We start from the raw sequence: 101,678 nt of genomic DNA, 5'->3' as shown, positions 1-101,678 counted from the left end.
GTCGAATGGCAAGCTTCGAACGCAGTTGCTGGCATTCTACGCTTTTTACGTAGACTTCAGCGACGACACCTCGCCCTATCCGAACAATGTCGGCGATACCCCGTGCGTCGTTGGCGTCCGTCTTATTCTGGCGGATAGACAGGAATTTACTGGCCTGCCTCGTGTCGAAAACGTGCACCTTGTAGCCGGCCTGGCGTAGTTTACGGGTCAGGGGCAGACATGAGGACCCTGCTTCGAGGCCGATGCGCACCTTGTCGCCGGCATGGGCTTCCATGAAAGCCGAAACCCGCGATGGGCAGGTTGGCATAGCTTCCTCAACTCGTACACGACCTTCAGCATCGACCATGCACGCGACCAGTTCGTCGGCCCCAACATCGAGACCGACCCAAAAATTCTCAACTTGCAAAACTATCTCCGGCAAAAAAGCGGAAGCCCGGCACCACGAACTTGACGAGGTCGCGGATCGCCTCAGTGGATTACCCGGTGTCCGAGCTTCCGCACCCATGGGGCCGGGCCCAAATCCAGCAAGAGCGTTAATGTTTGGTAGACGAAACGAAGGCTGGCCGCAGGACATGAGCCAGGGTCGATGCCCTACATGTTCTCGCGCGGTCCAACCTCCGGGGCCCGGAAGCCGATGGAATCGATGCCTCATTCGCAGGCGAAAGGAAAGAGGTTTGCCCATTACGGTCTGATGCATCGGCACCGAGCGCTATGCGGCTATTTTCTCGCCGATTCGATGGCGCTGGATAGGTGATCGTTCCAGGCCGATAACGCTGCACGCTTTTCAGGTTTCCAATCGTGGCGTTGATAGATGCCGGCCACTCCAGATCGCGAACCACCGACATGGTTTAGAACCGCTTCGGTCACCTCAAACCGGACTCCAAGCCTTTGAAAGCCGGTTGCCAGTGTGCGCCTGAGGTCGTGAAGACGCCAAGGCGGCATGGAACTGTCGTCGTCCTTGGCAATCGAACTGCCTTTGTCCTTTGAAATCAGCTTATCGAGCTTCGTCTTGCCCTTGTGATAAGCCGTGAACGCGGCACCGGTCGCAGTTGGAAACACCCTTCCACGAATCGGCCACTTTTCGCTCCCCGCCACTTTGTCGAGTTCGGACACCGCGAGGTCATTGAGCGGAATGGTGGTCGGTTCGCCGTTCTTCGTCCGATCGCCCGACAGCCGCATCTCACGTTCAGCGCGATCCAACTCCTGCCAGTGAAGCCCGCCGATCTCTTCACGACGCTGGCCGGTAGCAATGAGGAGCCGCACGATCGACCCAAAGCACCGATGGCATTCCGGGGCATGAATCCAGACCTTCGCCAACTCGCTGTCGCTTAGCCAGCGCTCGCGAGGTTTAACGGCTTTCGGCGTTTCCATGCCTTCCATTGGGCTTCTGTCGATGTCGCCGCGGCTCACCGCCCATCGAAATAGGCGCCTCAGCACTGCGAACACGTTCCGCCGATTGGCGGCCTGAGCTGCCGGCATGCTATCGAACACGGCCACCACATCAATGCGCGTGATTGCGGGAAGCGCCTTGTCCCGCAAGACGGGTTTGACGTGTCGCCGAAGTGAGCGCGTTACGAGTGTCGACCAACCTTGCCCTTTGCAATCCGCCGCAAAGCGATCGGCATAGTTGGAAAAGGCAAGGTCGACAGCCTCGCGCCGTCGCAGCTTGTCCGATTCGACCGGGTCGATCCCTTGGGCAACGAGGCGGAGGAGTCTCGTCGCCTCCTCGCGAGCGGTGAAGGGCGTCCATGGCGACCCATGACCGCCGATGGTGTAGCGACGCGTCTTCGCCTCGCGGCCACCCATCCGATACTGGACGACATAGGAGGCAGAACCGCCCGCGGTAATCTTGAGTCCGAACCCCTTCAGTTCGTCATCCCAAAGGAAGCCGGCGACGGCGTTCGCCTGAAGAGCGTCAAGGGTTCGCTTGGTGACTTTTCCAGTGGCCATGACGAACCTCATGTACCAGAAAAGTAATCACCCAGCAATCACCGGAACGGAAATCGGCGGCGGCAGGCGGCGGCACATTTCGGACTAACCACCTGAAAAACAGTCATTCATTCAGCCAAGCCATTGGTCTAAATCCGCCGGTATCGGAAATACCAGACTTCATGGCCCAGGCGCCGCGCCTTCGCCTCATAGCGCGTTTTCGGCCAGCCGCCGGGACGCGTCTGAAAATCCTTCGGCTCACTCGCCAGCCATTCGAAATCGGGGTGGCCGTTCATCACCATCAGCGCCCAGCGCAGATAGACGGGGTGATCCGTGCCGAACCGAAATTCGCCGCCGGGCTTCAGCTTCCTTGCGATCATCGCCACCGGGCCGGGATTCATCATGCGGCGCTTGGCGTGGCGCGCCTTGGGCCAGGGGTCGGGATGGAGCAGATAGACGAAGCTGAGCGCGCCGTCCGGAATGCGGCTGAGGACCGAGAGGGCGTCGCCCATGTGAAGGCGCACATTGCCCAGCGCCTGATCCCGCACATGGCCCAGCGCCTGCACCACCCCGTTCAGGAAGGGTTCGCAGCCGATGAAACCATGATCGGGCAACAGATCCGCCCGATAGGCCAGATGCTCGCCGCCGCCAAAACCGATTTCAAAATGCAACGGATGGTCATAACCGAACAGACCGGCAGCAGTGACCTCGCCTTCCTCCGGGACCGACAGGGCCGGCAGCAAGGTATCGACCAGTTCCTGCTGTCCCTTGCGGAGTCTGGGTCCGGACTGGCGGCCATAAAGGCGGTTGAGTGTCGTGGGATCGCCGGATTTATGCGCTGTCATGGCCGCGCCGATAGCTGTCGTCCGTTGTCGCGGCAACCCGCTATCTGAAGGGGGCGCCTCCTGTCCCCGGTGTTGAGGAGAAAGTTGCCGGGGACAGGAGGCTGAGCCTGACGTCTGTGGGAGACGACCGGCTTGTTTCCGTAGGAGAGATGAAAAGGCGCCGCATGAGGGGAACCGGTCTCATGCGGAAGACTGGCTCATCAGGTCATTTGCACTTGGCGAAACGACCCTTTGCGTCCTTGCACGGTGCTTTTTTGGCAACCGGCTTGGGTGGGCATTTGATGAACTTTCCCTTTGCGTCCTTGCAAGGCGCGGCAAGCGCGGGGGCTGCGGTGCCGGCCATCAGAGCGAGGCCGAGGAAGGCGGAAGTCAGCATCCTTGTCATCGCTTGGTCCCTTGGAAAAGAGGGAGTTGCCGGGTCCGACAGGGGTGCGGACCCGACGCCCTGCTTATGAGGGTTTTACTGGCAGCAGGCTAATGAACTTTTCGTCATGATACCGCCATGCTCCGCGCCGGTGTGCGGTCAAACCTGCTGCTGCCGGGCGTTCATGCTGATCGCTTCCTGCTGCATCATCGCGGCCGCGCGTTCGGTGGCGACACGGGTGTCGTCGGCGAGTTTTTTAACCTCACCCGCGACGACGGCGAAGCCGCGTCCCGCATCGCCAGCCCGGGCCGCCTCTATCGTTGCATTAAGAGCCAGCATATTGGTCTGCGAGGCGATACTCCGGATCGTGGAAACGATCTCAGCCAACTGGTCCATCGTCTTTTCCAACGCATTTTTCTGGCGCTCCAGAGCCTGTTGCAGACGATGGCTGTCGGCCAGACGATGGTGCGCCTCACGTTCCTCACGGACCTGACGGGTGACGTCAGTGGCGATCTTCACCACTTTCCGGGCTGTACCGTCTGGTTCGAACACCGGATTATAGGTCGCTTGCAGCCAGACTTCGCGCCCGTCCCGAGTCAGCCGGTTATAGGTGCCCGCGTCGAATGCACCCGTGCCAAGCTTTTGCCATAAAGCGGCATATTCCGCGGATTGGATGTGATCCGGGGTGCAGAAGATGCGATGATGCTGGCCAGCAATTTCTTCCAGCCGATAGCCCATCAGATGAAGAAAATTGGCGTTGGCTGTGAGGATTGTCCCGTCAAGCGCGAACTCAATCACTGCCTGGCTGCGGTTGAGCGCCATCCATGCGGCTTCTGCACCGCCCGTGCCGTCAGAAAGCGAAGATGCCAAACCATGAACTCCTTATGGTTTGGCGCTAAGCGCATTTTGGTTAACGATGCACTAAAATCAGCAAAAAGGAGGCTGCGAGTTCCCTCGCAACCCCCTGAAATATCAGTTATCTTGATCTAGATTAAAGGACTGCCTTCAACTTGTCCACCAGATCGGTGCGCTCCCAAGGGAAAAAGTCACCCTCCGGCTTGCGACCGAAATGACCATAAGCCGCTGACGGCTGGTATATCGGCTTATTGAGGCCAAGATGCGTACGGATACCGCGCGGAGTGAGACCACCCAGTTCCTTGATCGACAGTATCGCCTTTTCGATCTGGTCGTCGCCCACCGTGCCTGTGCCGTGAGTATCGACATAGAGCGAGAGCGGTTCGGACACCCCGATGGCATAAGCAAGCTGGATCGTGCAACGACGGGCGAGGCCGGCGGCGACGATATTCTTTGCCAGATAACGAGTGATATAGGCGGCCGAACGGTCGACCTTGGTCGGGTCCTTGCCGCTGAACGCGCCACCGCCGTGAGGCGAGGCGCCGCCATAGGTGTCGACAATGATCTTGCGGCCGGTCAGGCCGGCGTCGCCGTCCGGGCCGCCGATTTCAAAGCTGCCGGTCGGATTGATATGATAGACGGTCTCGTCCGAAAGGAGAGCGCTGGGCAGCACTTCCGCGACGACGCCCTTCACATAGGCCTTGAGTTCCGCGTCCTTCGCGCCTTCATCATAGCCCGGTGCATGCTGGGTCGATACGACGATGGCAGTGGCGGCGGCAGGTTTGCCGTTTTCGAAGCGCAGCGTGACCTGGCTCTTCGCGTCAGGCTCCAGGAAGGGCGCGCGGCCGCTGTGGCGGTCGGCAGCCATCCTGGCGAGGATCTTGTGGCTATAGTCCAGCGTGGCGGGCATGAGGTCCGGCGTTTCGTCGCAGGCGAAACCGAACATGATGCCCTGGTCGCCAGCACCTTCATCCTTGTTGCCGGCGGCATCGACGCCTTGCGCAATATGTGCGGACTGGGCGTGAAGGTTATTTTCGAAACGGAACGTCTCCCAATGGAAGCCGTCCTGCTCATAGCCGATCCGCTTCACCGTCTCGCGGACGGTGCGCTCAATCTCCTCCTGTGCGCCGGGCGCCCACTCGCCATTTTCATAGACGCCCTTGCAGCGGATCTCGCCCGCCAGCACGACCAGTTGGGTCGTCGTCAACGTTTCGCAGGCAATACGGGCTTCGGGGTCTTTCGACAGGAACAGGTCGACGATGGCGTCGGAAATCTGGTCCGCGACTTTGTCGGGATGGCCTTCGGAAACGGATTCCGAGGTGAAGAGATAGTTGTTGCGCATGGGACTCCCGTTACCACGCTCGAGTGGCGAGCGATATAAAGAAAAGTTTATGTGCCTATTAGCGGGTCGTTTTGCGGGTGGCAATGGCCTGCGAAATCAGCGCAAGGGCGAGGAGCGCGATCATGAAGCCGAATGGCGCCCCATTGCCGAGGCGGGAAAAAAGCGTCGGTGGCAGCGGCGAGGGCAGGACCGTGTCGAGGAAACCGGCGCGCTGATGTCCGATGCTGTGGAGGATATGGCCGCGGGCATCGACCACCGCGGAGACTCCGGTGGGAGTGGAACGGATGATGGGCAGCCCTTCTTCCAGCGCGCGGAGACGGGCCTGGGCCAGGTGCTGGACCGGTCCCCAGCTTCCAAACCAGGCGTCGTTGGAGGGGTTGAAGAGGAAGTCTGGACGATTGGCTTCGTCGACGACGTGGCCTGAGAAGATGATCTCGTAGCAGATTTGGACGCCCATCTTGAGCGAGGGCCGGCCGAGCGTGGCGGGAAGGGTCAGGCTTTGCGGGCCGGGGCCGGGCCAATAATCGATGTCACCGGGAACAAGGCGGGAGAGGCCAATGGGCTGGAGAATCTGGCGCATCGGCAGATATTCGCCATAGGGAACGAGGTGCGATTTGTCGTAGCGGCCGAGCAAGCGGGCCCTGGGATCGACGATGAACAGGCTGTTGTTCGCGCCTGCCAGGGTGTTTTCAACCACGCCGTTCCTGGCGATCTGTTTGAAATAGACTTTGGTGGCGCCGGTCATGATCAGGTCGCCGGGGCCGAGCAGCGCTGCCAGGCGGGCGCGCCATTCCGGTTCCAGATCGAGATAGGCGGGAATCGCTGCTTCGGGCCAGAAGATCAGGCGTGGAGCCGGGCGTGGATTTCCGGAGAGGGTGGCGAGAGTCTGGAAATGCGCCTGTTCGAGTTCGGGCGAATATTTTTCGTCCTGGCCGATATTGGGCTGGACCACGCGGATTCGGGGCGCGCCTGCGGGGGGCGGGGGGGCGGGGGAGAGGAAGCCCCAAAGCGCGAGGGCGCTCAAGGGGGCAGCGATGGCGGCTGCTGGACGGAACTGGCGGCGGAGGGCGAGGAGGATCGCGCCGGCGCCGAGAATGGCGAGCGCGCCAAGGCCATAGGTGCCGATCAGGGTGGCCGCGATTGCGATGCCGGTCGGTAGCAGGGTCACGCCCAGCGGGTTCCATGCAAAGCCGGTAAAGGCGGTGGCGCGGAGATATTCGGTCGCGAGCCAGCTTGCGGCGAAGAACAGGATGAAGGTGGCCGCAGCGATGTGCCCGCCCAGCTTTCGAGGGAGCCACCATGCCACAAGCGTCGCAAGGCCCGGATATACTGCTAGATAGAGCGACAGCAGGACCACCGCGCCATAGCCGAACCAGTGCGGCATCGTATCCTGGAAGGTGAAGGCGTGGGCAATCCAGTTGAGACCCAGGGTGAAATGGCCGACGCCGAACAGCCAGCCGCGCAGGAAAGCGCCGCGGCGGTCGGGCGCGCGTTCGATCAGCAGGATCAGCAGCGCGAAGCAGGCCAGGGTGACGGGCCACATTTTGAGCGGTTCGAAGCCGGTTGCTGCGGCGAATCCGGCAAGCAGGGCGGTGAGCTTCGGGAAGCGGGCCGGAATATTCTTCATGGGCTGCGAATCAGCGCAGGCTGGCCATGGTGGCATGGCTGCACTTGTCGCTTTTCTGGCCACCCCCCGACAGGGCGGAGGCCGCGATGAAACCGCCCACAACCAGGACCAGGAATGCGGCCGACAGCAGGCCCAGATATTTCTCTATGAAGGCCTTGATAGGGCGGCCGAACTTCCAGAACAAAAAGCCGACCAGCATGAACTGGAAGGCGCGCGACAGGAGGCTCGCCCAGAGAAAGGTGAAGAGGGAGAGGCCGATGAAGCCCGCGGTGATGGTGATCAGCTTGAAGGGGATGGGTGTTGCGCCCTTGATCAGGATGATCTCTGCCCCGTAGTCGCGCAGATAGCAGGCGGCGATGGGGAATTTGGCGGTCAGGCCGAGTGCGTTCAGTATCTGCTGGCCGACGGCTTCATAGACGAAATGGCCGATGGCATAGCCCAGCAGGCCGCCCATGACCGAAGCGATGGTGCAGATCAGGCCGAAGCGGATGGCACGTTCCGGGCGGGCGAGGCACATCAGGCCCAGCAGCGGGTGGGGCGGGATCGGGAAGAAGCTGGATTCCAGAAAGGAAATCAGGAACAGCCAGCGTTCGGCGTGGGCGTGGGCGGCTTTCGCCAGAGTCCATTGGTAGAGCTTGGTGAGCATCGGGTTGAGGCCGTAGCCGAACTGATTTCAGGCCGCCAGCGCTTTTGCCAGGACGAGCATGGCATAGGGTGGGTCGAGTGGGACCGGATAGGGTTGGCGTTCGCCTGTGAGGTGATAGCCAAGTCGTTGATAATATTGAATAAGTTTGGAATGGCTGTCGATCACGGTCATTTCCATGAGCCGGGCGCCGAACAGGATTGCGGCATGATGTTCCGCCGCCGCGACCAACTGACTGCCCAGCCCCGCTGACTGGCGGTCGGGATCGATGCATAGCAGGCCGAGATAGGAGCGGCCCTCGCCGCGATCGCTGATCTGGACGCAGCCGATGGGGGTGCCGTCCTCCATCGTCGCCACCAGCAGCCGTTCGGTGGGCGTGGCGAGGATCGCTTCCAGGGCGGGGATGCTGGTGCGGGGGCTGGAGGGGGGTGGTGCCTCGATGGCCCAGCTTTTCCGCGCGGTTTCGCCGCGATAGGCGCGCTCGATGACCGGATGGAGGCGGGGGAGGTCTTGCGGGGTGGCGAAGCGGATGGGCATGGCGGGCGTCTTAACTTGCCCGTGATGGAAGTGACAGCCCGGTTGATTGCACGTTATGATCGGCGATAGAGTTTTGCGACAGGAGTTGAAGCCATGTTCGGAATGGGAGAGGGCGCCTGCCCGTTTGAGTTCAACACCGATCCGGCGACCTTCAAGGTCGGGGATTCGGTCAGCTATCGCGTGACCGGCAGTCTGGAGGGGATGCCCTTTGCCGGCGTGCTGGTGGAGGTGCATGAGGATTATGTCGTGGTCGCGGGCGATCCGCAGGACGAGACCAGCCGGATGCGGGCGACTCGCGAGAGCCGTCCGGTCGTGCGCGAAGAAGATATTTGCTGAAGCTACGGCGTTGACGGGGTGGCGACGTCTGGGCATGACCCATGCGACTTCTTCCCCCGACGCCCCTTGAGTGACATTGACCCTTCCATCCTCTTCCCGATGGCGTGAGCGCGGTGGCGGGCTGCTGTTCGCCCTGCTGTTCAACGGTCTGTTGCTGCTGGCCCTGTTGACGCTGGCGCCCAAGCCGATCGTCCGCCTGCCCGATTTCCGCAATCCCGTGACCTTCGAAATGGCCCCCGCCCCGAAGGCGGAAAAGGCGCAGAGCAAGGCGGAGAAGAGCGAGAAGAAGGAGCAGCAGCGCCCGGCGCGCAAGCAGGTCCAACCCGTTCCGAAGCCCGCCAAACCGGTCGTGAAGCCCGCCGAACAGCTGCCTTCGCCCTTGCCCTTCCTGGTGCTGGACAGCCAGCAGATGGCCTCCGCCGACATCAGCAAGATGGAGAAGAAGGGGGCCAGCGAAGGCGCCGCCGGGCAGGGCAACAGCGCGGCGGTATCCGGGCCGGGCGAAGGGCCGGGCGGGGTGCAACTGTTCGAGGCGGAATGGTACCGGCGGCCGACCCATGCGGAACTGGCGGGCTATCTGCCGTCCAACGCGCCGTCCAGCGGCTGGGGCCTGGTCGCGTGCCAGACGGTCGACCATTATCATGTCGAAAATTGCCAGGCGCTGGGGGAATCGCCGATGGGATCGGGCTTCGCCAAGGCCGTGCGCCTGGCGGCGTGGCAGTTCCTGGTGCTGCCGCCCCGCGTCAACGGCAAGACCATGGTGGGGAGCTGGGTGCGGATCAGGATCGATTATACCCGCGCCCCGGCGGGTTCGAATGAATCGGGGCATTGAGTCTGGTTGCATTTTGCTACCGGAACGCCATGATCGTCGCCTGATCTCTGGGCCGTCCTATTGGGAGAGTGAAACATGATCGTCTATGGAGCGCGTCCTTCGCCCTTCGTGCGCAAGGTTCTGGTGTTTGCCGCCGAAAAGGGGATCGAACCGGAAGTGAAGCCGGGCGGCTTCGGCCAGGGCGGCGAGGAATTCGCGCAGGCATCGCCCTTCGGCAAGATACCGGGTTTTCAGGACGGCGATTTCCTGATCAGCGATTCCACTGCCATCATAACCTATCTGGATACGCTTTATCCGGAACCCAATCTGATCCCGACCGAGGCGAAGGCGCGGGCGCGGACGATATGGTATGAGGAATTCGGCGATACGATCGTGCAGGCGACGGGCATGCCGATCTTCTTCAACCGCATGGTCGCGCGCCTGCTGGGGATACCGCAGGACCTGAAGGCGGCGGATGCGGCGGAGACGGAGAGGCTGCCGGGCATCTACGACTATCTGGAGAAGATCCTTCCGCAGAGCGGCTTTCTGGTGGAGGATCGCTTCACGCTGGCGGATATCGCGGTGGCCTGTCCCCTCATCAACATCTGCTATTGCAGCGATGTGCTGAAGGAGGGGCGGTGGCCCAGGGTGCGGACCTGGTTGCAGCAGATGCGCGAGCGGCCCAGCTTTGCCGCTGCCCTGGCCGCCGAGGCGAAGGCGATCGAACGGATGGCGGCGGCATGATTTAACCCATATGGAACATTTTTCTTGACATCGTCACGCTGTTCTGGCAGAGATGGCGATAGTGGAAAAATGTGAGTCGCCAAGACGGCGCGACAAGGGCTGGTCCTGATGGGCCGGCCCTTTTGCGTTGGGCGCGGGGGAGCAGGCATGGCGGATGGAATGAAGGATGGCGGCAAAAGCCGTTTCGGCGGCCGGGCGCAGGCGCCCGATCGCATATTGGTCCTGGAAAATGGCCAGCAGGGTTTCGCCGGAACGGCGCCGCAGATGCGGGCCGCGCGCAAGGATGGCTGGACGCCGCAGTTGCGGCGGAAATTCCTGGAGACGCTGGCCATCACCTGCAACGTCAGCGAGGCGGCGCGGACGATCGGGCGGAACCTGTCGACCGTCTATTATCTGAAGCAGCGCGACCCGGCCTTTGCGCGCGCCTGGAAGCAGGCGCTGAACATCGGGCATGAGGAGCTGAAGACGCTGATGCTGCGGCAGGCGCTGTTCGGCACGGAGGAGGAGGAGATCGTGCTGGACGGGGATGGCGTGGTGAAGAGCCGGAAGATCAGGCGCGGCCATCCGCACATGGTCCAGGCCACCTTGTTCCGGAGGCATGTGGAGGAGGCGGAGGCGCAGGAGCGCCACGAGATGGAGCGGCCGGACGGCGAGGATGCCGTCGAGCGGTTGCGGATCGCGCTGGAGCTGGTGCGCAAGCGGAGCGGGGCGTGATGGGGGCGAGGGGCGGGCGGATATTGCTCCGGTCCCGCCTGTGGGATGGGAACCCGATATCCAGGGCCCTTCAGCCTGCGTAGCGCAGGTGGATCAGCGGATAGGGGCGGCCCTGGCCGTCCTGTTCGGAGCGGCCGGTGCGGGCGAAGCGCATCGCTTCGTAGAAGCCGATGGCCTGGCCATTTTGTTCGTTGACGTCGGTCGTCAGGGTCGGGTGGAGCGAGAGCGCATGGTCGATCAGGCGCCGCCCGATGCCCTGTCCGCGCCAGTCGGGGTCGATGAACAGCGCCTGCATATGGCTGCCGTCCACGATCATGAAGCCGATGGCGATATCGTCGGGACTGGTGGCGAGCCAGGCGGACATATGGGGAAGGAAGGCCGCGACTTCGGCGTCGATGGCGGCGCGGTCTTCGGGAGCGAGGAAATCATGGGTCGCATCGACGGCGCGGCGCCAGATGTCGAGCAGACGGGCGCCGTCGGCGGCGCGGGCGGGACGGATCGAGGACATGCGAGGGCATATAGGGGTGGCGGTGCGATAACCCAGAGCGGGGCCGCGCAAAAACGGGATGAAGCGTGCGGGGGATTGGGGCTGGATGGGAACTTTGTCGGATTTCGAGCGGCTGGCGAATCTGCCCGGCCCGGTGCGGGAGCGGGTGCTGCGCCGGTTGAGCGGCGCGGCCGCCGAGGCGCTGGCGCATGACTGGGGGTGGCTGGCACGGCCGGAACAACGGCCGCCGGATGGGAAGTGGCGCGTCTAGCTGATGATGGCGGGGCGCGGGTTCGGCAAGACGCGGGCGGGTGCGGAATGGGTGCGCGCCGTTGCGGAGAGCGATCCTTCGGCCCGGATCGCGCTGGTCGGGGCGACGCTGGGGGAGGCGCGGTCGGTGATGGTGGAGGGAGCATCGGGGCTGCTGTCCATCGCGCCCTGGTGGAACCGGCCGGCCTTTTCGCCTGCCCTGCGCAAGCTGGTCTGGCGGAACGGGGCGGTGGCCACCCTGTTCGGCGCGGCGGAACCCGAATCCCTGCGGGGGCCGCAATTCAGCCATGGCTGGGCCGACGAGATCGCCAAATGGGCGGGCGGCGAGGCGGCGTGGGACAACCTCATGATGGGGATGCGGCTGGGCGCGGCGCCGCGCGTGCTGGCGACGACCACGCCCCGGCCGGTGCCGCTGGTGCGCGCCCTGGTGGAGCGCGGCGATGTGGTGGTGACGCGGGGGCGGACGGCGGACAATGCGGCGCATCTGGCCGACGGTTTCATCGCGGCGATGGAGCGCAGCTATGGCGGAACGCGGCTGGGGCGGCAGGAACTGGAGGGCGAGCTGATCGAGGAGATCGACGGCGCCCTGTGGAGCCGCGACCTGCTGGAGCGGTGCCGGGTGCCGCATGTGCGGGGGGCGCTGGCGCGGGTCGTGGTCGCGGTCGATCCGCCTGCCTCCGCGCAGGGCGATGCCTGCGGGATACTGGTCGCCGGGCTGGGCGGCGATGGCCGGGCCTATGTCATTGCCGATGCGTCGGTCGAGGGGATGACGCCCGAAGGCTGGGCGCGGGCGGTGGCGGCGGCGGCGCTGGTGCATGGCGCCGACCGGGTGGTGGCCGAGGCCAATAATGGCGGCGCCATGGTCGAGAGCGTGTTGCGCGCGGCGGAGGCCGGGCTGCCGGTGCGGCTGGTCCACGCCAGCCGGGGCAAGGTGGCGCGGGCGGAGCCGGTGGCGGCGCTTTATGAGGCGGGGCGCGTGGTGCATCGCGGGGCATTTCCCGCGCTGGAGGACCAGATGTGCGGGATGGTGCTGGGCGGCGGCTATGCCGGGCCGGGGCGCTCGCCCGATCGCGCCGATGCGCCGGTATGGGCCTTGACCGAATTGATGCTGGGCAGGCAGGGCGAGGCGCGGGTGCGCGGCCTTTGAACGGAAGCGTAACGAGGAACCGGATGGGGCCTGCGGCGTTGGTTTCGCAATGGTTATGACAGGAGATTTTCCGATGAAGATGGCGAAACTGGCGGCGGGTCTGGCGGTGCTGACCCTGATGGTCGAGCCTGCGGCCGCGGCCACGACATTGTCCGCCAAGGACCGGGCGCGGGTGGCGCGGGCGGCGCCGCGGGATCGCGATGACGTGCGCTATTGCCTGCTCAAGCGGAAGAAGGATGCGCGCAAGGGCACGGTGATCGGCGCGGCGGGTGGTGCCGGGGCGGGCGTGATCGCTGGCGGGAGCGTGGGCGAGACGCTGCTGGCCGGTGCGGCGGGGGCGGTCGCGGGCAATCTGATCGGCCGGGGCCAGGCGGGCGGCGAGGCCTGCGACCGGGTGCTGGAGCGCAATCCCTGAGGAGTTCCGAAGTCGGCCGATGCGGTTGACGGATCGCTAACTGCGGAAAACGGAAGATTTTGCGTTATGGGGAGAGGGCTGCCCCCTCTCCCGCTTTTGCTGGGCAGCAAGCTGCCGAGCTTCACTATCCTCTCCCCCCTCAGGGAGAGGATTTTTCGTTTGGGCGGGGTTTTCATGAAATTATTCGGGACGAAGGCGGCGCGCCAGACGGCGCGGCCGGTGTTGGCGCGTGCCTGGGGTTCGGGCGGGGTGGCGCTGGGGGAATGGCCCGCATCCTATGAGGCGCAACTGCGCGCCGGGGTCATGGGCAATCCGGTGGCGCAGCGGGCCTTGCGGCTGGTGTCGGAGGGCGCCGGCGGGACGGCGCTGGCCGTGTCGGGCGTGGGCGAGGATGTGCGGGCGCGGGCGTCGGCGCTGGTGGCGCATTGTTCGGCCGGGCAGGGGCTGGTCGAGATGCTGGCGAGCCATTTGCTGCTGCACGGCAATGGCTATGTGCAGGTGCTGGTGGGGGCCGATGGCCTGCCGGTGGAACTCTATGCGCTGCGGCCCGAGCGGGTGAGCGTGGAGGCGGACGCGCGCGGCTGGCCCGCCGCCTATCTCTATCGCGTGGGGGAGAGCGTGACGCGGCTGTCGCCCGAAGACGGAGCGGGGCGGGCGAGCATCATCCATCTCAAGGCGCTGCATCCGCTGGACGATCATTATGGCATGGGCTGTGTCGGCGCGGCGGCGGGCGCGGTGGCGATCCACAATGCGGCGACGGTGTGGAACAAGGCTCTGCTGGACAATGCGGCGCGGCCCTCCGGCGCGATGGTCTATGATCCGGGCGACGGATCGGTGATGTCGCCCGATCAGTTCGAGCGGGTGAAGCGCGAGATGGAGGTCGCCTTTTCCGGCGCGGCCAATGCCGGGCGGCCAATGCTGCTGGAGGGCGGGCTGGACTGGAAGGCGATGAGCCTGACGCCGGCCGAAATGGATTTCGTGGGGCTGAAGGCGGCGGCGGCGCGGGAGATCGCGCTGGCCTTTGGCGTGCCGCCGATGCTGATGGGGCTGCCCGGCGACAATGCCTATGCCAATTATCGCGAGGCCAACCGGGCGCTGTGGCGGCAGACGGTCCTGCCGTTGCTGGGGAAGATTTGCGGGGGGCTGGCGCAGGGGCTGCGGGGATGGTGGCCGGGGCTGTGCCTGAGCGTGGATATGGATGCGGTGCCCGCGCTGTCCGAGGAGCGCAGCGCGCTGTGGGAGCGGGTGGCGGCGGCGGATTTCCTGTCCGCCGGGGAAAAGCGGGCGATGCTGGGGATCGGCCCGAAAAACGGGAGGCCGGGCCATGAAATATGATGGGGAGATGCTGGCGCGGCTGGTGGCGCAGGCCGGGGCGCAGCCGGCGGAGATGGATATCGTCATGATCCGGGCGCTGATCGAGGAGGCGAGCGAGCTGGGGGCCGGGCGGGCGCTGGAGCGGCTGGGGCTGGCCGATCGTGGGGCCGAGGGCGACGTGCGGGAATTGCGCGAGCTGCTGGGCGCCTGGCGGGACGCGAAGAAGGCGGCGCGGGGGGCCGTGGCGGGCTGGGCCGCGCGGATCGTGATGGCGCTGTTGTTGCTGGGGATGGCGGTGAAGCTGGGGCTGCTTGGGCTGGTGCGGGCGTGAGCGGAGACTTGCGCTTCGCTGGCTATGCGGCGGTGTTCGACCGGGTGGATCGGGGCGGTGACGTGGTGCGGGCGGGGGCCTTTGCCGGGGTGGGGGCGGGCTTGCCATTGCTGTGGCAGCATCGGCCGGGGGAGGCGATCGGGACGGTCGAGAAGGTCGAGGAGGATGCACGCGGGCTGCGCGTGATCGGGCGGGTGTCCGGGCGGACGGCGGTGGGGCGGGAGGCCGTGCGGGCGCTGCGCGAGCGGGCGGTGGACGGGCTGTCCTTTGGCTATCGGGTGCGGGAGGCGCGGGGGGCGGGGCCGAGGGAGTTGCTTGATCTGGAGGTGGTGGAAGTGAGTGTCGTGACGCACCCGATGCAGGATCTGGCGCGGGTGATTGCGGTGGAAGAGTAGGGCTTTGCCTTTTTCGGAAGGGTTTTCGGGCGGTCCTTTGGGGCCGCCCTTTTTGTGGGAGTGGCTATGACGGACCAGTTGGAAGCAAGCTTTGACGCGGTGGTGCAGGGTGAGCGCATCGCCGGGCTGGAGGATGAGGTCGCGGCGCTGAAGGGGGCGTTGCTGATGCAGCAGAGGCCGGTGCTGGACGGGGTGAAGGGCGGGGCGGTCGATCCGCGGCGCAGCGCCTTCGTCGAGCGCTATGTGCGGCAGGGGCTGGAGGCCGGGGTGGAGCTGAAGAGCTTTTCCGGGGCCTCGGGAGCGGCGGGCGGCTATGCGGTGCCGCGCGAGATCGACCAGATCATCGATGCGACGCTGAAGGGCATTTCGCCCATCCGGTCCATCGCCAACGTCGTGCGCACTGGCTCCGCGGGTTATCGCAAGCTGGTGACGTCGGGCGGCATCGTTTCGGGCTGGGCCAGCGAGACGGGCGCCCGGACGGAGACGGCGACGCCCGTCTTCAACGAGATCGTGCCGCCTTCGGGCGAGCTTTACGCCAATCCGGCGGCGTCGCAGGCGATGCTGGACGATGCGCAGTTCGATGTCGAAAGCTGGCTGGCCGGGGAGATTGCCCGCGAGTTCGCGGCGGCGGAGGGCGCGGCCTTCGTCAACGGCAATGGGACCAACAAGCCCAAGGGTTTCCTGACCTATGCGGCGACCAGTGAGGCGGACGGCGTGCGGGCCTTCGGTTCGCTGCAATATGTCGCTTCGGGCGCTTCGGGTGCCTTTGCGGCGTCCGGCCAGGACAAGCTGGTCGATCTGGTGCAGAGCCTGAGGGCGCCCTATCGCCAGGGGGCCTGTTTCGTCATGAACTCGGCGACCCTGGCCGTGATCCGCAAGATGAAGACCGGGGACGGGCAATTTCTCTGGCAGCCTTCGCTGGTGGCGGGGCAGCCGGCGACGCTGCTGGGCTATCCGGTCGTCGAGGCCGAGGACATGCCGGATATCGCCGCCGGGTCGCTGTCGATCGCGTTCGGCAATTTCCAGGCGGGCTATGTCATCTCCGAACGCAGCGAGACCAGCATCCTGCGCGATCCGTTCAGCAACAAGCCGTTCGTGCATTTCTATGCAGTGAAGCGGATCGGGGGTGCGGTGGCCAATAGCGAGGCGATCAAGCTGATGAAGTTCGCGACGTCCTGACGGGTCGCCCTCATCCAACTTCGCCTGACCGGCATGGCCGGTCAGGCTGCATGTCCTTCTCCCGCAAGGGGGGAAGGATTTCCTGGGGGCGTCCCTTGGGCGTCCCCTTTTTTTGGGGAGGGGCCATGCTGGCGGATCTCAAGGCCTGGTTGCGGATCGGGTCGGATGATGAGGATGGCGTTCTGGAGCGGCTGATCGCCAGCGCGACCGGGCTTTGCGAGCAGTTTATCGGCCAGTGGCTGGTGGTCCGCGAGGCTGCCGAAACGATCGTGGCGGATGGGAACTGGCAAAGGCTGGCGGCGCGGCCGGTGCTGGCGATTTCCGCCGTCGAGGTGGAAGGGGTGGCCCTGGCGCCCGGCGCCTGCGCGATCGACATCGACGCTTCGGGCGACGGCTGGGTGCGGGCGCGGCTGGTGGATGGGCCGGGCCAGGTCACGGTTCGCTACCAGGCGGGCATGGCGGCGGACATGGATGGCGTGCCCGACGCGATCCGGCAGGGGATCGTCCGGCTGGCGGCCGAGCATTTCGTGGCGCGCGACGGCGAGGTGGCGACCCCGCCCGCCGTGGTGAGCGCGCTGTGGCGGCCCTTCAAGCGGATGCGGCTGGCATGAAGGCGGCGCTGGCGGCGCTGGTCGAAGCGCGGATGGAGCGGCGGCGGCGGGCGATCGCCGAGGCGGTGCTGGCCGCCGGAGCCGGGGACGCGCGGGTGGAAGGCGAGGCCGTGCGCTTGTCGGGCGTGGGGCTGTTCCGGCGCTGGATGGCGGATCTGCGGTTGCGGGAAGCGGGAAGGGGATGGCGATGAGCGCGGAAGTGGCGGTACGCGGCGCGGTGGTCGAGGCCCTGCGCGGCGATGCCCTGTTGATGGCGGGGCTGAACGGGCTGTTCGACGGGGCGGCGGGACGGGCTAGCGCGCCCTATGGCGTCGTGGGCGAATCCCTTGCGGCCGACTGGGGCGCGAAGGAGGTGGAGGGCCGGGAACTGACCCTGACGGTCAGCCTGTTCGATGTGGGTGAGAAGCCCGCCCGGCTGGCGGCGCTGCTGACGCGGGTCGATGCCGTGCTGTCGGCCCTGGAGGGGGGAGAGGGCTGGCGCGTCGTCAGCGCGCGGCTGTTGCGGTCGCGTCTGTCGCGGACGGGCGCGCGCGACAGATGGCAGGCTCTGGCCGACTATCGGCTGCGCGTGGTGCGCGAGCCGTCCGCCTAGGGATCAGGACCGGGGCAGGGTCGGTTTGGAAATGCGCTCTTCCGCGCATTCCCAAACAGCCTGTCAGCTCTTCGAATAATCCTCGAACTCGCCGATGACCTTGTCCCTATATTCGCTGATCTGGTCGTCGGCGTCCGATTGGGCGTCCTTTTCGGACATGCCGCTCGACTTGTCGTCCGCGACGATGGCGGTCCGGAAAGCGGCTTCCTTGTCGCCGCATTGCGTCTTCAGCGAGGCCTGAAAGTCGCTGAGCGGCATTTTCTTGTCCAGCGCGGGCTGGATCTGTTTTTCCAGGCAATCCGAATAGGCCTTGCGGCCGGCGCCGACGGCATCGCCGCCTTGCGGGGCCGCGGCCAGCATCAACATCATGAGGGGGGCTGCAACGAGCATCTTCTGCCTCTCCAAATCCCGATTCTTGCACGGTTCATCTTAGAGGAGAATGCTCCATGGGCGTGGAAAAAGGAAGCGCGTTTCTATTGAAAATAGGCGATGGCGGGTCGCCGGTGGCCTATGCGACCGTCGCGGGGATGCGCACGACGCAACTGTCGGTCAATGGCGAGGCGGTGAACGTCACTAGCAAGGATTCGGGCGGCTGGCGCGAATTGTTGTCGGGCGCGGGCGTGCGGTCGGTCAGCGTGTCGGCGGCGGGCATCTTTACCGGCTCGGCGGCGGAGGTGCGGCTGCGCAACCACGCGCTGGCCGGGACGATCGAGCATTATGAACTGAGCTTCGAAAGCGGCGAGCGGATGCGCGGCCGCTTTCTGGTGACGCGGCTGGACTATGCCGGGGACTATAATGGCGAGCGCAACTATGCGTTGAGCCTGGAAAGTTCCGGCCCGGTGGTGTCGCTATGAGCGGGGCCAGCAGCGCGCCCAACGGCGCGAGGGGCGAAGCCGCGCTGGAACTGGGGGGCGAGACATTCACCCTGCGGCCGAGCTTTGCCGCGCTGGTGGCGGCGGAAGCGGAACTTGGGCCGCTCTTTGCGCTGGTGGACCGGGCGGCGGAAGGGAAGCTGTCGCTTTCCGAGATGGCCGGGCTGTTCTGGCACTGCCTGGCCGATCCGCCCGGCGGGCTGACGCGGGACGCCCTGGGCGAGGCGATCGTGGCGGCGGGCCTCGCGAAACTGTCGCCTGTGCTGCGCGGAATACTCAAACAGATATTGGCGGGACGATGAGCTTTTTCAGGACGGCGGCGCGGCTGGCGGGGGTCGCGGGGTGGCTGCTCGGATGGCGGCCGGATGAATTCTGGCGCTCGACGCCCGCGGAACTGGAGGGCGTGTTGCGCGCCGCCAGGGGCGAGGAGGCGCCGGATGCAGGAGTGGATCGGGCGGAACTGGATCGGCTGAGGGCGGCGATGCCGGATTGAGCGCTGTGCGGCGCGCGCCTTCCCGAACCCCTCCCCGAGGGGGCGGGGCTGTTGCGGAATTGGGGGTGAGAGATGGACGAGGAAATCGATAATCTGGTCGTGCGGGTGCGGGCGGATACGCAAGGCTTTGCCCGCGATGTCGAGACCATGCGCGGCGAGCTGGAAGGGCCGCTGGCGAGCGGGGCCGAGCGGGCGGGCCGGCGGATCGAGCAGGGGCTGCTGCGCGCGGTGCGGACGGGGCGGTTCGGGTTCGCGGAACTCAGGACGATCGCGTTGAGGACGTTGGACGATATTGCCGCCGGTGCCCTGCGCGCGGGCATTTCCAGCATCGGTGGGGATGGGGCTGGCCTGATCGGCCTGGCGGCGTCCGCGCTGGGCCTGCCGGGACGGGCGACCGGCGGGCCGGTGACGCCGGGGCGGGCCTATGTCGTGGGCGAGCGGGGACCGGAGGTCTTCGTTCCGACCGCCAGCGGGCAGGTTGTGCCGAACGGCGGCGGCGCCCGCGACGTGCGGGTGAGCATCGCCGTCCAGGGCAATGGCGGTCAGGACAATGCGCGATTGCTGGCGCGCAGTGCGCGGCAGGTGGCGCGGGCGGTCAGGGGGGCGATCGGCGGATGAGCGGTTTGGGTTACTGGCTGGCGGATAGGCGGCGGGGGCAGGAGGAGCGCTTCATGAAGCGCTTTGCGCCCACGCATTGGACCGTCAATTTCCCCCGGCCGATGATGGCGAGCGTGGTGACGGCCGCGCCGGATGCCTTGCGGGTCGATGCCGTCTTTTATGGGTCGGGCGATCTGGCCGGGCTGATCTGGGAGGCGGAGGACAAATGGAGCCATCCTCTGCTCGCCTATGAGACGGCGCGGGATTTCCGGTCGTGCGTGTTGCGGTTTCGCTGGCGGAGCGGCGGGTTGAGGCGGCTGGATCAGACGCATGGGCCGACGCTGACGATCGAGGGGCGGGATGCGTCGGGTGCACCGCGCAGCTGGTATGTACGCTTGTGGAACTATGCGAGCGGTGATCCGGAAGATGCCGAAATCATGCTGGATTTTTCCGCTTTGGCGGGCGGTTTCCTGCTGCCTGCGGAGGCCGATCCGGTCTGGGCGGGGGATGTCGACCGGATGTTCATTTCGCTCGCCGCGCCGGATTATGATGCGGGGAGCGCGCCCTTTGCCGCCGGAGTTGAGGGATGGTGTGAGCTTTCCGGCATAAGCTGCGGTGGGGCCGGGTCGGTGCTGGCCGTGGGCGATGCGATGCTGCCCGAACATGGGCTGTCGATGGCGACGGGCTATGACGACTGTTTCAACCAGACGCCGGAGCGGATCGTGGCGTCGATCCATGCACTGGGCTATCGCGGCGACATCAATCATTATGTCGGCATGAGCCATTATTTCCGGCTCGAGGCGCTGGGCGGCGGCTTTTACGTCAGCCTGGCGGGCGGGGTGCTGAATGCGCCCTGTGCGGCCTGGCACGCGGATTTCGCGCGGCGGGCGAGGGCGCTGGGGCTGGGCGTGATCTGGTCGCTGTCCTATGAACTGTTCGACGCGCATTGCTGGAACGACTGGAAGCAGCGGGCGGAGAATGGCGACCCGGCGCTGACCGGCTGGTCGCCGCCCTCGACCCTGCTCTCGCCCGCGCATGAGGGGGCGATGAGCTATTTGCGGCTGGTGGCAGGTTCCTTTGTTTCCATCGCTTTGTCCGCAGGGCTGGAGATTCGGTTTCAGGTCGGGGAACCCTGGTGGTGGGTGATGCCGGGCGATGGGCGCATCTGCCTGTACGACGATGCGGCGCGGGCGGCGCTGGGCGGGAGTCCGGTCTCGATCCCCGACGTGCGCGGGGTTTTGAACGGTGCGCAGAAGGATCTGCTGGATCGGGCCGGGGCCGTGCTGGCGGCATCGACGGCGGCGCTCTGCGCCTGGGTGAAGGGTATTGCGCCGGGGGCGGTGACGCATCTGCTGGCCTATCTGCCGACGGTGCTCGATTCGCTGGCGCCGGAGGCGAAGCGGGCGAACCTGCCATTGGGGTGGGCTTCGCCTGCCTTCGATGTGTTGCAGCTGGAGGATTATGACTGGGTGACGGAGGGGCGCGAGCGGCTGACGGGGCGGGGCGTGGACCTTGCGACGGAGCGGCTGGGCTATCCGGTCGGGGAGCAGCATTATCTTTCCGGCTTCGTGCTGCGGCCCGAAGATGCCGCGCAGTGGCGGGAGATTGCGGGTGCGGCGGACGCGGCGGTGAAGCGGGGGACGGCGGCGACCTTCGTCTGGGCCTTGCCGCAGGTCGCGCGGGATGGCTTTACCTGCTTCAGGTGGCATGGGGAGGATGATGTGCAAGCCTTTGACGATGTGGCATTCCCTTTGGGCATCGGGCGGTAGGCAAGTGTGGCGCCCGCCTTTTCGACGCAGATCGTCGAGGCGCCGTCCGGGCATGAGCGGCGGAGCTGCGACTGGGCGGATGCACGGCTTTCCTTCGACGCGGGGCCGGGGGTGCGGTCCGAGGCGGACATCGCGACGCTGATCGGCTTCTTCCGGGCTCGGCGCGGGGCGGCGCGGGGGTTCCGCTTCACCGATCCCTATGACGATCGCAGCAGCGCCCTGGGCGAGGCGCCGGGAGCGCTGGACCAGCGTCTGGGCGTGGGGGATGGGGTGAAGGCCGAATTTCCGTTGCTGCGCCATTATGGACCGGGCGGGGAGGCGCAGGTGCGCCGGATCACGCGGCCGGTGGCGGGGAGCATCCGGGTGGCGATGGACGGTATCGAGATGACGAGCGGCTGGAGCCATGCGGGGCTGGGCGTCATTGCCTTTGATGTCGCGCCTGCCGCCGGGGTCATGCTGACGGCGGGCTATCGGTTCGATGTGCCGGTGCGTTTTGCCGAGGATCGGTTGGATATCCATCGGGCGACCTTTGCGGCCGGGGAGGCACCTTCCGTGCCGCTGGTGGAGATCCGGGAATGAGCGGGGTGGAGAGTCTGGCACAGCCGCTTTCGACGCTGGCCTTTTGCTGGCGGGTGGAGCGGCGGGATGGCGTGACCATCGGGCTGACCAGCCATGACCGCGATCTGGAGATCGGCCATCTGCGCTATCGCGCGGCGCCGGGAATGACGCCCTCCGCAGTGCGATGCGGCATCGGCCTGGAGGGGAACGATGCCGATGTCGAGGGGGCGCTGGTCGCGGATGCGATCAGTGAAGCCGATCTGATGGCCGGGCGCTGGGATGGGGCGGCGCTGGAATTGCGGCTGACCCAGTGGGAGGCTCCCGGCGAGTTGTGGCTGCTGCTGGCGCGGGGCGAGATCGGGTCGGTGACGTGCAGGGCGGGGGCTTTCACGGCCGAGCTTGTGGGGGCGATGGCGGCGCTGAAGGCTGCGGTGGCGCCCTCCACCTCCCCCGATTGCAGGGCGGTTTTGGGAGACCGGCAGTGCCGGGTCGATCTGGCCGGGCGGCGGCGGGTGGTGGCTGTTGGTGCCGTCGAGGATGTGGCTGTCGGCGTTTCGGGACTGAGCGCAGGGGCTTATGCGTTCGGGACGTTGCGCTGGCTGGGCGGGGCCAATTGCGGGATCGTGCAGGCGGTGATCGACAATGATGCGGAGGGGGTGACCCTGGCCGATCCGCCGCCGTTCGCGGTGGAGGCGGGGACGCAGGCCTTGCTGACCGAGGGGTGCGACCGCCAGCTTGCCACCTGCGCGGCGCGGTTCGGCAATGCCGTCAATTTTCGCGGGGAGCCTTATCTGCCGGGCACCGATCTGCTGACCCGCTATCCGGGGGCGGCGTGAACGCGGTGGTTGCCGCGGCACGGGCGCTGGTGGGCGTGCCGTTCCGGCTGCATGGGCGGGACAGGCGGGGGCTGGACTGTGTGGGGCTGGCGGCGCTGGCCCTGGGGCGGGCGGCGCCGGAGGGCTATGGGCTGCGGTCGGGAGATGAACGGCGCGCGGGGGACTGGTTGCGGGTGGCCGGTCTGCGCGCGGTGGAGGAGGCGCGTCCGGGCGATCTGGCGCTGGTGCGGCCGGGGCCTTTGCAACTGCATCTGATGATCGTGGTGCCGGGCGGGCATGTGCATGCCCATGCGGGACTGCGGCGGGTAGTGGAGATGCCGGGAGCGTCCCCATGGCCGGTGCTGGGCCACTGGCGAGGCGAATAGGAGGACAGGATGGCGACGATTGTGTTGACCGCCCTTGGCACGGCCATTGGCGGGCCGCTGGGTGGCGCCATTGGCGGGCTGATCGGCAATGCCTTCGATCATGCGGTGCTCTTCAGGCCCAAGGGCGTGGAAGGGCGGCGGCTGACCGACATGCAGGTGCAGACATCGACCTATGGTTCGCAGATACCCAAGCTGTTCGGGACGCTGCGCGTGGCGGGCACGGTGATCTGGGCGACGGACCTCAAGGAGACGAAGAGCAGGAGCGGTGGCGGCAAGGGGCGGCCGAGCGTCACCAGCTACAGCTATTCGGCAAGTTTCGCGGTGGCCCTGTCGGCGCGGGCGATCAAGGGCGTGCGGCGGATCTGGGCGGACGGCAATCTGCTGCGGGGGAGCGCGGGAGACTGGAAGACGGAACTGGGAGCGTTCCGGCTGCATGCGGGCGGGGAGGATCAGGCCGTCGATCCCCTGATCGCGGCGGCCGAGGGGATCGGCCTGACGCCGGGGCATCGCGGGATCGCCTATGCGCTGTTCGAGGATCTGGCGCTGGCGGACTATGGCAATCGCATTCCGTCGCTGACCTTCGAGGTGGAGGCGGACGAAGGGGCGGTTGCCATCGGGGAAATGGCGGCCGCCTTGAGCGGCGGCTTGCTGACGGGAGATGCGCTGGGGGCCGTCGATGGAATGGCGGCAAGCGGTGCGGATGTCGGCGAGGCGCTGGCGCCGCTGGCGGAGGCGCATGATCTGGCCTTTGTCGCAGGGGAGGATGGTTTGCGATGGCGTGCCGCTGCCTCGGCGGCGGGGGGAGCGGTCGGCTCCGACATGCTTTGCCGGTCGGTGAACGGCAGGGTTTTGGATGCCGTCGAGCAATCTGGGGGCGGGGCGGATGCGGTGCCGGTGGCATTGTCGCTGCGCTATTTCGACGCGGCGCGGGATTATCAGGCGGGCGTGCAGCGTGTGAACAGGCCGGGGAGCGGACGCACCGAGCAGGGAATGGACCTGCCCGTCCTGCTGTCGGGCGATGCAGCGCGAAGGATGGCTGCGCGGAAGATGGGAATGCTCTGGACGGGGCGGTCGGTCATGAGCCTGCGCTGCGGATGGGACGCGCTGCGCCATGAGCCGGGCGATGTCGCGACGGTCGAGCATGTTCCGGGGCTGTGGCGGATCGAGGAGCGTGAGTGGGAGGCGATGGCGGTGCGCCTCCGTTTGCGGCGTGTGCCGGGCGCTGGCGGAGCGATACCTGCGGGTGCCTCGTCCGGCGCGATCGTCCGGGAAGCCGATATTCCCCATGGAGCCACCACGCTGATGCTGGCGGATCTGCCTTCGATGGGCGATATGGCGGCGAGTGCGCCTGTCATCGTCGCGGCGGCGAGCGGGGTTGAGGGCTGGCGCGGCGCGGCGCTGTTCAGCATCGGTACGACGGGGGAAGCCACGCCCGCCGGGCGAACCGCTTTGCGCGCCGTGATGGGCCATGCCGATGCGGCTTTGCCGAGCGGTAGCGTAGCTCTGGTGGACCATATCCATGCCTTGCCCGTTACGCTGCTGGCTCCGGACATGACATTGGGCGGAGCCGATGGGGCGGCGTTGGCGGAAGGGCGCAATCTGTGTCTGGTCGGGCGCGAACTGATCCAGTTCGCGCGTGCCGTGCGAACGGATGAAGCGAGCTTCCGGCTGGAGGGGCTGCGGCGCGGTCTGTTCGGGACGGAGTGGGCCATCGCGTCCCATGTGGCGGGCGAGGACTTCCTGCTGCTGGAGGACGATCGGCTGGCCGAGCCGCTGTCGGGGCAGCGGGGCGGTGCGGATGTCGGCAGCAAAGTCCGGATCGCCGCGATCGGCGTCGGGGATGGAGAAGCGGTGGAAGCAGCGCTGAAGGTCAGCGGCGAGGCGATCATGGCCCCAGCCCCCGTGCATGTGACCGTGGCCGCCGATGGGGCGGGAGGCTGGACCATGGAATGGACGCGGCGCAGCAGGACCGGGTGGCGCTGGCTGAACGGTGCGGACGTGCCGCTTGGCGAAGATCGCGAAGCCTATGAGTTGCGGGTGCTGGAGGGGTCGGAGGTGCTGCGGCGCGTCGTAACCGGGCAGCCTGGCTGGACCTATGACGCCGCGATGCTGGCGGCCGACGGTGGCGGAACGGGTGGACTGGCCGTCGAGATCCGGCAGGTGGGTTCCCATGCGCTGGGCAGGCCCGCGCGCATCCTGTTGCCGCTGTGATGGCGCTTCTTCTGAAGGAAAGGACAAGGGGATCATGACATTGGATGCGACCTTTCGCTGGGCCTTGCCGCTGCTCTTCGCCGGCCAGGCGCAGAAGGAGCTTTTTCACAACGAGGCGCTGACGCGGATGGACATGCTGCTGCACGGAGCGGCGGAGAGCGCCGATATCGCGGAGCCGCCGGCATCGCCCGCTGTCGGTTCCTGCTGGATCGTGGCCGTGGGCGCCACGGGAGACTGGAGCGGGCAGGATGGAGCGCTGGCCTGCTGGACCGAAGGCGGCTGGCGATTTGTCGCGCCCCGCGCCGGCCTTTCCCTGTGGGTTGCCGACCGGGCGCACGCCATGCGACATGATGGCGCGGGCTGGCAGGATGCAGCGGTTCGAGAGGACGGCTTCTATGTCGGGGGCACGCGTGTCGTCGGTGGCCGGAGCGCGCCGATCGGGACGCCGGCGGGCGGCGCGACGGTGGACGCGGAGGCGCGTTCGGCGATTGCGGCGATATTGTCTTCGCTGCGGACACATGGGCTGATTGCGTCGTGACTTGCGCACCGGCCCATTTTTACACGGCGGCCGGTGTAAATAGCCTGCCAGTGGGCGGGTGACGGAGTTTACTGCGTTATTTTTGCAACAGTTTTGGCAATTGTGGACTTGCCATGAAACTTTCTACCCGATACAGGGTTTCAGCAGTCCTTCGTGACACTTTTGAAAGGGGAATTCAGATGCGGAAGCTTGCCCTCGCGGCTGTGCTTGCGACCAGCGCTCTGGCCACACCGGCGTTCGCGCGTGACAATAGCTGGTATGTCGGTGTCGACGCCGGCGTTCTTCTCGTTGAAGATCAGGACATCACCTTCACCCCCGGCAATAATGGTGCGGCCAGCAACACAGTTGCCGGCGTGGACTACCACAAGGGCTGGGATGTCGATGGCAACATCGGCTATGACTTCGGCGGTTTCCGTCTGGAAGCAGAAGCGGCTTACAAGCGCGCCAAGGTCGACCTCGACAAGAGCGGCTTCGGTGGTTCGGCTTCGGCCCTGTCGTTCATGCTGAACGGCTTGCTCGACTTCGGTCCGGATGATGGCCTGCAGGGCTTCGTCGGCGGCGGTGTCGGCGTTTCGCGCGGCAAGCTCGCCAACGACCTCGTCAACGATTCCGACACTGGCTTCGCCTGGCAGGCGATCGCGGGTGTACGCTATCCGCTGACCAGCCATGTCGACGTGTCGCTGAAGTATCGCTTCTTCAACCAGGACGATATCAAGCTGATTCCGGCGTACACCACCACAATTGGTGGTCCGGCCGGTTCGTCGGTTGATACCAAGCTGCGCACCCACAGCGTGCTGCTGGGTCTGACCTACAACTTCGGTGGTGAACCGGCTGCTCCGCCGCCGCCTCCCCCGCCGCCGCCGCCCCCGCCGCCGCCTCCCCCGCCGCCTCCGCCGCCGGTGGCTGAGTGCAGCCCTGGGCCGTACATCGTCTTCTTCGAATGGGACAAGTCGGACATCACGCCTGACGCCGCCACCATTCTGGACAATGCGGTTTCGGCCTACAGCAACTGCGGCAGCGCCCAGGTCATGCTGGCAGGCTATGCGGACCGTTCGGGTTCGGCCTCGTACAACGTTGGCCTGTCGCAGCGTCGCGCTGACTCTGTCAAGGCCTACATGGCTTCGAAGGGCATCCCCGACGGCGTGATGACGACCCAGGCGTTCGGTGAATCGAACCCCCGCGTCGAAACCGCCGATGGCGTCCGCGAACTGCAGAACCGTCGCGTGGAAATCACCTACGGTCCGGGTTCGGGTCATTAAGATTTCTCATCCTTAGGGATGGGACAGGATCGAGGGGCTGGTCGAAAGACTGGCCCCTTTTTCCATGATTTGACACTCCGCCTGGAAGGCTGGACGATCGATGCTGGCGGCTTTCCCGTCGGGCCAAGGAACCGGAATCGGGTGACAATCCGATTCGGATAGGCAACAAAAGGTGTGGGTGCGGCGTTGGTCGCACGGCCTGCACTTTGGGAGTTGCCCGTCATGACGAATCCTGCCCCTGTCGCCTTGTCGCTGCTCCTCTTGTCTTCGGCTTGTGCTGCGGCGCCATCGTCATCCGGAACGGCGGCGGCCGCGCCGACCACTGCTCCGGTCGCGCATGGCAAGCTGCTCGCCGGCGATGGCACCCCACGGGGCGAGGCGACGGTGACGGAGGCTGCCGATGGGTTGCATGTCATCGTGCACGCGCGGGGGCTGACGCCGGGGATGCATGCGGTTCACATCCATACCACCGGCGTCTGCACGCCGCCCGACTTTGCGAGCGCGGGCGGGCATTGGAACCCGACGGGTCACAAGCATGGCAAGGATAATCCCGACGGCATGCATATGGGTGACATGCCCAACATGATCGCGGGAGCCGACGGCTCGGGTGAACTGGAATATGTCATTCCGGGCGGTACCATCAGCGGTGGCGCCACGCCTCTGCTGGATGTTGATGGCGCGGCGGTCATGATCCATGCGCAGGCGGACGACAATAAGAGCGATCCGGCGGGGAATGCGGGTGGTCGCGTCGCTTGTGCCGTGCTGTCCGCGGGATAGGGCAAAGAACAGATTTTTTTCGTTTTTCCGACCGACTCCGAGTCAGTCCGCGCGATAGCGCTCCACGACATGATAGGTCGCGCCTTCATGACCGAGATGACTTTCGAATAAGGCGAAGCTGTCTACCGTGAACGGGGCGCTCGCCAAGCCGCCATGCCGTGTGAGAAGCTGTCCGTCGGACCTGCCGATCGGTTGAAGCGGGCGATCGTGACATGAGGAAGATAGGCCCGCTCCTCCGCGCGAAGCCCAAGGCGCGTACATGCGCGGTCCACCCGCTGATGCAATCGGGTCAATGGATCGCGGGGCTGGATACCCGCCCAAAGCGTATCGATCCGTCCCTTCCGGTCGAAACATCCCAGGCCCGCGAGGCTGATTGCGAACGGTTGGAAGCGAATTTTCGCCAGGGCGGTTGCAATGTCGTCGGCGCAATGCCCGTCGACCTCGCCGATGAAGCGAAGGGTGATGTGAAGTTGCTCATCGGCTTGCCAACGCGCACCGCTGATGCCCCCCATCAAGGCGCGCAGCGTGGTTCGGATAGGGGCGGGGGGCCTGATAGCGACAAAAAGCCGGTGCATCATTCTTCCATAATATCTTTCACGCGCCACGTCAGGTGAAGCTCTCGCTTGAATTGGCGGGCGGATAGACCGATAATAGGGGAGCCGGTGGGAGTGATACCGGCGAAGGAGATTATTCCATGGCCAATTGGTCCGATCCGCGTTCCGACATTGCGGGTTTTGGCGGTGCGACCGTCGCGCGCGGGGAGGCGTTCGACGCCGGTCTGCGCCGTTACATGCTGTCGGTTTACAATTATATGGCGAGTGGCGTGCTGCTGACGGGTGTGGTCGCCATGCTCTTCGCGTCGAGCGGCCTTGCCTATCAGGTTCTGGCAGGCCCCGGCATCCTCAAATATGTCATCATGTTCGCGCCGCTGCTGTTCGTCATGGTGCTGAGCTTCGGCATCGGCCGCCTGTCGACAGTCGCTGCCCAGGGGCTTTACTGGGCCTATGCAGGCGTCATGGGGCTGTCGCTTTCGTCCATCCTGCTGGTTTATACCGGCACTTCGGTCGCCCAGACTTTCTTCGCGACGGCGGCGGCTTTTGCGGGGCTGAGCCTGTGGGGTTACACGACGAAGCGCAGCCTGTCGGGTTTCGGCACCTTCCTGATCATGGGCGTTGTCGGCCTGCTGGTGGCGATGCTCATCAACCTGTTCCTGCGTTCGAGCGCGATGGACATGGTGATCAGCTTCATCGGCGTGCTGCTGTTCGCCGGGCTGACCGCCTATGACACGCAGAAGATCAAGAGCATCTATGCGCATGTCGCGGGCACGGACATGATGGGCAAGTCGGTGGTGATGGGCGCCCTGACGCTTTATCTCGACTTCATCAACATGTTCCTGTTCCTGCTGCGCCTCATAGGCAATCAGCGGAACTGAGCCATATGGCCCGGTAGAAGTTAAAGGGCCCGGCGGATCGTTCCGCCGGGCCCCTTCGCTTTATGCGGGCTTGGCCATTTGCGCCATCAAAGCGCCGTCCAGTTCCTTCTGCCGCTTGTAGGCCGGTCGTTCGCGCAGGCGTGCGGCATAGGTTTCGAATGCGGGCCGGCTGGGGATGGTTCCAAAGCTGAGGCCCCAACCGACCTGCGAGCCGACATAGACGTCAGCCGCCGTGAACCGGTCGCCGCAAATCCATTCCGATCTCGATACGGCATGCTCCAGGGTATCGATCGTCTGATCGAAGCTGCCATAGCCCGCGACCCGTTCCCGGCCTTCGGGTACGACGAAGCCCAGCGCCTTGTTGGTGACGGCCGCTTCCACCGGACCGGCCGCGAAGAACAGCCAGCGATAATAATCCGCGCGAGCGTCGAGGGGCGGGGCCAGGCCTGCCGCGGGAAACGCGTCGGCCAGATAGGCGCAGATCGCCGCGGCCTCCGTCACCACCTTGCCCGCGTGGACGATGGCAGGCACTTTCCCCATCGGATTGATCGCCAGATAGCCTGGCGCCTTCATGTCCTTTTCATAATCCAGCACGATCAGCTCGTAGGGCTGGCCTGTCTCCTCCAGCATCCACCGGGCAATCTGCCCGCGCGACATGGGGTTGGTGTAGAAGCTGATGTCTGCCGTCATCGGAAATCTCCCTATGCGAGATAGCCGCAACAATGATCGGAAGTTTTCGCTCAGTTTCGAACGGAATCCAATGAAAAAGGGCGGCCCGACGGACCGCCCCATTCCCTTTTCAGCAATCGTCCGGCTTCTACTTGGCGGACTCCGCAGGCTTCGCCTTGCCGCCCTTCTTGCCCTTCTTGGGAGCCGCCGGGGTGATTTCGAACGCGAGCGCGTCGTCCTTCAGCCGCACATGGACCTCGCCGCCATGGACCAGCTTGCCGAACAACAGTTCCTCGGCCAGCGGCTGCTTGATCTTCTCCTGCATCAGGCGGCCCATCGGACGGGCGCCATAGAGCTTATCATAGCCCTTCTTGGTCAGCCAATCCTTCGCATCATCCTCCAGCGTGATGTGGACATCACGGTCGGCCAGTTGCAGCTCCAACTGGAGCACGAACTTGTCGACCACGCGGGAGACGATTTCGGGCGGCAGATAGCCGAAGGGCACCACTGCATCCAGGCGGTTACGGAATTCCGGCGTGAAGAGCTTCTTCACGGCATCCTCCTGCACATCCTCGCGCGTGAACTCGCCGAAGCCGATGCTTTCCTTCGCCATGTCCGACGCACCGGCATTGGTGGTCATGATGAGGATGGTGTTGCGGAAATCCACCGTCTTGCCGTGGTGATCGGTCAAGCGGCCATTGTCCATGACCTGCAGCAATATGTTGAACAGGTCAGGATGCGCCTTCTCGATCTCGTCCAGCAGCAGGACGCTGTGCGGATTCTGGTCGACCGCATCGGTCAGCAGGCCGCCCTGGTCGTAGCCGACATAGCCCGGAGGCGCGCCGATCAGGCGGCTGACCGAATGCCGTTCCATATATTCCGACATGTCGAAACGCTGGAGCGGAATGCCGAGCAGATGGGCGAGTTGCCGCGCAACTTCCGTCTTGCCGACGCCGGTGGGGCCGGAGAAGAGATAGTTGCCGATCGGCTTGTCCGGATCGCGCAGGCCTGCCCGCGACAGCTTGATCGCGGAGGACAGCACCTCGATCGCCCGGTTCTGGCCGAAGACCACGCGCTTGAGATCGGTTTCCAGCGTCTCCAGCACCGACTTGTCGTCGGCGGACACGGTCTTGGGAGGGATGCGGGCCATCGTGGCGATGACCTGCTCGATCTCCTTGGGCGTGATCGTCTTCTTGCGCTTCGAAGGCACGACCAGCATCTGCATCGCGCCGACCTCGTCGATGACGTCGATCGCCTTGTCCGGCAGCTTGCGGTCGTTGATATAGCGCGCCGACAGTTCCACCGCCGCCTTGATCGCGTCGGGGGTATATTTGACGTTGTGATGTTCCTCGAAGGCGCTGCGCAGCCCGGCGAGAATCTTGATCGTGTCCTCGATCGTGGGTTCGTTGACATCGATCTTCTGGAACCGGCGCAGCAGGGCGCGGTCCTTCTCGAAATGGTTGCGGAACTCCTTGTAGGTGGTCGAGCCGATGCAGCGGATCGTGCCGCCCGACAGAGCGGGTTTCAGCAGGTTCGACGCATCCATCGCGCCGCCGCTGGTCGCGCCCGCGCCGATGACCGTGTGGATCTCATCGATGAAGAGAACCGCGTGCGGCATCTTCTCCAGTTCGGTGACGACAGCCTTCAGCCGCTCCTCGAAATCGCCGCGATAGCGGGTGCCCGCCAGCAACGCGCCCATGTCGAGCGAGTAGATCACCGCTTCCTTCAGGACATCGGGAACCTCACCCTCGACGATCTTGCGCGCCAGGCCTTCCGCGATGGCGGTCTTGCCCACGCCCGGATCGCCCACATAGAGCGGGTTGTTCTTAGACCGCCGGCACAGGATCTGGATGGTCCGGTCGACTTCGGAAGCGCGGCCGATCAGCGGGTCAACCTTGCCCCGCGCCGCCTTCTCGTTGAGGTTGACGGTGAACTGCTCCAAGGCACTGTCCTTCTTGCCCTTGCTGTCCTGCGCCTTCTTTTCCTCTTCCTGAGCGCCCTTGGTTTCGCGCTGCTCAGGGGCGGCCGTGCCCTTGCCGACGCCGTGGCTGATATAGCTGACGGCATCCAGGCGGCTCATATCCTGCTGCTGGAGGAAATAGACGGCATAGCTTTCCCGTTCGGAGAAAAGCGCGACAAGCACATTGGCGCCCGTCACCTCATCCTTGCCGGAAGACTGGACGTGCAGGATCGCGCGCTGCACGACGCGCTGGAAACCGCTGGTGGGGGAGGGGTCGCTGGCCCCCTCCACCTTCAGGCTGTCCAGTTCGGTGTCCAGATATTGCGTCACCGCGTCGGATAGTTCGCCGAGCTCCACACCGCAGGCCTGCATCACCTTCGACGCATGTTCATCGTCGATCAGCGCGAGCAGCAGATGCTCCAGCGTCGCATATTCGTGACGGCGCTCCGATGCGTGCGTCAGCGCATTATGCAGGGTGGTTTCAAGGGCGGATGCGAAAGATGGCATGTCTTTTATACTCCTGACCCCCAAGAGGGGCTGTACTTGAACCATATGTCGGCATTGCTCGACGACGGATCAAGATGGGCACCTTGATCGCCGGAATTGCCAGACTGCCCATGCCCGGTGGAACTCCCGATGGAGTTGCGAGGGGCAAGGCGCGGGTTCATCGCTTGAATAACGCCTCGGCACTTGCTTTGTGGTTAACGGCGCTTTCAATCTTTGATCGGGTTCGGGTGATTTCGCTTTGCAGCGCGACGATGCGCGCCTCCAGATCGGCCATGGAAAGTGGGCCCAGATCCTGTCGGAGCAGTTGGGCCAGCGGATCATCAGCCTTGCGCGGCAGATCTTCATCCATGTCCATGACGTGCAATGTTGACCCTGAGGACCAGTCTGTCAATAAGGCCAGCATTCCGCCCGTCGATTTAGGTGCGGTGCAGCATGATGGGGCGGGGGCGGCCAATGGCGGACAAGAACGCAATTCCGGGCGAAATACCAAGGGAAATGACGGCGATCGGCATCCCCGTGCCGGGCGGCCCCGAAGCGCTGGTGCCCGAGCGGCGGCCGGTTCCGGTGCCCGGTCCCGACGAGGTGCTGATCAAGGTCGCCGCCGCGGGCATCAATCGCCCCGACGTCATGCAGCGAGAGGGCAGATATCCGCCGCCGCCCGGGGCTTCGGACATTCCGGGGCTGGAGGTTTCCGGCGTGATCGTGGCGGCTGGCGGAAGCGCCGAACTGCTGGTCGGCCAGCGGGTCTGCGCGCTGCTGGCCGGCGGAGGCTATGCCGAATATGCGGTGGCGCCCGCCGGGCAATGTTTGCCGGTGCCGGACGATTATGACCTGGCCGAAGCGGCGGCTCTGCCGGAAACGCTGTTTACCGTCTGGAGCAACCTGTTCGAGCGCGCCTATGTGGTGGAGGGCGACACCGTGCTGGTCCATGGCGGCACCAGCGGCATCGGCACCATGGCGATCGCGCTCTGCAGGCTGTTCGACATCACCACCATCGTCACCTGCGGCAGCGACGGGAAGTGCGAGCAGGCCAGGACCTGGGGCGCGGACCATGCGATCAACTATCGCACCCAGGATTTCGTCGAGGAAGTGAAGCGCATCACCGGCGGCCAGGGGGTGCAGGCGGTGCTGGACATGGTGGGCGGCGACTATGTGGCGCGCAATCTCCAGTGCCTGGCCGAGGATGGCCGCCATGTATCGATCGCGGTGATGGGCGGGCCGAAGGCGACCGTCTTCCTGCCCGCCGTCATGACCAGGCGGCTGACCCTCACCGGATCGACGCTGCGGCCGCGTTCGGTGGCTTTCAAAAGCCTGGTTGCCGATGAACTGATGCGGGTCGTCTGGACCTTCGTCGAACAAGGCAGGCTGCGCCCCGCCATGGACATGCGCTTTCCGCTGGCGGATGCGGCGAAGGCCCATGCGCGCATGGATGCGGGCGACCATTTCGGAAAGATCGTGCTGACGGTTTGACGGTCGCTTCGGGCACGGAAACGAATTGCTCGTCCCCTTCGTGCCGGCGCCGGCCGATAGGAGGAATATGCCCTCTTCAAGAAAGGCTGGGGTAGCGGCCGCCGTCTCTCTTGGCTACCAAAGCCATAGAGATGAAGAAAGCGCTGATCGTCCGTCATGTGCCGCGCGAAGGAGCGGCGGGTTATCTCCAGCCGATCGAGGCCGCAGGCTATGAGATCGAACGGATCGACGTCGCCAGCCCCGATTTCGTAGAGGCCGACCTCTGCACCCCCGACCTGCTGATCATGATGGGCGGGCCGATGGGTGTCTATGAACAGGACATCCACCCCTGGATTCCCCACCAGATCGAAAAGCTCTCCGCCCGGCTGGAGCAGGATCTTCCAACGCTCGGCGTATGCCTCGGCAGCCAGATGATCGCGGCGGCACTGGGCGCGCGGGTCTATCCCGGCGGAGTCATGGAACTGGGCTTCGCGCCGGTGACTCTGAACGGGGCAGGGGCCGACTCACCGCTGCGCCACCTGGAGGGCGTTCCGGTCCTTCACTGGCACAGCGACACCTTCGAATTGCCCTCCGGCGTCGATCTTCTGGCATCGACCGGGACCTACGCCCATCAGGCCTTCCGTCGGGGCGGCAACCTGCTGGCGCTGCAATTCCATGCTGAAATGGGCGAGGATCCCCGCTTCGAGGATTGGCTGACCCATTTCTGGGCCGATCTCGACATTGCGAAGCAATGCGGCATCGCACTGCGGCAGGATCATGCCGATCATGGCCCCGGCGCCGTCGCGGCGGGCAGGGCGATGATCGCGGAGTGGCTGGCCGGGCTCGACGCCTGACGCGACCTCAGAACTCGATTTCCAGTTCCTCGACCTCGTCCTTTTCCTTCCGCGCGGCATCGATCCATTCGCGCATCAGGTCCCAGTCGTTGCTCCAGTTGCAATAGGCCGCCGATTTGGCCGACAGCCGTACCGCATAGGTCAGGAATCGCTGCGCCACTGGCGCGAACATGGCGTCGGCCACGGTCGGCGTCTCCCCGAACAGCCAGGGGCCGCCATAGGCGTCCAGACATTCGGTCCAGATTTCCTCGATACGCTCGATATCCGGCTTGGCGCCCGAAAAGACCGGGAATTTTTCATGCCGGATCTTCAGGTTCATCGGCAGCGCGGAACGCAGGTTGATGAAACCCGAATGGATTTCGCCCGAAACCGACCGGCAATGGGCGCGCTGGATCCGCTCCTCCGGATAGAGTCCCACATGCGGATAAAGTTCGTTGAGATATTCCGCGATGGCGAGCGTGTCCCACACGCTGGCCCCTTCATGCGTCAGCCGCGGCACCAGCACGGACGGCGACAGCAGCAATAATTCCGCCCTGTTTTCAGGATCGTCCAGAGCGATCGTCTTTTCGGTCACCTGCAACCCTGCCATGCGGCAGAGCAGCCACCCCCGCAGGGACCAGGATGAATAAGTCTTGCTGGAAATGGTCAGTTCCGCGACGGCCATGGTAAATCCTCCCGCTTTACCCTACTTTTCCATCAATCATGATGCGGTGCAATATGAAACCTGTATAACGATCATATAAACACCGAATCGGTACCAGATATTGCAGGACGCGTTTGACTAGGATGATGATGTTGTACAGCGGTTATCAGGCATGGAACGACATGTTGGCTCCGGCCCGTCTTGGTGCGCGGATCGCCTTGTCTTTCAAGGACAAAATGGGACCGGTCGCGGATTGGGCCATGCCGCGCCGCATGTTCGCCCTGATGGACGTGTTCCAGGGCGCCAGGCTGACGCATCACCGGCCCGCCTATGCGATTCGCCAGGTGGAGAGCGGCAATGCCGTTGTCCCCGTGCGGGAAGAAGTGGCGATGGACCTACCCTTCGGCAATCTGCTGCATTTCGCCAAGGACGATGTCGAAACGGCCCAGCCCAAGGTGCTGGTGGTGGCGCCGATGTCGGGCCATTTTTCCACGCTGCTGCGCAACACCGTGGACACGATGCTGCGTGACCACGACGTCTATATCACCGACTGGAAGAACGCCCGCGACGTGCCCCTCAGCGCTGGGCGGTTCGGCTTCGATGACTATGTAGACTATGTCATGACCTTCCTGCAGGAACTGGGACCGGGCGCGCATCTCGTCTCCGTCTGCCAGCCCTGCGTCCCGGCCATGGTCGCCGTCGCGATCATGTCGGAGGACAAGGATCCCGCGACGCCTCGCTCGATGACGCTGATGGGCGGGCCGATCGATCCGCGCGCCGCGCCGACGGTCGTCAACGAACTGGCGAATGAACAACCGCTGGAATGGTTCGAGAATAATCTCATCACCGTGGTGCCGATGCGCTATGCCGGGCGCGGCCGCCGGGTCTATCCCGGCTTCCTCCAGCTCTCGGCCTTCATGTCGATGAATCTGGAACGCCATGGCGCGGCCCATCGTGAACTCTACCAGATGCTGGCCGACGGCAAGCAGGTGGAGGCGGACAAGATCAAGACCTTCTACGAGGAATATTTCGCCGTTCTCGACATGACCGAGGAATTCTACATCGAGACTGTCGACAAGGTGTTTCAGCAGACGCTGCTGGCGAAGGGCGAACTCACCTATCGCGGGCGCAAAGTCAATCTGGGCGCGATCCACAACACCGCCCTGCTGACGGTGGAGGGGGAGAAGGACGATGTCTGCGCCGTCGGCCAGACTGCCGCCGCCCATGCGCTCTGCACCGGCCTGCGCCCGCATCTCAAGCGCCATCATCTCCAGCCGGGCGTGGGCCATTATGGCGTCTTTTCCGGCAGCAAATGGGAAAAGCAGGTCTATCCGCAGGTGCGGAACATGATCCTCGCGATGAACTGACCGGAGAATTTATCCGGGGAACTGATCCCGTCAGGCTTCGGGCCGCGTCCATATCCATGTCCCGCCGATCAGGGCGGCGGCCAGCGGGATCAGGCACCAGGGCAGGGGTGAGAAGGCCAGTCCCAGCACGGCGCTGAAGGCGAATGCCGCCAGTGCCGCTTTCTTGCCCCTCCGGCTGATCGCGCCCCGTTCCCGCCAGTTGCGGATATGCGGCCCGAAATGGCGATGCTCCAGCAATCGCGCCTCCAGCGCCGGGCTGGACCGGGCGAAGCAGAAGGCCGCCAGGATCATGAAGGGCACGGTTGGCAACAGCGGCAGGAAGGCTCCGATCGCACCGGCGCCCAGCGACAGAAAACCGCAGCAGAGATAGAAGGCGCGTCCCATCAGGCGAAGGCGGTCATGCGGAGGGCAGCCGCAGCCGCACCAGCAACCCGCCCAGATCCTCGCTTTCCTCCATGGTGACCGAGCCGTCATAGATTTCCGCGACGTCCCGCACGATGGCAAGGCCAAGGCCAGTCCCGGGCTTTCCCGAATCGAGCCGCACGCCCCGGTCGAAGATGCGCGTGCGTTCCGTTTCCGGAATGCCCACGCCGTCATCCTCGACCAGTATCTCGATCATTCCACCGATCCGCCCGACCGTCGCAAAGACGCTGCCGCCGCCATATTTCGCTGCATTTTCCAGCAGATTGCCGAGCATTTCGTCCAGATCCTGCCGCTCGACCCGCACCGCGGCATTCTTGTCGCCGTCCATGTCGATGCGCACGTCGGGATAGAGCCGCTGCACCGCGCGTTCGACCGCGTCCAGGCTGGGCCAGACCTCCGCCCGGCTCTGCGCCGCGCCGCGCCGTCCGACCGCGCGGGCGCGGGCGAGATGGTGGTCGACCTGCCGCCGCATCGTCGTCGCCTCCCGGATCACGGTATCGCCCAGATCGGCGGCCTGCGCGGTGGCCGCGTTCATGATGACGGTCAGCGGCGTCTTCAGCGCATGGGCGAGGTTGCCCGCATGGGTCCGCGCCTCCTCCGCCTGCCGCTCATTATGGGCGAGCAGCGCGTTCAATTCCTCGACCATGGGCAGCACTTCCGCGGGCATCGGCTCGGTCACGCGATTCTTCTCGCCCGCGCGCATCCGCACGATCTCGTGCCGGACCTTGCGCAGCGGCCTCAGCCCGTAAATGGTCTGCAGCGTCGCCAGCACGATCAACCCCAGCGCCAGCAGCGCGAAACTCTCGAACAGGGTCGATCGCAAGGTCTTGATCTGCGCGTCCAGCCCTTCGCGGGCCTGCGCGATCATGAACATCCAGCGGGTGTTGGAGCCGGGCAGGATGATGCTGCGCTCCATGATGCGCAGGTCTTCGCCCGGAAACTGCTTGCTGTCATAAATATGGGGCGCATCGTCATGATGGTCGGGATTGACCCTGAGCGCCCGGTCCCAGAGCGATCGGGACCGCCAATCCTCATGCCCCTTGGCGCTGATCTGGTAATAGATGCCGCTGTTGGGTTCCAGAAAGCGCTGGTCGGCCGGTTCGCGATTGAACAACACCTCGCCGTCCGGCCCGATTTCCGCCGATGCGATCATCGCGGTCAGGACATAGTTCATCCCGTCGTCGAAATTGCGCGTGATCGCGTCGGACAGCACCCGGTCCAGCGCCAGCCCGCCGCCCAGCAGCAGCAGGCTGATCCACAAGGCCGCGATGCCGATCATGCGGCGGCTCAGCGAACCGGTGGAGCGGACCTGCGAAGAGGTTTCGGGATCGGTCATCAGGGGCGGTCAGCAGCCTCCATTTCCGTCCGAGGGGGACGGAAAGCGGAGATCACCGCCCCGGTTCGTCGAGGCTGTAGCCAAGCCCGCGAATGGTCGTGATGACGTCCGCGCCCAGCTTCTTGCGGATGCGCGTCACGAACACCTCGATCGTGTTGGAATCGCGGTCGAAATCCTGATCGTAGATATGCTCGATCAATTCGGTGCGGCTGACCACCTTGCCCTTGTGGTGGAGCAGGTAGGAGAGCAGCTTATATTCCTGCGCGGTCAGCTTCACCGGCTCGCCCTTCAGCGTCACCTTGCCCGACCGCGTGTCCAGCCGCACGTCGCCAGCGGTCAGCTCGCTCGACGCATTGCCCGACGCGCGGCGGATGAGCGCGCGCAGGCGAGCGATCAGTTCCTCGCTCTGGAACGGCTTGGCGAGATAATCGTCCGCGCCCGCGTCCAGCCCGGCCACCTTGTCGGACCAGCTGTCGCGCGCCGTCAGCACCAGCACCGGAAAGCTGCGGCCTTCCTTGCGCCAGCGGTCGAGCACTGTCAGCCCGTCGATGGTCGGCAGGCCCAGGTCCAGCACCACCGCGTCATAGCTTTCGGTCGCGCCCAGAAAATGCCCGTCCTCGCCATCGTCGGCCAGGTCCACGGCATAGCCCGCGCCTTCCAGCGTGTTCCGCAGCTGTTGCCCAAGGCTCGGTTCATCTTCGACGATCAGCAGACGCATATGGCCCCGTTTCTCTTGTTATGCCTAAAGGTCAAGGCTGGCACGCCGTTCAGCGCGCCCAGCCGATTATATCGCCGGTGCGACCGTCCGCATCAACCCATACCACCTTGCCGTCCTTCACATATTTCAGGCGATAGCGGTTGGAGGAGGGGTTGAATTCGCTGCCCAGATAGGTGGCGCCGCCCATGGCGGCGTCGACCCGGCGCTTGATAAGGGAAAAGGGCATGACCTGCCCGTCCAGCATCGCCCGCCGCGCGGCATCCTGCTCGTCGCGCTGGCCCGCGGCATGGGCGGCCGGATAAGCGCCCGGATTCAGAACGGAAACCGTCGCAATGGCCGAAAGGCCCAGGATCAGCTTTCTACGCATCATCATGAGACATGGCATAGCCCGGCACCATTGAACAGGTGGTGAATGGTGCCGGGCATTGGGCGAAGCGGCGGTCTACCCTTATTTCTCCAGCGCATATTGTACGGTCAGCGTCACCGACGATCCGACCTGTCCTGGCTCCACCGGCGTCGCGGGCGCCGAATCCGCCTTGAACTGCGCCCTCACCATCATCGGCATGGGCGGCTGGCCGCCGCTGTTGCTTTCCGAAAGCGAAACCAGCCGTGCCGTGCGATAGCCCGCCGCCTGCGCATAGAAATCCGCCTGCGCCTTGGCGGTCTTGAGCGCGGTGGCCCGCGCCTGCATCAGCATCGGGCGCGGATCGTCGATCGAAAAGCTCGGCCCGCTCACATTGGTGGCACCCGCCTCGACCATCGTGTCGAGCAGCGTGCCGACCTTCTTGATGTCGCGCAGCTTGACCGAAAGCTGGTTCGACGCCTCATAGCCGATGAAGCGCGGCCCGCTCGGCTGGCCGTCCCGGTTGCTATAGTCATATTGCGCCGACAGGTTGATGCCGCTGGTCTGGATATCCTTCTTCGCGATTCCCGCCTTCGCCAGCGCGGCGATCAGCTTGTCCATCTGCACCGCATTGTCGCGCATCGCCTGTGCCGCGGTCTGGGCGCGTGTCTGAACGCCAGTGCCGACGGTGGCGATATCGGGCGCGACGTCGACCGTTTCCGTAACGTTCAGCGTGACGATCGGCGCAGTCTCGGCGATGTTGACGCTGGTCTGGGCCAGGGCGCTGACGGGCAGGGCGGCTCCCAGGGCCATCAGGGCGATCATTGATTTCACAGGGCTTTCTCCTCAAAAAGCTATGCGTCCTTTTGTGACGCTTGCGATGAACGGATGCTGACATGCGTTGAAAGCATGGCGACAGCTTCCGGTTCCCCCTCTTGCCCCCGGGGCGCCAAAGCCCTAGCTGCACGGCCATGGCGGCTCCCATTCTCTCCTTCGAAAATCTCGGCCTTTCCCAGGGCACCCACTGGCTTTTCCGCAATCTCGACATTTTCGTCGGCGAACGGGACCGGCTGGCGCTGATCGGCCGCAACGGCGCGGGCAAGACGACGCTGCTGAAGCTGATCGCCGGCCGGATCGAGCCTGACGAAGGCACCCGCTCGGTCCGCCCCGGCGCGCGTGTCATCATGCTGGAGCAGGACCCCGACGTCAGCGGCTTCGCCACGCTGCGCGACTTCGCGCTGGCGGGCCAGTTCGCCCCGCCCGCCCACGAGGTGGAGGCGATCGCCAGCCAGCTCGGCACCGACCTCAACCGCGAGGCCGCCACCGCATCGGGGGGCGAACGCCGCCGCGCCGCGATCGCCCGCGCGCTGGCGAGCGAGCCCGACCTGCTGCTGCTGGACGAGCCGACCAACCATCTCGACATCGACGCGATCGACTGGCTGGAAGTCTGGCTTGGCCGTTATAATGGCGCCTTCATCGTCATCAGCCACGACCGCGCCTTCCTGACCCGCCTCACGCGCCAGACGCTCTGGCTGGACCGGGGCGGCATCCGCCGCAACGAAATCGGCTTCGGCGGTTTCGACGAATGGATGGAAGCCGTCTATGCCGAGGAGGCCCGCGCGGCCGAGAAACTCGACGCCAAGCTCAAGATCGAGGCCCATTGGCTGGAGCGCGGCGTCACCGCCCGGCGCAAGCGCAACCAGGGCCGCCTCGCGAAACTCCACGAAATGCGCGCCCAGCGCGCCGCCATGGTCGGGCCGCAGGGCGTCGCGAAGATCGCCGTCGCCGCCGACGACAGCAAGACGAAGAGCGTCATCACCGCCGAACATGTCACCAAGGGGTTCGGGGACCGCACCGTCATCAAGGACTTCTCGCTCCGCATCCAGCGCGGCGACCGCATCGGCATCGTCGGCGGCAACGGCGCGGGCAAGACCACGCTCCTGAAACTGCTGACCGGCGAACTCGCGCCCGACAGCGGCCAGGTCAGGCAGGCGAAATCGCTCGACATGATCTTCATCGATCAGCAGCGCAGCCTGATGCAGCCCGACAAGCGGGTAAGGGACGTGCTGGCCGAGGGCGGCGACTGGATCGACGTGCGCGGCACCCGCAAGCATGTCCACGGCTATCTCAAGGAATTTCTCTTCGATCCCTCGCTGGCGGAGGCCCGCGTCGGCACGCTGTCGGGCGGCGAACGGTCCCGCCTGCTCTTCGCACGGGAATTCGCCCGCGAATCGAACCTGCTGGTGCTCGACGAACCGACCAACGACCTCGATCTCGAAACGCTCGACCTCTTGCAGGAGGTGATCGCCGACTATGACGGCACCGTCCTGATCGTCAGCCACGACCGCGATTTCCTCGACCGCACGGTGACGGTGACCCTGGGGCTCGACGGTTCCGGCACGATCGACGTGATCGTCGGCGGCTATGCCGACTGGGTGGCCAAGCGCCAGCCCCGCAACGCGCCCAGGGCCGAAAAGAAAACCGCCGCCCCGCCACCGCCCCGCACCGCTTCGACCAAGCTCAGTTACAAGGACCAGCGCGACTTCGACCTGCTGCCCAAACGCATAGAGGAGATCGAGGCCGCCATTGCCCGCGATGAGGAAGCGCTGGCCGACCCGAGCCTTTACAGCCGCGACCCCAAAAAATTCGATGCGCTCACCAGGGCGATAGAACAGGCCCGGGCGGACAAGGACGCCGCCGAGGAACGCTGGCTGGAACTGGCGGAAAAGGCGGAAGGGCTGGGTGCCTGAACAGGGATTGGCCGGAAGCTCTTGCGCCGATCCCGTCATCTGGTAGCCATGGGCACGATCAAGGGAATAGCGGATGGAACAGTCGGCCACGATGCAGGACGATGATGTGATCGACGGCCATCACGCGGTCCATTATGTCAACCGCGTGGGCTGGCTCCGCGCGGCGGTGCTGGGTGCGAATGACGGCATCGTGTCGACCGCCAGCCTGCTGACAGGCATCGCCGCCTCGGGTGCGTCCAGCCAGACCGTCCTCCTGTCCGGCATCGCCGCGCTGGTGGCGGGCGCCATGTCGATGGCGGCGGGCGAATATGTCTCGGTCAGCGCCCAGTCCGATACGGAGCGCGCCGATCTGGCCAAGGAAAAGAAGGCCTTGGCGCAGCAACCTCATGTCGAGTGGCAGGAATTGCGCGACATCTATGTCGATCGCGGCCTGACGGCGGAACTGGCCGGGCAAGTAGCGACGCAGCTCATGAATGCCGACGCGCTGGCCGCCCATGCGCGCGATGAGCTCGGCATTTCGGAAATCAGCACCGCGCGCCCGATCCAGGCCGCGCTGACCTCCGCCGCGACCTTTTCCGTCGGCGCCATCGCCCCGGTGCTGGCCGCCGTCGCCAATCCATCCCATGCCATCGCCGTCGTTGCCGTGACCTCGCTGCTCTGCCTCGCCCTGCTGGGCTATGTGGGCGCGCGGCTGGGCGGTGGCGGCATGGCGCGGTCCGTCGCCCGCGTGGTTTTCTGGGGCGTTTTCGCGATGCTCGCCACCTCCGCCGTGGGCAAGATTTTCGGCGCCGCCATCTGACCGCGCCCTGTCAGGAGAAAAGACATGACCGATATCCAGCAAATTCCGCTCAAGACCATCAAGGGCGCCGACGCCAGCCTGGCCGACTATGCGGGCAAGGTCGTGCTGGCGGTCAATGTCGCGTCCAAATGCGGCCTGACCCCGCAATATGAGGGCCTCGAAAAGCTCTACAGCGATTACAAGGACAAGGGGCTGGTCGTCGCCGGCTTCCCCGCCAATGATTTCGGCGCGCAGGAACCGGGCAGCAATGACGAGATCGCGACCTTCTGCACCACCAATTTCGGCGTCGATTTCCCCATGTTCGAAAAGATCGTCGTCACCGGCCCGGAAAAGCACCCGCTCTACGCCGCCCTCACCAGCGCCCAGCCCAAGGCGCAGGGCGACGGCGACACCTTCCGCGAACGGCTGAAGGGATATGGCCTCACCCCGAATCCGGAACCTGAAGTCCTCTGGAATTTCGAGAAGTTCGTGATCGCGAAGGATGGCAGCGTCGCGGCGCGCTTCGCCCCCACGACCGCGCCGGACGACGCGGCTCTGCTCGCCACGATCGAGGCTGAACTCGCCCGGTGACAGGCGTTCAATCGCAATGGGTAGAGCTGGCCTGACCTTGGTTTACCTCACCTTAACCACGCCCTGCTAGGCACGGGACGGGGTGGGAGGGTCATCAAGGAGAAACCGAGATGACATCGATTGTTTCAAGTCAGTTCAATTCACCGCGGGCCATGATGGATTCCCGCATTTCAGCCGCGGCTTCGGCCGGTTCGATCAGCACTGCCGATCAGACCGCGCTCGAATCCGCGCTGGACAATATCGATAAAAGCCTGGCGTCCAGCGATGGGAAGCCGACATCGGGCATCAAGGACCGTATCGACGACCTGATCCAGCAACAAGTGGATGCAGGTACTCTGACGACCGACCAAGCCAAGGAATTGCAGGGCTTCTTCGCGCAGGGCCGTGGCGCTGCGGATGGTCCCGATGGTCCCGGTGGTCCCGATGGCCCCGATGGCGTGGATGGCGCGGATGGTCAGGAAACGGGCGTGCAGGGCGTGGGACATCACCACCATCATGCGCCGCCGCCCTCGTCCGCCAGCGACGATGGATCGACCGGGACTACGGACACGGCCGACGCGACCCAGCAGCTCGATACGCTGATCGCCTTTCTGCAACAGCTTCGCAGCAGCCTTTCCAGTTCGACCTATGGCAGCACCAGCACGAGCAGCACGACTTCCAGCTCGTCGGACAGCAGCAATTCCGGGCTAGTGGTGAACGCCGCTGCCTGAACCGGAAAAGCCAAATTTCTCGACAGGGGCGGCGGGGGAGCATTAGGACGGATCGACATTCAGAAGATGAGGAGCCGGAAATGGTGATTTTTCGTGACCCGGAGCGCGGCGGACAAATCCTCCGTGAGCACCCGAAGCGCGGAAAAGCTGCCATTTGCAGGCCCTCAGGGCCGAATGTCGATCCGTCCTAGCGGGCGCCATGCAATCTCCCGCCACTTTCCCGCCGCAGATCGGCCCGGTCCTCGAAGCGTTGAGCATCACCGGCACCTTCGTCTTTGCCGCCTCCGGCGCATTGGCCGCCGCCCGCCTGCGCCAGACCCTCGTCACCTTCGCCTTCTTCGCGCTGGTCACGGGGGTGGGGGGCGGCACGGTCCGCGACCTGCTGATCGGCGCGCCGGTCTTCTGGGTCCATGACGCCGTGCCCGCCATAGCCTGCATGATCGCGGCGCTGCTCGTCTGGTTCACGCCCCGCCGCCTCTGGAGCGACCGCGCGCTCGACTGGCTCGATGCGATAGGTCTCGCCGCCTTCGCCGTCTACGGCGCGGCCAAGGCGCTGGGCTACGGCGTTCCGCCCTTCGTGGCGGCGATGATGGGCGTCGTCACCGGCTGCGTCGGCGGCATCATGCGCGACCTGCTGGCGCATGAACCCTCGATCCTGCTGCGCCCGGAACTCTATGTCACGGCCGCGGCATTGGCGTCGGGCCTGTTCGTGGCGTTGCGCTGGGGCGGCATGGAGGTGCCCGTCGCGGGCGTGATCGCTGCGCTGCTCGGTTTCCTGCTGCGCGCCATCGCCATCCGCCGCGGCCTTGGCCTGCCGCTCTACAAGCAGGCGCAGGAGTGAATGTCGATTTGGGCCTTATTCTTCCTTGGTCATTACCGTGCAGGCGGGGATGACGATAAGGGTCGGTTTTCAAACGTTCGGCTTTGCATAGAAGCGATCAAGAAAATGGTCGTTCATCCAATCCTCATATCCGAGGAGTTCGCCCTCCCGCCGTTCGTGATCGCGCGACCAACTGAGGCTTGATTTGAGTTCAATCATTTCATCGATCCGCCATTGCTCCCCAGGCAAAGCAAAGAAGATATGGTGCAGCGTGTAGCTGCGCCCTTCAATGGGCGGCGAGAAATGGTCTCGTCGAATGAACCGACCATCAGCGACATGTCGATCAAATAGCCTCAGATAGCGTTCAACCGCTTCTGGAAACTGGCCCTCGCCATCAGCAAAAACTGCTAAGGGCTTCGCTCGATCGAGCATCATGCCCAACTCTCTATTTGTATGCAGCGTGTAGGGTAGCGTTTTCGCGAGCGGGATTGGCATTCCCCTGATTATCATGCTTCGTACGCCCACCGCCATGGCCGCTTTAGGCGCGTTCCAAAAATGCGCTGAGCGACAAAAGCGGGTCGCCGGCTGCTGAGTTGCTTGAGATTACCTGCTGCCATCGCGAGGGTGAAAGAAAGCAGACGATCAATAGGGATGATACCAATAGACGCCTTGGCTTACGGTCGCGAACCTGCCCTTCGGTTCCGGAATTTCCCGCTCTTTTAGTGGAATAAAATACCCCGAGCCCCCGTCGAAACTCGGTATGATGAGTATATCCACGCCATCTGCGAGAACGGTGATGCTTTTAGGATTTAGGCTTGCGATTGTCTGCGGCCATTTGCTCTTCGGGACGGTTATCTGAGCCTTCGTTGCGGCGTTCTTGATCAGCGTTTGAGCCTCGATCCGAACCTCGTGAAGGGTGGATTGATCATGAATAGGGCGAGCGCATGCCATGAGCAGAGCCGGTGCTGCCAACGCGAACCAACTAATTTTCCGCATTCCGTCTGTTCCCTCAGCTGGACGAGATTAGCGGATAAAACGGAAGGTCTGCAATTAGGATGAGGGGCTTATGGCTTAACGGCGAAAAATGGTCGTTTTAAGCCAGAACCCCTTCGTCATGCCGGGCTTGGCCCGGCATCCTGCTTTCTTTCTTATGGGCTACGAACGAAGAAGCGGGACCCCGGATCAGGTCCGGGGTGACGGTTGATGGCCGAAACCCCTCAGCCCTTCAACAGTCCCACCAGCATCGCCCACATCCCATGCCCATCCGCCGCCTTGGCCACCCGCGGTGCGCCATAGCCCCGGCACTCCAGGCAGTCCGCCCGCACGCCCGCGCCGTTCACCAGCGCCCGCACGTCGGCCACGGCCTGTAACGCCCAGTTGCGCTGCACGATCGCCTGCCGTCCCAGCAGATCGCGCCCCATCCGGCTACCCGACGCCCCGGCATCGTCATCCTCCTCGCGTTCCATCACCGACTGGATGAACTCGGCGAACTTGTCCGGCTCCTTCTCGATGCGATAGGGTCTGGCCTTGCCCGGATCGACTTTCGCCAGCTTCGCGGCCTCGGCAATCGCATCCTCCAGCCCGCCGAAGCGATCCACCAGCCCGATCTGCCGCGCCGTGCCGCCGTCCCACACGCGGCCCTGCGCGATCGCGTCGATCTGCTGCGGCGTCTTGCGCCGGGACTGTGCGACCAGCCCGACGAAGCGGCCGTAAATATCCTCGACTCCCATCTGCATGATCCGGTCGAATTCCGGCGTCGTGCCGCCGACCACATCGGGCTGCCCCGACAGCGGCGTCGTCTTCACGCCATCGGTGGTGACGCCGATTTTCGCCAGCGTCCCCTCGAAGCTCGGGATGATGCCGAACACGCCGATGGAGCCGGTGATCGTGTCCGGCTCGGCAAAGATGACGTCAGCGGGCGTCGACACCCAATAGCCGCCGCTCGCCGCGACATTGCCCATGGAAACGACGACGGGCAGCCCGTCGGACTTGGCGGCCATGATGGCGCTGCGGATCTTTTCCGACGCCATCACCGACCCGCCCGGCGAATCGACCCGCACCACCAGTGCCTTCAGGTCCTTCTCGGCCAGCGCCTTGCGCAGCAGCGCCGAAATCGTGTCGCCCGCCGCCGTGCCGGGGCCAGCCTCGCCATCGACGATATCGCCCGCGATGGTCAGCACGCCGATGTCGCCGCCATTGGCGGGCTTGTGCGCCTTCATATATTTTCGAAGATCGATGCTCGCGAAATCCCCGGTCTTCTCGTCCGGCGCATCGCCCGCAACCTCCGCCACCCGCGCGCCGAACGCCGCCTCGTCGCCCAGCTTGTCCACCAACCCCGCATTCAGCGCCGCCTTGGCCAGATTGCCGCCCGCGGACTGCGCCAGCGCCGCCGGATTGCTGACATAGGCCGCCAGCTTCGCTTTCGGCCGGGCCTTGGCGACGTCCTGCTGCCAATCCTCCCACAGCGCATGGGCGAGCGCCTGATTGGCTTCCTTCGCTTCGGGCGACTGGCCCGTCCGCGTGAACGGCTCGACAAAGCTCTTGTAGGTGCCGACGCGATAGACATGGGTGTTGACGCCCAGCTTGTCGATCAGACCCTTATAATAGAGCCCCGATCCGCCCCGGCCAATGATCGCCACCCCGCCCAGCGGATCGACCCAGCTTTCGGTCGCATGGGCGGCCAGTTGATAGCTGTCGTCGCTATAGATGGTGGCAAAGGCGAAGACCGGCTTCTTCGCCGCGCGCACCGCGTCCAGCGCCTTGCCGACCCGTGCCAGCGCGACCTGCCCCCCGCCCGCAAAGCCGTCGAGGTTCAGCACCACCGCCTTGACCTTGCCATCGTCCTTCGCGGCGTCCAGCGCGGCGACGATGTCGGCAAGGCCATATTCCCTTGCCTTGTCTTTGGAGCCGGTCAGCAGCGCCATCGGATCGACATCCGAAGGCTGCTCGACGATGCTGCCGTCCAGTTTCAGCAGTAATGCGCCGCTGCTCACATTCTGGGCAGGCCTGGGCGACCAGGACAGCGCCGCATAAAGCGCCCCGAAGAACAGCAGCAGGAACAGCAGCACCAGCCCGTCCTTGATCGCCACCAGGATGCGCCACACGCCCTTCACAAAAGCCAAGATGCCGGTTCCTTCCTTAAACGCCCGAGAGGGCTAACCCATCGGCGGATCGACTGCAATGTGGTGGCGGGCGGGAGCCGCACAAGCTTGCGCCGGACGAATCCCACGTTATGGGAGGGCGCAACTCATGGCTTTTCGTGCAGGAGACACGCTTCATGCCCACGCTCGTCCTCATCCGTCACGGCCAGTCGGCCTGGAACCTCGAAAACCGTTTCACCGGCTGGTGGGATGTGGACGTGACCGAGAAGGGCGCGGAGGAGGCTCGCGCCGCGGGCCGCCTGATGGCGCAGAAGGGGCTGGACTTCGACCAGTGCTACACCTCGGTCCAGACCCGCGCGATCAAGACGCTGAACCTGGCGCTGGAGGAAATGGGCCGCCTCTGGCTCCCGGTCGAAAAGGACTGGCACCTCAATGAGCGCCATTATGGCGGCCTCACCGGTCTCGACAAGGCGGAGACGGCGGCCAGGCATGGCGACGCGCAGGTCAAGATCTGGCGCCGCAGCTTCGACGTGCCCCCGCCGCCGCTGGAGGCGGGCAGCGAATTCGACCTGTCGAAGGACCGCCGTTACGCGGGCATCCCCATTCCCTCGACGGAATCCCTGAAGGACACCATCGCCCGCGTGCTGCCCTATTGGGAGGCACGCATCGCCCCCGACCTCAAGGCCGGCAAGCGCGTTCTCATCTCCGCCCACGGCAATTCGCTCCGCGCGCTGGTCAAGCATCTCTCGAACATCCCCGATGACGAGATCACCGAACTGGAAATCCCGACCGGCCAGCCGATCGTCTATGACCTCAACGACGACCTGACGGCCCGGCACCGCTATTATCTCTCGGAACGCTGAGAAACCCTCCGTTAAAGGCGTTGCCCCTTCGCGGTCCTCCCGCTAAGGGGCTTTGCTTTCCGCCATTCCAAGGAAAGCACAGGGAAGAATGACCGGGGCAATGCAAGCCGTGGAAGTCGGCATCATCATGGGCAGCCGTTCCGACTGGGAAACGATGCGCCACGCCTCCGAAACGCTGGAAGCGCTCGGCGTCGCCCATGAATGCAAGGTCGTCTCCGCCCACCGCACCCCCCAGCGCCTCTATGATTACGCCACGGGCGCGGTCGGCCGCGGCCTCAAGGTCATCATCGCGGGCGCTGGCGGCGCCGCGCACCTTCCCGGCATGACCGCCTCCATGACCCGCCTGCCGGTGCTGGGCGTCCCCGTCGAATCCAAGGCGCTGAAGGGCATGGACAGCCTGCTCTCCATCGTCCAGATGCCCGGCGGCATCCCCGTCGGCACGCTCGCCATCGGCAAGCCCGGCGCGATCAACGCCGCGCTCTTCGCCGCCTCGATCCTCGCCACCACCGACGCAGCCCTGGCCGGACGCCTCGACGCCTGGCGTGAAAAGCAGACCAACGACGTAGCGGAAACCCCCGAATAAGATGACCATCATCCCGCCCGGCTCCACCATCGGCATACTCGGCGGCGGCCAGCTGGGCCGCATGATCGCGATCGCCGCCGCGCAGCTTGGCTATTGCACCCATATCTACGCCCCGGAAAGCAGCGGCCCTGCCGCCGATGTTTCCCCGCGCTGGACCCAGGGCGCCTATGAGGATGCCGCCGCCCTAGCGGCCTTCGCGGACGGCGTGGATGTCGTCACCTATGAATTCGAGAATATCGATCCTGCGGCTGTCGAGGTCCTCGCCACCCACGGCCTCGTCCGCCCCGGCGCCCAGGCGCTGCGCGTCGCGCAGGACCGTCTCGCCGAAAAGCGCTTCGTCTGCGATCTCGGCGGCCTGACCGCGCCCTTCGCCCCGGTCGAAAGCCTGGACGACCTGGAGGGAGCGCTCGACCAGATCGGCAGCAGGGCGATCCTCAAGACCAATCGCATGGGCTATGACGGCAAGGGCCAGGCGCGCCTGTCCGACCCCGGCGACGCGGTCGGCGCGTGGAACGCGATAGGCCGCCAGAGCGCCATCCTCGAAGGCTTCGTCACCTTCGCGCAGGAATATTCGGTCATCCTCGTACGCGGCGCCGACGGCGAAATCCGCTTCTGGGACAGCGCGGCCAATGCCCACAGGGACGGCATTCTCGATACCTCCACCGTCCCCGCCGGTCCCCTGATCGAAGGCCAGCTTGCGCAAGCCCGCGCCCTGGCGTCGAAGGTCGCCGACGCCCTCGACTATGTCGGCGTCCTGACGCTGGAATTCTTCGCCAGCGCCGACGGCCCGGTCTTCAACGAAATGGCCCCGCGCGTCCACAATAGCGGCCACTGGACCATCGAAGGCGCGCTCACCAGCCAGTTCGAAAACCATGTCCGCGCGATCTGCGGCCTGCCGCTGGGCGACACCGGCCTTGCCGCCACCAGGGTCGAGATGCGCAATCTGATCGGCGCGCAGGCCAATGACTGGCTGCAGATCCTGTCCGACCCGGCCAACCATCTGCACCTCTACGGCAAGCATGAAGCCCGCCCCGGCCGCAAGATGGGCCACGTCACCCGCCTGACCCTGTGACCCAAAGCCCTGAAATCGTCCTCATCCTCGCCCGCGCCGACAATGGCGTGATCGGCAAGGACGGCGACCTGCCCTGGCGCCTGCCCGCCGACCTCAAGCATTTCAAGGCGCTCACCCTCGGCCACCCCATGGTGATGGGCCGCAAGACCTTCGACAGCCTGCCCGGCCTGCTGCCCGGCCGCCGCCACATCGTCCTCACCCGCGACAGGGGTTGGACAGGGGAGGGCGCCGAAACCGCCCACAGCCCGCAGGACGCCATATTGCAGGCCGCCGCCCCCACCGTCGCCGTCATCGGCGGCGCAGAAATCTACAGCCTCTTCCTCCCCCTCGCGCACCGCATCGAACTCACCGAAGTCCATGCCGATGCGGAAGGCGACACCCGCATCGCCTATCCCGACCCCGCCGACTGGCAGGAGAGCGCCCGGCAGGATCATCCGGCGGAACATGGCCGCCCCGCCTACAGCTTCGTCACCTTTTTGCGAGCCGCCGCGCATTGCCAGCGGCCGGACGCGCCCCTATAGCGCGCCTCATGGAGCGGCTGCACAGCAGCGACCCGATGCCAGCCCATCTGCGCGGCAGCATCATGGCGCTGGGGAATTTCGACGGATTTCACGCCGGGCATCAGGCGGTCGCCCGCCGCGCGATGGAGCTTGCCCGTGCGCAGGGCCGCCCCGCCATCATCGCCACCTTCGATCCGCACCCGATGCGGCTTTTCCGCCCGGACACGCCCTGGTTCCGCCTCACCACGCTCGACCAGCGCGAACGCCTGTTCGCCAGGGCGGGGGCCGACGCCATGCTGGTGTTCGACTTCACCCGCGAACTGGCCGCGCTGGACCCCATGGCCTTCGTCCGCCTGCTGGCCGACTGGGGTGTCGCGGGCGTCGTCACCGGCGAGGACTTCACCTTCGGCAAGGACCGTGCGGGCACCATCGAAACCCTGGCCGGGCTGGGCGCGTCGCTCGGCCTCACCGCGCAGGCCGTCTCCCCCGTCACCGGCGCGGACGGAGAGGTCATCTCCTCCACCCGCATCCGCCAGGCGCTCAGATCGGGCGACTGCGCCACCGCCACCCGCCTGCTGACCCGCCCCTTCACCATAGAGGGCGTCGTCCAGCATGGCGACAAGCTCGGCCGCACCATCGGCTTCCCGACCGCCAATATCGACCTTGGCCATTATCTGCGCCCGGCCTATGGCATCTACGCCGTGCGCGGGCTGCTGGCGGACGGCCGCATCCTGGACGGCGCCGCCAATCTCGGCATCCGGCCCAGCTTCGACCCGCCCAAGGAATTGCTGGAGCCGCATTTCTTCGACTTCGCCGAAAGCCTCTACGACCAGCGGATCGAAGTCCAGCTCATCCACTTCCTCCGCCCCGAAGCGAAATATGACGGCCTCGACCCGCTGATGGCCGCCATTGCCAGGGACTGCGACGATGCGCGGCAAATCCTTGCGGGAACGCCCCGCCTCGCCTAATGCCGCGCGATAAATCAGCATATAGCTAAACCGCGCGGACCCCAATGACCGACCAGCCCAGCCAAGAAAAAGACTATAAGAGCACCGTTTTCCTGCCCGTCACCGACTTTCCGATGAAAGCAGGCCTCGCGCAGAAGGAACCGGCCATTTTGGCGCGCTGGGAGGAAATGGACCTCTACGGGCGTCTGCGCGAGCGGCGGAAGGGCCGCGAACGCTTCATCCTCCACGACGGCCCGCCCTATGCCAATGGCGACATCCATATGGGCCATGCGATGAACAAGGTGCTGAAGGACATCATCGTCCGCAGCCAGTCCCTGCTCGGCAAGGACGCGCCCTATGTCCCCGGCTGGGACTGCCACGGCCTTCCGATCGAATGGAAGATCGAGGAGGAATATCGCAAGAAGAAGCAGAACAAGGACGAGGTTCCCGCGCAGGAATTCCGTGCCGAATGCCGCGCCTATGCGGACAAGTGGGTCGGCGTGCAGAAGGAACAGTTCAAGCGCCTGGGCGTCATGGGCGACTGGGACGATCCCTATCTCACCATGAAGTTCGACGCCGAAGCCACCATCGTCGGCGAACTGCTGAAATTCGCGGAAAGCGGCCAGCTCTATCGCGGCGCCAAGCCCGTCATGTGGTCCCCGGTCGAAAAGACCGCGCTGGCCGAGGCGGAGGTCGAATATGAGGACATCGTCTCGACCCAGATCGACGTGGCGTTCGAGATCGTCGAAGCGCCGAACGCGCCCGAACTGGTCGGCGCCCATGCGGTGATCTGGACGACGACGCCCTGGACGATCCCGGTCAATCAGGCTTTGGCTTACGGGCCGGAGGTGGATTATGCGGTCACGTCCTGCACGGGCCATGACGGCAATTTGCTTGGCCGCTTCTTGATCGCAACGGAACTGATCGCAGCCTTTCAAAAGCGCGCTGATGCGGCTCTTCGCGGTGTTGAAAGTCCCGAAGTTGTTGGCGTCTGGAGCATCGACAGCTTCGTGCGTGGCTCCCAACTTGCCGGAGCTGTCGCCCGCCACCCGATGCACCATCTCGGCGGCTTTTTCGCCAGGCCGCGCCCGTTCCTCGCGGGTGATTTCGTCACCACCGACGCGGGCACGGGCCTTGTCCACATGGCGCCCGACCATGGCGAGGACGACTTCGCGCTCTGCAAGGCGAACGGCATCAACCCGGTCTTCGCGGTTGAGAATGACGGCAAATATCGCGAGGACTGGCTCTGGCTCGGTGGCCAGGGATCGGTCATCAACCCCAAATTCGTCGGCAAGGACGGCCCGATCTGCACCGACCTGCGCGAAGCGGGCGGGCTTCTGGCGGCCTCCGACGACTTCAAACACAGCTACCCCCATAGCTGGCGCTCGAAGGCGAAGATCATCTTCCGCTGCACCCCGCAATGGTTCATCCCCATGGATCGTAGGGCGAACAGCGACCTGCCGGGGGCAGGTCGCAGCCCGGAGATCGGCGCGCAAAGCGCGCCGTGGAATCCCTCTCCCCTTGTGGGAGAGGGAAGGGGCCCGCTCGCGTCAGCGAGTGGGAAGGGTGAGGGCGACAACGCCGCCACCCTGCGCGAACTCGCCCTCAACTCCATCGAACACACACGCTGGGTGCCGGAACGCTCGATCAACCGCATCCGCTCGATGGTGGAGGGCCGCCCCGACTGGGTGATCTCCCGCCAGCGTGCATGGGGCGTCCCCATCGCCCTCTACGTCCATCGCAAGACCGGCGAATATCTCGTCGACAAGGCAGTGAACGCCCGCATCATCGAAGCGTTCAGGGGCGCAGGAGCCGATGCATGGTTCGGCGCCGACCATCAGGCGCTGCTCGGCCCCGATTACGACCTGGGCGACTATGAGGTCGTGAACGACATTCTCGACGTCTGGTTCGACAGCGGCTCGACCCACAGCTTCGTGGTCGAGGGCCGCTACGGTCCCGATGCCCGCGCCGACCTCTATCTGGAAGGCTCCGACCAGCATCGCGGCTGGTTCCAGTCCTCCCTGCTCGAAAGCAGCGGCACCCGCGGCCGCGCGCCCTATGACGCGGTCCTCACCCACGGCTTCGCGCTGGACGGGCAAGGCCGGAAGATGTCGAAGAGCCTCGGCAATGTGGTCGATCCGCTGAAGGTCATCGCGGAGAGCGGCTCGGATATTTTGCGCGTCTGGGTCGCCAGCACCGACTATTTCGACGATGTCCGCATCGGCAAGGAAGTGCTGGCCGGTTCGTCCGACGCCTATCGCAAGCTTCGCAACACTTTCCGCTACTTGCTGGGCGCTCTTTCCGATTTTTCGGAAGAGGAGAGGCTCGCCCCGGCCGAGATGCCGGAACTGGAGCGCTACATGCTCCATCTGCTGGCCAGGCTCGACGCCGAATTGAAGGGCGTGGTGGACAAGGCGGCAGACAGCGAGAACTGGCTGGAATTCAGCCGCTACACCCGCGCGCTGATGGATTTCGCCAACAGCGACCTCTCGGCCTTCTTCTTCGACATTCGCAAGGACTGCCTCTATTGCGACGCGAAGCCGGACCCCAAGCGCCGTGCCTATCGCACCGTGCTCGACACGCTGTTCCACGCGCTGGTCCGCTACGCCGCGCCGATCATCCCCTTCACCGCCGAGGAAGTCTGGCAAAGCCGCTATCCGGACCCTGACGAAAGCGTCCATTTCCTCGAATGGCCGCAGGTCGATGCGGCATGGCTCGACGAGGCGCTCGATGCCAAATGGACCGAACTGCGCAACCAGCGCGACCAGGTCAACGAAGCGATCGAACCGCTGCGCCGGGAAAAGATCGTCCGCTCCAGCCTGGAGGCCGACGTCACCATGGGCGAATTGCTGGCCACGGGCGGCGTCGATTTCGCGGAAATCGCCATCGTCGCCCGCGTCGAGATGGGCAAGGGCGACGGCATCGTCGTCAAGCCCAGCGAATGGCACAAATGCGGCCGCTGCTGGCGCCTGCTGCCGGAAGTCGAGGAAGACGGAGCGCTCTGCGACCGCTGCGACGGGGTGCTGAAAGCATAAGGCAAAAAACCTGTCCTACACGGCCCGGACTGCGCTATAGGCACCGGGCCTTTCGGGGCCTGTAGGAAAATAGGAAAAAAATGGCGGCTTTGCAGCTTCTCATCGTGTCACCTATGTCACCCAAATCTTCTCCGGCAGCTTGCTGATGACGGCCGTCAACCACCGTCCGCTGGGCCTGACCGTGGCGATCGTCACGCTCGCGCTCGACCAGCTGGTGAAATATACCGTCACCTATCCGCTGGCGCTGAAAAGCCGGATGGACGAGGGCATTGAAATCCTGCCGATCTTCCGCCTGCGCTGGCTGGAAAATCGCGGCGTTTCGATGGGTTTCTTCCATGCCGACACCAACATGATGCGCTGGATCCTCGTCGGCATGACCATGTTGATCGCCGGGTTCGTGGGCGTGTGGATGTGGCGCGAAAGGGCGCGGCAGGATGTCGCGGCGCTCGGCCTCGTGCTGGGCGGCGCCATCGGCAATATCGTCGATCGGGTGCGCCTTGGCTATGTCGTCGACTATGCCGACCTGCATTTCGGCGAATGGCGGCCTTTCCTGATTTTCAACCTGGCCGACGCGGCCATCACTTTCGGCGTGCTGATCCTGCTTGCGCGGGCGCTTCTGCTGCGCGAGAAGGGCGCAAAGACGGAGTCATTGAACTAATGCGTAAATTGATCCTCGCCGCTGGCCTGATTTCGATGTTGTCCGCTTGCGGCGGTGGCGGCGGTGGCGGCGGTCTGTTCAGCCGTGCCCGCCCCGACGAGTTCTCCGTGGCGCGCCAGGCTCCGCTGGTGATACCGCCCGATTATGCGCTGGTCCCGCCCGCGCCGGGCACCCCGGCCGCCGCTTCCATCGATTCGAGCAAGGCCGCCATGGAAGCCATGTTCGGCGGCCCAGCCCCCCGCAGCCCCGGCGAAAGCGCCACGCTGAATGCGGCCGGCCGCGTCAATGCGGCGGCTGGCATCCGCTCCTCGGCGGGTGATCCGGGCACCGAAGTGGTGGACAAGGGCGCCGCCACCCGCGACATCATCGCCGCCCCGGAAGGCGACGGCCAGGACGCCCGCGCCGCCGCGCCGCAGCAATAGCAGCCGCCACTCAGGGCTGGTTCTCGACAAAATCCTTGAACCGGCCCAACGTCCCCTCCCACTGGCTCTCCACTTGGTCGAGCCAGTTCCGGGCCTCCGCCAGGCTTTGCGGCTGCAGGGTGAACAGCACTTCCCGCCCGCTCTTCGTCCGCCGCACCAGCCCAGCCCCCAACAGCACGTCCAGATGCTTGGCCACGGCCTGACGGCTGATCGGCAGGCCATCGCCCAGCTGGACGATCGACCGCTCTCCGCCATCGGAAAGCCGCCCGATCAACCCCAGCCGCGTCGCATCCCCCAAAGCCGCGAACAATCGGGCAGGGGAATCCTCAACCCTCGGCATAATCGCGAATATTCTTCACCTGCTCGGCCCAGCCGCCGTCATTCGACCGCATCACATTGCTCCGCCTGGGCTCGGGAACCTTGTCGAAGCCGCTCTCGGTCACGGTCAGCCGGGTTCCGGTGCTCGCGGGCTCCAGCACGAATTCCACCAGCGTCCATTCCGGCACCGCCACCCCGCCTTCCATCAGCGCCTTGTCACCGCCGGTCGCCGGCCATTCATAGGCAAAGCGCGTCATCGGCTCGATCGCCACGATCCGCGCCTCCCAGCGATAATCCTCATAGCCGGGATAGGTCATATGTCCCGTCGAAGCCTGACCCACCGCAAAGGGCTGATCCAGCGCCACCCGGAACCAGGTTCCGAATTTCTCATGGTCGATCAGCGCGTCCCAAACCTTCTCGACGGGCGCGGCGATCTCGATGGTCTTGATGATCGAATCGGTCATATCGGCAACCTCCTGGTTGCCAATATGCAGTGCTGTAGAATTTATGCAACCTTATGGTTGCATAAATCAGGCCCGCACTTCCGCACCGATTCCCGCGCTGTTGTGCCGCAAAGCGGTGAGGACGGTATGGACGATGGCGTCGGCATCGAGCCTTGCGTCGGCATATTGCTTTTCGGGCTTGTCCTGGTCCTGGAAGATATCGGGCAGGCGCATGGTCCGCAGTTTCAGGCCGTTGTCGATCAGCCCCAGGTCGCTCGCCAGCGTGAGGACATGCGCGCCAAGGCCGCCAATGGCGCCTTCCTCGATGGTGACGGCAACCTCATGGGTGGTGAGGAGGCGGCGGATCATCGCCTCGTCCAGCGGCTTGGCGAAGCGCAGGTCGGCGACAGTGGTGGACAGTCCCTTCGCCTCCAGCGCATCGGCCGCCTTCAACGCTTCCTCCAGCCGGGTGCCCAGCGACAGGATCGCCACCTGCCGCCCCTCGCGCACGATCCGGCCCTTGCCGATCTCCAGCCGCTCCGGGGTTTGGGGCAGGGCGACCCCCGTGCCGTTGCCGCGCGGATAGCGCACCGCGATCGGCCCGCTGTCATGGACCGCGCAGGTGTGGACCATGTGCACCAGTTCCGCCTCGTCGGCAGCGGCCATGACCACGAAATGGGGCAGGGTGGCCAGATAGGTGACGTCGAAGCTGCCCGCATGGGTGGCGCCGTCCGCGCCGACCAGGCCCGCCCGGTCGATGGCGAAGCGCACCGGCAGATTCTGGATCGCGACGTCATGCACCACCTGGTCATAGGCGCGCTGCAGGAAGGTCGAATAGATTGCGCAGAAGGGCCGCATCCCCTGCGCCGCCAGCCCCGCGGCGAAGGTCACGGCATGCTGTTCGGCAATGCCGACGTCGAAGCAGCGATCGGGAAAGGCGGTGGCGAACTTGTCCAGCCCCGTGCCTGAAGGCATGGCGGCGGTGATCGCGCAGATGCGGGGATCGCGCTGTGCCTCGGCGATCAGGGCCTGCGCGAACACGCCGGTATAGCTGGGCGGTCCCGGAGGCGCCTTGGCCTGCGCGCCGGTGATGACGTCGAACTTCTGCACGCCATGATATTTGTCCGCCGCCGCTTCGGCCGGGGCATAGCCCTTGCCCTTCTGCGTCACGACATGGATCAGGCACGGCCCCTCGGCCGCATCGCGGACATTTTCCAGCACCGGGATCAGCTGGTCGAGATTATGCCCGTCGACCGGACCGACATAGTAGAAGCCCAGTTCCTCGAACAGCGTGCCCCCCATCGCCATGCCGCGCGCGAACTCGTCGGTCTTGCGCGCCGCGATATGCAGCGGGCGGGGCAGCCTGCGGGCCAGGCGCTTGGCGAGATCGCGCAGGCCCAGGAACTCGCGGCTCGACACCAGCCGCGCGAGATAGGCCGAGAGGCCGCCCACGGGCGGCGCGATCGACATGTCATTGTCGTTGAGGATGACGATCAGCCGGTTGCCCGCTTCCCGCGCATTGTTCATCGCCTCATAGGCCATGCCGGCCGACATGGAGCCGTCGCCGATCACCGCGATCGCCTTGCCCGGCCTGCCGGTCATCCTGTTCGCCACGGCAAAGCCCAAGGCCGCGCTGATCGAGGTCGAGCTGTGCGCCGCGCCGAACGGGTCATATTCGCTCTCGGAGCGCTTGGTGAAGCCGGAAAGGCCACCGCCCTGCCGCAACGTGCGGATGCGGTCCCGCCGCCCGGTCAGCACCTTGTGCGGATAGCATTGGTGCCCGACATCCCACACCAGCCTGTCGGTCGGCGTGTCGAACACATAATGAAGCGCCGTCGTCAACTCCACAACGCCAAGCCCGGAGCCCAGATGACCGCCCGTTACCCCCACGGCGGAGATCACCTCCTGCCGCAGTTCATCGGCCAGTTGGCGAAGCTGTTCGGGTTGCAGCTTGCGCAGGTCATCAGGCCAGACGACCTGATCGAGCAGCGGGGTGGAAGGGCGATCATTCATGAAAGACATAGACTCCCTGATGCGCTAGGCCGTTCCAAGACGAAGCGCAACGTCTGCATCATGCCGCGCACTTGGCGCAGGTACCCAATATCTCGATGACGGGGCGTTCGGGCTGGAAACCTTCGGAGCGGGCGACGGCGCGGACCTTGTCCGTCACCTTGTCATCATCGACATGCGTCGCCTGCTTGCAGTTCCTGCACACCAGGAAGATGCAGTCGTGATGGCAGCCCGGATGCACATTGGCGATATAGGCATTGGCGCTTTCGACCCGCATGGCGATATTGTTGCTCACGAACAGGTCGAGGATGCGATAGACGCTGTTCGGCGCCACCCGCTTGCCCCGTGCCTTCGACACGGTATCGGCGATGTCGTAAGCGGAGGCAGGGGTTTCCTCCGCCGCCAGCGCGTCGAAAATGGCTGCGCGCATCGGCGTCCATTGTTCCTGGCTCGCCTCCAGCGTGGCACGGGCTGCATCGGCCAGGCTATCGCCTGACGGTTCATGATGGTCGTGTTGGTGGTGATCGGCCATAAGTGCAATCTAGGCTTGGGGAATGAAGGGAGCAAGGGGAGCGTTCAGCCCCGCCAATAAGCCCAGCCTGTCCAGAGCCAGCCCGCAATCATCAGGCTTCCCCCGATCGGAGTTACAGCGCCCAGCCATTTGGGTGCGCCCAGGGCCATGGCATAGAGGGTGAAGGCAAAGATCGCCGCGCCGGCCAGCAGCAGTGCGGCCTGGCCGCGCGCGACACCCATGATTGCCAGCGCCGCTACCGCATGGATCAACTGATAGATTCCGCCGGTGCGCAGCCACTCCGCCGCCTGCGGGCTGCTTGCCCCATGCGCGCCGAAAGCGCCTGCAGCAATCGCCAGAGCGGCCGACAGCGCCGCCAGAACCCCGATCATGCCTCTTCCTCCCCATCGCCCCGCGCCATCAGCCGCATGCGCCTGCCGGGTCGATACATCAGTTCTTTGGCTGCGAGCAAATTGCCATGCTCGATCTGAACCGCCATCCGCTGCTCGTCATTCTGGCGATATTGGCGCTCGACCTCCTCGACCTCCTCATGCGGGACGCCCAGGGCCTGCATCGCCTGCACGCCCATGCAGATGGCGGATTCGAACACTTCGCGGACCACGGCCGCGAGGTCCATGTCCTTGAGCGCCAGCAATTGCCGCCGGTCAAAGGCACGGACCAGCAGCGCCGCCTGCGGGAAAGCCTCCGCTATCGGCTCCAAGACTTTTGAGTCGAGCGACGGGTCGTCGATGCAGAAGGCGATCAGCCGCGCCTCTTCCGCACCGGAACGGCGCAGCAGGTCGACCCGCGTGCCATCGCCATAATAGACCTTCATGTCGAAGCGGCTGGACACTTCGATCTGGGAGGGCTTCTTGTCGATCAGCACCACGCCGAAGCCGTGGCCCATCAGCATCTGCGCAACGGTCTGACCGAAGCGGCCATAGCCCACGATGATCGCTGTCCCGCGGGGGGCGTCGTCGGGCTTGGGCAGGTCCAACCCTTCCTTGGGCCTCGCGAATTCCAGCCTTCGCGCGAACAGCATCAGAAAGGGCGTCGTCGCCATGGAAAAGGTGACGACGGCACTGAACAGGCTGGCGGCCTGCGGTGCGATCAGCAGGGCATTCTGAGCCTGGGTGAACAGGACGAAGCCGAATTCGCCGCCCTGGCTCAACAGCAGCCCCGCGCCGATCGCCTGATTCCGTTCCATGCCGAACAGCCGGGCAAGGCCAGTGATCAGCGCGGCCTTTGTGACGACCAGCGCTGCCGCCATGCCGATGACGAAAACGGGATAGGCAGCCACGGTGCGCAGATCGAGCACCATGCCCACTGCCAGGAAGAACAGGCCGAGCAGGATCGAGCGGAACGGCTCCACATCCGCTTCGATCTCATGCCGGTAGGGCGAGTCGGCGAGCATCACGCCCGCGACAAAGGCGCCGAGCGCGGTCGAAAGATGCAGCGCATGCATCAGCGCGGCGGCAGCCAGAACGGTGAACAGTCCGACCGCGACGAACAGTTCCCGCTCCCCCAGCCGCCCGACCAGATGCAATAGCGGGCGCAGGATGAACCGCCCGGTCAGCACAAGTCCGGCGATGGCGGCAACCGTATAGCCCGCCATGATCCATCCGGGAGGGCCGGCTGCATCCGTTGGATTGCGCGACAAGGCAGCGACTATGGTGATCAGCGGCACGATCGACAGATCCTGGAACAGCAGGATCGAAAAGACCTTTTCGCCGAAGGGTGAATTGATCCGGCCGCTGCTTTTCAGGCCCGGCAGGACCTGCGCCGTGGAGGACAGGGCCAGGGGAAGGCCGAGCGCGATCGCCGCTCCCCATGTAAATCCGGTGGTGTAGAAGATGATCGCAGTCAGCGCGCATCCGCACAACACCACCTGCGCCATACCCAGCGCAAATATGTCGCGCTTCAAACGCCAGAGCCGCGCCGGATGCAGTTCCAGCCCGACCAGGAACAGCAGCAGCACGATCCCGATCTCGGCAATGGCGAGCTTCGATTCAGCGCCGCCCACCAGATGCAGACCCTGCGGTCCGACCAGCGCGCCCGCGACCAGATAGCCCAGCACCGCGCCCAGCCCGAAGCGGCGGAACAGCATGACGAACAAAACCGCGGCGCCCAGCAGGATGACGCCTTCGGACAGGAGGACATCCGTGGCCGAAACAGGTGCGGCAGTGACGATAGCGGCCGAACCCTGCATCAGGCGTCCGCCATCCGCGCGGCCTCTGCAATGGCCTCGAAGCCCAGGCGGATCGAGGCATGGCGTGCCGGATAGCCGCGCGCAGGAGCCAGCACCGCCAGCCCCGGCCAGAAATCCAGATCGTCGCTTTCCCCCGCCAGATAGGCGGTCAGCCGATCCCGCGCCTCTGCCAGTTCATCCGCCGTCAGCCCGATCGCCTGCGCCGCCATCAGCGCGGCGGAAGCCTGCCCGAGCGCGCAGGCCTTCACGTCCAGCCCCATTTCAACGAGCCGTCCTGCCTCCATCCTGACATCCGCCGTTACCCGCGATCCGCAGGTGGGGGAGCGTTTCTCCGCGCTCGCCTGTGCGTCCGGCAGTCGCCTGTGATGGGGAATATTCGCGGCCAGCCGCAATATGTCCTTATTGTAGAGGGGGGCGTTCATTCCGATCCATGTAGGGCAGGATGCGTCCATGAGAAAGGGCGCAAGCCCATGTTTTGTCACAGCCGCGCAAGGGCGGCGATCAGGGCTACGGCAAAGGCGGGCGCGGCCATTCCCAGCCCCGCGCGCCATCGCTGCGCATGCGGCAGCGCCGGAAGGTCGCCCAGCGTCACGACCGTCGCCATACTGGCGGCCATCATGGTCCAGAGATAATAGCGCAGCTCCGACGCCACGCTGAACACCGCATAGCCAAGGCCGTAAAACAGCGCCGATCCGGCCAGCATCCAGATGATCCGCGCCGAAGCCATCCGCCGCGCCGCCAGCATCAGCCCGAAGGCAAGCGCCATCCAGACACAGGGCCAGCCCAGCGGCGTATCGGCACTCTTGACCGCCGCCCTGTCAGCGAAGTCCAGCCCGGCATTTTCCGTCACATGGAAGTTCCAGTCATTGGGTGCCGATTCCCGCTGCAACGGCCGTTCCACCTCATCATGGACCAGAAAGCGGGCATTGATGTTCCAGTGCGCCAGCCGGTGCCGCGCATAGGCGACGGGATGCCGGATGATCTGCCCGACCCAGAAGGGCATGGCGCTCACATGGCTGGCATGGAAGGCCCGCCGCACCTGCTCGAAATTGAGCGGGCAGAGGGGATCGACCCACCAGGAAAAACTGTCCCATTTGACCGGGGTGTAGCAGGACCGGACGACCTGGATCGGCTGACGGACATTGAGCGGCGGAAAGGCATCCTGCCCGGAATATTCGGTGATGCCGGCGAGATCGAAGATCACTAGTGACAGATTGACGTCACTCGATTCCGCCCCGATCGCCCGGTTCGCCAAGGGCATGGCGAGCAGCAGGAGCAGCGCCATGGCGACCGCGTTGACGGTCATGCGGAGCCGGGAGGCGAGCAGGACCGGACCCGCGGCCAGCAGCAGGATTGGCACGCCCGCCAGGAAGGCGTTGAACCGCAATGTGGCCGCAAAGAAGACCAGCAGGGCCGCGGCGATCCGCGCAATCCGGTTCCGGTTCTCCAGCGACAGCAATATGAGCGCCGTCGCAGCCATGAGGGCGCCCGCCATCAGGCAATCCTTCAGCACCTCACCCATGAGCGCTGCGGACAGGGGAAGCAGCGCACACAGGCCAAGGCCAAAGGCTACGCCCGGCCGGTTCCGCCGCAGCGCCCAGACGATCAGCCCGGCCATCCCTCCCGCATAGAGGCCCAACTGCAACAGCAGCATTGGTGCCGGTCCGGGCCAGAAGGGCAGGATGAGCCGCCAGATCGCTTCCATCATCGGCGGATGCCAGTCGTCGAACGCACCGCTCAACGCTTGGTCATATTGCCGCACCGAATCATAGGTGACGAGGCCCGGCCAATAGGAGAGCGACAGCAGTATCGCCGCAACCAGCGGCAGGAAAGCCAGGACATGGACTGGACGCATCATTCTCATGCCGGGCCTCTCATGTCAGGGCTGTTGATCGGTCGGCGCGGGATCGGTGGGCACGACGCGTGGCGGCGGCCCCGGCTGCGGTCCCGGCGTACCGGGTGCCGGGGGAGGCTGCTGATCGATCGGCAGGCGAAGCTGTCCCCCGCCGATATTGACCGTCACGCCCTGGGTATCCAGGCCAACGCTCATATTGCCGAGGCCCGCCTCGCTCGCGACATTGGCGATCGCATTGACGAGATCGCTGTCCTTCGTTTCCTCCGGCGCGTCCTCGACCGGCTCATTGATCGCGCCCGACATGAAATTGCGCCAGATACGGGCGGGCACGCCGCCACCGGCCGCGCCGCCGGGCAGGGGAGTGTTGTCGTCATTGCCGATCCACACCGCCGTCACCAGCCCGCCCGCATAGCCGACGAAGATCGCGTCCCGGCTGTCCTGCGTCGTGCCGGTCTTGCCGAAAGTGCTGGTCCGCAGCGCCGCCGCGCTTCCGGTTCCGCGATTGGCGGCGGAAGAAAGCAGGTCGCGAATCATCTGGAGTTGATCGTGGCTGAAATGCCTCTGGCGGCTCATCAGCCGCTCGAACCAGCCCTGTTCCTCCGGCGGCAGGCCATGTGCCAGCACCGGATAGGCGCCTGCCGCCACGGCAGCATAGGCTTCGGTCAATTCCACCAGGGGGATTTCCGAGGTGCCGAGCGCCAGGCTGAGATCCTCGGTCAACGGCGCGGTCACCCCCAGGTCGCGCGCGACCTTGATGACATTGTCGACGCCGACCTTCTGCGTCAGCCGTACGGCCGCGACGTTGCTCGATGCCGCAAAGGCCTGCCGCAATGTGATCCGCCCGCGATATTTACCGCCATGATTGGCCGGACGATAGGTGCCGGTGGTGATCGGCGTATCGTCGATCATGTCATCGGGCGTCATGCCCGCGCGGAAGGCGGCGAGATAGACGAACAGCTTGAAGGTCGATCCCGGCTGGCGCCTGGCCTGCACGGCCCGGTTAAAGGCGCTTTTGCCATAATCCTTGCCGCCGACCATAGCGACGACGCTGCCATCGGGTTTCATCGCTACCAGCGCGGCTTCCGCCTTGCCCAGCGGGGCGCGGCGGATGGCGGCCTCCGCCAGTCGCTGGATGCGCCAGTCGAGCGTGGTCGTGACATTCTGCGCGCCATAGACCGCGCCTGCCCGGTCGCGTGCCTGCGGCAGCACCCAGTCGGCAAAATAGGTGCCGCTGGTCGGATCGGGCGCATTCTGCACATTGAGCCGGGCGGGGGACAGGGCGTTGCGCTGCGCCTTGCTGATATAGCCGGCCTCGACCATCGCCTGCGTCACCAGCGCCGCACGCTCCTGCGCGCCTTTCAGGTTGGTGGTTGGGGCCAGGCGCGAGGGCGCCTTCAGCAGCCCCGCCAGCATGGCCGCCTGCGGGATGGTCAGCCGTTCGGGCTGGCGGTTGAAATAGTGCAGCGCCGCCGCCCGCAGGCCATAGACATTGTCGCCGAAATAGACGTTGGAGAGGTAGCGCTCCATGATCTGGTCTTTGGTCAGCCAGGCCTCCAGCCAGAAGGCGATCAGCGCCTCCCGCGCCTTGCGCCCGAAGGTCCGGTCGGCGGACAGGAACACGCCCTTGGCGAGTTGCTGGGTGATCGTGCTGCCGCCCTGCGACGATCCGTCCGACCAGAGATTATGCCATGCCGCGCGCGCGATGCCGCGCGGATCGACGCCCCAGTGGCTGTAGAAACGGCGGTCCTCGATCGCCATGAAGGCCTGCGGCACATGCTTGGGCAGGGCTGCGACCGTCACCGGCCTGTCGATGATGGCGCCCCGCCGGGCGATCAGATGACCGTCGGCCGACATCAGGCTGATGCTGGGCGGGGCGATCGGTTTCAGGGACCGGGAAAGCGGCGCCGTGACCGCCAGCCAGCCGATGATGATCATCAGCAGCGCCAGCAGCCCCGCCATGATCCATCCCGCGATTTGCATCCGCCGTTTCCAGGGGGTGGGCGGCGCGAAGGCGCTGGGAGGGCCAGCCCCGAACGCGCGCGGTGGAAGGGCATCGGGCTGAAGGTCAGGCAGAGGGTCGTTCATCGCTTCGGTCATGCTGTGTTATTTGCCTGATACAGTCAAGCATGTCCCTGTGCGGGACAATGTTTAACCAAGAATCCCATGGGCCAAATGGTAAAGAATCCGTTAACAGTCGTTGTATGAGAACTCGGCCCCTTGTCCTGACGAGCGAGTCCGCCCGCCATCCGTTTCGCCAGCGGCTGCCGCACCATGTGTTGCGGGTGTCGGAGGGGGCGACCGTCCGTGCGCCTGCGCAACCGTCGGACGACAATGACTGGAAGCTGTTCATGTTGAGCTTCGGCGCTTTCTTCACGGCCTTCTACAGCTTCATTTTCTGAACGGCGGGCCTCAGTCGCAGGCCTTGTGCAGCGTCCAGGCGATTCCTGCGCAGGGCAGGCACAGCGCCGCGACCAGAAGCAGTTGGTTCACCACCGACATTCCGGCGACGCTGAGGCTGATGGTCAGCAGCGATCCGATCACCATCGCGCCGGAATTGACGATATTGTTGGCGGCGACAGTGCGCGCCGCCTCGCATTTTTCGACCGTGGTGGTGAGGAAGGCGTAGAGCGGCACCACGAACATCCCGCCGAATGTCGCCACCAGCAGAAGGCAGACCGACAAGGGGATCGCCAGCGGATGGGAGAGAAATCCCGCGAGCGAAAGCATCCGTCCGTCGGAACCCGCCATCCAGAGATCGCACACGATATGGAAGGCGATGATGCTGATCCCCATGCCGATCACCGAAGCGGGCGCATATCTTGCCGAGACATGCCCCCCCAGGAGCCGGTTGATCGCGACCGAACCGATGGCGATGCCGATCGAAAAAATCCCCAGGAACAGGCTGGCGACCGATTTGTCGGCCGTCAGCACATTCTTCACCAGCGGCGGGAATTGGATGAACAATATGGTGCCCACCGCCCAGAAGAAGCTGATCGCCATGATGGCCAGATAGAGCCGCCGGATATGCATCGTTCCCCGGACCAGCGTGACCGCCGACCGGATGATGTGGAAATCGATCGGTTGCCGCGCCAGCAAGGATGGAGCCGCAGGCACCTTGCGGCCCGCCAGCCAGCCGATCACGGCAGTCAGGATGATGCCGACCGCCGCGGCCTGCACCGGGATGATCCCGGCCAGAATCGTTCCCGCCAGGATGGCGATATAGGTTCCGGCCTCGACCAGCCCGGTCCCGCCCAGCACTTCCTCATCCTGCAGATGCTGGGGCAGGATCGCATATTTGATCGGCCCGAAGAAGGTCGAATGTACCCCCATGGCGAACAGCGCAAGCAACAGCAGCGGAATGGCCAGGCTGTGAACGGCAATACCGCTCCAGATCAGCGCCAGCCCTGTTGCGCCCACCGTCATGATAACGATTTCCGCGGCCTTGACGATGCGGATGATGGTCGCCTTGTCCCGCTGATCGGCCAATTGTCCGGATAGCGCGGACAGCAGGAAGAAAGGCAGGATGAAGACCCCCGTCGCCAGCGCGCTGAACCAGGTTTCCGATTTTTCGTCGTTATAGACGCTATAGACGACGAACAGCACCATCGCGTTCTTGAACAGATTGTCGTTGAAGGCGCCGAGGAGCTGGGTGATGAAAAGCGGCAGAAAACGTCGCTTGGTAAGGAGCCTTAGCGAGGCTTGCATGGAGTAGGGGGTCTTCTTCGCTGTGGATTGGCGATGGGGGGTCTAGCTGTTGATGCGGGGTCTGTCCAATCCCTCCGTCCGTTGGCGCCCATGGCAACGCTTGTGCGTTGCCGCTGACTGTGGCAGTCCGCCGCCATGCTGACGCTGCCCAATTTGCTGACGCTTTCGCGCATCCTGACCGTGCCGTTGCTCGTCGCCCTGCTCTGGCCTGCGGAGGTCGGCGCGCGCTGGACCACCGGCTATATGCTGGCCTTCGGGCTTTATTGCCTGATGGGCATCACCGACTATTTCGACGGTTATCTTGCCCGCGCCCAGGGGACGGTGTCGAAACTGGGCATCTTCCTTGATCCCATTGCGGACAAGATCATGGTCGGCGCGGTGATCCTGATGCTGGCGGCGACACGCGACATTTCGGGGATGCACATCGTCGCCGCAATGATCATCCTGCTGCGCGAGATCGCGGTATCGGGCCTGCGCGAATTCCTCGCCGGACTGCAGGTTTCGGTGCCCGTATCCCGCCTTGCCAAATGGAAGACGACTTTCCAGTTGATCGCGCTGGGAGCGCTGATCCTGGCCGGAGCCGTCCCGCAATTTCCCTTCGTCCAGACCGTCGGCATAGCGACGCTCTGGGCCGCCGCGATCCTGACGCTCATCACTGGCTGGGATTATCTGCGCGTCGGCATCAAGCATATGGACTGAATGATGGCCAGTCTCACCCTCGTCTATTTCGCCTGGGTCCGCGAAGCTATCGGCCGCGATGAGGAGGTGGTGAAGCGTCCCGCGCCCGATGTCACGATCCGCGCCTTCATCGAAGGTCTGGCGGCGCAGGGCGGCGTCTATGCCGAGGCCTTCGCCCTGCCCGACAGGCTGCGCGCCGCGCTCGACCAGCGTTTCACCCCGCTCGACAGCCCGATTGGCGATGCAGGGGAATTGGCGATATTTCCGCCAGTGACGGGCGGATGAGCGCCGTTTCCATCCAGACGCAGGATTTCGATCCCGCCGCCGAACTGGCCGCGCTGGAGGCATCGGGCGGCGGCGGCGTTGCCAGCTTTACCGGCATCGTGAGGGGGGAGGGCGGTCTGATCGCCCTGGAGCTCGAACATTATCCGGCGATGACCAGCCTGCAGGTCGAACGGATTATCGAGGAAGCCAAGGCCCGCTGGCCGCTGCTGGGCGTTCGTGTCATCCATCGCCACGGCCGACTGAAACCGGGCGAGCGCATCGTGTTCGTCGGCACTGCCTCCCGCCACCGCACTGCGGCGCTTGAGGCCTGCGCTTTCCTGATCGACTGGCTGAAATCGGAAGCGCCCTTCTGGAAGAAGGAGCATTTTGCCGATCGTGCCACCTGGGTCGAGGCGCGCGCGGAGGATGATGCCAGGGCGCAGGGCTGGCGGACCTGACGATCAGGCCGCCTCGCTGACCTTCGGCACCTCCGCCGCATCCCGCAGCAGTTCGGCGAGCAGGCGAAACTCCTTCTCGCGCGGGCTGTTCTTGCGCCATACCAGTGCAATGTCCCGATGGGAACGCTCCGACCGCAGCGGCCGGGCGGTGATCTGCGTGTGATTCAATATCCCGCCCGCAATCGCCATTTCCGGCATGATCGTCATGCCAAGGCCATTGTCGACCATCTGGACAAGGGTGTGGAGCGAGGTGCCCATCATCATTGCGCTGGCCCGGATTTCCGGCCGGTTGCAGGCTGCCAGCGCATGGTCCTTCAGGCAATGCCCGTCTTCCAGCAGCAGCAGCTTGGTCTCGTCGATCATCTCCGGAGCGATCCATTCCGGCGGGTCGCGCGGATCGTCGCGAGGGAAGGCGACATAGAGCCGGTCCTGGAACAGCATCTCGCTGTCCAGTTCGCCGGTGGGGAAGGGCAATGCCAGCAGCACGCAATCGACATTGCCATGCCGCAGCGATTCAATGGCTGCCTGCGTCGTTTCCTCGCGCAGATAGAGTTTCAGCTCCGGCCGCTCCGCCCGCAGCCTGGGTAGCAGATGGGGCAACAGGAAAGGCGCGATCGTCGGAATGACGCTCATCCGCAGTTCACCCGTCAGCGGCTTGCCCGATGCCTCGGCAATGGCGGCCAGTTCCTCCGCCTCGCGCAGTACCCGGTGAGCCTTGTCCACGATCCGGTCGCCCAGCGCCGTGAAGCGCACCACGCGCCGCGTCCGCTCGACCAGCGTGATGCCGATCAGCGATTCCAGTTCGCGAATGCCGGCCGACAGGGTCGACTGGGTGACGAAGCAGCTGTCCGCCGCCTTGCCGAAATGGCCATGCTCCTTGAGCGCCACAAGATATTGCAGCTGCTTCAGCGTGGGCATGTAACTCGACATTGATCGCCTTCCTCGATTAGAGGAAGGAATATAAGCGGCTTACCCGATATATCCAAGCCATTTGGCAATGCCGAACAGCGACGTCAGCGTCAGGATCGTGCCAACGGCAATAAACAGTTTGCGAGGTGAAACGCGCCGGGCCAGCATCGCGCCGAAGGGCGCCGCCACCACGCCGCCGATCAGCAGGCCGACGGTGTAGGTGGTGAAGGTTTCCCATCCCAGATGCAGCAGGAAGGTGATGCTGATCGACAGGGTCAGGATGAACTCGACGCTGTTGACCGTACCGATGGTATGACGCGGGCTGGACCCCTGGATCAGCAGGTTCGACGTCACCACCGGTCCCCAGCCACCGCCGCCGGTCGCGTCCATGAAGCCGCCGACCAGGCCCAACGGCCCCACCCATTTGGGATCGCGGGCCTGCGGCGGATAGTGAAAGCCGCGCCAGACCAGATAAACGCCAATGGTCGTCAGGTAGATCTGGACAAAGGGTTTGATCACCGCGCCGTCGACATGGGACAGCAAATAGGCGCCCGTCACGCCACCGATGACGCCCGGAATGATGAGACGCGCGAACAGCCGCCAGTCTACATTGCGATGCGCGATATGGCTGATCGCGGACACGCCGGTCGTGAAGGTCTCCGCCGCATGAACGCTGGCCGAAGCCTTGCTGGGCGGCAGGCCGAGCGCCAGCAGCAGCGTGCTCGAAATCACGCCATAGGCCATCCCCAGTGCGCCGTCGATCATCTGGGCACCGAAACCCACCAGAATGAAAGGCAGAATTTCGAGGAAATAGGCGACAAGGGATTCGTTCATTCACCAGCCTTTATTATGATTTGTCTACCGCCTTGATTGGTATATCAAGGAGCGCCAAGAAACTTTCTGTTTTGTTGGAACAAGCCTAAATAGCCGCCCATCTGGAAAAATCATCCTTTTGCGCTTATGTACCGACTGGTCGGTTTCGGTTAGGGGCGCTTCAATGCTGCGCAATCTTGTTGCTTATCTGGACTCGGTCAAATCCCGTGACCCCGCTCCGCGCTCCCGGGCCGAGATTCTGCTCTACCCGGGCGTCTGGTCGCTGGCCTTCCATCGCGTGGCCCATCGCCTCTATAACGCCCGCCTGTATTTCCTGGCACGCGCGGTGAATCATTTTTCCCGGTTCCTGACCGGCAACGACATTCATCCGGGCGCCCTTATCGGCAAGCGCTTCTTCATCGACCATGGCTTTACCGTGATCGGGGAAACCGCGGAGATCGGCGATGACGTCACCCTATATCAGAATGTGACACTGGGCGGCACCGATCCCGCCAATGGCATTGCCGGCAAGCGTCATCCCACGCTGGAAGACGGCGTGATCGTGGGTTCGGGAGCCCAGGTTCTGGGCCCGGTTCGCGTCGGCGCCCGTGCCCGCGTCGGCGCCAATGCCGTGGTGACCAAGGATGTGAAGGAAGGCGCGACCATGGTCGGTATTCCGGCCAAGGCGATGCTGGTCGATGTGACGGCCTATCAGCGCGACTTCCTGCCTTATGGTACGCCTTGTTCGGATTGCTTCGACCCCGAAAAGCAGAAGCTGGAACTGCTGCAGTGCGAAGTCGAGCAGTTGCAGAAGCGTCTTGCCCAATTGCTCGCGGAGCGGGACCAGGTGCCGGATGAAAGCCGGAGCGATGGTGACAGGCCGCTGTTCAAGGAGCGCGGCCGCGCCTGATGAGCAATGTGACGCCTTTTCCGTCGCCACCCTCCCGGCAAGGGGGCAAGGGGGACTGGCAGACCGGCTTTGAACGTCTCGAACTCCAGCGCATCATGGATCTCTATGGCCGCATGGTCGCCGCCGGTCACTGGCGCGACTATGCGATCGACCTGCATCGCGAAGCGGCCATCTTCTCGGCCTTTCGCCGCACCGCCGAGCGTCCGGAATTCCGCATCGAAAAGCGTCCGGCGCTGCGGCACCGGCAGGGTATGTGGGCGCTGATCGGTGAAGCGGGCAATGTGCTGAAGCGCGGCGCGGAACTTCAGGGCGTGCTTGCCCCCGTCGAACGGCGCCTGCTCAAGATCGTCGTCGATTAGGCGGTTCCTGTCCCTGAACGCCAATGCCGGCGTTGGCGTTCAGGGTTGCAGGAAGGCGCGCAATTCCGTCATGAATTGATCGAACTGATCATGATGCAGCCAATGTCCGGCGTTGGCGAACTCGACCAGCCGGGCATCCTGGAAATGCGTCGCGCGACCATCCTTGACCGGGTTGGATGCCCAGCTATCCAACCCCAGGCATAACAAGGTCGGGCAGGTGATCCGCTCCCAGAATTGGGGCAGTTCGAAATCGCTCCCCACCTGCGGGGCGGCGTCGCGAAGATAGGGATCGAATTTCCAGCGGTAGCTGCCATCCTCGTTGCGGTTCACGCCATGAATGGTGAGGTGCATGGCCTGTTCGACCGACAGATGGTCGTTGCGCTCGCGCATGCGGGCGACGGCCGCCTCGATTGTGGGATAATGCCGCCGTGCCTGCCGCGCACCCGCCTTGCGCCTGTCGATCCACTCGCGCAGCTGGTCGGGCGCGGCCTTCTGTGCCTCCTCCTCGATGCGAAGGGGTGACAGGCCCAGCCCTTCAATGGCGACGATCCTCGCGACTTTCTCCGGAAACATCCCGGCATAGCGCAGCGCGATCGAACCACCCAGAGAATGGCCCACCAGGGTCACGGGTTCCCGCCCCAACTGCTCCACCAACTGGGCCAGGTCATAGACGAAATTGGCCATCATATAGGAGCCTTCGGCCGACCAGGCGCTATCGCCATGGCCGCGCAGATCGGGCACCACCACATGATAATCCCTGGCCAGCACCCGCGCCGCCCAGTCCCAGCTGCGCGCATGGTCGAAGCCGCCATGCACCAGGATCAGCGTGGGTGCCGCACTGTTCCCCCAGTCCAGATAATGCAGGCGCATCCGAAGTGATGTGTAGAAATGCGAAGTCGGGGCGGCTGGGGTGTTCATGCGATCCTTGTCGTCATGGGGGAGGCTGGCGATATCCATGTCTCTTTGGCGAACTCTCCAGCGGTTGCAAGGGAGGTTCGACCGTCAGCGCCGTCTTTATGCGCGTTCATTCAAACTTTTGGTTAAACCGATGCGGAGACGTCACAATGGCGTGAAATTGCCGTGACGCTGCGGTTGATGGTCAAAGACCGTCCGAATGGGCAGCCAGCCTGACCACTTTCTGGCTGTCATGCGTGACCGCCGTCACGATGCGCGCCAGTTCGGCTTGCTTGAACGGTTTGTCGAGCCTTGGCCGGCTCGTCATGTGCGGCGGCAGTTCGGCGAAACCGGTAATGATGACGACCGGCAAACCGGGGAGCCTTTGGTCGATCTCATCCGCGAGTTGTGCGCCGTTCATTCCCGGCATCGCATAGTCTGTGATCACCAGGTCGACGCTGCCCTTTTCCAGCATCCGGAGAGCATCCATGCCCGATCCGGCCAGGAATACGGTGTGTCCCAACTCCTCCAGCATGCCTGCGGTGTTGGTGAGCACCAGATCGTCGTCATCGACCGCCAATATGACGAGCGGTTCGACCGGCATCATCGCCATCGGGTCGATCGTTTCCACCGCCTCAGCCGCCGCAACATCGGGCGGCGCGACAGGGAGCCAGAGCGACACGGCAGTCCCTTTTCCCAATTCGCTGTCGATCGTCAGCGCTCCGCCGCATTGCTGGGCAAAGCCATGCACCATCGACAGGCCAAGGCCGGTACCCTTGCCGACCCCCTTGGTGGTAAAGAACGGTTCCCGCGCCCGTTCGAGCGTCGTTGCATCCATCCCCTGACCTTCGTCGATGATCGACAGGCGGACATAGCGGCCGCTTTCCAGATCAGGCTGCTTTTCGTGCAATAGATTCAACTCCGCGCCTTCGACGATGATGCGCCTTCCCTCCGGCATGGCGTCGCGCGCGTTCACCGCCAGGTTGAGCAGGGCCAGTTCCAGCTGCGCCGGATCGGCATAGGCGGCGGGAAGCTGCAGCGGAAAGCGCGTCTCTATGGCGATATCCGATCCCAGGGTGGTCTTGAGCAGGTCGGCCATGTCGCGCACCAGCGCCATGCAATCCACGCTTTGCAGCTTCAATTCCTGCTTGCGCGCGAAGGCCAGCATCCGCTGCGTCAGCGTCGCGCCCCGCTCCGCCGCGGTCATGGCATTGTCGATATAGCGCGACACATCCGCTCCGGTCGCCAGCCGCTGCCTCGCCAGGTCCAGGCTGCCGACGATCACCGCCAGCAGATTGTTGAAATCGTGCGCGACACCGCCGGTCAGCTTGCCGATGGCATCCATCTTCTGCGACTGGAAGATCGCCTCGCGCGCCTGTTCCAGCGCCATTTGCGCCTCGCGCTTTTCGCTGAGGTCGCGAGTGATCTTGGCAAAGCCGATCAGTTCGCCTCCCGGATCGCGGATCGCGTCGATGATGACATGCGCCCAGAAGGCGGATCCGTCCTTGCGGATGCGCCAGCCCTCGGCCTCGAACCGGCCTTCGCGCGCCGCTGTTTCCAGTGCGCGGGACGGCATGCCAGCCATCCGATCCTCTTCGGAATAGAAGCGCGCGAAATTCTGTCCCAATATCTCGTCGGCGCTATAGCCCTTGAACCGCTGCGCGCCCGGATTCCAGCTTGTGATCGTTCCGACCGGATCGAGCATGTAGATGGCATAGTCGGTGACGCCCTGCACCAGCAGCCGGAACCGTTCCTCACTGAGCCGCAATTCCTCCTGCGCGGCACGGCGCTCGGTCAGGTCGCGCGTGATCTTGGCGAAGCCGACAAGCTGTCCGGTCGAATCGCGGATGGGATCGATGACGACATTGGCCCAGAAATGGGTTCCGTCCTTACGCACCCGCCATCCCTCCGCCTCGAACCGGCCTTCATGCTCGGCGGTTTCCAGCGCCAGGGCGGGTATGCCCGCCGCCTGGTCCTCTGGCGTGTAGAATCGGGAAAAATGCTGGCCGATGATCTCCTCGGCCTCATAGCCCTTGAAGCGGCGCGCACCCGCGTTCCAGCTGACGACGATACCATTCGTCGAGAGCATGAATATGGCATAGTCCGTGACGTTCTGGACCAGCAGCTCGAAGCGGTTCCCCGATCCTTGCGGTGCCGCCGTGCTCATCAAAGGTCCCCGTGGCGTTTTATTCTCGTCCAGCACAACGCTTCAGCTTCCCGAACGTTCCGCTCGCGAAAGCGGCATGATAGGTGCGCCGCGACATTGACTTGCGGGTCGGCTCCGCGCCAAGGAGGCGCTTCGTCAAGGGAGATGGACCACATCATGAGCAAGACCACCGGTATCACTGTCATAGGCGAGGCCATGCTGGAGCTGAGCCGTGCCGAGGGAGACGGCTGGGCCTTGCGCTATGGCGGCGACGTCATCAACACCGCCATCCATCTGGCCCGATCGGGCGACAAGGTGCGCTTCGCCAGCGCGATTGGCGCCGACCCTATGAGCGCCGAACTGAGGGCGAACTGGGAAGGGGAGGGAATCGACACCTCCCTGTTGCTTGCCGCCGAGGATTGCCTGCCCGGCCTCTACGCGATCGAGACCGACGCGCAGGGCGAACGCAGCTTCCATTATTGGCGCGGAGAGGCTGCCGCCAGGCGCATGTTCGACCTGCCGGAAAGTGCCGCGATGATGGAACAGGCGGCCAGATCGGATCTGCTCTATTTCTCTCTGATCACGCTCGCGATCCTTCCCGAGAAAGCCCGCGAAAAGCTGTTTGCCCTTTGCGATGCGGTGCGCGCTAATGGGGGCAGGGTCGCCTTCGACGGCAATTACCGTGCCCGCCTCTGGCCCGATGCCGCTGCCGCACGCCATTGGCGCGACCGGGCCATTGCCTTGAGCGACATCGGCCTTCCGACCCTCGCTGATGAAGTCGAGATGGGCGAAGCGGACCACCCCATGGATGCCGCACGGCGGTGGGGCGAGGGAGAGGGGCGTGAAGTCGTGGTGAAATTGGGCGCCGACGGCTGTCTCGTCGACGGAGCCGTCATCGCCCCGCCTGCCAGGATCGCCGTGATTGATTCCAGCGGGGCCGGTGACGCCTTCAATGGCGGCTATCTCCACGCCCGGCTGGCCGGCCTGGCTCCGCGCGAAGCGGCCGTTGCCGGGCATCGCCTGGCCGGCTGGAATATCGGCCGCCGCGGGGCGATCCCGGCGCGGGATGCGGAAGCGCCCTATGGCTGAAATTTCCGCAAAATCTTCATGGTGATGTCGTTGACGCCATCGGGACCAACGGCTAAGTCGCTTCTCATCCGGGCGGGTGTAGCTCAATGGCAGAGCAGAAGCTTCCCAAGCTTACGACGAGGGTTCGATTCCCTTCACCCGCTCCATCCCGATATCCTTGATACAGCAGCTACAGCAGCCCCTTCGACCGCAAGCTGGTATGTCCCTGCGCACCGATGATGATGTGGTCGTGTACCGCGATGTTCAGCCTCTTTCCCGCTTCCGCGATCTGGCGGGTAATCTCGATGTCCTGGCGGCTCGGCTCGGGGGAACCGCTTGGGTGGTTGTGCACAAGAATGAGGGCCGCTGAACCCAGGTCTATGGCCCGGCGAATGACTTCGCGCGTATAAATTGCCGCCTGATCGATCGAGCCTTCGCTCATATGTTCATCGCGGATCAGCATGTTGCGGCTGTTGAGATGAAGCACCCGCACCCGCTCCACCGTCAAAAAGGCCATGTCCGCGCGCAGATAGTCGAGCAGCGCCTGCCAGCTTGCCAGCACCGGCTTTTCCGCGACCTCGTTGCGGAGCATTCGCAGCGCGGTCGCCTGGACGATCTTGATCGCGGCGATGCTGGTGTCGCCCATGCCCGGCATTCGCCCGATCGCCTCCCAGTCGGCCGTCATCAGTCCGCCAATGCCGCCAAATTCGCGCAGCAGCGCCTTGGCCAGTGGTTTGGTGTCCCGGCGGGGAATCGCCAGGGCGAGCAGATATTCGATCAGTTCATGATCGTGCAGCGCTTCTCCGCCGCTTTGCGCCAGTTTCTGCCGCAGCCGGGCACGATGTCCGGCGCCATCATGGGCGGCTCTCAAATCCTTGTCAGACAATGGTTTATATCCCCCTTTCCGAACCGGGAGGCTAGAGCATTTTGTCTTGAGCTGGAACAGCGCGCGCTCCTGCGATGCGGAAAACAGGGGAAAGCATGATCCCACCGGATCACTCGCCGTTGCGGATTTGCGGGGCGAGGATATTTAAGGTCAGTCAGACGTTGTTAAGGCGTTACGGACTTACGTTAGGCATTTTCAAAGCCGGGGTTGGCGATAGGCATGGAAGATGAAGACGGCGAAAAGGACATTCGCCGGGGCTGGCTGCGCTGGCTTGGAGTGGGGACGGGATCGCTCGCGCTGATCCTCGCCGCGCTCTGGACACAGCGCGCGCCCATCGCCGAAAATTTCATCAGCCGCGAACTCAACCGGCGTGGGGTTCAGGGCAGCTACGACCTGACGAATATCGGTCTTCGTACCCAGCGGATCGAGAATATCGTGCTGGGCGATCCTGCCCATCCGGACCTGACGGCGCGCTGGGTGGAGGTGGACATCGCCTTCACCGGCCTCGCTCCGCAGGTCGCGGCCGTGCGGGCGGGGGGCGTGCGTATGCGCGGTTCCCTGCATGACGGTGTGTTGAGCCTGGGGGAGATCGACAAATTCCGGGATCCTGCCTCGACCGCTCCGTTCAGCCTGCCGGATATTCTTCTGGCTCTGAACGACGCGCGGCTGCGGCTGGATACGGATGCCGGGATCGTCGGCATGCAGATCGACGGCAGGGGGAATTTGCGCTCGGGTTTCCGGGGCAAGCTGGCGGCGGCTATGCCGAATGCGGGGATAGGCGGTTGCGGCCTTGCCGATATGACCGCGATGCTGGACGTCGCAATGCAGGATGGACGGCCGCATCTGTCCGGTCCCGCGCGGGGAGAAGCCTTCGCCTGCCGGGATATGGCGACCGCCATGGCCAAACCGGCGGCGGATATGGATATTTGGCTGGGCAAGGCGCTGGATCGCTGGAACGGTCATGTCGATCTGGCGGGAGCGGCGCTCAAGTCCCACGGCGTGCTGCTGGCCCGGCCCAGTGCGAAGATCGATTTCGACGGCACGGCGGCCAGCACCGCAGGACGCGCCCGGATCGGTGCGGCGGCTCTGTCCGGCTCCGGCCTGCTGGCGGGTGCGTCGGAAATTAGGGGCGGCTGGGTGATCGGCAAGAGTGACTTGCGGATGCAAGGGCGGCTGTCCGTGCGCCAATTGCGCCTTGCCGGGCGTGATCCTCTGGCGGGCTTTCGCGAATCGGCCGCGGGATCGCCCCTTGGTCCGTTGGCGGCGCGACTGGCCGACGCTGTGCGGCGCGCGGGCCAGAATAATGTGTTTCAGACAAATCTGGCCTTTGCCGAGCGGGCCAAGGGCGGCAGTCTGGTCCTGACAGGAACGCGGTTTTTCGCGAAAAGCGGTGCGCGGTTGGCGATACCGGGCGATGGTCGCGTCACTATCGGCTGGCCCGGAAAGGGACAGGCGGCCGTCGATTGGGCCTTGGACGGCGCCGTGACGAGCGAAGGCAGCGGCTTGCCCAAGGCGGCATTGCGGTTGGCGCGACGGCCCGGCGGTGGTTTTGGCGGGCAATTATTCCTTGATCCCTATGCGGCGGGTAATGCCAAGCTATCGCTGGAACCGGTCCGCTTCGTCGCGGGGCCGGGAGGGGACACGCGCTTTTCCACCCAAGTCCGGCTGGATGGCCCGTTGCCTGGCGGACGGCTGCGCGGTCTGGTCGCCCCGATCGAGGGACAACTTGACGCCCATGGCAGGATCGCCGTCAATTCGCATTGCGTGCCGGTGTCGCTGATCGAGGCGCGCTACGGTAGCTTTGCCATCGGGCGCACACGGCAGACCTTGTGTCCGGCAGGCGGGCAGGCCCTGTTTGCGGCTGGCGCCGCTGGTGTGCGCGGCGGCGCGGAAATCCGTAAATTGGCGTTGACCGGCACCAGCGGCGACAGTCCGATGCGGCTCACGGCGGACACGGCGCGCATGGTCCTGGGCCGGGAAGGTTTTGCGCTTTCCCATGCCGACCTTGCGATCGGGCCGCAGGATTCGCCGGTCCGCCTGACCGCCGCGACGTTGGACGGCAAGCTGGCCGCCGGGGGCTTTGGCGGGCGCCTGACTGGCGCAGGTGGAAAAATCGGTGCGGTGCCGCTGATCCTCGAAGAAGGTGCGGGGAACTGGGGCTTTGCCGATGGAACGTTGAAACTGGCGGCTAGCCTGACGGTGCGCGATGCGCAGACGCCGGGGCGGTTCCAGCCGCTCAAGGTGCCCGATTTCGCGCTGACCCTGAAGGACGGCCGCATTGCGGCGACGGGTACGCTGCGGGTGCCGCGCAATGACGCTTTGGTGGCACGCGCCGACATTGTCCACGATCTGGGCCGCGGTCGGGGCAGGGCCGACCTGACGGTTCCTGCCCTGGCTTTTGGTCCCAGCCTCCAGCCGGAGGATGTGACCCGGCTGGCGCTGGGGGTGGTCGCCAATGTGAAGGGAACGGTGAGCGGCGAAGGGCATATCCGCTGGAACGGCTCACAGGTTTCCAGCGATGGGCTTTTCCGCACCGATAATGCCAGCCTGGCCGCTGCCTTCGGTCCGGTAGAAGGTCTTTCGGGCGAATTGCGCTTCACCGATCTGCTCGGCCTGGTGAGCGCGCCGGGACAGGAGGCGCGAATCAGGTCCGTCAATCCGGGCATAGAAGTGCGCGACGGGGTGTTGCGTTATCGGCTGGAGGCGGGCCAGAAAGTGCGGATCGAGGGTGGCGGCTGGCCCTTTTCCGGCGGGCAACTGGTTCTGCTGCCGACCACCATGGATTTCAGCGCCGATGTCGACCGGTACATGACCTTCCGTGTCATCGGGCTGGACGCAGGGGCCTTCATCCAGGCGATGGATCTCAAGAATGTGTCGGCTACGGGCACGTTCGACGGAATCATGCCCCTGATATTCAACGCGCAGGGCGGACGCGTCGCGGGCGGCGTGCTGGTGGCGCGGCAGCAGGGCCTGCCTCCGCTGATGATGCCCGAGGGCGTGCTCCCCACGATTCCGTGCGATCCCACCCGGCAGTCGGGCACGTTATCCTATGTCGGTCCGGTATCGAATGAGCAGTTGGGGGCGATGGGGCGGATGGCCTTCGATGCTCTCAAGAACCTGCAATATAAATGCCTGACGATCCTGATGGACGGCGCGCTGGATGGCGAAATGGTCACCAATGTCGTTTTCAACGGCGTCAATCGCGGGCAGATCGGCGGGGCGCCCGCCGGGCTGGCCCGCAACTTCACGGGCTTGCCCTTCATTTTCAACGTGCGCATCGCGGCGCCCTTCCGCGGGCTGCTGGGAACGGCGCAATCCTTCATCGATCCCTCAACGCTCATACAAAACAGCATTGGCGACCAGATGCAGGAAAAGATGCGCCAGAAGATGGATGCGCAGGGGATTGCAGTTCAGCCTGCGGAAAGCGAAACTGTGCCAAACGGGGAGCAGAAATGAAGAAGCGAACGATCATGATGGCGGGTTTCGCCGGTTTGGCCCTGGGGGGCTGCATCCAGGTGAAGGCGCCTGACAAACCGATCGAAATCAACCTCAACGTCAAGGTGCAGCAGGAAGTCGTTGTGAAATTGCAGCGCGATGCACAGGATCTGATCCAGAATAACCCGGAGTTGTTCCCGCAATGACACGCAAATTCCTGATGATTGCAGCGACTGCCGCCGTTGCGCTGGCGACCGGGCTGGTCATGACCTCCCCCGCACGGGCACAATCCGCTGCCGTGGTCGCGGCCATGGCTTCGGGCGTCGTCGGTGAGCAGGCCGATGGTTATCTGGGCATTGCCGGATCGGTGAGCGACGCGGTGCGGTCCGAAGTCGAATCGATCAATATCAAGCGGCGCGCCGCCTATACCGACCTGGCGGGCAAGCGCGGCGTGACGGTGCAGGATGTCGCCGCCTCCATCGGTTGCCAGACGTTGAGCAGCCGGGTGAAGCAGGGGCAAGTCTACCGGATCGGTGCCGGGTCGTGGCAAACCAAGGGCGCCGGGCCGATCGCCCTGCCACCCTATTGCGCGACGGCGGGATGATTCCTGCCGCGCTAGTGGACTTTTGACCCAGCTTCGTTGGGACGGAAAATTCTCCTGCCCAACGACGGTTGACACTCCCCAAAGCCCTTTCTAAACGGGCCGCGCCTTGACGGGTGCAGCCGTTAACGCCATGCCGCCTGACGCAGGGTCGTTGAAGCCTTGACGAAAGGATGCGGGATGGCAGCGGATGCACCGGGGCAGGACCCGGCGGGGGAAGATGCACGGATCGCTTCTTTGCAGGAGCGGATCGCGCAGGCCGAACACGCCGAACAGGTCAGACAGGGGACACAGGTGCAGCAGGCCGACGATGGATCGCGGCTCGGCAATAGGGTTCTCGCAGAGCTGATCGGTGGTCTTGCCGGCGGTGCCGTGGTTGGTGGGACATTGGACTACTTTCTGCGGACATCCCCATGGCTCCTGTTGGCTTTCCTCGGTCTTGGGATCGTGGCGGCGTTCAGGAACATCATCAGATTGACGACGACGAAGCGTCCCGGCGAATAGGGACGTTTTTGTTCATCGGCATTTTCTAGTGGGTCATCTGGCCGGCGTCATGAAAATGCGAAAACCGAAACAGGCATTTTCACGCAAGTGGAAATGATCCGAGAAGCAAGACGTTACAGGGGTCCAGCGTGGCACAATCCGGCAAAATCGATCCGATGCACCAGTTTGCGATCGAACCGCTGTTCGGTACGGATCATCTGTCGATCGGTGGCTTCAACATCGCCTTCACCAACAGTGCGCTCTATATGGTGGCTGCCGCTGTGGTCCTGTGGATCTTCGTGGTCGGCGGCATGAAGCGGGAACTGGTCCCCGGACGCTGGCAGATGGCGGTCGAATATATGACCGGCTTCATCAAGAGCCTGCTGATTGCCAATGTGGGCGAGGGCGGCAAGAAGTATATTCCCTATGTCTTCTCGCTGTTCATGTTCATCCTGCTGGCGAATCTGCTGGGCCTGCTGCCGCTGGGCCTGGTCGGCCTTCACCCCTTCACCTTCACCAGCCATTTCACCGCGACCGGCGTGCTCGCGATCATGAGCTTCTCGATCGTGCTGGCGGTGGGCTTCTACAAGCATGGCTTCCACTTCTTCTCGCTGTTCGTGCCGCACGGCACACCGCTGCCGATGATCCCGGTCATTTTCCCGATCGAGCTGATCTCGTTCATGGTGCGTCCGTTCAGCCTCGGCCTGCGACTGTTCGTCGCGATGACGGCCGGGCACGTCCTGCTCAAGGTGCTGGCAGGCTTCGTCATCAACGCGTCGAACGCCGGCGTCGGCTACGGTCTCACCGTCGGCAGCGCCAGCTTCATCCTGATGATCGGCATCAGCGCCCTGGAAGTGCTGGTGGCGGTGATCCAAGCCTATGTGTTCGCGCTGCTGACCTCGGTCTACATCAACGACGCCGAGAACCTGCACTGATTTCGCTCATTACTTCAACGTTTGACTAGAGTTTGGAAAAGGGAGTTTACGACATGGACGCAGAAGCCGCAAAGCTGCTCGGTGCTGGCCTGGCCGCGATCGGTGCGGGCATTGCCGCCCTCGGTGTGGGCAACGTCTTCAGCTCGTTCCTCGAAGGCGCGCTGCGCAACCCCGGTGCTGCCGACGGTCAGCAGGGCCGCCTGTTCATCGGTTTCGCCGCTGCGGAACTTCTGGGTCTGCTGGCGTTCGTGATCGCCATGATCCTGGTGTTCGTGGCCTGAAAGCCGCTTTGGGGCGGGCGGGGCGGCCGATCGGCTGACCTGCCCGTCCTCCAATTGACCGCGCCCTGATCGGACGGACCGAAAAAATGCCTCAAATCGCGCAAATTGCCGAAACCTATTCATCGCAGATCTTCTGGCTGCTGTTGACCTTCGGTTTCGTTTTCTTCGTCATCGGCCTGGGCATGGTGCCCAAGGTGCAGGCGACGGCCGACGCGCGCGATGCAAAGATCACCGGTGATCTGGACGCCGCCAAGGCGGCTTTCGCCCGCGCCGATGAGGCCGAGGCGGACTATCGCGCCCGGGATGCCGCCAATCGCGCCGCCGCTCAGGCGACGCTGGCCAAGGCGAAGGCCGAGGCTGCCAAGGCGTCCGAAGTCAGGCTGGCCGCCGCCGATGCGGAGATCGCGGGCCAGATCGGCGCGGCGGAAGCCCGTATCAAGGCTGCATCCGACGCGGCCCTGGCAGAGATTGAAACGGTCGCCGCTGATGCAGCGCGCGACATGGTGGCTCGCATTTCCGGCGTGGACGCGTCGGACGAAGCAGCCCGCAACGCAGTAAAGGCGGCACTGGCCCATGGCTGAGGCAGCAGCACAGCAAAGCCCGATACAGCAGGAGGGGGCGGATGCCCCTCACCTGAAACAGGCAATCCATTCGGAAGGGATGGAGCCGGTCGGCACCGTCGCGCATGAAGGCGTTGCCCCCCATACGGATCCCAAGGCGGTCGGCATGGATGCCACGGCCTGGGTCAGCCTGGCGATGGCGGTATTCATCGCCATCCTGGTCTTCAAGAAGGTGCCCGGCCTGATTGGCGGCGCACTGGACGGCCGGATCGCGCAGATCAAGGCACAGTTGGAGGAAGCCTCCAAATTGCGGGCCGAGGCGGAAGCGCTGAAGGCTGAATATGAAGCCAGGCTGTCGGCCGCTGCTGGCGAAGCCGAAGCGATGCGCAAGTCGGCCGAGCATGAGGCGGAAACGCTGCTGGAAGACGCGAAGGCTAACGCCGCTGCACTTGTCGCCCGCCGTCAGAAGATGGCCGAGGACAAGATCGGCGCGGCCGAACGCTCCGCGATTGCCGACATCCGTACGAAGGCCGTGACCGCGGCGACGAGCGCGGCGGCAGTGCTGATAGCCCAGGGGCATGATGCCAAGGCGGACAAGGCGCTGGTCGATGGCGCGATCAGGCAATTGGACCCTGGCGTCTGACGGTTCTGCAGCAGGACCATCAAAAAGGGCCGGTGCGATTCTTCGCACCGGCCCTTTTTGATGGAGCCTTTCGCAGGGCGGCCCAGGACCGGCACCTGCCCGCCATGAGCCAACGCTTCAGGCCGCGGCGAGCGACGCGCTGTCGATCACGAAGCGATATTTGACGTCGCTCTTCAACATCCGCTTATAAGCGGCTTCGATATCCTGGATGGGGATCATCTCGATATCCGCCGTGATGCCCTTTTCCGCGCAAAAATCCAGCATCTCCTGGGTTTCGGCAATGCCGCCGATCAGCGATCCTGCGATCGCCCTGCGACGGAAGATCAGCGGGGCGACATTGGGCGAGGGGTGCGGATGTTCGGGCACGCCGACCAGGCACAGGGTGCCATCACGCTTCAGCAGACCGGAGAAGGCATCCAGATTGTGGCTGGCCGCGACGGTGTTCAGGATGAAGTCGAAGCTGTCGGCATGGGCCGCCATCTGATCTGGATCGCGCGAAATGACGACCTCATCGGCGCCCAGATCCAGCGCATCCTGCCTCTTGCTTTCGGACGTGGTGAAGGCAACGACATGCGCGCCCATCGCGTGGGCCAGCTTGATACCCATGTGACCTAGGCCACCGATACCGACGATGCCGATCTTCTTCCCCGGACCCGCCTGCCAGTGGCGCAGCGGCGAATAAGTGGTGATGCCCGCGCAGAGCAAGGGGGCGACGGCAGCCAACTGATCCGCGGGATGGCTGATCTTCAACACGAATTTGTCGTTGACGACGATATTCTGGGAATATCCGCCCAGCGTATGGCCGGGGACGTCCGGCGTAGGCCCGTTATAGGTGCCGACAAATCCATTTTCGCAATATTGCTCCAGCCCTTCGTCGCAGGACGAACAATGCTGGCAGCTGTCCACCATGCAGCCGACACCGACCACATCGCCGGCCTTGAAACGGGTGACGTCTTCGCCGACGGCGGTGACATGGCCGACGATTTCATGGCCCGGAACGCACGGATACAGCGTTCCGTCCCATTCGGATCGGACCTGGTGGAGATCGGAATGGCACACGCCGCAATAGGCAATGGCGATCTGCACATCATGGGCGCCGACGGCGCGCCGTTCGATGTCGATGGGTTCCAAGGGCTTGTCGGCAGCATGCGCGCCATAGGCTTTTGTGGCCATGATCGGTTTGTCCTCAAAGGCTTTGGGCATCGGGAGATGCCGGGAGGGGGGAGCCGGCGGAAGGGCGGCGCGGCTGAGATAGGGAGCGGAGGTCCGGGATCAACCGGCTGGAGCAGGATCCGATCAAACAGCATCGGGATCATGCCTGTCTTTGGTTTGCATTTTCCGGGTAAGCAGGTGATGCCCACTGCTTCGAAAATGCTCCAGGCAGATTTTGTCGGACAGGAAAATCAGGCCCATTGCGATCCTTGCCCGTGCCGCTATCTCTGCCGCATGTCCGGCCCGCAATCTCCCGACCGTTTCCACGAAGACAAGGCGACCTTCACCGTCACCGGTAGCCAGCCCGATATCGATGCGGGCGTGGAGGCGATCCGCACCACGCTGAAGACGCTGCCCACCCGGCCCGGCGTCTACCGCATGCAGGATGCGCGCGGGGATGTGCTGTATGTCGGAAAGGCACGGGCGCTGCGCAACCGGGTCACCAACTATACCCAGGTCGACCGCCTGCCCAGGCGTCTCCAGCGGATGGTGGCGCAAACCCGGTCCATGACCATCGTCACCACCAACAGCGAGGCCGAGGCGCTGCTGCTTGAGGCGCAGTTCATCAAGCGTTTCCGTCCGCCCTATAATGTGCTGCTGCGCGACGACAAAAGCTTTCCCTTCATCCTGTTGCGGGAGGATCATGAGTTTCCGCGCGTGCAGAAGCATCGGGGTGCGCGGAAGTTCAAGGGGCGCTATTATGGCCCCTTCGCCAGCGCCGGGTCCGTGACGCGGACGATCAACGCCCTGCAGAAGCTGTTTCTGCTCAGAAGCTGCACGGACAGCTTCTTCGCCAATCGTTCTCGGCCCTGCCTGCTCTACCAGATTCGCCGCTGCTCTGCGCCCTGCGTCGATCGGATCGATCAGGCCGGTTATGCAGAACTGGTCAGGGATGCGCAGGATTTTCTGGGCGGCAAGTCGACCGCCGTCCAGAAAAAGCTGGGCGAGGCGATGCAGGCCGCGTCCGCAGCGCTGGACTTCGAGCAGGCGGCGGTGCTGCGCGACCGGCTGAAGGCGTTGACCTTCATCCAGGGCAGCCAGGCGATCAATGCCGAGGGCCTGGGCGATGCGGACATCTTCGCGCTGGCGACCAAGGGCGGGTCGATGTGCATACAGGCCTTCTTCATCCGCGGCGGGCAGAATTGGGGGCATCGCAGCTTCTTCCCCGTTCACACCGCCGATGTGGCGGAAGACGAGGTGCTGGCCAGCTTCATGGCGCAATTCTACGAGGAAGTGCCGCCGCCCCGGCTGATCCTGTCCGATCGCGCACCTGCGGAGTGCGATCTGATGGCGCAGGCGCTGACCGAACGCATCGGATCGAAGGTCCGGATCGAAGTGCCCCAGCGCGGTGATCGCACGCGCCTGATCAAACAGGCGCAGCGCAATGCCGTGGAGGCGCTGGACCGCCGCCTTGCCGAAACGACCACCCAGGCGAAAATCCTGGAGGAAATGGTCGAAAGCTTCGGATTGGACGGTGTTCCCGAACGGATCGAGATTTACGACAACAGCCATATCCAGGGCGCGCACGCTCTGGGCGCGATGGTCGTCGCCGGGCCGGAGGGGTTCCGGAAAAACGCCTATCGCAAGTTCAACATGAAGAATCCCGAAACGTCGAACGACGATTTCGCGATGATGCGCGAGATGTTCGAACGGCGCTTCGGCCGGGCTGCGCGGGAAGACCCGGATCGCGACGGCGGCGAATGGCCCGATCTGGTGCTGATCGACGGCGGCAAGGGGCAATTGTCGGCCGCGCGCGCGATTCTGGAGGATATGGGCATCGAGGATGTCTGCATGATCGGCATCGCCAAGGGGCCGCATCATGGCCGGGAGGGGCGGGAGGTGTTCCACCTGCCGGATGGCCGGGAAATCACCTTTCCGCTCAACCATCCGGTGCTTTTCTACCTTCAGCGGTTGCGGGACGAAGCCCATCGCTATGCTATCGGCGCGCATCGGCAGAAGCGCAGCAAGGCGATCACCGTCAGTTCGCTGGACGAGGTGCCGGGCATCGGCCCGTCGCGCAAGAAGGCGCTGCTGATGCATTTCGGGACCGCCAAGGCCGTCAAAAGCGCGGCGCTGGAAGATCTGCAGAAGGCGCCGGGGGTCTCAAAAGCCGTGGCGCAGCAGGTTTACGATTATTTTCATGGTTGAAGGCTCTTGTCGCCCGGCAGCGCCCCGTGGCCGCCGGAACGCAGGTTCGTTCCTTATCGGCAGGCCCATGGCTGGGGTCACGCTAAGGATTTGACGCGATGGCGATTTCCTTTCCATAAGGGCCGCAACCACAAGCGCCGGGCGCAGGGAGGGATGATCGGAGGATGCACCGCCGAAGCGAGTTCACGAGCAGGATGAGCTGGTGGGATACGCTGGCCCTGTCGGCGCTTCGTCCATGGCAGATGCTGAATGTCACGCGCCTCTTGCTGGCGGTCATCTATTGCTTCGTCAGCTTCTTCTTTTCCACCGAGCGATCCTGGGCGGAAACAGCCGAACATGGCCTGATCGTCCTGATGCTGCTGCTGGCGGCTGGAAGCTTCCTGTTGTCGGAGCGATCCTGGGTCATCGACATGCGCATCCGCAGGCCCGTGATATTCCTGGATGCCGTCCTGTTCCTGCTGCTGCTGGTGGTCACCAACCCGTCGAACAGTCCCTATTTTTCGGGCAGTTTCTTCATCGCGATCGAGGTGGCGCTGATCGTGCCGCGACGGTTTCACCTGCTGGTCGCCATTCTGGTGGTCAGCCTGGTGCTGGGCGCGACCTGGATATCCGAGATCGCCTTGCTGCCTTCGGAACCGGAGATCGAACGGACTGTCCTCAGGGTCTGCTATCTTGTCGTGGCGGTTGCCGTGACGGGCGTTATGCTGGGGCCTCGCCGGGAGACATTGCTGGAATATGAGCGGGCAAAGCGGCTGCTGGAGGGGGATTTGCCACCGGCCAAGAGCGACGCTGGAGTCTCTCTGCTCCAGGCGCTGAAGCTGGCGACAGGCGGCGAGATCCTCGCTGTGCTGTTCCGGACGACAAGCCATGAACCCCTGCGTTTCGCCAGCAGCACGGCGCAGGCGGCGGCGTCAACCGGGTTCGGCAATTTGCTGACCGCCGACACGGGCTGGCATGACCGCAACCGGGACGCGTCCATCTCGCTTTCCAGCGACGGAATCTCCATTCTCAGCCCTTTGACGGTCGGTGGACAGGCCTGGACCGGCCTGCTGGGTACCGACACGGTGCTGACGGTGCGGGTGTCGCTCGGCACGTTCGAGGCTGTGGGCGGTGCTTGCCTCGACGATCCCTGTCAGGAGGATGTGGTGGCGATTGCGCAGCGCGTTTTCGAAAGCGCCTGCGAGGAACTGATGGTGCGCAACAGCCTCGATCACGCGCATGTCATTGCCGGAGCGCGCGAACGCGAGCGATTGCAGCGCGAACTGCACGACAGCGTGCTCCAGGCGCTGGCCAGCATACGTTTCCAGGTCGCGCCGCTGCTGGCGGGTCAGCCGGTAGAGCCGCGCCCGGTGATCGAAAATGTGGATCGCATCGCCAAGGACCAGATCGCGACGATCCGCTGGATCATCAATCCCGAAGTCGATGAAGAGGATTTCGCCTATCTGCCCGAGACTCTGGCCATGGTTGTGCGTTCGCTGGGCGAGCAATGGGGTATCAACTGCGAATTGAAGGTCGAGGACGGCAATTGCGCCACCTCCGCTATCATCGGCCGGGAACTGAGCTTTGCAGTGCGGGAGATCGTCGCCAACGCCGTGCGCCACGCGAAGGCGAGTTCGGTCGAATTCGCGCTGGAGCCGGACGGCAATCGCATCGCCCTGCAGGTGAGCGACAATGGGGTGCCGAACATGGCGCGGCTGGGATCGAGCGGGGCCGTGTCGTCGCGCTCCCTGATGCGCCGGATACAGGCGTTGGGCGGCGAACTGTTCCTGCGCAACATCGGGGGGCGAACGACGATCCGGATCACCATTCCGCGGAAGTGATCACCTTTTCCGCCTTCCTTTTATCATTTTTCATCTCCGGGGATCGGCGGTAGAATATTTGATGAGGCAATGCATTTACTCGGCGTTTACCAAGATAGCGGATAGTCATGGCAGTCAGCGTTTGGAGGAGGCCCGGTTTCCATGGTGCAAGTGGTGAAGGACCATCTCTATCGCAAGAGCGTGGCGATCGTTCTGGCGATGCAGGTCAATCTGCAACGCATCCTGACTATCTGGATATTGGTGGCGGCTTTCGCTTGTGGGCTGAGGCTGGCCTTTCCTGCGACACCCTATGATGCGACGCCCTGGGGGAGCGGTACGGGTTTGCTGCCCTATCTGCTCGTCGTTGGTGCGCCTGTGGGCGCTTTGCTGCTGGGGTTGAAGCTGTTCCCATCGGGACGGGTCCATGCCCAGCCCGCTTTCCGGTTCGCTCAGGTCGGGCGCTGGCGGAAGCTGGATTGTCTGGCGGCGCAGGACATGACGCAGTTCGGGCTTTATGGCGTGATGGCCTCGCTGCTGGTCGGAATAGCGCTGAACGTGCCGGTGCGGACGCTGGAGTTTCTGAGCTCGATTCCCGCGCTCGGCAGCTTTTCGCCACCATGGTTCATCGGTCTTTATGCCGTCATGCTCGCCGATCTGGTCGTCCTGTCGAGCCTTTACATGTTCGCTTTCGCGATGGCGCTGCGCCTGGTGCCCCTATTTCCGCGCTTTTTGGTGATGGTATGGGGCGTCGACTTGCTGGCCCAACTGACCATCGCCAAGCTGGTGGCGGGTCTCGACAATGTGCCCACTGATGTCGACGCAGCGTTGCTCGACATGTTGACGGGCAATGTGAAGAAGGTTCTTATCAGCGCGGCGATCTGGTTACCCTATCTGCTGCTGTCCGATCGGGTCAATGTCACCTTTCGTCACCGGATAAGCGTTAACTAGACCACGACATTCCCATAATAGGACAGAGCGCAAGCGCCTCATTTTCCTGATCTTCGTGCGACGAGTCGCGGCTGATTCGCGGCGAGCCGTGCCCCTGGGTGTCCGCCGGAGGTTCAAGTCTTCGATCTTTCGGGCTCCGAATAGCCTAGTACCAACGTATTAGCGTATGAGGCATCTCTACCTCATGGGATGCAATAATTTGCATAATAAGTTCTCTTTTAAAATTAATATAGTATCCTATTAATCATAGAAAAAAATCACAATATATTTTGAAATATGGTGGTTTTATTTGTGCAGAAAAGCAATATAGCAATTATAAGTGTTAGTATAGATGGATATAATTTTTCATTTCATGAAGGTATATATCCAAAGATATATTTCAGAACCACCTTCATTTACTTAGGGTAATGAATCTGGTTGACGGAAAAGGTTAATAAAAAATTACGACAAGATATTGTAAAATTTAGATTTTTTTTACCATGTTGACTTGTGTTTGCTTTGGTCCAACTTGAACCCAAGTTCTACGGAAACTGCCAACTGCCTGGCGACTGGAGGATACCAGCGCCGGGGTCGCGAGGTGGTCAGGCCCCTACCGCAGGACTGAGCAAGAGCAACTGGGAATTGCTCCCAGCTACTAGGGGTAAAAGATATGAGCTTTGTGAAGAGCCTGTGGGCTGATGAGAGCGGCGCGTCGGCGGCCGAATATGCGTTGATCCTGGCGATCGTCGGCACGGGCATTGCTCTGGCAGCATGGAATCTGGGCGGCGCGATCAAGAATTCGATGAACACCGCCACCAACTGCATCAAGACTGTCGGTACGAACACCGCGCCGAGCTGCTGAAACATAGCGATAGGGGTAAGTGACATGACCTTTTTCAAGAATCTGTGGGCTGACGAGAGCGGTGCTTCTGCAGCCGAATATGCGCTGATCCTGGCGATTGTCGGCACGGGTATTGCGCTGGCCGCCTGGAACCTGGGTGGCGCGATCAAGAATTCGATGAATGCGGCGACCAACTGTGTCGCTACCGTCGGTACCGGCAACGCTCCGGCCGCGAACTGCTAATAGCAAGATATGGGAAAGCCGGTCTATCTGACCGGCTTTCCCAAAACTTCAATTCCGGGGGGAGTTGTCGTGGGGCAGCGCAGATCTCTCATCATTCTCGGTTTCGCCATCCTTTTGGGTTTGGCGGCCGTTTTCATCGCCAACTCCTATCTGACCAGCGCCGAAAAGGTGCAGCAGGCAGATGGAGGCATGGCGAAAGTCGTCGTTGCGACGGTCGCGCTGCCTTTCGGAGCGGCAGTCACCCCTGAAAAGATCCGCGTGGTAGACTGGCCCGCCAGTTCGGTGCCGCCCGGCGCTTTTCGTGATCCCATACAATTGACATCCCTCGGCAAGAGCCGGGTCGTCCTCCGGCAGATCGAGCCGGGCGAACCGATCCTGGCGTCCAAACTGTCCGGTGAAGGCGGGCGCGCGACCATGTCGGCAGTGCTCTCGCCAGAAATGCGGGCGGTTGCGGTGCGCGTCAGCGATGTGGCCGCCGCGGGCGGCTTTGTGCTTCCCGGCGATACCGTCGATGTCTTCGTGACGCGTACGTTGCAGGACCCGGTCGCGGGCGCCCAACAGATCACTGACGTCCTTCTGCAAGGGACGCGCGTGATCGCCATCGACCAGAACGCCAACGACACGTCCAAGGACCCCGCCGTCGGCCGGACCGCCACGCTGGAGGTCAACCAGGTCGATGCGCAGAAGCTGGTCCTTGGGCAGCAGGTCGGCCAACTGACCCTCGTTCTGCGCAACCTCACCGACAAGCCCAATCCGGCGGTGCAGACCGTGGGCATCGAGGATCTGCGCGACGGTGCCTATGTCGGCGGTTATGCCCGCCCCCGTACCCGCATGGCCGACATCGCCTATCTGCCTCCGCGTCCTGCACCGATGTTCCGTCCTGCACGCCGTGCGGTACCGAAGAACACCAACGCCCTGCCGTCAACCGCATCGGTCGAGATCGTGCGTGGCACGACCGGCACCAGCTATGAGGTGAAGCGCTATGGTTCCCGCTAAGTCCTTGCCGAGGATCGCGTTCCTCCTGGCGCTGGGCGCCGGGGTATCGATCCTGCCCATGCAGGCGCAGGCCCAGGTCGCCTCGCTCAATGTCAGCAACGCCAATCATGCAGGCCAGCTGGACGTGCCGCTCAACAAGAGTCAGGTGCTGACGGTCGACCGGCCCTTCTCCAAGGCTCTGGTGGGCAATCAGGAAATCGCTGATATCCTGCCCATGACGAACCGCTCGGTCTACGTGCTGGGCAAGAAGATGGGCACGACCAGCCTGACGCTCTACGACAACCGGAACATGATGATCGCGGTCGTCGATGTCGCGGTCGGCCCGGACGTGGTGACGCTGAAGCGGCAATTGTCGGAACTGATGCCTGGCCAACCGATCGGCGCGCGCATATCCAATGACTCGGTGGTGTTGACGGGAACCGTGTCCAGCGCGGCCGCGGTCGACCGGGCAGTGCAGATCGCCAAGACCTATGCTGGCGACAAGGTCGTCAACATGATGTCGGTCGGCGCCGCGCAGCAGGTGATGCTGGAAGTGCGCTTTTCCGAAATGACGCGCAACACGGCCAAGCAACTGGGCGTCAACACCTCTTTCCTCTCGAACAGCGGCAAGGTTGTGGGCAGCATCGGCAATGCCGCCCAATCCTCCGTCCTGTTGACCAATGCGAACGGCCGGCCGATCGTGGATTTGAGCAATGTGCTGAACAGCTTTGGCATCGGCGCGGCGAAATATTCGATAGGCCCGCTCAGCCTGGCCAGCGCGCTCGATGCGCTGGAGACCAAGGGCGTGGTGACGACGCTTGCCGAACCGACGCTGGTCGCGCTGTCAGGTGAGACCGCATCCTTCCTGGCGGGCGGGGAGTTCCCGATCCCGGTGTCGCAGGCCAGCACCAGTGGAACGGGAGGCGGCAGCAGTGCCATCACCATCGAGTTCAAGCCCTTCGGCGTCAGCCTTGGCTTCACGCCAACCGTGCTGGACGACGGGATCATCAATCTGGTGGTCGAACCGGAAGTCAGCTCGATCGATCCTTCGGCATCGGTGACGATCAACGGCCTCACCATTCCTGGGCTGCAGACCCGCCGGGCCAGCACCACGCTGGAACTGCGCGATGGACAGTCCTTCGCGCTGGCGGGACTGTTGCGCAGGGATTTCCAGGATACCGTGCGGCAATTCCCGATACTGGGTTCGCTGCCGATCATCGGTACGCTGTTCCGCTCGAGCGGGTTCCAGAAGGGCGAGAACGAGCTTGTCATCATCGTGACGCCGCATCTGGTGAAGCCCATGCAGGCGGAGGATGTCGCGCTGCCCTCAGATCGGGTCAAACCACCGCATGAACTGGATCTGTTCCTGATGGGACGGACGGACAAGGCCGTGGGCATCAACCCGCTCGATCCCAACGCGATGCCGCCCGAAGCGCCCAAGGCACCCAAGGCAGCACCACCCGCACCGGCGAAGGATGCCCCGGCCAAGGGCGCCACGTCCAGTGGATATGAGCTGTGAGCAGGAGGCTGAAGATGCGCGGAATTGGTCTTGTCCCGGCCCTGCTGTTGCCGCTGCTGGCGGGCTGCACGCCGAACGATCCCACCTTCGGCGGGGCGGTGCGCCACAATTATGCGATGCAGGTCGTCAATCCCGACCCGCATTATGAAGGCACGCTGGTCGAGGGGGGCAATGGCCAGACCTCGGCGGCGGCTGTGGAACGCTATCGCGACGGCAAGGTGAAGAAGCCGCAGAGAATTCGAACCACCAGTGGCGGCGGTGGCAGTGGTTCGGGTGGCGGCGGCGTCAACTGATCGGCGAGGAGGAACGATCCCATGTCCGGTGCTCCGAAAGCTCTGCTACAGTCAACCAGTGGTGCGGTGGCGCCCACGGTTGCGCTGTCGCTTTTCGGGCTGGTCGCAGCGGGTGGGATCGCCTTCGACTATGCGCGCATGGCGAGCCTCGATTCCGAACTCCAGAATGCGGCCGATCAGGCAGCTCTTGCAGCGGCGACCCAACTGGATGGCCAGACGGGTGCGTGCAGCCGGGCTGCGAGTGCGGCAAGTGGTTTGATCCGCAATGACACGCGGTTCGCCAATGATGGTGGCGGCTATGCGGTCACCATCGCGAACGAGGCGGCTTGTGATCGCACCGGCTTCATCAAATTCTACAAGAATAAGGACCGCAGCGACACGGGCACTTTGACAGATGCCGATGTTCATTTTGTCGAAGTGACGGTCAATTCCCGTACCGCGCGCTTTGCATTGACGCCAATCGTGTCTGTCCTCTCGTCAGGGGCGCTCTCTGCAAAGGCGTATGCAGGGGTGGGATCCGCCATCTGTAAAGTACCGCCCGTCATGATCTGCAACCCGGATGAGCCGGTGGGGAACGGCGACGAAAACTATGGCTTCAATCCGACGCGAGGCGTTGGGCTGAAGTTGATCTCCGGCAATGCGGATGCGCCCGGGAATTTCGGCTGGCTTGACGCAGTTTTTCAGAACGGTGCAAATGGTCTTGCGGCGGCGCTGGGATATGACACCATCCAGGCGGATTGTCAGCAGACCGATGGTGTCACGACAAAGACGGGTATGAGTACTTCGGTACTTGATTCCCTCAATACGCGTTTCGACGTTTACGCCAATGGAAATACATGTCCTTCCCAATATGGCGGAACATGTTCTCCTTCCAGCAACACCAGAAAGGATCTGGTGTGTACCTCCAGTAATGGAAGTACATGTAACAATAGCAATGGATTTGATGTTTCAGCCAATCCTTATCGACCTGACACGGTAGCTGCTCTGCCGGCTACCGGCGGAGCCACTGATCCGGATATCATGGGTTACCCCCGTGACCTTTGCCATGCAGTGCAACAAAGTGCGCAGACATGCGGAACTGTTGGAAATGGTACTTGGGACCGGGATGCCTATTTCCGTGTCAACTATGGCTGGACGACCCAAGCCGCATGGATGACCGGCACTGGGCTTGGTTCGTCGGCCACGCGTTATGAGGTCTATAATTGGGAAGTAGCGCATCCTAGTGTGGTTGTCGGTTCCACCACTCGTGGAATTGGTGTCGGGCAATCTTTGAGTGGCAATAAATGGGGGTTTGGCTCTCCTGCAAATGGAGTGGCGGGTATAGCGCCCAGTTCGGCTGGCGTGGATCGTCGGCGCATTTCCGTGGCCGTTCTCAACTGCCGGGCGCTCACCCTGCATGGCAAGACATCGGGTATTGATCCGGTGAAATGGCTTGATGTGTTTCTTGTGGAGCCATCTTTCGTTCGAGGGAAAGGCAAGAATACATATACTGACAAGAAGGAGGTATATGTCGAGGTCATCGGCGAAACTGGGAGTGGTGCGAACGGCGCAAGCAATCCGCAAGTTATCGAACGTTCCGTACCCTATTTGATCGAGTGACGGCGATGATTAGAATTTTCCTCTATCGCCTGCTCAGATGCAACCGGGCCGGTGCCGCTGCCGAAATGGTGTTGGTGACGCCGTTCCTGATCATCCTGATGTTCGGCTCCTTCGAACTCGGCAATTACTTCCTGAGTGAGCATGTGGTGGCTAAGGCCGTTCGGGATGGCGCACGCTATGCTTCGCGGCAGCCCTTTACCAATTTTACCTGCCCCAGCAGCGTCAACAGCACCATCGTCACGAATACGCAGAACCTAACTCGCACGGGGCAGGTAGCAAGTGGAGGGACGGCCCGGCTGGTGGGGTGGACCACGCCTGCAACTGTGTCGGTCACCATGAGTTGCACGACCATTACCGGAGGCAATTATTCGGGTATCTACAAGGGCATGACCAATGTCCCCAAGGTCAAGGTATCGGCCATTGTGCCTTATTCCTCGCTGTTCAACAATCTCGGCTTCACCAGCAGGACACTGAACCTGGTGTCCGAATCCGAAGCGACGGTGCAGGGAATATGATGCGCAGGCTCATCAGTCTGATCCGTGATACACGTGCCTCCTCAGCAGCGGAATTCGCTTTGGTCCTGCCGCTGTTGCTTATTTTCCTGTTGGGGATCGTGGATGTCGGCCGCTTGATGTGGACCTGGAATCGCGCGGAAAAGGCTACGCAGATGGGCGTGCGTTATGCTGTTGCCACAGACATGGTTCCCAACGGCCTTTCGGCGTACAGTTTCGTCGTCAGCGGCGGGCTGACGCAGGGCGATCCTATCCCGCAATCCTCCTTTGGTGGCGCTTCCTGTATCATCAATGCGGGCGCGGTGAGCTGTTCATGCAAGACGGGGGCAACCTGTCCCAGTCCGTTGATCAGCAGCAGTGCCAATGCGCTGACGGCATTCAACGGCATCGTCGGCAGGATGCGACTATTCATGCCCGAAATCGCCTCGACTAATGTGACCGTCGATTATGATTATTCGGGCCTGGGTTATGCAGGCGATCCAAATGGGTCCGACGTTTCGCCATTGATCAGGGTGTCGCTGAAGCAGCTGACATTCCGGCCAATGCTTTTAATGCTTTTCAGAGGTACGATCACTCTACCCAGCTTCAGCGCCGCTCTCACGATGGAAGACGGCCAGGGTACGGTGGCAAATTGAGGGATAAGATAGTGGGCATCGTGACAAACGCAGCGGAACCCGCCGAGAGCTGGACCCTCAATATCGGGGATGAGGGGCTTCACCTCATCCTGTCCGAGCAGGAGGTTCAGGCGTCCGACATTTTGGACGACCGGATGACCGGCCAGTCCCTGACCCTTACCATGCTGGCGCCGAGCGCACCCGTGCCGCAGCAACTCGCCGCGGATGCCAAAGCGATCATTATCGAGGTTCAGCCGGACAACGAAGCCTCGATGGTGCGGCTCGCCGGGTTGCGGGCCGCTCATCCCAAGCTGATGCTGGTGGCGGCGGTGCGTGATGCGCAGGTTGCCATCGTTCGCGCCCTGCTGCGCAGCGGGATCAACGACGTCATCGAGCTGCCGCTGCGTGCCCATGATCTGGCCGCCATAATGGACGATCTGCGCAGCCGCATCGCAGCCAGCCGTCAGGATGACGTCAGGACCGGCCAACTCGTTTCGATCATCAAGAGCGTAGGCGGTGTCGGCGCAACGACCATCGCGACGCAGGCCGCCAGCCTTCATGCGCGTTCCGTCAAGCAGAAGGGCAGCGAAGTCTGCCTGTTCGACTTCGACATACAGTTCGGCAATGCAGGCACGTTTCTTGGCATCTCCTCGCCCCTGACGCTGGCGGACCTGCTGATGGGAGGAAACCGGGTCGACGGCGAATTGTTGCGGACGGTCACGGTGGAAACATCCACCGGTCTGCGAGTAGTGACGGCGCCTCCCGAGATCATGCCGATCGAGGCAGTGAACGCCGACCAGATCTTCCGCATCGTGGAACTGGCGCAGCGCAATTTCGACACTGTCTACCTGGACCTGCCGGGCAACTGGACCAATTGGTCGATGTCGCTGGTGGCGCGATCGCAGGTGGTGTTTCTGGTCTGCGAACTCACGATCGCCAGTCTGCGGCAGGCGCGACGGCAGATTACGCTTCTGCGCGATCAGGATATCGATCCCTCGCGCATCCATGTGATCGCCAATCGGGTCGAAAAGAAATTCTTCCGCGCCATCGGGCTGGAGGATGCTGCGGCGGCGCTGGATCATCCGGTCAAACTCAGCATCGCCAATGATTTCCCGCTGGTCAGCTCCGCGCTCGACCAGGGCGTGCTGATCCAGGAACTGAAGGCGCGGAGTCGGATCTGCAAGGATTTGCAGGATATCGTCGATTGCTGCGTGCAAGCGGCCGAGGCCGAACGTCAGGCGGAGAAGGGCTGATGTGGCAGATTCGAAAAGGGGAACGTGGCGATTCTCGCGACGAGGTGGGGCCGACCGAAACCGAAGCGGTCCACTGGGAAGAGGACCGTCACACCGAGCTCAAGGTCGCGCTGCATCAGAAGTTGCTCGACATCATCAATCTTGCTGCACTCGAAACCATGTCGCGGGCGCAGGTCGAAGTCGAAGTGGGCGAAATCGTCCATGAGCAGCTTGCGCTCCAGAAACACGCGCTCAATCTGGAAGAGCGGCGGCGGCTGGTGTCGGACATATTGGACGAGTTACTGGGCTTGGGGCCGCTTGAGCCGCTGCTGAAGGACCATGGCATCACCGATATATTGGTGAACGGCCACAAGGTCGTCTTTGTCGAGCGCAACGGCCGGCTGGTGGAAACCGCGACCCGATTCAAGGATGAGAAGCACTTGCTGCGCATCATCCAGAAGATCGTGGCGGCGGTGGGACGTCGGATCGATGAAGCATCGCCCTTTGTCGACGCGCGCCTGGCCGACGGTTCCCGCGTCAATGCGGTGGTGCCGCCGCTGGCGATCGACGGGTCGCTGCTCTCCATCCGCAAATTCGCCAAGGTGCCGATCAGCATGGCTCGGCTCACCGAACTGGGCAGCGTGCCGGCTCCGATGGCACAGGTTCTTTCGGCAGTAGTGGAGGCGCGGCGCAACGTATTGATCTCCGGTGGTACCGGTTCGGGCAAGACGACACTGCTCAACGCCATGTCCGCCGCGATCGATGAACATGAACGCATCGTCACGATCGAGGACTCCGCCGAACTGCAATTGCAGCAGCGTCATGTTGCGCGGCTGGAGACTCGTCCCGCAAACATCGAGGGCAAGGGGGAGGTCACGCAGCGCGACCTGGTGAAGAATGCTCTGCGTATGCGGCCCGACCGCATCATCGTGGGCGAAGTGCGCGCCGGCGAGGCCTTCGACATGCTCCAGGCGATGAACACCGGCCATGACGGGTCGATGACCACCGTCCACGCCAATACGCCGCGCGATGCGCTGTCGCGCGTCGAGCAGATGATCGGAATGAGCGGCATCGACATTTCGCCGCGCTCGGCACGGGCGCAGATCGCCTCGGCCCTCAATGTGATCGTGCAGGTCGGGCGTCTGGCCGACGGTCGCCGCCGGCTTCTCAGCCTGTCGGAGATCACCGGCATGGAGGGGGAGGTGATCACCATGCAGGAAATCTTCCGGTTCAAGATGACGGGGCGGGATGAAAACAATATGGTGCGCGGCCATTTCGAGGCAACCGGCATCCGTCCCAAATTCATGAGCGAGTTGGCCGACCGGGGCATCACGCTTCCGGCCGAACTTTTCCGTCCAGATGCGGTGATCCACTGATGAACCCGCTGTACATCCGCATGTTCGTCCTTGTCCTGCTGTTCGCGGCGGTGTTGTTGACGATCGAGGGCATTTCGAGTTGGCTGCGTGCCCGGGCCACGACCGATCGGGTGGTCAACCGTCGGCTGAAGATGATTGCGGCGGGCTTCGAACGCAGCACGGTCCTCTCCAAGCTGCGGCGGAGCGATGAGGCGGTGAGTTTCGACCGGTCCAGCCTGTTCGGACGTGCGGGTCTGGCCGTGATGCGCGTGCTGCATGGCGCTGGGCTGACCTTTCCGGCCCGCGCGGTGTTGACGATGATGCTGGTCGCGGCGGGCATATTGTTCCTGCTGGTGATGGTCGGCGGCATGGCGGCAGGCTATGCGTTGACGGCGGGCATGGTCGTGATGGCTTTGGCCTTTGCCGGCGCGCTGGGCATCATGCTGCCGATGATGGTGCTGGCGCGGCTCGCCCAGCGGCGGCGCAAGAAGATGGAGGAGCAGTTTCCCGTCGCGCTCGACACCTTTGTGCGAGGCCTGCGCGCCGGGCATCCGATCGCCGCCGCGCTGGACCTGCTGACCAAGGAAATGCGCGATCCGATTGGCAGTGAATTCGGCATCGTGGTCGACGAAGTCACCTATGGCGCCGACCTGCGTGACGCGCTTCAGCGGATGGCTGAACGCTGGGACATGAACGAGATGCACATGTTCGTGATCTCCCTGTCCGTGCAAAGCGAGACGGGCGGCAATCTGGCGGAAATCCTGGAAAATCTTTCGACCGTGATCCGTGAGCGGGCCAGCCTTTTCATGAAGGTGCGCGCGCTGAGTTCGGAAGGACGCATGACCGCGGTGATGCTGACGGCGCTGCCGATCCTCACCTTTTGCGGCCTGTTCCTGGTCAATCCGGCCTTCTATCTGGACGTCGCGCAGGACCGCATGTTCATCGTCGGCTTTACCGGCCTGATTTTGCTCTACATCATCGGCTTCATCACGATACGCCGCATGGTCGACCTGAAGGTGTGATGCTATGCTGAACTCAGCGCTCCTGATCCAGTTGCGGCCTTTCATCCTGGGGTTGCTGTTCCTTGCCATCGTGGCTCTGGTATTCGGGCTGTCGGAGATCGTCCTGCGCAATGCGCGCGTACGCAGCCGTCTGGACCTTGTGGGGGATGGTGGCAGCCTGGCCCAGAATGGCAGCCAGACACTGCGCGGCGAACGCAATAACAGCGAGTGGAAGAAACTGATCGACCGAATCGAGAAAATGGGGATCTCGCTGGTCGACACCAATAATGTCAATTTGCGCCAGCGGTTGATCGCTGCGGGCTATCTGTCTCCGGACGCGCCAAAGCTTTTCACCTTCTTCCGGCTGGTCCTGACCTTCGCCCTGCCTGCGATCTTCGTTCTCACCACGCTCGGCAATCCTGATCCGCCAGCGCCGCTTACCCTCTATCTGGTCGCGTCGGTGCTGGCGGTGGCCGGGCTTTATATGCCGAACCTCTTCATTTCAGCGAAGGCTTCACGGCGTCAGGAAGCGATCGTGAACGGTTTTCCCGACGCGCTGGACCTGATGCTGGTCTGCGTCGAGGCGGGACTGGGGCTGGAAGCCGCAATGGATCGCGTGGGCCGTGAACTGGCCGTATCGCATCCGCTCGTGTCGGCGGCTCTCGGCAAGGTGGTACTGGAACTGCGTGCGGGGCGCAGTCGGCAGGACGCCTTGCGGCGCATGGCCGACGAAGTCGATGTGGATGAGATCCGTTCCTTTGCGACGCTGCTGATTCAGTCCGATCAATTGGGATCGAGCGTTGGTCAGACGCTGCGCGTCTACGCTTCGGAAATGCGGGAGAAACGGCGGATGCGGGCGGAGGAAAAGGCGCACCGGCTGCCGGTGCTGCTGTCGGTTCCGCTGGTTGCCTGCATGCTGCCAGTGATGATCGGGGTGCTGATGCTTCCGGCGCTGATCCGCGTGGCGCGAGATATCCTGCCGGTCATGAGCCACTAGGGAACAGGAGGGGGGACCATGAAGAAAAAGATGATGGCAATCGCTCTCGCCGTTGCGTTGACGGCTTGCAGCACGCCGCAGAAGGGCGTCCTTTCCATCAGGTCCGTCGATCAGCAGCCTGCCGGTCTCGCGCAAGATGCGCTGTCTCGCGGCGACCTGCTGTTTTCGCGCGGAGAATATGCTCTCGCGCTCGACGCGTTCCGTCGCGCGGTGCGCAATGATCCCAATGACGCGCATGGCCTGAACGGAGTAGCGATCAGCTATGCGGCCATGGGACGGCATGATCTGGCGCGGGAATTTTTCGAACTGGCTCTGTCGCGGGCCCCGCAGGATGCCCGTATCGCTCGCAATTTCGCGCGGAGCCTTTCAGCGCAAGGACTGAAGAGCGAGGCCGACGCTTTATTGGCGCAGACCGGAGCTGCTCCGGCGACCGTGGCTGCAGCGCGTCCGACACTGGCGCAACTGGCCTTGGCCGCGCCAACTGCGGCGGAGGTTCGTTCGGCCCAACCGGCTGGTGTGGAACTGGAGCGGGTTTCGCTAGGCGAAGTGCGGTTGCACACTACCGGCAGGCCGCTCCCGGCCGAGGCGCAATTGAGTACCCGGATCGTGACGATCGCCGTTGCCCAGGCAAGGTCGGAATTGACCGCGCCGATCATTACCACCGGGCGGCCTGAACCGGATGCCGAACCGAAGCAGCCGCAAACACGGCTTGCCAGCATGGATGACGACCCTGCCATTCCGTC

At 64.0% G+C, this 101,678-nt stretch carries 108 protein-coding genes, 1 tRNA gene and 3 pseudogenes (1 of these 112 cut by a window edge); 73 read left to right on the top strand and 39 right to left on the bottom strand.

All coding sequences use genetic code 11. The features are described from left to right. The 8 genes from MJ601_RS02090 to MJ601_RS02055 all read right to left on the bottom strand — a co-directional run. Window positions 1-406 (bottom strand): IS110 family transposase (locus MJ601_RS02090; protein WP_242122905.1); only part of this gene is annotated, 406 nt, incomplete at its 3' end. Window positions 407-717: 311 nt separating this feature from the next. Further along, window positions 718-1,950, bottom strand: a complete 1,233-nt coding sequence (locus MJ601_RS02085) for a tyrosine-type recombinase/integrase (protein WP_242122904.1) — start codon at window positions 1,948-1,950, stop codon at window positions 718-720. Window positions 1,951-2,078: 128 nt separating this feature from the next. Further along, window positions 2,079-2,774, bottom strand: a complete 696-nt coding sequence (gene trmB, locus MJ601_RS02080) for a tRNA (guanine(46)-N(7))-methyltransferase TrmB (RefSeq protein ID WP_242122903.1) — start codon at window positions 2,772-2,774, stop codon at window positions 2,079-2,081. Window positions 2,775-3,297: 523 nt separating this feature from the next. Beyond that, entirely contained in the window at window positions 3,298-4,008 is a 711-nt protein-coding gene (locus MJ601_RS02075; RefSeq protein WP_242122902.1) for a methyl-accepting chemotaxis protein, read from the bottom strand. 121 nt (window positions 4,009-4,129) lie between these two features. Further along, window positions 4,130-5,335 carry a methionine adenosyltransferase gene (gene metK, locus MJ601_RS02070; protein ID WP_242122901.1) on the bottom strand — a complete coding sequence of 402 codons (1,206 nt, stop codon included), beginning with the start codon at window positions 5,333-5,335 and terminating at the stop codon, window positions 4,130-4,132. Between the two features lie 58 nt (window positions 5,336-5,393). Beyond that, on the bottom strand, window positions 5,394-6,962 hold the full coding sequence (gene lnt / locus MJ601_RS02065; RefSeq protein WP_242122900.1) for an apolipoprotein N-acyltransferase: 1,569 nt from the start codon (window positions 6,960-6,962) through the stop codon (window positions 5,394-5,396). Window positions 6,963-6,972: 10 nt separating this feature from the next. Further along, window positions 6,973-7,608 (bottom strand): YqaA family protein, encoded by a 636-nt coding sequence (locus MJ601_RS02060; protein ID WP_242122899.1) that lies wholly within the window; start codon window positions 7,606-7,608, stop codon window positions 6,973-6,975. 27 nt (window positions 7,609-7,635) lie between these two features. Then, window positions 7,636-8,142, bottom strand: coding sequence for a GNAT family N-acetyltransferase (locus tag MJ601_RS02055; RefSeq protein ID WP_242122898.1), 507 nt, complete (start codon window positions 8,140-8,142; stop codon window positions 7,636-7,638). Between the two features lie 93 nt (window positions 8,143-8,235). Here MJ601_RS02055 and MJ601_RS02050 point away from each other — a divergent pair, with 93 nt between their 5' ends. From MJ601_RS02050 to MJ601_RS02035, 4 genes are all read left to right on the top strand, one after another. Next, on the top strand, window positions 8,236-8,478 hold the full coding sequence (locus tag MJ601_RS02050; RefSeq protein ID WP_242122897.1) for a reeler domain-containing protein: 243 nt from the start codon (window positions 8,236-8,238) through the stop codon (window positions 8,476-8,478). Window positions 8,479-8,548: 70 nt separating this feature from the next. Beyond that, window positions 8,549-9,310 (top strand): hypothetical protein, encoded by a 762-nt coding sequence (locus tag MJ601_RS02045; RefSeq protein WP_242122896.1) that lies wholly within the window; start codon window positions 8,549-8,551, stop codon window positions 9,308-9,310. A 75-nt stretch (window positions 9,311-9,385) separates the two neighbouring features. Then, the gene (locus tag MJ601_RS02040; RefSeq protein WP_242122895.1) at window positions 9,386-10,033 is read left to right on the top strand and encodes a glutathione S-transferase family protein; all 648 of its coding nucleotides are present in this window, start codon (window positions 9,386-9,388) and stop codon (window positions 10,031-10,033) included. A gap of 147 nt (window positions 10,034-10,180) precedes the next feature. Next, the gene (locus MJ601_RS02035; RefSeq protein WP_242122894.1) at window positions 10,181-10,747 is read left to right on the top strand and encodes a hypothetical protein; all 567 of its coding nucleotides are present in this window, start codon (window positions 10,181-10,183) and stop codon (window positions 10,745-10,747) included. Between the two features lie 70 nt (window positions 10,748-10,817). Here MJ601_RS02035 and MJ601_RS02030 read toward each other — a convergent pair whose 3' ends face one another. Further along, entirely contained in the window at window positions 10,818-11,255 is a 438-nt protein-coding gene (locus MJ601_RS02030; protein WP_242122893.1) for an acetyltransferase, read from the bottom strand. Between the two features lie 85 nt (window positions 11,256-11,340). Between MJ601_RS02030 and MJ601_RS02025 the strand changes: the two are divergent. From MJ601_RS02025 to gp17, 9 genes and pseudogenes are all read left to right on the top strand, one after another. After that, a pseudogene (locus MJ601_RS02025) lies at window positions 11,341-12,651 on the top strand (DNA-packaging protein). Window positions 12,652-12,724: 73 nt separating this feature from the next. After that, window positions 12,725-13,066: a hypothetical protein gene (locus MJ601_RS02020; protein WP_242122892.1), complete on the top strand. Its 342-nt coding sequence runs from the start codon at window positions 12,725-12,727 to the stop codon at window positions 13,064-13,066. A gap of 174 nt (window positions 13,067-13,240) precedes the next feature. Further along, on the top strand, window positions 13,241-14,401 hold the full coding sequence (locus MJ601_RS02015) for a phage portal protein (RefSeq protein WP_242122891.1): 1,161 nt from the start codon (window positions 13,241-13,243) through the stop codon (window positions 14,399-14,401). Further along, the gene (locus MJ601_RS02010; RefSeq protein ID WP_242122890.1) at window positions 14,391-14,711 is read left to right on the top strand and encodes a DUF6127 family protein; all 321 of its coding nucleotides are present in this window, start codon (window positions 14,391-14,393) and stop codon (window positions 14,709-14,711) included. Before MJ601_RS02015 ends, MJ601_RS02010 begins: the two co-directional genes overlap by 11 nt. Continuing rightward, complete coding sequence (locus MJ601_RS02005; protein WP_242122889.1) at window positions 14,708-15,106, top strand: HK97 family phage prohead protease; 399 nt, start codon at window positions 14,708-14,710, stop codon at window positions 15,104-15,106. Before MJ601_RS02010 ends, MJ601_RS02005 begins: the two co-directional genes overlap by 4 nt. A 66-nt stretch (window positions 15,107-15,172) precedes the next feature. Continuing rightward, window positions 15,173-16,285 carry a phage major capsid protein gene (locus MJ601_RS02000; protein WP_242122888.1) on the top strand — a complete coding sequence of 371 codons (1,113 nt, stop codon included), beginning with the start codon at window positions 15,173-15,175 and terminating at the stop codon, window positions 16,283-16,285. Between the two features lie 125 nt (window positions 16,286-16,410). After that, window positions 16,411-16,896, top strand: a complete 486-nt coding sequence (locus MJ601_RS01995; RefSeq protein ID WP_242122887.1) for a head-tail connector protein — start codon at window positions 16,411-16,413, stop codon at window positions 16,894-16,896. Further along, window positions 16,893-17,087, top strand: coding sequence for a hypothetical protein (locus MJ601_RS01990; RefSeq protein ID WP_242122886.1), 195 nt, complete (start codon window positions 16,893-16,895; stop codon window positions 17,085-17,087). Before MJ601_RS01995 ends, MJ601_RS01990 begins: the two co-directional genes overlap by 4 nt. Then, window positions 17,084-17,488, top strand: a complete 405-nt coding sequence (gene gp17, locus MJ601_RS01985; protein ID WP_242122885.1) for a tail completion protein gp17 — start codon at window positions 17,084-17,086, stop codon at window positions 17,486-17,488. The genes MJ601_RS01990 and gp17 overlap by 4 nt, the downstream gene beginning before the upstream one ends. A 63-nt stretch (window positions 17,489-17,551) precedes the next feature. Here the strand turns inward: gp17 and MJ601_RS01980 are convergent, their stop codons facing one another. Continuing rightward, a complete protein-coding gene (locus MJ601_RS01980) occupies window positions 17,552-17,878 on the bottom strand; it encodes a hypothetical protein (protein WP_242122884.1) in 327 nt (108 codons plus the stop codon). A 56-nt stretch (window positions 17,879-17,934) separates the two neighbouring features. On the opposite strand from MJ601_RS01980, the gene MJ601_RS01975 reads away from it, so the two are divergent. From MJ601_RS01975 to MJ601_RS01925, 11 genes and pseudogenes are all read left to right on the top strand, one after another. Beyond that, window positions 17,935-18,342: a phage tail tube protein gene (locus MJ601_RS01975; RefSeq protein ID WP_242122883.1), complete on the top strand. Its 408-nt coding sequence runs from the start codon at window positions 17,935-17,937 to the stop codon at window positions 18,340-18,342. Then, the gene (locus MJ601_RS01970) at window positions 18,339-18,662 is read left to right on the top strand and encodes a gene transfer agent family protein (RefSeq protein WP_242122882.1); all 324 of its coding nucleotides are present in this window, start codon (window positions 18,339-18,341) and stop codon (window positions 18,660-18,662) included. Before MJ601_RS01975 ends, MJ601_RS01970 begins: the two co-directional genes overlap by 4 nt. Beyond that, window positions 18,659-18,853: a phage tail assembly chaperone gene (locus MJ601_RS01965; protein WP_242122881.1), complete on the top strand. Its 195-nt coding sequence runs from the start codon at window positions 18,659-18,661 to the stop codon at window positions 18,851-18,853. Before MJ601_RS01970 ends, MJ601_RS01965 begins: the two co-directional genes overlap by 4 nt. 72 nt (window positions 18,854-18,925) lie before the next feature. Beyond that, a complete protein-coding gene (locus MJ601_RS01960; RefSeq protein ID WP_242122880.1) occupies window positions 18,926-19,471 on the top strand; it encodes a tail tape measure protein in 546 nt (181 codons plus the stop codon). Beyond that, window positions 19,468-21,798 (top strand): annotated as a pseudogene (locus MJ601_RS01955) (DUF2460 domain-containing protein). Before MJ601_RS01960 ends, MJ601_RS01955 begins: the two are co-directional and overlap by 4 nt. After that, window positions 21,795-22,613, top strand: coding sequence for a phage/gene transfer agent baseplate hub protein (locus tag MJ601_RS01950; protein ID WP_242122879.1), 819 nt, complete (start codon window positions 21,795-21,797; stop codon window positions 22,611-22,613). Before MJ601_RS01955 ends, MJ601_RS01950 begins: the two are co-directional and overlap by 4 nt. Further along, complete coding sequence (locus MJ601_RS01945; protein WP_242122878.1) at window positions 22,610-22,978, top strand: peptidoglycan endopeptidase; 369 nt, start codon at window positions 22,610-22,612, stop codon at window positions 22,976-22,978. The genes MJ601_RS01950 and MJ601_RS01945 overlap by 4 nt, the downstream gene beginning before the upstream one ends. A 9-nt stretch (window positions 22,979-22,987) precedes the next feature. Continuing rightward, complete coding sequence (locus MJ601_RS01940; protein WP_242122877.1) at window positions 22,988-25,189, top strand: phage tail protein; 2,202 nt, start codon at window positions 22,988-22,990, stop codon at window positions 25,187-25,189. A 34-nt stretch (window positions 25,190-25,223) separates the two neighbouring features. Continuing rightward, window positions 25,224-25,727, top strand: a complete 504-nt coding sequence (locus MJ601_RS01935) for a DUF2793 domain-containing protein (protein WP_242122876.1) — start codon at window positions 25,224-25,226, stop codon at window positions 25,725-25,727. A 179-nt stretch (window positions 25,728-25,906) separates the two neighbouring features. After that, entirely contained in the window at window positions 25,907-26,986 is a 1,080-nt protein-coding gene (locus MJ601_RS01930) for an OmpA family protein (RefSeq protein ID WP_242122875.1), read from the top strand. Between the two features lie 222 nt (window positions 26,987-27,208). After that, the gene (locus tag MJ601_RS01925; protein WP_242122874.1) at window positions 27,209-27,763 is read left to right on the top strand and encodes a superoxide dismutase family protein; all 555 of its coding nucleotides are present in this window, start codon (window positions 27,209-27,211) and stop codon (window positions 27,761-27,763) included. A 42-nt stretch (window positions 27,764-27,805) separates the two neighbouring features. Here MJ601_RS01925 and thpR read toward each other — a convergent pair. After that, window positions 27,806-28,338, bottom strand: a pseudogene (thpR, locus tag MJ601_RS01920) (RNA 2',3'-cyclic phosphodiesterase). A gap of 119 nt (window positions 28,339-28,457) precedes the next feature. Here thpR and MJ601_RS01915 point away from each other — a divergent pair. Beyond that, window positions 28,458-29,195 (top strand): Bax inhibitor-1/YccA family protein, encoded by a 738-nt coding sequence (locus MJ601_RS01915; RefSeq protein WP_242122873.1) that lies wholly within the window; start codon window positions 28,458-28,460, stop codon window positions 29,193-29,195. 60 nt (window positions 29,196-29,255) lie between these two features. On the opposite strand, the gene MJ601_RS01910 is transcribed toward MJ601_RS01915, so the two are convergent. From MJ601_RS01910 to MJ601_RS01900, 3 genes are all read right to left on the bottom strand, one after another. Next, window positions 29,256-29,885 (bottom strand): glutathione S-transferase family protein, encoded by a 630-nt coding sequence (locus tag MJ601_RS01910; RefSeq protein WP_242122872.1) that lies wholly within the window; start codon window positions 29,883-29,885, stop codon window positions 29,256-29,258. A gap of 127 nt (window positions 29,886-30,012) precedes the next feature. After that, window positions 30,013-32,331 (bottom strand): ATP-dependent Clp protease ATP-binding subunit ClpA, encoded by a 2,319-nt coding sequence (gene clpA / locus MJ601_RS01905; RefSeq protein WP_242122871.1) that lies wholly within the window; start codon window positions 32,329-32,331, stop codon window positions 30,013-30,015. A 157-nt stretch (window positions 32,332-32,488) separates the two neighbouring features. Continuing rightward, window positions 32,489-32,686 (bottom strand): DUF1192 domain-containing protein, encoded by a 198-nt coding sequence (locus MJ601_RS01900; protein WP_242122870.1) that lies wholly within the window; start codon window positions 32,684-32,686, stop codon window positions 32,489-32,491. A gap of 98 nt (window positions 32,687-32,784) precedes the next feature. On the opposite strand from MJ601_RS01900, the gene MJ601_RS01895 reads away from it, so the two are divergent. Together MJ601_RS01895 and MJ601_RS01890 are read left to right on the top strand one after the other, a co-directional pair. Then, window positions 32,785-33,801 (top strand): NAD(P)H-quinone oxidoreductase, encoded by a 1,017-nt coding sequence (locus MJ601_RS01895; protein WP_242122869.1) that lies wholly within the window; start codon window positions 32,785-32,787, stop codon window positions 33,799-33,801. A gap of 131 nt (window positions 33,802-33,932) precedes the next feature. Further along, entirely contained in the window at window positions 33,933-34,634 is a 702-nt protein-coding gene (locus MJ601_RS01890; protein WP_242122868.1) for a glutamine amidotransferase, read from the top strand. A 7-nt stretch (window positions 34,635-34,641) separates the two neighbouring features. Here the strand turns inward: MJ601_RS01890 and MJ601_RS01885 are convergent, their stop codons facing one another. Further along, window positions 34,642-35,298 (bottom strand): glutathione S-transferase, encoded by a 657-nt coding sequence (locus tag MJ601_RS01885; protein ID WP_242122867.1) that lies wholly within the window; start codon window positions 35,296-35,298, stop codon window positions 34,642-34,644. A 122-nt stretch (window positions 35,299-35,420) separates the two neighbouring features. Here MJ601_RS01885 and MJ601_RS01880 point away from each other — a divergent pair, with 122 nt between their 5' ends. Further along, window positions 35,421-36,644 carry a polyhydroxyalkanoate depolymerase gene (locus tag MJ601_RS01880; protein ID WP_242122866.1) on the top strand — a complete coding sequence of 408 codons (1,224 nt, stop codon included), beginning with the start codon at window positions 35,421-35,423 and terminating at the stop codon, window positions 36,642-36,644. Window positions 36,645-36,674: 30 nt separating this feature from the next. Here the strand turns inward: MJ601_RS01880 and MJ601_RS01875 are convergent, their stop codons facing one another. The 5 genes from MJ601_RS01875 to MJ601_RS01855 form a co-directional block, all read right to left on the bottom strand. Then, window positions 36,675-37,028, bottom strand: coding sequence for a YbaN family protein (locus MJ601_RS01875; RefSeq protein WP_242122865.1), 354 nt, complete (start codon window positions 37,026-37,028; stop codon window positions 36,675-36,677). 13 nt (window positions 37,029-37,041) lie between these two features. After that, a complete protein-coding gene (locus MJ601_RS01870) occupies window positions 37,042-38,346 on the bottom strand; it encodes a sensor histidine kinase (protein WP_242122931.1) in 1,305 nt (434 codons plus the stop codon). A gap of 109 nt (window positions 38,347-38,455) precedes the next feature. Continuing rightward, a complete protein-coding gene (locus tag MJ601_RS01865; protein ID WP_044662519.1) occupies window positions 38,456-39,121 on the bottom strand; it encodes a response regulator transcription factor in 666 nt (221 codons plus the stop codon). Window positions 39,122-39,170: 49 nt separating this feature from the next. After that, window positions 39,171-39,491, bottom strand: coding sequence for a hypothetical protein (locus MJ601_RS01860; protein ID WP_348635545.1), 321 nt, complete (start codon window positions 39,489-39,491; stop codon window positions 39,171-39,173). 78 nt (window positions 39,492-39,569) lie between these two features. Next, on the bottom strand, window positions 39,570-40,298 hold the full coding sequence (locus tag MJ601_RS01855) for an SIMPL domain-containing protein (protein ID WP_242122863.1): 729 nt from the start codon (window positions 40,296-40,298) through the stop codon (window positions 39,570-39,572). 137 nt (window positions 40,299-40,435) lie between these two features. Here MJ601_RS01855 and MJ601_RS01850 point away from each other — a divergent pair, with 137 nt between their 5' ends. From MJ601_RS01850 to MJ601_RS01830, 5 genes are all read left to right on the top strand, one after another. Then, on the top strand, window positions 40,436-42,214 hold the full coding sequence (locus MJ601_RS01850) for an ABC-F family ATP-binding cassette domain-containing protein (RefSeq protein WP_242122862.1): 1,779 nt from the start codon (window positions 40,436-40,438) through the stop codon (window positions 42,212-42,214). A 73-nt stretch (window positions 42,215-42,287) separates the two neighbouring features. After that, the gene (locus MJ601_RS01845) at window positions 42,288-43,013 is read left to right on the top strand and encodes a VIT1/CCC1 transporter family protein (RefSeq protein WP_242122861.1); all 726 of its coding nucleotides are present in this window, start codon (window positions 42,288-42,290) and stop codon (window positions 43,011-43,013) included. A 24-nt stretch (window positions 43,014-43,037) separates the two neighbouring features. Further along, complete coding sequence (locus tag MJ601_RS01840; protein WP_242122860.1) at window positions 43,038-43,583, top strand: glutathione peroxidase; 546 nt, start codon at window positions 43,038-43,040, stop codon at window positions 43,581-43,583. 110 nt (window positions 43,584-43,693) lie between these two features. Further along, window positions 43,694-44,293: a hypothetical protein gene (locus MJ601_RS01835; protein WP_242122859.1), complete on the top strand. Its 600-nt coding sequence runs from the start codon at window positions 43,694-43,696 to the stop codon at window positions 44,291-44,293. 199 nt (window positions 44,294-44,492) lie between these two features. Next, complete coding sequence (locus tag MJ601_RS01830) at window positions 44,493-45,134, top strand: trimeric intracellular cation channel family protein (RefSeq protein ID WP_242122858.1); 642 nt, start codon at window positions 44,493-44,495, stop codon at window positions 45,132-45,134. Window positions 45,135-45,203: 69 nt separating this feature from the next. Here MJ601_RS01830 and MJ601_RS01825 read toward each other — a convergent pair whose 3' ends face one another. The 3 genes from MJ601_RS01825 to sppA all read right to left on the bottom strand — a co-directional run bounded on the left by MJ601_RS01825 (window position 45,204) and on the right by sppA (window position 48,235). Next, window positions 45,204-45,548, bottom strand: coding sequence for a hypothetical protein (locus MJ601_RS01825; protein ID WP_242122857.1), 345 nt, complete (start codon window positions 45,546-45,548; stop codon window positions 45,204-45,206). A gap of 207 nt (window positions 45,549-45,755) precedes the next feature. After that, window positions 45,756-46,109, bottom strand: coding sequence for a hypothetical protein (locus MJ601_RS01820; RefSeq protein ID WP_242122856.1), 354 nt, complete (start codon window positions 46,107-46,109; stop codon window positions 45,756-45,758). Window positions 46,110-46,330: 221 nt separating this feature from the next. Continuing rightward, on the bottom strand, window positions 46,331-48,235 hold the full coding sequence (gene sppA, locus MJ601_RS01815; RefSeq protein WP_242122855.1) for a signal peptide peptidase SppA: 1,905 nt from the start codon (window positions 48,233-48,235) through the stop codon (window positions 46,331-46,333). A gap of 155 nt (window positions 48,236-48,390) precedes the next feature. On the opposite strand from sppA, the gene gpmA reads away from it, so the two are divergent. The 8 genes from gpmA to MJ601_RS01775 all read left to right on the top strand — a co-directional run bounded on the left by gpmA (window position 48,391) and on the right by MJ601_RS01775 (window position 56,294). Continuing rightward, entirely contained in the window at window positions 48,391-49,077 is a 687-nt protein-coding gene (gene gpmA, locus MJ601_RS01810; RefSeq protein ID WP_242122854.1) for a 2,3-diphosphoglycerate-dependent phosphoglycerate mutase, read from the top strand. A gap of 88 nt (window positions 49,078-49,165) precedes the next feature. After that, entirely contained in the window at window positions 49,166-49,660 is a 495-nt protein-coding gene (purE, locus tag MJ601_RS01805) for a 5-(carboxyamino)imidazole ribonucleotide mutase (protein WP_242122853.1), read from the top strand. Window position 49,661: 1 nt separating this feature from the next. Continuing rightward, window positions 49,662-50,732 carry a 5-(carboxyamino)imidazole ribonucleotide synthase gene (locus tag MJ601_RS01800; RefSeq protein ID WP_242122852.1) on the top strand — a complete coding sequence of 357 codons (1,071 nt, stop codon included), beginning with the start codon at window positions 49,662-49,664 and terminating at the stop codon, window positions 50,730-50,732. Next, a complete protein-coding gene (locus tag MJ601_RS01795) occupies window positions 50,729-51,253 on the top strand; it encodes a dihydrofolate reductase (RefSeq protein WP_242122851.1) in 525 nt (174 codons plus the stop codon). The genes MJ601_RS01800 and MJ601_RS01795 overlap by 4 nt, the downstream gene beginning before the upstream one ends. Window positions 51,254-51,261: 8 nt before the next feature. Continuing rightward, complete coding sequence (locus MJ601_RS01790; protein ID WP_242122850.1) at window positions 51,262-52,200, top strand: bifunctional riboflavin kinase/FAD synthetase; 939 nt, start codon at window positions 51,262-51,264, stop codon at window positions 52,198-52,200. 44 nt (window positions 52,201-52,244) lie between these two features. Beyond that, the gene (ileS, locus tag MJ601_RS01785) at window positions 52,245-55,214 is read left to right on the top strand and encodes an isoleucine--tRNA ligase (RefSeq protein ID WP_242122849.1); all 2,970 of its coding nucleotides are present in this window, start codon (window positions 52,245-52,247) and stop codon (window positions 55,212-55,214) included. 145 nt (window positions 55,215-55,359) lie between these two features. Continuing rightward, window positions 55,360-55,872 carry a signal peptidase II gene (gene lspA / locus MJ601_RS01780; RefSeq protein ID WP_242122848.1) on the top strand — a complete coding sequence of 171 codons (513 nt, stop codon included), beginning with the start codon at window positions 55,360-55,362 and terminating at the stop codon, window positions 55,870-55,872. Further along, complete coding sequence (locus tag MJ601_RS01775; RefSeq protein ID WP_242122847.1) at window positions 55,872-56,294, top strand: DUF3035 domain-containing protein; 423 nt, start codon at window positions 55,872-55,874, stop codon at window positions 56,292-56,294. Before lspA ends, MJ601_RS01775 begins: the two co-directional genes overlap by 1 nt. A 10-nt stretch (window positions 56,295-56,304) precedes the next feature. Here MJ601_RS01775 and MJ601_RS01770 read toward each other — a convergent pair whose 3' ends face one another. The 9 genes from MJ601_RS01770 to MJ601_RS01730 all read right to left on the bottom strand — a co-directional run bounded on the left by MJ601_RS01770 (window position 56,305) and on the right by MJ601_RS01730 (window position 65,737). Further along, the gene (locus MJ601_RS01770) at window positions 56,305-56,634 is read right to left on the bottom strand and encodes an ArsR/SmtB family transcription factor (protein WP_242122846.1); all 330 of its coding nucleotides are present in this window, start codon (window positions 56,632-56,634) and stop codon (window positions 56,305-56,307) included. Next, window positions 56,621-57,076, bottom strand: a complete 456-nt coding sequence (locus tag MJ601_RS01765) for an SRPBCC family protein (protein ID WP_242122845.1) — start codon at window positions 57,074-57,076, stop codon at window positions 56,621-56,623. The genes MJ601_RS01770 and MJ601_RS01765 overlap by 14 nt, the downstream gene beginning before the upstream one ends. Window positions 57,077-57,142: 66 nt before the next feature. Beyond that, window positions 57,143-59,077 carry a 1-deoxy-D-xylulose-5-phosphate synthase gene (dxs, locus tag MJ601_RS01760; RefSeq protein WP_242122844.1) on the bottom strand — a complete coding sequence of 645 codons (1,935 nt, stop codon included), beginning with the start codon at window positions 59,075-59,077 and terminating at the stop codon, window positions 57,143-57,145. 49 nt (window positions 59,078-59,126) lie between these two features. After that, window positions 59,127-59,597 carry a Fur family transcriptional regulator gene (locus MJ601_RS01755; protein ID WP_242122843.1) on the bottom strand — a complete coding sequence of 157 codons (471 nt, stop codon included), beginning with the start codon at window positions 59,595-59,597 and terminating at the stop codon, window positions 59,127-59,129. Between the two features lie 44 nt (window positions 59,598-59,641). After that, window positions 59,642-59,968, bottom strand: a complete 327-nt coding sequence (locus MJ601_RS01750) for a DUF423 domain-containing protein (RefSeq protein WP_242122842.1) — start codon at window positions 59,966-59,968, stop codon at window positions 59,642-59,644. Continuing rightward, complete coding sequence (locus tag MJ601_RS01745; RefSeq protein ID WP_242122841.1) at window positions 59,965-61,785, bottom strand: monovalent cation:proton antiporter-2 (CPA2) family protein; 1,821 nt, start codon at window positions 61,783-61,785, stop codon at window positions 59,965-59,967. The genes MJ601_RS01750 and MJ601_RS01745 overlap by 4 nt, the downstream gene beginning before the upstream one ends. Next, on the bottom strand, window positions 61,785-62,207 hold the full coding sequence (locus MJ601_RS01740; RefSeq protein ID WP_242122840.1) for an iron-sulfur cluster assembly scaffold protein: 423 nt from the start codon (window positions 62,205-62,207) through the stop codon (window positions 61,785-61,787). The genes MJ601_RS01745 and MJ601_RS01740 overlap by 1 nt, the downstream gene beginning before the upstream one ends. A gap of 56 nt (window positions 62,208-62,263) precedes the next feature. After that, window positions 62,264-63,649: a hypothetical protein gene (locus MJ601_RS01735; protein ID WP_242122839.1), complete on the bottom strand. Its 1,386-nt coding sequence runs from the start codon at window positions 63,647-63,649 to the stop codon at window positions 62,264-62,266. Between the two features lie 15 nt (window positions 63,650-63,664). Next, window positions 63,665-65,737, bottom strand: a complete 2,073-nt coding sequence (locus tag MJ601_RS01730) for a transglycosylase domain-containing protein (RefSeq protein ID WP_242122838.1) — start codon at window positions 65,735-65,737, stop codon at window positions 63,665-63,667. Between the two features lie 104 nt (window positions 65,738-65,841). Here MJ601_RS01730 and MJ601_RS01725 point away from each other — a divergent pair, with 104 nt between their 5' ends. Continuing rightward, the gene (locus tag MJ601_RS01725; RefSeq protein WP_242122837.1) at window positions 65,842-66,039 is read left to right on the top strand and encodes a hypothetical protein; all 198 of its coding nucleotides are present in this window, start codon (window positions 65,842-65,844) and stop codon (window positions 66,037-66,039) included. Between the two features lie 10 nt (window positions 66,040-66,049). Here MJ601_RS01725 and MJ601_RS01720 read toward each other — a convergent pair whose 3' ends face one another. Then, window positions 66,050-67,345: an MFS transporter gene (locus tag MJ601_RS01720; protein ID WP_242122836.1), complete on the bottom strand. Its 1,296-nt coding sequence runs from the start codon at window positions 67,343-67,345 to the stop codon at window positions 66,050-66,052. Window positions 67,346-67,480: 135 nt separating this feature from the next. On the opposite strand from MJ601_RS01720, the gene pgsA reads away from it, so the two are divergent. From pgsA to MJ601_RS01705, 3 genes are read left to right on the top strand one after another with little or no spacing between them, the layout of a single operon-like run. Beyond that, window positions 67,481-68,044 carry a CDP-diacylglycerol--glycerol-3-phosphate 3-phosphatidyltransferase gene (gene pgsA / locus MJ601_RS01715; RefSeq protein WP_242122835.1) on the top strand — a complete coding sequence of 188 codons (564 nt, stop codon included), beginning with the start codon at window positions 67,481-67,483 and terminating at the stop codon, window positions 68,042-68,044. A 3-nt stretch (window positions 68,045-68,047) separates the two neighbouring features. Continuing rightward, window positions 68,048-68,308 carry a MoaD/ThiS family protein gene (locus MJ601_RS01710; protein WP_242122930.1) on the top strand — a complete coding sequence of 87 codons (261 nt, stop codon included), beginning with the start codon at window positions 68,048-68,050 and terminating at the stop codon, window positions 68,306-68,308. Beyond that, complete coding sequence (locus tag MJ601_RS01705; protein ID WP_242122834.1) at window positions 68,305-68,745, top strand: molybdenum cofactor biosynthesis protein MoaE; 441 nt, start codon at window positions 68,305-68,307, stop codon at window positions 68,743-68,745. The genes MJ601_RS01710 and MJ601_RS01705 overlap by 4 nt, the downstream gene beginning before the upstream one ends. Window positions 68,746-68,748: 3 nt before the next feature. On the opposite strand, the gene MJ601_RS01700 is transcribed toward MJ601_RS01705, so the two are convergent. Both MJ601_RS01700 and MJ601_RS01695 read right to left on the bottom strand, forming a co-directional pair. Then, entirely contained in the window at window positions 68,749-69,675 is a 927-nt protein-coding gene (locus tag MJ601_RS01700) for a hydrogen peroxide-inducible genes activator (RefSeq protein ID WP_242122833.1), read from the bottom strand. Window positions 69,676-69,714: 39 nt separating this feature from the next. Next, window positions 69,715-70,488, bottom strand: coding sequence for a sulfite exporter TauE/SafE family protein (locus MJ601_RS01695; protein ID WP_242122832.1), 774 nt, complete (start codon window positions 70,486-70,488; stop codon window positions 69,715-69,717). Between the two features lie 163 nt (window positions 70,489-70,651). Here MJ601_RS01695 and epsC point away from each other — a divergent pair, with 163 nt between their 5' ends. Both epsC and MJ601_RS01685 read left to right on the top strand, forming a co-directional pair. Next, window positions 70,652-71,377 (top strand): serine O-acetyltransferase EpsC, encoded by a 726-nt coding sequence (epsC, locus tag MJ601_RS01690; RefSeq protein WP_242122831.1) that lies wholly within the window; start codon window positions 70,652-70,654, stop codon window positions 71,375-71,377. Further along, entirely contained in the window at window positions 71,377-71,736 is a 360-nt protein-coding gene (locus tag MJ601_RS01685; protein WP_242122830.1) for a DUF2794 domain-containing protein, read from the top strand. The genes epsC and MJ601_RS01685 overlap by 1 nt, the downstream gene beginning before the upstream one ends. 39 nt (window positions 71,737-71,775) lie before the next feature. On the opposite strand, the gene MJ601_RS01680 is transcribed toward MJ601_RS01685, so the two are convergent. Together MJ601_RS01680 and MJ601_RS01675 are read right to left on the bottom strand one after the other, a co-directional pair. Beyond that, entirely contained in the window at window positions 71,776-72,654 is an 879-nt protein-coding gene (locus tag MJ601_RS01680; protein WP_242122929.1) for an alpha/beta fold hydrolase, read from the bottom strand. Between the two features lie 181 nt (window positions 72,655-72,835). Further along, on the bottom strand, window positions 72,836-74,797 hold the full coding sequence (locus MJ601_RS01675; RefSeq protein ID WP_242122829.1) for a hybrid sensor histidine kinase/response regulator: 1,962 nt from the start codon (window positions 74,795-74,797) through the stop codon (window positions 72,836-72,838). A 156-nt stretch (window positions 74,798-74,953) separates the two neighbouring features. Here MJ601_RS01675 and MJ601_RS01670 point away from each other — a divergent pair, with 156 nt between their 5' ends. Both MJ601_RS01670 and MJ601_RS01665 read left to right on the top strand, forming a co-directional pair. Further along, window positions 74,954-75,865: a sugar kinase gene (locus tag MJ601_RS01670; protein ID WP_242122828.1), complete on the top strand. Its 912-nt coding sequence runs from the start codon at window positions 74,954-74,956 to the stop codon at window positions 75,863-75,865. A 72-nt stretch (window positions 75,866-75,937) separates the two neighbouring features. Continuing rightward, window positions 75,938-76,011: transfer RNA gene (locus MJ601_RS01665), tRNA-Gly, on the top strand. 23 nt (window positions 76,012-76,034) lie between these two features. On the opposite strand, the gene radC is transcribed toward MJ601_RS01665, so the two are convergent. After that, window positions 76,035-76,730 carry a RadC family protein gene (gene radC, locus MJ601_RS01660; RefSeq protein WP_242122827.1) on the bottom strand — a complete coding sequence of 232 codons (696 nt, stop codon included), beginning with the start codon at window positions 76,728-76,730 and terminating at the stop codon, window positions 76,035-76,037. Between the two features lie 219 nt (window positions 76,731-76,949). Here radC and MJ601_RS01655 point away from each other — a divergent pair, with 219 nt between their 5' ends. The 8 genes from MJ601_RS01655 (at window position 76,950) to MJ601_RS01620 (ending at window position 83,668) form a co-directional block, all read left to right on the top strand. Beyond that, complete coding sequence (locus MJ601_RS01655) at window positions 76,950-80,186, top strand: intermembrane phospholipid transport protein YdbH family protein (RefSeq protein WP_242122826.1); 3,237 nt, start codon at window positions 76,950-76,952, stop codon at window positions 80,184-80,186. Further along, window positions 80,183-80,371, top strand: coding sequence for a YnbE family lipoprotein (locus MJ601_RS01650; protein ID WP_176590851.1), 189 nt, complete (start codon window positions 80,183-80,185; stop codon window positions 80,369-80,371). Before MJ601_RS01655 ends, MJ601_RS01650 begins: the two co-directional genes overlap by 4 nt. Beyond that, on the top strand, window positions 80,368-80,769 hold the full coding sequence (locus MJ601_RS01645) for a YdbL family probable chaperone protein (RefSeq protein WP_242122825.1): 402 nt from the start codon (window positions 80,368-80,370) through the stop codon (window positions 80,767-80,769). Before MJ601_RS01650 ends, MJ601_RS01645 begins: the two co-directional genes overlap by 4 nt. 177 nt (window positions 80,770-80,946) lie before the next feature. After that, window positions 80,947-81,270, top strand: a complete 324-nt coding sequence (locus MJ601_RS01640) for an AtpZ/AtpI family protein (protein WP_242122824.1) — start codon at window positions 80,947-80,949, stop codon at window positions 81,268-81,270. A 128-nt stretch (window positions 81,271-81,398) separates the two neighbouring features. Beyond that, on the top strand, window positions 81,399-82,184 hold the full coding sequence (locus MJ601_RS01635) for a F0F1 ATP synthase subunit A (RefSeq protein WP_242122823.1): 786 nt from the start codon (window positions 81,399-81,401) through the stop codon (window positions 82,182-82,184). A 53-nt stretch (window positions 82,185-82,237) separates the two neighbouring features. Next, entirely contained in the window at window positions 82,238-82,465 is a 228-nt protein-coding gene (locus tag MJ601_RS01630; RefSeq protein WP_004207392.1) for a F0F1 ATP synthase subunit C, read from the top strand. 86 nt (window positions 82,466-82,551) lie between these two features. Further along, the gene (locus tag MJ601_RS01625; protein ID WP_242122822.1) at window positions 82,552-83,046 is read left to right on the top strand and encodes a F0F1 ATP synthase subunit B family protein; all 495 of its coding nucleotides are present in this window, start codon (window positions 82,552-82,554) and stop codon (window positions 83,044-83,046) included. Further along, on the top strand, window positions 83,039-83,668 hold the full coding sequence (locus MJ601_RS01620; protein ID WP_242122821.1) for a F0F1 ATP synthase subunit B family protein: 630 nt from the start codon (window positions 83,039-83,041) through the stop codon (window positions 83,666-83,668). The genes MJ601_RS01625 and MJ601_RS01620 overlap by 8 nt, the downstream gene beginning before the upstream one ends. Before the next feature lie 117 nt (window positions 83,669-83,785). Here the strand turns inward: MJ601_RS01620 and MJ601_RS01615 are convergent, their stop codons facing one another. Next, window positions 83,786-84,841: an NAD(P)-dependent alcohol dehydrogenase gene (locus MJ601_RS01615; RefSeq protein ID WP_242122820.1), complete on the bottom strand. Its 1,056-nt coding sequence runs from the start codon at window positions 84,839-84,841 to the stop codon at window positions 83,786-83,788. Between the two features lie 273 nt (window positions 84,842-85,114). On the opposite strand from MJ601_RS01615, the gene uvrC reads away from it, so the two are divergent. The 16 genes from uvrC to MJ601_RS01535 all read left to right on the top strand — a co-directional run. After that, window positions 85,115-87,028, top strand: coding sequence for an excinuclease ABC subunit UvrC (uvrC, locus tag MJ601_RS01610; RefSeq protein WP_242122928.1), 1,914 nt, complete (start codon window positions 85,115-85,117; stop codon window positions 87,026-87,028). A 164-nt stretch (window positions 87,029-87,192) separates the two neighbouring features. Then, window positions 87,193-88,848 (top strand): sensor histidine kinase, encoded by a 1,656-nt coding sequence (locus MJ601_RS01605; protein WP_242122819.1) that lies wholly within the window; start codon window positions 87,193-87,195, stop codon window positions 88,846-88,848. 141 nt (window positions 88,849-88,989) lie between these two features. After that, window positions 88,990-89,775, top strand: coding sequence for a DUF2569 domain-containing protein (locus MJ601_RS01600; RefSeq protein WP_242122818.1), 786 nt, complete (start codon window positions 88,990-88,992; stop codon window positions 89,773-89,775). 649 nt (window positions 89,776-90,424) lie between these two features. Further along, a complete protein-coding gene (locus MJ601_RS01595; protein WP_242122817.1) occupies window positions 90,425-90,616 on the top strand; it encodes a Flp family type IVb pilin in 192 nt (63 codons plus the stop codon). 24 nt (window positions 90,617-90,640) lie between these two features. Further along, complete coding sequence (locus MJ601_RS01590) at window positions 90,641-90,838, top strand: Flp family type IVb pilin (RefSeq protein WP_242122816.1); 198 nt, start codon at window positions 90,641-90,643, stop codon at window positions 90,836-90,838. A 69-nt stretch (window positions 90,839-90,907) separates the two neighbouring features. Then, entirely contained in the window at window positions 90,908-91,834 is a 927-nt protein-coding gene (gene cpaB / locus MJ601_RS01585) for a Flp pilus assembly protein CpaB (protein WP_242122815.1), read from the top strand. After that, window positions 91,821-93,332, top strand: a complete 1,512-nt coding sequence (locus MJ601_RS01580; RefSeq protein WP_242122814.1) for a type II and III secretion system protein family protein — start codon at window positions 91,821-91,823, stop codon at window positions 93,330-93,332. The genes cpaB and MJ601_RS01580 overlap by 14 nt, the downstream gene beginning before the upstream one ends. A gap of 14 nt (window positions 93,333-93,346) precedes the next feature. Continuing rightward, complete coding sequence (locus tag MJ601_RS01575) at window positions 93,347-93,625, top strand: hypothetical protein (protein ID WP_242122813.1); 279 nt, start codon at window positions 93,347-93,349, stop codon at window positions 93,623-93,625. Window positions 93,626-93,646: 21 nt separating this feature from the next. Next, the gene (locus MJ601_RS01570) at window positions 93,647-95,224 is read left to right on the top strand and encodes a pilus assembly protein TadG-related protein (protein WP_242122812.1); all 1,578 of its coding nucleotides are present in this window, start codon (window positions 93,647-93,649) and stop codon (window positions 95,222-95,224) included. Between the two features lie 5 nt (window positions 95,225-95,229). Continuing rightward, window positions 95,230-95,739: a TadE/TadG family type IV pilus assembly protein gene (locus MJ601_RS01565; protein WP_242122927.1), complete on the top strand. Its 510-nt coding sequence runs from the start codon at window positions 95,230-95,232 to the stop codon at window positions 95,737-95,739. After that, window positions 95,739-96,371: a TadE/TadG family type IV pilus assembly protein gene (locus tag MJ601_RS01560; protein WP_242122811.1), complete on the top strand. Its 633-nt coding sequence runs from the start codon at window positions 95,739-95,741 to the stop codon at window positions 96,369-96,371. Before MJ601_RS01565 ends, MJ601_RS01560 begins: the two co-directional genes overlap by 1 nt. Before the next feature lie 20 nt (window positions 96,372-96,391). Continuing rightward, window positions 96,392-97,603 carry a CpaE/TadZ family protein gene (locus MJ601_RS01555; RefSeq protein WP_242122810.1) on the top strand — a complete coding sequence of 404 codons (1,212 nt, stop codon included), beginning with the start codon at window positions 96,392-96,394 and terminating at the stop codon, window positions 97,601-97,603. Further along, on the top strand, window positions 97,603-98,958 hold the full coding sequence (locus MJ601_RS01550) for a TadA family conjugal transfer-associated ATPase (protein ID WP_242122809.1): 1,356 nt from the start codon (window positions 97,603-97,605) through the stop codon (window positions 98,956-98,958). The genes MJ601_RS01555 and MJ601_RS01550 overlap by 1 nt, the downstream gene beginning before the upstream one ends. Continuing rightward, entirely contained in the window at window positions 98,958-99,959 is a 1,002-nt protein-coding gene (locus tag MJ601_RS01545; protein ID WP_242122808.1) for a type II secretion system F family protein, read from the top strand. Before MJ601_RS01550 ends, MJ601_RS01545 begins: the two co-directional genes overlap by 1 nt. Before the next feature lie 4 nt (window positions 99,960-99,963). Continuing rightward, the gene (locus MJ601_RS01540; protein ID WP_242122807.1) at window positions 99,964-100,935 is read left to right on the top strand and encodes a type II secretion system F family protein; all 972 of its coding nucleotides are present in this window, start codon (window positions 99,964-99,966) and stop codon (window positions 100,933-100,935) included. Window positions 100,936-100,953: 18 nt separating this feature from the next. Next, window positions 100,954-101,678, top strand: partial view of a tetratricopeptide repeat protein gene (locus tag MJ601_RS01535; protein ID WP_242122806.1) — the 5' portion only. Its footprint extends 100 nt past the window's final position; only the first 725 of its 825 coding nucleotides appear in the window; it begins with the start codon at window positions 100,954-100,956; the stop codon falls past the right edge of the window.

The organism is Sphingobium trunci (assembly GCF_022664535.1).
Taxonomy (GTDB): Bacteria; Pseudomonadota; Alphaproteobacteria; order Sphingomonadales; family Sphingomonadaceae; genus Sphingobium.
Note: the sequence above shows the minus strand (reverse complement) of the source record. Positions and strands in the feature narration are given on the sequence as shown.

Coding starts and splice junctions, on each gene's coding strand:
- MJ601_RS02085 (WP_242122904.1), bottom strand. CDS start 1,950: ATGGCCACTGGAAAAGTCACCAAGCGAACCCTTGACGCTCTTCAGGCG.
- trmB (WP_242122903.1), bottom strand. CDS start 2,774: ATGACAGCGCATAAATCCGGCGATCCCACGACACTCAACCGCCTTTAT.
- metK (WP_242122901.1), bottom strand. CDS start 5,335: ATGCGCAACAACTATCTCTTCACCTCGGAATCCGTTTCCGAAGGCCAT.
- lnt (WP_242122900.1), bottom strand. CDS start 6,962: ATGAAGAATATTCCGGCCCGCTTCCCGAAGCTCACCGCCCTGCTTGCC.
- MJ601_RS02060 (WP_242122899.1), bottom strand. CDS start 7,608: ATGCTCACCAAGCTCTACCAATGGACTCTGGCGAAAGCCGCCCACGCC.
- MJ601_RS02055 (WP_242122898.1), bottom strand. CDS start 8,142: ATGCCCATCCGCTTCGCCACCCCGCAAGACCTCCCCCGCCTCCATCCG.
- MJ601_RS02050 (WP_242122897.1), top strand. CDS start 8,236: ATGTTCGGAATGGGAGAGGGCGCCTGCCCGTTTGAGTTCAACACCGAT.
- MJ601_RS02040 (WP_242122895.1), top strand. CDS start 9,386: ATGATCGTCTATGGAGCGCGTCCTTCGCCCTTCGTGCGCAAGGTTCTG.
- MJ601_RS02035 (WP_242122894.1), top strand. CDS start 10,181: ATGGCGGATGGAATGAAGGATGGCGGCAAAAGCCGTTTCGGCGGCCGG.
- MJ601_RS02030 (WP_242122893.1), bottom strand. CDS start 11,255: ATGTCCTCGATCCGTCCCGCCCGCGCCGCCGACGGCGCCCGTCTGCTC.
- MJ601_RS02020 (WP_242122892.1), top strand. CDS start 12,725: ATGAAGATGGCGAAACTGGCGGCGGGTCTGGCGGTGCTGACCCTGATG.
- MJ601_RS02015 (WP_242122891.1), top strand. CDS start 13,241: ATGAAATTATTCGGGACGAAGGCGGCGCGCCAGACGGCGCGGCCGGTG.
- MJ601_RS02010 (WP_242122890.1), top strand. CDS start 14,391: ATGAAATATGATGGGGAGATGCTGGCGCGGCTGGTGGCGCAGGCCGGG.
- MJ601_RS02000 (WP_242122888.1), top strand. CDS start 15,173: ATGACGGACCAGTTGGAAGCAAGCTTTGACGCGGTGGTGCAGGGTGAG.
- MJ601_RS01995 (WP_242122887.1), top strand. CDS start 16,411: ATGCTGGCGGATCTCAAGGCCTGGTTGCGGATCGGGTCGGATGATGAG.
- MJ601_RS01990 (WP_242122886.1), top strand. CDS start 16,893: ATGAAGGCGGCGCTGGCGGCGCTGGTCGAAGCGCGGATGGAGCGGCGG.
- gp17 (WP_242122885.1), top strand. CDS start 17,084: ATGAGCGCGGAAGTGGCGGTACGCGGCGCGGTGGTCGAGGCCCTGCGC.
- MJ601_RS01980 (WP_242122884.1), bottom strand. CDS start 17,878: ATGCTCGTTGCAGCCCCCCTCATGATGTTGATGCTGGCCGCGGCCCCG.
- MJ601_RS01975 (WP_242122883.1), top strand. CDS start 17,935: ATGGGCGTGGAAAAAGGAAGCGCGTTTCTATTGAAAATAGGCGATGGC.
- MJ601_RS01970 (WP_242122882.1), top strand. CDS start 18,339: ATGAGCGGGGCCAGCAGCGCGCCCAACGGCGCGAGGGGCGAAGCCGCG.
- MJ601_RS01965 (WP_242122881.1), top strand. CDS start 18,659: ATGAGCTTTTTCAGGACGGCGGCGCGGCTGGCGGGGGTCGCGGGGTGG.
- MJ601_RS01960 (WP_242122880.1), top strand. CDS start 18,926: ATGGACGAGGAAATCGATAATCTGGTCGTGCGGGTGCGGGCGGATACG.
- MJ601_RS01950 (WP_242122879.1), top strand. CDS start 21,795: ATGAGCGGGGTGGAGAGTCTGGCACAGCCGCTTTCGACGCTGGCCTTT.
- MJ601_RS01940 (WP_242122877.1), top strand. CDS start 22,988: ATGGCGACGATTGTGTTGACCGCCCTTGGCACGGCCATTGGCGGGCCG.
- MJ601_RS01935 (WP_242122876.1), top strand. CDS start 25,224: ATGACATTGGATGCGACCTTTCGCTGGGCCTTGCCGCTGCTCTTCGCC.
- MJ601_RS01930 (WP_242122875.1), top strand. CDS start 25,907: ATGCGGAAGCTTGCCCTCGCGGCTGTGCTTGCGACCAGCGCTCTGGCC.
- MJ601_RS01925 (WP_242122874.1), top strand. CDS start 27,209: ATGACGAATCCTGCCCCTGTCGCCTTGTCGCTGCTCCTCTTGTCTTCG.
- MJ601_RS01915 (WP_242122873.1), top strand. CDS start 28,458: ATGGCCAATTGGTCCGATCCGCGTTCCGACATTGCGGGTTTTGGCGGT.
- MJ601_RS01910 (WP_242122872.1), bottom strand. CDS start 29,885: ATGACGGCAGACATCAGCTTCTACACCAACCCCATGTCGCGCGGGCAG.
- clpA (WP_242122871.1), bottom strand. CDS start 32,331: ATGCCATCTTTCGCATCCGCCCTTGAAACCACCCTGCATAATGCGCTG.
- MJ601_RS01900 (WP_242122870.1), bottom strand. CDS start 32,686: ATGGACATGGATGAAGATCTGCCGCGCAAGGCTGATGATCCGCTGGCC.
- MJ601_RS01895 (WP_242122869.1), top strand. CDS start 32,785: ATGGCGGACAAGAACGCAATTCCGGGCGAAATACCAAGGGAAATGACG.
- MJ601_RS01890 (WP_242122868.1), top strand. CDS start 33,933: ATGAAGAAAGCGCTGATCGTCCGTCATGTGCCGCGCGAAGGAGCGGCG.
- MJ601_RS01885 (WP_242122867.1), bottom strand. CDS start 35,298: ATGGCCGTCGCGGAACTGACCATTTCCAGCAAGACTTATTCATCCTGG.
- MJ601_RS01880 (WP_242122866.1), top strand. CDS start 35,421: ATGATGATGTTGTACAGCGGTTATCAGGCATGGAACGACATGTTGGCT.
- MJ601_RS01875 (WP_242122865.1), bottom strand. CDS start 37,028: ATGGGACGCGCCTTCTATCTCTGCTGCGGTTTTCTGTCGCTGGGCGCC.
- MJ601_RS01870 (WP_242122931.1), bottom strand. CDS start 38,346: ATGATCGGCATCGCGGCCTTGTGGATCAGCCTGCTGCTGCTGGGCGGC.
- MJ601_RS01865 (WP_044662519.1), bottom strand. CDS start 39,121: ATGCGTCTGCTGATCGTCGAAGATGAACCGAGCCTTGGGCAACAGCTG.
- MJ601_RS01860 (WP_348635545.1), bottom strand. CDS start 39,491: ATGATGCGTAGAAAGCTGATCCTGGGCCTTTCGGCCATTGCGACGGTT.
- MJ601_RS01850 (WP_242122862.1), top strand. CDS start 40,436: ATGGCGGCTCCCATTCTCTCCTTCGAAAATCTCGGCCTTTCCCAGGGC.
- MJ601_RS01845 (WP_242122861.1), top strand. CDS start 42,288: ATGGAACAGTCGGCCACGATGCAGGACGATGATGTGATCGACGGCCAT.
- MJ601_RS01840 (WP_242122860.1), top strand. CDS start 43,038: ATGACCGATATCCAGCAAATTCCGCTCAAGACCATCAAGGGCGCCGAC.
- MJ601_RS01835 (WP_242122859.1), top strand. CDS start 43,694: ATGACATCGATTGTTTCAAGTCAGTTCAATTCACCGCGGGCCATGATG.
- MJ601_RS01830 (WP_242122858.1), top strand. CDS start 44,493: ATGCAATCTCCCGCCACTTTCCCGCCGCAGATCGGCCCGGTCCTCGAA.
- MJ601_RS01825 (WP_242122857.1), bottom strand. CDS start 45,548: ATGATGCTCGATCGAGCGAAGCCCTTAGCAGTTTTTGCTGATGGCGAG.
- MJ601_RS01820 (WP_242122856.1), bottom strand. CDS start 46,109: ATGCGGAAAATTAGTTGGTTCGCGTTGGCAGCACCGGCTCTGCTCATG.
- gpmA (WP_242122854.1), top strand. CDS start 48,391: ATGCCCACGCTCGTCCTCATCCGTCACGGCCAGTCGGCCTGGAACCTC.
- purE (WP_242122853.1), top strand. CDS start 49,166: ATGACCGGGGCAATGCAAGCCGTGGAAGTCGGCATCATCATGGGCAGC.
- MJ601_RS01800 (WP_242122852.1), top strand. CDS start 49,662: ATGACCATCATCCCGCCCGGCTCCACCATCGGCATACTCGGCGGCGGC.
- MJ601_RS01790 (WP_242122850.1), top strand. CDS start 51,262: ATGGAGCGGCTGCACAGCAGCGACCCGATGCCAGCCCATCTGCGCGGC.
- ileS (WP_242122849.1), top strand. CDS start 52,245: ATGACCGACCAGCCCAGCCAAGAAAAAGACTATAAGAGCACCGTTTTC.
- lspA (WP_242122848.1), top strand. CDS start 55,360: ATGACGGCCGTCAACCACCGTCCGCTGGGCCTGACCGTGGCGATCGTC.
- MJ601_RS01775 (WP_242122847.1), top strand. CDS start 55,872: ATGCGTAAATTGATCCTCGCCGCTGGCCTGATTTCGATGTTGTCCGCT.
- MJ601_RS01770 (WP_242122846.1), bottom strand. CDS start 56,634: ATGCCGAGGGTTGAGGATTCCCCTGCCCGATTGTTCGCGGCTTTGGGG.
- MJ601_RS01765 (WP_242122845.1), bottom strand. CDS start 57,076: ATGACCGATTCGATCATCAAGACCATCGAGATCGCCGCGCCCGTCGAG.
- dxs (WP_242122844.1), bottom strand. CDS start 59,077: ATGTCTTTCATGAATGATCGCCCTTCCACCCCGCTGCTCGATCAGGTC.
- MJ601_RS01755 (WP_242122843.1), bottom strand. CDS start 59,597: ATGGCCGATCACCACCAACACGACCATCATGAACCGTCAGGCGATAGC.
- MJ601_RS01750 (WP_242122842.1), bottom strand. CDS start 59,968: ATGATCGGGGTTCTGGCGGCGCTGTCGGCCGCTCTGGCGATTGCTGCA.
- MJ601_RS01745 (WP_242122841.1), bottom strand. CDS start 61,785: ATGCAGGGTTCGGCCGCTATCGTCACTGCCGCACCTGTTTCGGCCACG.
- MJ601_RS01740 (WP_242122840.1), bottom strand. CDS start 62,207: ATGAACGCCCCCCTCTACAATAAGGACATATTGCGGCTGGCCGCGAAT.
- MJ601_RS01735 (WP_242122839.1), bottom strand. CDS start 63,649: ATGAGAATGATGCGTCCAGTCCATGTCCTGGCTTTCCTGCCGCTGGTT.
- MJ601_RS01730 (WP_242122838.1), bottom strand. CDS start 65,737: ATGACCGAAGCGATGAACGACCCTCTGCCTGACCTTCAGCCCGATGCC.
- MJ601_RS01725 (WP_242122837.1), top strand. CDS start 65,842: ATGAGAACTCGGCCCCTTGTCCTGACGAGCGAGTCCGCCCGCCATCCG.
- MJ601_RS01720 (WP_242122836.1), bottom strand. CDS start 67,345: ATGCAAGCCTCGCTAAGGCTCCTTACCAAGCGACGTTTTCTGCCGCTT.
- pgsA (WP_242122835.1), top strand. CDS start 67,481: ATGCTGACGCTGCCCAATTTGCTGACGCTTTCGCGCATCCTGACCGTG.
- MJ601_RS01710 (WP_242122930.1), top strand. CDS start 68,048: ATGGCCAGTCTCACCCTCGTCTATTTCGCCTGGGTCCGCGAAGCTATC.
- MJ601_RS01705 (WP_242122834.1), top strand. CDS start 68,305: ATGAGCGCCGTTTCCATCCAGACGCAGGATTTCGATCCCGCCGCCGAA.
- MJ601_RS01700 (WP_242122833.1), bottom strand. CDS start 69,675: ATGTCGAGTTACATGCCCACGCTGAAGCAGCTGCAATATCTTGTGGCG.
- MJ601_RS01695 (WP_242122832.1), bottom strand. CDS start 70,488: ATGAACGAATCCCTTGTCGCCTATTTCCTCGAAATTCTGCCTTTCATT.
- epsC (WP_242122831.1), top strand. CDS start 70,652: ATGCTGCGCAATCTTGTTGCTTATCTGGACTCGGTCAAATCCCGTGAC.
- MJ601_RS01685 (WP_242122830.1), top strand. CDS start 71,377: ATGAGCAATGTGACGCCTTTTCCGTCGCCACCCTCCCGGCAAGGGGGC.
- MJ601_RS01680 (WP_242122929.1), bottom strand. CDS start 72,654: ATGAACACCCCAGCCGCCCCGACTTCGCATTTCTACACATCACTTCGG.
- MJ601_RS01675 (WP_242122829.1), bottom strand. CDS start 74,797: ATGAGCACGGCGGCACCGCAAGGATCGGGGAACCGCTTCGAGCTGCTG.
- MJ601_RS01670 (WP_242122828.1), top strand. CDS start 74,954: ATGAGCAAGACCACCGGTATCACTGTCATAGGCGAGGCCATGCTGGAG.
- MJ601_RS01655 (WP_242122826.1), top strand. CDS start 76,950: ATGGAAGATGAAGACGGCGAAAAGGACATTCGCCGGGGCTGGCTGCGC.
- MJ601_RS01650 (WP_176590851.1), top strand. CDS start 80,183: ATGAAGAAGCGAACGATCATGATGGCGGGTTTCGCCGGTTTGGCCCTG.
- MJ601_RS01645 (WP_242122825.1), top strand. CDS start 80,368: ATGACACGCAAATTCCTGATGATTGCAGCGACTGCCGCCGTTGCGCTG.
- MJ601_RS01640 (WP_242122824.1), top strand. CDS start 80,947: ATGGCAGCGGATGCACCGGGGCAGGACCCGGCGGGGGAAGATGCACGG.
- MJ601_RS01630 (WP_004207392.1), top strand. CDS start 82,238: ATGGACGCAGAAGCCGCAAAGCTGCTCGGTGCTGGCCTGGCCGCGATC.
- MJ601_RS01625 (WP_242122822.1), top strand. CDS start 82,552: ATGCCTCAAATCGCGCAAATTGCCGAAACCTATTCATCGCAGATCTTC.
- MJ601_RS01620 (WP_242122821.1), top strand. CDS start 83,039: ATGGCTGAGGCAGCAGCACAGCAAAGCCCGATACAGCAGGAGGGGGCG.
- MJ601_RS01615 (WP_242122820.1), bottom strand. CDS start 84,841: ATGGCCACAAAAGCCTATGGCGCGCATGCTGCCGACAAGCCCTTGGAA.
- uvrC (WP_242122928.1), top strand. CDS start 85,115: ATGTCCGGCCCGCAATCTCCCGACCGTTTCCACGAAGACAAGGCGACC.
- MJ601_RS01605 (WP_242122819.1), top strand. CDS start 87,193: ATGCACCGCCGAAGCGAGTTCACGAGCAGGATGAGCTGGTGGGATACG.
- MJ601_RS01600 (WP_242122818.1), top strand. CDS start 88,990: ATGGTGCAAGTGGTGAAGGACCATCTCTATCGCAAGAGCGTGGCGATC.
- MJ601_RS01595 (WP_242122817.1), top strand. CDS start 90,425: ATGAGCTTTGTGAAGAGCCTGTGGGCTGATGAGAGCGGCGCGTCGGCG.
- MJ601_RS01590 (WP_242122816.1), top strand. CDS start 90,641: ATGACCTTTTTCAAGAATCTGTGGGCTGACGAGAGCGGTGCTTCTGCA.
- MJ601_RS01580 (WP_242122814.1), top strand. CDS start 91,821: ATGGTTCCCGCTAAGTCCTTGCCGAGGATCGCGTTCCTCCTGGCGCTG.
- MJ601_RS01575 (WP_242122813.1), top strand. CDS start 93,347: ATGCGCGGAATTGGTCTTGTCCCGGCCCTGCTGTTGCCGCTGCTGGCG.
- MJ601_RS01570 (WP_242122812.1), top strand. CDS start 93,647: ATGTCCGGTGCTCCGAAAGCTCTGCTACAGTCAACCAGTGGTGCGGTG.
- MJ601_RS01565 (WP_242122927.1), top strand. CDS start 95,230: ATGATTAGAATTTTCCTCTATCGCCTGCTCAGATGCAACCGGGCCGGT.
- MJ601_RS01560 (WP_242122811.1), top strand. CDS start 95,739: ATGCGCAGGCTCATCAGTCTGATCCGTGATACACGTGCCTCCTCAGCA.
- MJ601_RS01550 (WP_242122809.1), top strand. CDS start 97,603: ATGTGGCAGATTCGAAAAGGGGAACGTGGCGATTCTCGCGACGAGGTG.
- MJ601_RS01545 (WP_242122808.1), top strand. CDS start 98,958: ATGAACCCGCTGTACATCCGCATGTTCGTCCTTGTCCTGCTGTTCGCG.
- MJ601_RS01540 (WP_242122807.1), top strand. CDS start 99,964: ATGCTGAACTCAGCGCTCCTGATCCAGTTGCGGCCTTTCATCCTGGGG.